The sequence below is a fragment of the Paenibacillus sp. FSL P2-0322 genome (assembly GCF_037975315.1).
Lineage (GTDB): Bacteria > Bacillota > Bacilli > Paenibacillales > Paenibacillaceae > Paenibacillus > Paenibacillus polymyxa_B.
Map to the genome: position 1 here is coordinate 735,857 of NZ_CP150243.1, position 115,343 is coordinate 851,199.

The following is a 115,343-nucleotide window of genomic DNA, read 5'->3' on the forward strand; positions in this document are numbered from 1 at the left end:
TTTTCAACTGCTAGCAATAACAATTCGGTTGTACTGCCCAAAGGTGGCTTGATCGTTTTAGGTGGCCATGCAGGGGATGGATTTAAAATCAATTTGAATTAAGCGTGTAGCCGCTTCTGGAAATTCAGGAGCGACCGTTGCAGTGTTGGATGGTTATGAAGACAACCGCGAATCTTAAGTCGAATTGGCTTTTATATAAGGCCAATTCGACTCTTTCATTCGGCAGATGAGCCTAAATCCGTAATAGATAATTTTATATCGAAGGTTACGGGTATTTTGCTGAATTTGTAATCCCAATCATCCTTTACTTTTTTCCACACTTGAGGCTGCTCAATATTTAAACGTTCACCAAAACTGGCGACATCGACTTTATATTCTGATTGTAATTTGTGCATAAGAGACTTAATCCTTCTAGTCACTTCTTTTTCAAATTCTTTCTCAGCCTCTTTCATGTTTCGTGTCTCTGTCGGGTTCACTTTCTCATCCCAGTTTTCGATTAAACGTCCTTTGGATTCAATTTTTACGTGAAACGAGATATCGTTACCCTCGGTCACCTTCGCTGTTATTTTGCTTTTTACCGATTTGATCTCATAAGTTATAGCTTCATTCCGCTTGTCATACGTTTTGACAGCTCCGCCCTCAACATCACCTTTAATCCATGCAATGCTCTCTACGTCTTGTTGTCCCAAACTACCGATCCAGTGACCGGTGTCTCCTTTAATAACACCAGCACCCGAAAATTCTAATTCCCCATCGGATTCAGAAATGTTTTGCAATATATAGCTTTTTTTGGAGTGCATCAACCCATCCAATTCAGACAAATTGACTCCCCTCATCACCTTGCTGGTTCTGAAATGATTACGAAGCATATACAGAATATGAATGGATGGGACCTCGTCCTTATATTTGGTAACTAAGGTATCAGCTGCACGTTCCTTACTTAAGAAAACAAAACAACTCGGACGAATATCATTATCACGAAGCACAAAATCCATCAATTGCTGCATCGTCTGTTGTTCTGCCAATTTGGTGGAAACCACCATGACCTTTAGATGGTGACCAATAATCGGGCGATCCAGACGGAGGGATAATTGCCGGAAGATTTCAAGTAAAGAATCCCCGGTGGCAGCTATATTAATATAGTTTGGCCCTTGTCCACCACCTTGTTTTGCCGTGTTTCCAAAAGTCTTTTTGGGGACGATTTGCACAGTGGCAGTAATTTTATTTTTCTTGAAGTAACGGCTGCCTTCCTTTTCCAGGTCCTTTTCCACTGTGCTGGGCTCACCCTTATCCAGAGCCAGTCCTGTATACATGCTTAGTTCTTCTATTTCTCTGCTGCTCCAGCAACCGGCTTGAGTTACCAGGAGAATGAAGGCAAGCAGCAAAGATAGGATTTGTTGCCTATACATTTTGCTTCATTCCCTTCTTCCTGATCATGAAAACGATGGAGAGAAGTACCGGAACCAGAAAAAATAAAATGATTCCCATGTATCCGATCGCATCGCCTAGGCTAAACACTTCCATCATACGAACAGGAGTCATTGTGGAGATAAAGATAATTGGGATTAAGCCAAAAATCGCATAACGATATTTAAGGCCAAATACCTGTGAGACACCTAAGGATGCATTGAAGAAAAAACTGCAGAAATTACAAAACATTTGCATCATCCAGATTACCAGCAACGGAAACTCAAGACGTTCAAAAAGAAATCCGGAGATTTCAAAGCTGCGCATTAAATTAATGGTGGGCCAGGTACTTGTCATAGTAGAGTCCACCGATAACCCGCCGACTACCATAACTACTGTCAAAAAGTATAATACCCAAGGGATGCTGATTCCCACTACCATGGCCTTTATGGCTTTTTCAGGGTACTGCAAGAAAGCGACCAGTGTCATGATGACTTCACATCCAGTGAAAACAAGGACAGTCGACTTTAGCCCCTTAACTACTGGAAGAATACCGCTACTCAATACAGGACGAAGATGGTCAATTTCAAAGATCCTTAGGCTAAGGACAAAACAGATGAGTAAAAAGAAGAGACTGATCGGGAGTACAATCTGGTATAACCGCGCAATGGGATTAATACCTCCAAAAACCAGATAACTTCCCACCCAGATGAATGGAATCACAATCGCCCATATGGGTGTCCCTTCAAGCAAAAAATAAATCGTCACTTCAGCTAAAACACGAATCTCAAAGCCAGCGATGATGATAAAGTATATGATTAATAATAGACTTAAAAATCCTCCTGGAATGATACCGACGATTCTCCTGGAGTATTGATACACAGTGTTTCCGGGAAATTGTTGGCTTAATTTTACCATGAGCAACACCACTAATATGACAATACATCCGCCAAGCAGGACAGAGAGCCATGCATCCGGAGTCTTTACCGTTTCAGTTACACCTCTTGGCAGTGTCAAAATCCCTGCGCCCAATACCGTATTGGTCAGGAATACTGCCGCCTGTTTGGATGTAATCTTATCATCAGAACGTCTAAACACAATCCTTCCTCCTTCCTCCGGGTGCTATGATTTGCGCTTGCTTTGCTGAGTTTTCATCATAACGGGTCTTCGTTTCATCAGAGATATAGGGGCTCGAATGTACACATCCTTCCAGTCGCTTGGACGCATAGGGGAGAAGGGAGTCACATACGGTACGCCAAAGCTTTTTAATTTCGTCAGATGGATACAAATTAACAGAAAGAACAATACGGTTCCAAACATGCCCAGGATTGCTGCAAATAGCATGCCGACGAAACGCAAAAGACGCAAGGTAATGCCCGCACTATATGTCGGTATCGAAAACGAAGAGATGGCAGTAACCGAAACCACAATCACCAGGAACGGGCTAACAATGCCCGCATTGACAGCAGCATCGCCGATGACTAAGCCTCCCACAATGCCCATGGCAGGACCGATAGGTTTGGGCAATCGTATGCCGGCTTCCCGCAGGATTTCGATAGAGATTTCCAGAATCATAACTTCTATGACAGATGGAAAAGGAACGCCTTGACGGGTCTCGATGATGCTAATAATCAGCTTGGTTGGAATCAAACCGGGATGAAACGATATGAAAGAGATATATAAAGCAGGACCCATAAGCGCTATAAAAGCTCCGCAAAATCGTAACACGCGTAAAAGTGTCCCTGGAATCCAGCGCTCATAATAGTCCTCGGGAGATTGGAGTAGCATACTGAAGGTCACCGGAACAATAAGTGCAAAGGGAGTACCATCCAGCAGAATCGCTACTCTTCCTTCCAACAAAGCACTTATGACACGGTCGGGGCGCTCAGTGTTGTGAGCCTGCTGGAACGGACTTAAATAATTGTCTTCAATAAGTTGCTCCACATAACCGGATTCAGCTAAAAAGTCCATGTCTATTTTTGAAATTCTGCTGTTTACTTCTTTGAGGAGATCCGGATTCACAATATCCTTGATGTACGCGACAACCAGATCTTTTTTGATTCGGCTTCCCACTTGGAATTTCTTCATTTCCAGACTTTTGTTTATGCCTTGGCGTCGAAGCATCGAAGTATTTTCACTTAATACCTCCGTAAAACCGATCCTGGGACCCCGAAGTAATGCTTCAGAGGTTGGTTCATTGACGGAGCGAATGGCGCCATTAGGCGAGCCTACCAGCAGTGCTCCCTTCATTCCTTCAATTAATAAGGCAGTATGCCCTAAAAGTATAGACTCTTGCAGGTCCTCCATATCAGCAACTTCACTAATTTGCGTAAGCGGCATCAAGCTTTCTTTTATAAAAGAGCTATTTATACTTTCCTGCTGTTCCTGTGGGGCCTGCTGGCCGTCAAACATCAAGACCTCCAATACCTGCTTGCTCATTAGCTTTTCATCCTGCATACCATCTATGAAGACTAAAACGGACCGTGCATGATATTTCTTTACTACAAACTCACGAAAATGCACATCACTATTTTCGCCTATAGCTTCTTGGATCGACTTTAAGTCGGAATCGTAATTCCCTGTAATTTTGGAGCTTGGTTCATGCTGCTGATCAGCGTGGCCTTCGTTATGTTCGTCGGAAAGCGGATGATCAGAAGAATGTTTGGATTTTGACCCTTTACTGCCGACAAACGAATAAATCGATGTGTTTATATAAAAAATTCCTAAAGGAATAATCAACGCGAGGCCTGCTTGAAAGAGTGTACTCCAGCTTGGAATATAAGAAATTATTTTAGACCACATGATGATCACCTCCATACGATTAATTCATTTTTCCTTAAGATACAAGTTGTTCCTAAAGTATTCCTTATAAAGGTTGTATTTACTCATTAAATGGTATGTTGACTTGTGGTCTCTTCGTATTTTGGCGGAAAACTCTTTCTATGCTAGTGTGTCAGTTGACACCCATATTAGGATTATGTTAATCTCCAATCAGGAGAACGTTTACTCAATATAATTATTTGAGGGAAATAATATGAAAAAAAATCAAGTGTCCATAAAGGATATTGCCAGGTTAAGTGGAGTTTCTGTAGCTACGGTTTCCCGTGTGATTAACGAGAATGGTCGCTTCTCTGAGGAAACACGGCAGAAGGTTGTTGAAGTAATCCAAAAGTACCAATATGAGACTAACAGCATCGCCAAAAGCCTGCGGATGAGTAAATCACAGACGATTGGCGTTTTGGTGCCGGATATTAATAATGAATTTTTTTCAGTCATTGTACAAAAAGTGGAAAGCTTCTTTTTTAAACAAGGATATTCTACCATTATATGTAATACTGCTAAAGATGCGGAGAAGGAACGAGAATATTTGAAAACTTTGGATGGAAAAATGGTAGATGGTCTGATCTGCATTTCGGGTCAGGAGGAGCTTTCTGCGGAATTGCTTAAACGTCCCATTCCGATTGTATGTATTGACCGACGACCAAAGATTAATACGAACGTAGCTTTTATTGAGTCCAATCATTATGAGGGTGGATTTTTGGCGACAGAGGAGCTGATTAACAAAGGCTGCAAGGAAATTTTGCTGTTGACCAAGCAAAACAATCTATCCTCTGTTAATGAGCGTCTGTACGGGTATAAAGATGCTCTGCAAAAGCATGGACTGCATCCATCCGAGGACCACTTGGTTGCAGTTCGCAATGATGGGCCTACTCTGGAGACCGCACAGGCTGCTATTAAACATGTCTTGGAAAAAGGACTGCGGTTTGACGGTATTTTTGCAACTAATGACTGGTTGGCTTTGGGCGGATTACTGGCGTTACAGAAATTCGGAGTACAGGTCCCCGGTGAAGTCAAGATAGTGGGTTTTGATAATGACACAATTTCCCAATACTGTAATCCACCATTGACTACAATTGAACAGGATAAAGAAACACTTGCAGATAAAGCTTCCAGTATGCTGCTTCGTATGCTGAGTGGAGACAAGATGGAACAAGAGCAGCATTATTCCATCCCAGTACGATTGATACAACGCAGTACCACCTAGTTTCGTGGTCAGATATCATCTTGCATTAGCCAAGGGAGAGGTGAGCATAGGTACTGTTTTACCTCTCCAGAGTAAGATGGTCGAGCTGTGCTCTATTATGCTGTAAACTTTCCCGTTTAATATCCAACAAAAAAATGGTTTGACAACAATATCAGAAAATGATAACTTTAATTATGTTGAATGTAATCGTTTACCCAAGAGAGTCAGAATCCATATGATGTGTGAGAAACCAACAAGTGATGGAGTTCGAGCCATGAACTGTTGTTATTTTTTTCAATGGGTAAACGTTTTCTCTACTGATTTATTCAATACCAAAGGGCATAAAGATCAACTGCTGCTTTTTGGAAAATGTTAAACAGATTATGTCGTTTGAGTAATCGTTTACTCTATTTTAGAAGAAGGGTGATTATGAATGAGTATGTTATTATGTCCTTCCATGATGTGCGCTAATTTCAGCTCCTTGGAACATGAAGTAAACGCGCTGGAAGAAGCCAATGTGGATATTTATCATATTGATATTATGGATGGTAGATTTGTCCCTAATTTCGGAATGGGGCTTCAGGATTTGGAGTTTATCCGTAAACAAACCCAAAAAACAATGGATGTACATCTGATGATAGACAACCCTTCCGCCTATATTGATTTATTTGCCGATAAGGGTGCAGACATCATTTATTTTCACCCGGAGGCCGATATGCACCCGACGCGCACCATTGACCGAATTGTTGGAAGAGGGGTAAAAGCGGGAATCGCTCTTAATCCGGGGACAGCCATTGCTGCAGTAGAACCTTTACTTGGCATGGTTGACTATGTGTTGGTCATGACCGTAAATCCGGGTTTTGCAGGGCAAAAATATTTACCCTTCGTGAACGACAAGATTAAAGCGCTGCAAGCTTTTAAACACGAAAAGGGATTGAATTATACAATCGTGGTTGATGGGGCTATCTCCGAAGAGAAGATCAACGAATTGGCACACTACGGGGTTGAAGGATTCGTACTGGGGACATCCACTTTGTTTGGTAAAGAAGAATCTTACAAAACCATCATTAACAGATTAAAAAATATCTAATTCGGGGAGGAATAAAGCCATGAAAATTGCCATCGGTAGCGACCATGTGGCTGTAGAGCTTAAAACGACGATTTCAACTTATCTTAATGAACTGGGTCATGAGGTCATGGACTATGGACCGCAAACTTCAGAAAGAACCGACTATCCGAAGTATGGAAAGCTCGTTGCAGAGGCTGTGGTCGGAAAGCAGGCTGACGCAGGCATTCTGATTTGCGGCACAGGCGTGGGAATATCCATCTCGGCCAACAAAGTCAAGGGAATTCGGGCTGTAGTATGCAGCGAGCCTTATTCTGCACAGTTGTCCAAGCAGCACAACAATACAAATGTTCTTGCATTCGGTGCACGTGTCGTCGGAAGCGAATTGGCGAAAATGATAGTGAAATCATGGCTGGAGGCTGAGTTTGAAGGAGGACGCCATGGCGACCGCATCAAGATGATATCCGACATCGAGGAACAGCATTTGTGCTGACGAACGACCACTTAAAACATAAATGACTTGGAGGAGATTACATTGGCAAAAAGATTAATCGCAAGCACGAAAACGGATATTTTGAAATTTAGCGCAGCAGATCTAAAAGAATCCATTCTGGCTTCTGAAGGGCGCGTCATTATGGGACAGCATCATGTGATGCTGAATTCCGGCCTGGTCGATGGCGTTACCAATGCGGAGATCCAAGCAGCTTACGGCGCAGATATGGTTATGCTGAATGGCTTTGATATGATCAAGGAAGAATCCAATATCGGATTGCGTGAAATGAAGCATGGCAAGCTGGCTGATAAGCCGTATAGCCTGAAGCAAATCAAGGAATGGGCCGGTGTTCCGCTCGGTATTTATTTTGAGTGTCCAAGCCCGGATGCTCAGGTTGCGGGAGAACAATATGTGGAGGCCAAAGAAGGAAGAATCGCTTCCAGAGAGAACTTCCTGCGTGCCTTAGAGATTGGAGCTGACTTTATCGTATTGGGAGGAAATCCTTCCGCAGGTACAACCTTTGAACGGATCATTGAGGCTACCAAGCTGGCAAAAGAAACACTGGGAGACAAAATCCTGATCTGCGCCGGAAAATGGGAAGACGGAACCATTGAGAAAGTATTGGGTGATCCACTGAGCGAGAGACCTTCCAATGAAATTATTAAAGACTTGATCGATTCTGGTGCTGACGTTATTACGTTGCCTGCACCTGGCTCCAGACATGGTATTACAGTGGAGCACGTCAGACAATGTGTAGAATTTGTCCATTCATATAAACCCGGAACGCTTGCTCTTTCTTTCCTGAACAGCTCAGTTGAAGGGGCAGATGTTCAAACGATTGCCTGGATCGCACTCATGATGAAACAGACGGGCGCGGATATTCATGCCATTGGAGATGGTGGTTATGCAGGAACACCTCTTCCTGAGAACGTATACCAGCTTGCGCTGTCCATTAAAGGACGCAGACATACAATCAAGAGAATGGTAGGAAGAAGCCGGTAACGATTGACCCCGTGTAATTCAGAGACTCTATATTCTTTTCGTACTCCTTGGAGTGCGCGTAGAGTCTTTGAATTACCACCATCAATGTAAACGTTTACTTTCATAGATGCCAAATGAGGATTAAAGGAGCGAGCAGTATGTCCGATGAAAAACTGGCAAAAGACATTTTAGCGTCCGTTGGCGGAGAAGGAAATGTCTCTAGCTTGGTGCATTGTGCCACTCGGTTAAGATTTAAATTAAATAGCAGGGATCAGGCCGACAAGAACCAAACACAAAATATTCCCGGGGTTATTACAGTTGTTGAAAACGGTGGACAATATCAAGTGGTCATTGGAAATACGGTAGGGGACGTATATAAAGACATTTTAAAGATCAGTAGCCTTGGAGATGACGACAAATCGAATGCATCCGCTGCTCCTGAAGGCAACTGGTTCAACAAAACGGTGGACATTATTTCCGGTATTTTTACACCATTTTTGGGGGCACTGGCAGCTTCGGGGATTTTGAAAGGGCTTTTATTAATGCTCGTCTCGTTAGGATGGCTCACCAAAACAGGTGGTGTCTATTCGATCTGGTTCGCTGCCGCAGACAGTATCTTTTATTTCCTGCCGATCGCGATTGCTGTGACCTCTTCGAAGAAATTTGGAGCCAATACCTTTGTTGCGCTTGCGGTAGCAGGGGCTCTGGTGTATCCGAATATTATTACTTTGTATAACGATAAAACGGATATTTCGTTCTTCAATATTCCTGTTGTTCTTATGAGTTATACTTCTTCGGTTATTCCAGTGATTATCGCGGTTTGGTTGCTATCCATTCTTGAGAAATTCCTGAATAGAGTAATTCATGATAGCGTGAAAAATTTTATAACGCCACTTATCTGTCTGATGGTCATTGTTCCCTTGACTCTGATTGCGGTTGGACCAATTGGAATATATGCGAGCTTGGGGCTGGCTAAGGGTTACACTTTCTTATACAATTTGAGTCCGATTGTAGCGGGAGTCATTGTAGGTGCCGGGTGGCAGATGTTAGTTGTTATGGGGCTCCACTGGGCGTTTATTCCTATCATGTACAATAACATTGCGGTATACGGTCATGATACTTTGAAACCATTATTTGCGCCTTCTAACTTTGCACAAGCAGGTGCGGCACTGGGTGTATTCCTTAAAACCAGAAATCCAAAAGTGAGAGCGATTGCCGGGCCTGCAGCGATAACAGGTTTGTTTGGCATCACGGAACCGATCATCTACGGGATTAGTATCCGCTACAAAAAACCGTTCGTATGGGCTATTATCGGGGGCGCTATCGCCGGGGCAATCACAGGTGCGGCGGGTTCCGTGGCAATTGCTCCAGGTATACCGGGCTTGGCATCCCTGCCGATATTCTTCGGCACAGGATTTGCCGGATTCGTAATTGCCATTATCGTAGCTTATATATTCACAGCCATTACCACGTATTTCTTTGGATTTAATGATTCCATGGAAACAGAAATGATTGCAGTCCATGAAGAGAAGAAAGAAGCTGCAACCCCAGCTCCTGCGCTAACGAACGAGAATATTTCCAGCCCGCTGACGGGTACTGTCAAACCGTTATCCGAGATATCTGATGAAGTGTTCTCTACTGGAGCCATGGGTAAAGGCGTTGCTATTGTGCCTGAGGATGGCAAACTGCTCTCTCCATTCAACGGAACTATAGCTAATGCCTTCCGTACAGGCCATGCGATTGGTATTGTATCGGATGGAGGAACGGAGATCTTGGTTCACATCGGTATGGACACCGTCAAGTTGAAAGGACAGCATTTTAAAACGCATATCTCAGAAGGGGATCGGGTTACCAAAGGTCAACTGCTGGTCGAGTTTGATATTGGAGCAATTAAAGCTCTGGGCTATGACATGACTACACCGATTATTGTGACGAATACAGCCGAATACTCTGACGTTAAGGTGCTGGGAAATAACCGAGTGTACACAGGAGATTCATTGCTGGAGGTCAAGCTATGAAGACTACGGAAAGACTAAATCAAATCAATGCACCTTTGGTTATTTATGAGGTAATGAGCGAAGCATTCCGCCCGTATGGAAGGCTGCTGCCTCATTTTAATACCACAGAGCTTATCAAGTATGCAAAAGAAACGACCAGCGTACCCGATCAGGGAAACCATTATGTACCTTCGGTCGCAGAACTCGAAGACTTCGGTGTAATTCACCGGATTCAAGATGAGGTGTACGGCCAACTTCCAATTCAGGCTGGTTTTTGCGCAGGTCAGAATACGGGTCTGACCGGGCTGGAATATCATCAGGGCAGCGAGGTGGTGATTGCCGCTACAGACTGTATTCATCTTGTCGGCAGAGTACAGGACATTGAGGACAATTCCTATGACAGTGCAAATGTTCAGGTGTTTTTTCAGCCTAAAAACACGGTTGTCGAGATATATTCAACGACACTTCATTATGCTCCCTGTAAAGTTGACAGTGAAGGATATTTGACGATTGTGATCCTTCCGGCAGGAACGAATATGCCACTTGAAGCGGGAGAAGGTAGCCGGGGGAACCTACTGCTGACTAAGAAAAATAAATTTCTTATGGTTCATAGTACACAGATGGAAAAAATCGCGGCTGGCGTCCATCCCGGGCTGCACGGGAAGTTGCTGAATATTTCTCCCATTTGAGTCAAAGTCCATCATTCATAAATTAAACTAAGGGACCAGCTAGCTGGTCCTTTTTTTTAACTCAATTTCAGCTGCTTACCTTTATCCCTTGAAGCAGAATAGGGAAATCCCTAAATATTTTTAATTTGAACTACATTGTGATTCTAATCACATATAGCTCTATCTGCTGCATTAAAATAGAAGCATAAGCAATATTCATAGGAACGTAGGAGATGTCGTCGGATAGGAAGCATCGTCGAATGAATGGAGGAACCGGTATATGATAAACAGTAAACAAAAACTTGTGGTTATAGGGAACGGGATGGCTGGTATCAATACGGTCGAACAAATTTTGAAATTAACGGATAAGTATGAAATTACGGTCCTGGGAAATGAGCCGCATCCGAACTATAACAGGATCATGCTCTCTTATGTGTTGGAAGGTAGTAAAACGATTGATGATATCATACTGAACGATTTGCAATGGTACGCGGATCAAGGGATTACTTTATATACAGGAAAAATGGTGAAAAGCATTGACGGTGAGAACAAGAAGATTCGCACCGAAGACGGACTGGAAATTGATTATGATGTAGCTTTGGTAGCTACTGGTTCACAATCATTTATTCTGCCTATTCCGGGTAAAGAATTACCGGGTGTCATCGGTTTCCGAGATATCGCCGATTGCTCGGCAATGCTTGAGGCAGCAAAGACCTTTAAAAAGGCAGCTGTCATTGGTGGAGGCCTATTGGGGCTGGAAGCAGCTAAAGGCTTGGTCAACCTGGGTATGGATGTTACGGTCGTTCATTTAATGGAGGATTTGATGGAACGCCAGCTGGACCGGGAAGCCTCTGCGATGCTGAAAACAGAACTAGAACGCCAGGGAATCAAGTTTGCTATGCAAATGCAAACTGCGGAGGTGTACGGTCAAGATCGGGTACAAGGACTGCGGTTTTCAGACGGAAGCGAGCTGGAAGCGGATTTGGTCGTTATGGCCGTCGGGATCAAACCTAATATTCAGGTGGCTGTGCAAAGTGGCATGGAAACGAACCGTGGTATTGTAGTCGATGATTTGATGAGAACCTCCGTGCCGGATGTATATGCTGTAGGGGAATGTGTTGAACACCGCGGAACCTGTTACGGCTTGGTAGCTCCGCTGTTTGAACAGGGGAGTGTAATTTCCAAACATTTGGCAGGTGCGGATACTGAAGGTTATATGGGATCGGTGGTTTCCACCAAGCTCAAAATTTCAGGGGTGGATGTTTTCTCAGCTGGCGAATTCATAACCCAGCCTGAACATACGGTGATTGTTGCAAAGGATGAGTGGAAGCGCACATACAAAAAAGTGCTGCTTCGTGAAAATAAGATTGTAGGAACTGTACTGTTTGGCGATGTGAGCGAATCTGCTAGCCTTCAAAAATATGTGCGTCAGCAAACGTTGATGACTGATGAGATATATGGACAGATCATGGGTACTGGATGCAGCAAGGACGGGGCGAAATCATTATCCGCTGAAACGATGGCTGATGATGAAATTGTCTGTGGCTGTAACGGTGTAACCAAAAAGACGATTGTGGATGCGATTAATGATAATGGACTGACCACAGTCGATGAAATTAAGGCATGTACCGGAGCAACGCGTTCCTGTGGAGGGTGTAAGCCGGTTGTAGAGCAAATTCTGCAGTACGTTCTTGGAGACAGCTTCAAGACGTCAGCCAAGCAAGGAATATGTGGCTGCACAACTTTGAGTCGGGACGAGATTGTGGAAGCGATCAAAACCAAAGGGCTGACAACAACGCGTGAAGTTATGAATGTACTGGGTTGGCATAATGATGAAGGATGCTCCAAATGTCGGCCAGCGCTGAATTACTATCTGGGAATGATTAACCCGGATACCTATGAAAATGAGGGAGATTCCCGTTTTGTAAATGAGCGATTGCACGCGAACATTCAAAAGGATGGAACGTTTACAGTTGTTCCTAGAATGTACGGTGGTGTAACGACCCCAGAAGATTTGAAGAAGATAGCAGATGTTTCTCTTAAATACAACGTTAAGGTCGTTAAAGTAACAGGAGGACAGCGGCTTGATTTGATCGGTGTCCGTAAAGAGGATCTGCCTAAAGTATGGGAAGAACTCGATATGCCGTCGGGATATGCCTACGCGAAGTCACTTCGTACAGTTAAAACCTGTGTTGGATCACAATTTTGCCGGTTTGGCACACAGGACTCGATGGGAATGGGAGAAGTGTTGGAACGGAAATTCGAACGACTGGATTTCCCGGCAAAATTCAAATTAGCGGTTAATGGATGTCCACGCAACTGTGCGGAATCATGTACCAAAGATATCGGAATCGTAGGTAATGATGGGGGCTGGGAGATCTTTATCGGTGGTAATGGCGGTATTAAAGCGCGGTTGGCTGATTCACTCTGTAAAGTAAAAACCGACGCCGAGTTGATTGATATTGTAGGAAGCGTAATGCAACTCTACCGGGAAACAGGACAATACCTGGAACGTACTTCGGAGTGGGTGGAACGGATCGGTCTGGAGGAGATTCAGAAGGCTGTCGTTCATGATACAGATCATCGACAAGCTTTAGTAGAACGCATCGAATTTGCATTACAACAGGTCGAAGACCCTTGGAAAAAGATCATCAATGATGAGGATTCACGCAAAAATTTATTCGAGGTTGTCACCCCGTCTATTGTGTAATTGTATCTAAAATGCCTGAGGAAGGGAGCGATCAAACAAATGATCAAAAATGCCGAATGGCTTGTCGTCGGTCATAGTAAGGATTTTCCGATCAGAATAGGGCGTACCATCCATATCAAAGGTACTGAAATTGCTGTTTTCCGCACTTCGGAGAATGAGCTTTATGCCGTTGAAAATAGCAGTCCTCATCCCAAAGGAGGTCCTCTTACAGAGGCTATAGTATCTGGTCATTATATCTATGATCCTTTATATGACTGGAAAATTGATCTGCAGACGGGCATCGTTCAAGAGCCTGATCACGGACAAATTAAAACGTTCGCCGTTTGTGAAGAGGGAGAAGAAGTAAAAATATCGTTCGAAACGGTTTAGTTCGTCTGATGGAATACAAATAAAAAAGGGCTCGACAGGAACAATCCTGTGGGGCCCTTTTTTCGTCTTGGATCAGGTAATGGTAACGCCTGCGCTTGCATAACCTACGATAGTGTTTACGAGGGAAAGTCCCGTAGCTGTTGCAGAGAAGACAAGGAGCAGACGAGTCTGTGCGGTTACGGGGATAGCCAAACCAGTAGTAATGCCGCTAGAGGTCGTTCCCAAAGCAACAATGCCATTCAGTGGAGGGGCCAATGTAACGATAGCTCCCGGAACTGCTGTGAAAGTGTTATTAGGTGTTGGGGAACTAAACAGCTGGGCAGTAATTGTCGCAGTTGAACCCACGAGAGTTAATGCAGCTGTTGTACTGAAGTAACCAGCAATAGATGTAATTACGCCATCCCGTGGTACGGAAAAAGCAAAGTTAATCAGAGGTCCTACAAGTGTACCTGTCAGGTCTATGCCCCCCCCTACGAGGCTAATACCTGTTGCTGAGCTCCCAAAGCCGATCAAACTTGTGGTTCCTACCACTCCGCCAAGAACAGTTGTCAGTATAGCAGGTCCTCCTGAAGCAAACGGGATGATGGCTCCCGAGCCGGTGGCTCCGGTAATCCCTGTAACGCCCGTAACACCCGTGGCGCCGACAGGTCCGGCCGGGCCTTCCGGTCCAGCGGCCCCGATAGGCCCGGCGGCGCCAACAGGTCCAGCCGCTCCAATGGGCCCCGCAGGCCCCACGGGCCCGGCAGGGCCAACAGGTCCGGGTGCTCCGATAGGTCCAGCGGCGCCGATAGGTCCGGGAGGCCCTTGTGGCCCTGGTCCACCTGCGGGTCCAGGCGCACCGCCGGGTCCCACAGGTCCAGGAGGTCCTTGTGCACCGGACTCCCCTGACAAGTATGTTTCACCTAATGCGTTGCTAACCGTCGTTCCAGCGATTCTGATCGCGCTGATTAAGCTGTCTTTAAGAGCAGGATCAAGGGATTCTTGTAAAACGATGGACAATAGGGCATCCAGCAATTGTTGCAGTGCAGTACCTACGCCGATCGGAGAGAAAGGTGTAGCTTCTAACGCAACAATAGCAAGCTCCAGCGCTGCCAGCAAGTCTGCCTTAACCCCGCCTCTAAGTCTTAAGCTTTTCGCCAGAGACAACAAACGTCTTAAAATCTGTTGCAAGGAAGATACATTAGCCGCAGAGGGGTTTGCGAATACGACGGGGATGATCGCGGTCAATTCATTAATCAGTCTGAGAAGAGCTTCGATACTTTTATTTACTCTTGTTGGTTTACAGTCTTCGTCTTTTTTTGAAGCACCACTGAACCTGAACGGTTTTTTATGTTTCATGCTCAAATATCTCCTCCTTATCATTCTTCCTACTGTAGAGGTGATAGGTGGTTCATCGCCCCGCTTCGCAGATATTCATAATATATTTACTGAAGCGAAAAGGGTGAATAAACAAGCAAAAATGATTGTTGGAGGCTTGTACATAAAATATGCATAAAAAAATACGGCCCCCGAAAAGCTTGGAGGCCGCGTTGTATTTGCTTATACTCATCTGATGTATGAAGCTTGAAAAGTCTTATTTAAGAATACGTACCAGCAGTTCAGCCATCTCACCTCTGCTGATGGCTGCTTTTGGCTTGAGTGTTCCATCTGGATAACCGCTGATCCAACCGGAGGATACTGCATTTTGAAATGCTGCGGAGGCCCATGCTGAAATCTGCTGCTCATCCTTGTAGGATTGTAGTGCAGTAGTGCTGGAAATGGATATCTGATTCTGCATCGCGTGTGACAGGATCACCATCGCCTGCTCACGGGTAAGACTCTCATCAGGTCCGAAAGTTTGAGCGGTTAGCCCTTGAATCCATCCCTGACGATGAGCAGAATCCACGGCTGATCCAGCCCAGTGTCCCTGCATATCTGTAAATGAGGTAGAAGGGCTCTCATCTCCAGCAGTTCCCAATGCTCTGGTCAGTATGGCTACAAATTCTGCACGGCTTACAGCGCGCTCAGGGCGTATGTTGCCGTCTTTATAGCCTTGTATCCAGCCTTTGTCTGCAAGAGATTGCAGGGACTTCGCTGCCCAATGGCCTTGTACATCCGGCCATACCTGAGCTAGCTCTTGCGAATCTGACGAATTGATTTGGTCATTTTGCACACTGGCATTATCGGTTTGAGACTTTGCGTCTGTGGCGACGACAAAGGTACCTAACCCGGTCGTATTGACACTCACACCCGACAAAATCCCTTTTGAATCCATTACAGCAGTCCCTTTTAGAATCTCACGCTCGCCATTCTCATGAATAACAAGAATGGAGAACTGGGGCTCTGCATTGTGTAACTCACCTAAGGATTCGTTATCCAGCGGTAGAATGATCGACGAGGTTCCTGTCACATTGGCTTTGATGTCTGTAACCGGGCCCATCAGCGTCAGGCTGGATTGTTGCTCAGCCCAATCACGGATCTGCTGTGCACGATGTACATCAACCTGCTGGAATGACAATGTAACGTCCTGCTGGCCTGAGGCCATGCGGGTTAAGGTGTCACTGGATATCATCAGTGTTCCATATCGGGATATTACCGATGTACCAATCTTATCCCATTTATTCAGTAAAGAATGAGAAAGGATAACACGACTCAGTTGCTTCTCCTGCTCCAAACGAATGTCTGCGTATGCTTTGCCTTCGCGAAGTGCTTGCTGTATCTGCTCATCCAAGAATGCCGGCGAAGGAACAAAGAGGGAGAACTCTTTCCCTTGTTCGGAAAATCCGATCTGTGGTATGAAAGCAGATAGATCCTCATTCTTATCTTTGTTAGATTTGCCTGTGTTTGCAATTACCTTGGCAGGGACGGTGACTTCTATGGCTTGCGTCAAAGCACGAGAACCATCGCTTACCCTCATAACATCCAGCATGATAGTTACAACGGAAGGAGTATCTGCTTGAACAATAGTTCCGTCTGTACGCACGATGTCTGGCTGGCTACTGCTGCTGATGGTCACACGGAAACCATCAGGTACAACAGGCAAACTGAGCAGTGTATCACTTGTTGTAGGAGCTGGTATGCTTGTGATGGAATCCGCAACGCGCTGCGCGGTTAACCCTTGCGGATACACTAGCCCTGACGGAGCGCTCTTCATACCATTTACGTTCTGCAGCACATAGTAGCTGGCTCCTTCAGGCACAGGTGTAAATGTATATTTTCCCTCTCCCGAAGCGATTCCTTCCGCTATAAGCTCCTGCTGGGCATTGTACAGTTCAAGCCGTGCGCCTGGTAAGGCACCTGTAACGACCACAGAGGCTATATCCCCATTGCCTGCTGCGGCTCCAACAGCACGGGGCAGCACGTTTATATGGCGCTCTGCTGGCTCCGCTGTCCAACCTCCATTGTCGCTATAAGCATAGTTCAATACATATACACCGGGTACACTTATATCGACATTCCCGTTACCTGAAAGCTCAGGGATCAGGATATTGCCGTATACGCTGTCCAGTACACTGGCTCCCGGATCAGTGAAGCTGTCACCGGCTTCCAGAACAATTGGATTACTGCCGTTCAATCGTACGTAAGGTGTATTCGGTAATGCCTTCAGCACGGTGATTGTGAATGTTCTTTGTACAGAAGCGGTACCTTTAGAAATAATGGCAATTAACTGTACATTCATATCACCGTCTGTATATTTAGGCCGATTCACCTGACCGCTATTGCTGAGGATATCTGGTTGATCCGAAGACCAGTCGATCTGGGTGTCAAATGCTCCTGTACGAGGCAGAGCGATGGAATCCTTAATCCCTTGCGGATAATCCAAATTCAGTGTATTAGCTGCCAAATTTACGGCTTCATCAGCGCTTACGGGCAATGCTGGCACGAGCAGGCTGAATGTTTTTCGTAGCTCAACCCCGCCTCGTGACACAACTGCTTCCAGCGTGATGGTCTGATCGCCCTGCACATAGCTTGGGAATGTTACATGCCCAGTATGATCCAGGAACTGGGGCTGAGTCGATGACCATGACACCTGAACACCATTCAGAGCGTCTTTTGGCAAATATACGTCTCCCGTTACTGTCGTTATCGGCAGTTCAAGTGCTTTGTATGCTGCGTCTACGGCTTCAGTGTCGCTCATCGGCAGACGGAGTACGTGTGTAGTAAAATCCTTTGTTTTCGTTAAGCCTGCAAGTTGCAGGGTAGCCGTTAGGGTAACATCCGTATCTCCACTGTTATAGGAGGGTCTGGTGAGTGTTCCATCTGCTGCAATGACAAGAGGTTTGGACGAGGACCATTCGATCTGCGCTCCACCATAACCGGATAAAGGGAGAGAAATACTCTCTGTTACCGCAGACAAATTGCCAAGCGAGAGGGTGTCTACTGCTTGATCCAATGTATCTTGTGCAGTTATCTTCGGTACGGTAACTTCGAAAGTTTGAGTATCCGAGGCGCTTCCCTTCGCAATCGTAGCTGTCAGTTTTACTTTTCGGTCACCCAGATCGTACCGCGGGCGTGTGACAGCCCCCTCGTTCGTAATGACGTCAGGAGTATCCGAACTCCAGCTCACCGTCGTATCATTCAATCCAGCGAGTGGCAGTGTCAGCTTTTGGGATACGGAATCAACTGTATCTCCAGATGCGAAGCCTAATGCAAGAGCAGCTTTGGCCTGTGCAACTCTCTCGGCATCGGTAAGTATGTTCACTTTAACTTCTGAGGGAGTGCTCTCCCCCTTAGCATTCACGGCCTGAACCGTGTAAAGGGCTTCACCTGGCGGCAATGCTGAAGTGTCTATGAATTGGGTTAAGTTACCTGAATAGAGCGTTACACTATCTCGTATGACTTTGTATGAAGTTGCATAAGGAACAGCATCCCAGCTTAACTCCACTGTATTTCCATTTTTGGTTCCTGTAAAATGCCCCGGAGCCTGTGGAACGGGCAATCGCTCCCCATAAGCTGCGAATTCCATGATGGAAGCCCACTGATTGTTTCTTGTATTTCCTTGATCAATATATAATCGCAAGTATCGTGTAGTTACAGGGGCAATGTTCTTTTCAACATTAGAGCTCTCATTATTCTGGACGGTATCAACAGTCACCCAATTACTTCCGTTGCTGCTTGTTTGCAATCGGAAACTGTATGGATCACGTTGATCCTGCCACCCGTTATGGATTCCCATACCTGTAACAACGTATCGATCTACGATATACCAGTCTCTCAGATCTACCTGAATCCATTTTTCACCGTTGCTGGCTTGATACCAGCGGCTTGTTGGTTCGATTGACCCATCCACAGCTCTGGAGGGATCATAGGGCTGGCTGTAGCCACTGGATGTGGCTGGCTTGTTAAGCACCACATTTTCCCAACCGGCAGCGTGAACCTCATTCGTCCCTATGAGCAGGAACGTACCGCCGATAAATGGCAGCAATGGAACCAGCAAGCGATAGGGTTTCAATTTGTTGCGTGTGAAGTTATTGCCTTCGAGCACGCCATCACCTCTTCTTCATTAATTAGCCCACCGATGAACACATTCATTAAGGGCGGGATGGGTAAACCCCTTCGGTTGCGATATAGTAGTTTACATTCGGCAACGGGGAAGCCCCGCGCAAGTCGGGTAATGCAAATGTGCTCATTCCATCGCCGCCAAAATTAGTGCCCAGCAGACTGAACAGTGCTGTATTTTGCGAAATAGATAAGAGCTGACCCTCGCATTTTAGCCAACCTTTAGGAGCGAACATGTACGGGTACACCGTAATTTCCCCAATATAAGGCTCATAACCTGCATGTGCCTGTTTGGGACTGATCGCCGTTCCCCCTAACAAAATGACCGCTAACAAACTCAACACAGCGGCTTTCTTCCAAAAATGATTCTTCATACCTACAACTCCTTTTTAGTTTCGAATAATGGCCCACGAATTCAACAAATTTGTGACATTAGTCATAGAATGAATAGATATTATCATGTAATTCCACTTTTGGCACTACAGTTCATCTATCAAATTCACCTTTTTATTCCTTTTGTGAGTAAAGAAATTTATTCCATTGCCCATGCATCTTTTTTCTAATCCAGGTAAATCTATATACAAATCCTATGGAAGTGAAGGAGGAAAGAGTGTGTGGCAGGTCATCGGAACTCATATGCCCAAATGGAACGTATGGATGGAAGCTTTCTTTTTGTTCCTCATCCCTTTGATTATTTTTCTGACGGTACGACAAATTAGAGCGATGGATGGTCGAGAGAGCAGACGTATGGAACGATTAAAGCTTTTAGAAGAAGAAGACCGTTCGCAGCATGCAGATCGTAATCCGTCTGTAAGTGAGGCTGAGAAGGTAAAAGGGACCTTTACCGAAGATTATGAAGCCAATGTAGCAAAAATCAGACAAGCAGTTACGGATATGTCAGACGTGAACGAACGATCTATTTTTCTGGAAAAATTGAACGCTGTAGGCACACTTTTTTTTGTGGATGGATTAACGGACAAGGTTGGCATGGATCAGAATATTTTAAAGCCGTTGATGGATTGGGGCAGCTCCGGGCAAGAGGGGGAAGATCTCCCGAGAGGAGAAGAGCTTCGGGATATGTTTATTCGTCAGGTTATGCTGGTATCGGAGACAGAGTATACGTTAGAGGTGCAGTTCTCCTTGCAAAAGGTGCTGTTCGGTTCAGTCATACTCTTGATTCAGGGCATACCGGGTGCTTTCGTGCTGGGTACACCCAAAGGGAATACACGAGGGGTGGAAGACCCCATATCGGAATCGGTGCTGCGGGGACCGCGAGTCGGTTTTACAGAGATACTCAGCGATAATACAGCGATGCTGCGCAGGCATGGAGAAAGTACGGAACTAGCCATGTCGTCCTTTAAAGTCGGCAAAAGAGTGGAAAAGCAGCTGATGGTGGTGTATTTCAGAGACATTGCCGACGCGGAGCTTGTGGATGAGGTGAAGCGGCGGGTCAAAACCATTGATATGGATGAGGTGCTGGAGTCGGGCTATGTGGAGCAACTTATTGAGGATAATTTTCTTAGCCCCTTTCTGCAAATTCAAAATACGGAGAGACCGGATCGGGTCATGGCTGCATTGCTGGAGGGACGTGTGGCGATTCTGCTGGACGGTACACCTTTTGCGCTCCTTATGCCTGTGACGTACGGGATGATGCTCCAGTCTCCCGAAGATTACTATGAACGATGGATACCGGGGTCGCTTATTCGATTTCTTCGTTTTATGGCAACTACGATATCTCTGTTCGCCCCGGCGCTCTATATTTCCTTTATCTCGTTTCATCCCGGACTGATTCCAACCAAGTTGGTCATTTCCATTATCAGTGCGAGACAGGGAGTTCCGTTTTCGACGCTGATTGAGGCCCTGATTATGGAAATTTCCATCGAAATTTTACGCGAGGCAGGACTTCGGCTCCCCAAACCCATCGGTCCAGCGATGGGCATCGTCGGCGGTTTGATTATTGGACAGGCCGCTGTTGACGCCGGGATTGTGAGTCCGATTCTCGTTATTGTGGTAGCGGTCACGGCGATTTCTTCCTTTGCCTCACCTGTATACAGCGCCGGGATCTCTATGCGTGTTCTTCGTTTTGGGGCCATGTTCACGGCTGCTATCTTCGGTTTGTATGGAGTGATCATGTTTTTCCTGATGCTGAGCATTCATATGGCTAAATTACACAGCTTCGGCGTGCCATATCTTAGCTTAACGGCCCCCCGTTCATTGAAGGACTGGAAAGATTACTTTTTGCGAGCACCGTTACAATTTATGAAAAATAGACCCATTCTATTGAAGCATAAAGACCCTAAGCGACAAGGATGAGTTCAACAACACAGGAGGGAGCAAGATGGCCCGTGGGAAAAAAACGGATAAAATTACAACGTTACAGACGACGGAAATCGTGCTTTGCTTTATGCTGGCTGCCGGGTTGCTTACTCTTCCCAGAGTAGCCGTTGAAACTGCAAAAACACCGGATGTGTGGATGTCCGTCATTTTAGCAGGGGCTGCCACTTTCCTGTTCGGATGGATTATAGTCAAACTAAGTTCACGGTTTCCAGAAAGCACCTTTTACCAGTATGTTCAGCGGATAACTGGCAAAGCCATCGGCAAAGTGTTGGGCATCTTGTTCGTCATCTATTTTATTTGTATAGCTGCATACGAAATCCGAGCTGTGGAGGAAGTAACGTCGTTCTTTTTGCTTGAAGGAACTCCAGTGTGGGCTATTTCAGCCCCCTTTATGTGGATCTCTCTGTATCTCTGCTTGGGGGGGATAGGTACATTGGGTAAAATATGTCAAGTTATATTCCCGATTACGGCAGCTATCTTTTTATTGATATGTTTGCTGAGTTTGAATATTTTCGAATTGAATAATTTGCGTCCTGTTTTGTCCGAGGGTGTGATGCCAGTGATTAAAGCGCTCAAGACTACAACCCTGACCCTAACGGGGACAGAGTGCCTACTGTTTATTCTTTGTCGGATGGAAAAACCGGAGAAAGCAACTAAGGCGGTCGGACTGGCAATCGGGATCTCGACCATTTTTTATACAGCTACGCTGATCTTATGCATTGGCGCCTTTTCGGTGGAAGGAGTTATGACCAGAACCTGGCCTTTTTTAGACTTGGCCCGCTCCTTTGAAGTGGAGTATCTGTTATTGGAACGGTTCGAATCCCTATTGTTGTCCATTTGGATCATGCAAATTTTTGCTACATTCAGTATTGCTTTTTATTGCGCTTCGCTCGGAGTTTCTCAAATTTTGAATAGCTCTTATTCCAAGGCGCTGTTTATTTTGCTCCCGTTCATCTACGTCCTGTCCCAAATTCCCAAAAATCTGAATGAGTTATTTTCTCTTGGAATGATGATCGGGAATGCAGCTTTCGTTCTATTCGCTCTGCTTCCACTCCCTCTGCTGCTTATTTCTCATTGGAGAGGGGTGCGGTCATGAAGAGAGTCCAGTCAGGATTACTCGGAATGGTGGCTCTCCTGACATGCTGTACACTTTCAGGCTGCTGGAGCAGCTCTCCGGTGGAGGATCTAAATCTGGAGACGGGCATTGCTATGGATGTAGTGTCACAATCTTCACAAGAAGAACAAATTAAACGGAAAGGAGGAGACTATCCGAAAAAAGAGTTAATCACCGGAACCTTTCAATTCATCATCCCAGAGGAAAGCGGCGGCTCCAACAGCTCCTCCCCACAAGCTAAGAAGTTTTTTAATATTACGGAAACGGGGGATTCCGTTTTTGAAATGTTAAGAGAAATTTCATTGCGAACCAACCGACCGCCCATCGGACAACATTTGAAAACGATTATTATCAGCTCCAGTCTGCTTCGCAAAATTCCATTGTATGAGCTGCTGGACTTTTTCTTGGGGGATAATGACATTCGGCCCAGCGTCCAGCTGCTGATTAGTACAGACAAGGCGGGCAATGCGCTTCAGGAAAAAATTCCTGGTCAAATTCCTGCCTATATCTTAAAGGATATTTTCGAAAATCGTAAACGGAACGCGCGGTTGATAAAGCCCGTGGCTTTGGTTAAAGTGGTCGGGCCCATGAAGGGGAAAAGAAGCTTTATATTGCCCAATGTCATTACGGCGGAGAATGAAATCAAGCTCGCAGGTGCGGGAATCATCAAGGGAAAGACACAAACCTACGGTGGTTTTCTGAATGAGTCAGAGGTCGAGGGCCTCATGTGGATCAAAGGCCAATTGGTTGGAGGCGTGCTGAAAAGTAGTGATCCCCAAACCGGTAAAAATATAGCCTATGAGATCAAAGCGGTGAAAAGCAGGATCAAGGCCATCGTTCAGGGAGACGACATTTCCTTCCAAGTAAAAATGACCTCAGAGGGGCGCGTTTCCGAGGTTTTTAACAAGAAAGAAAATTTGCGTAGCAATGATGTGCTCGGACAAGAAGAGAGTATCTTTCAGGAGAGAGTTAATTCATTAGCTGAACAAACTGTAGCCAAAATGCAAAAGCTGCAGGCTGATGTTGGAGGTTTCGGAGAAGCGTTGAGGATTCAGCATCCTAAAGTTTGGCGTAAGGTTAAAGAGGATTGGGATAACATTTTTAGTACCATTCCTGTACGTTTTAGCACAGATATCCATATTGAAGATTACGGCTCTTCGATTACGACGGCAGACTAGTTTGCACCTATTTAGAAAAACCTTCAATACCACGAATTTACGTGGCGTTGAAGGTTTTTTAGGCTATTCAAACAGGGACAGTGTTTCTTCCAGCCACGTAATATAGCTTTCTTCCCGATTAATGGCACGGCTCAGCACCAGATAATGCCCAAATTGATTAGAACCGGGGGCTTGAAGGTTCTCGTCCAGCTGTTGGAGGGATTTTTTACTTTCGTACAGATACTCCAGCTTCTCTTTACGTTTGGTTATCTGGTCCTCGAACAATCGCTTGTTCTCTTCCTTGGGGATGGCTGCTGAGAAATACAGCATGAGCATAAACTCATCCTTTTCCGTTTCCGGTAACTCTTTGGCGCTCAACAGCCATTCGGTCAGCTCTTGGGTTCCTTTGGGGGTGATGCAGTACAGCTTCTTTTCCAGCTTGGCTCCTGTAATGGAGGTGCGATATTCAATAAGCTCCTCTTCGGTCAGCCTTTTTAACTCAGGATAAATCTGACTGTGTTTGGCGCTCCAAAATTGTCCGATTTCCTTCTTGAATTGACTTGTAATATCGTAGCCACTCATTTCCTCTTTATGAACCAGGCCCAAAATGGCGTATTTTAATGTGCGTTTCAACGTAGTTCTCCTTGTCAAACATTATTTGACACTAGTATACCATAGTGCTACAATTTATATGTACTTAATAACATGTTTAACATTACATGTTTTGAATTGAATATTTTTATTTTTGGTCTCCTACTCAATTCATAAAAACTTATAATTTAGGAAAGAAGGATGCAAGATGGACAAGTTTATCGGCAGCCACATGATCTACACCTATGAGAATGGTTGGGAGTACGAAATATATATTAAAAATGAAGATACGATCGATTATCGCATTCATAGTGGTATGGTAGGCGGCCGCTGGGTACGTGATCAGAAGGTCAATCTGGTGAAGCTGGTGGAAAATGTGTATAAAGTATCGTGGACCGAACCAACAGGCACTGACGTGTCTCTGAATTTTATGCCTGAGGAAAAACGTATGCACGGCATTATTTTCTTTCCTAAATGGGTTCATGAGCATCCGGAAATCACTGTGCGCTATCAAAACGATTTTATTCCGCTGATGGAGGAATCGCGTGAAAAGTATGAAACATATCCGAAGTATGTGGTTCCTGAATTTGCAGATATTACATTCATCGAAAATGCAGGTGTGAACAACGAACAATTAATTTCCCAAGCACCTTATGCAGGAATGACAGACGATATTCGTGCAGGTAAACTGCAAGTGTAATCAACTCTGTGCTGAAAGTGTAAAAGCCTGGCCTGTGATAAACAGTCTCAGGCTTTTTTACGTGAACTGGAAAGTGGATTGCTAATGGAGTTGTGGACGATATTTAGAATGAATAGTAGACCAGACCATGCTCGATAAGATATGAACGACTAATCCGAGGGGGGAGTATGGTCGCTGATGGGGAGAGAATGTGCAGGTTCGCATGGGTAGTCAGATCGGATAAGGCAGATAGAGCTAGCTCTGTTTTATCAGGCCCCCAGTGATCAGCATGGTGCTGAATATATTGCTCAGCCTCGGTTAAGGACAGACCCTTGAGCGAGGTAAACACGGAAGCCCAGCGGACGAGGTCAAAGGCACCTTTAATTTCAGGCAGCTCATATTCCGCCAGACCTTGAGCGCCGTTACACGACATAGTAAGCAAGCCACAGCAATGGTGTTGATAAGGTTTTGAGTCAGGAAATTGACGATAGTCGTATTGAATCATTTCCATGGAACCAATGCTTAATTGGGTCGCTTGGGATGTTGTGGGCTGGGCAAGCGTCATGCTCATGCTAGAACGGCCTCCTTCTCGGATTCACTGTAAATAGGGATGGAAGAATCATACGTCACAGCGGATGTAATGTAAATCACGAATACAAGTGTAAAATGAGGATATGTAGCGGAAAATGAGCTTTAATGCCAATGGAAACGGATACTTGCATCCATTTCTTTTATTATCTTGGGGAACGTCTTTATATCACAAAAAAACAACCCCAGATCTCCCCAGGGTCGTCTCTACAAAAATATAGTTCAGCATTTTGCAAAATGCTTGTTTTGCGATCACACGGGTGTGACATCCTGAATCGCTTCTTCTTCTTTCCAGATCACGTTCTCGCGATAGTTTGATCCCCAATCGTACATTGCTCTCAGTACCGGAATCAGGCTTTCGCCATGCTCCGTCAGTGAATATTCCACATGTGGAGGGACGACGGGATAGACTTTACGAAGAATGAGTTTATCTTCCTCCAGCTCGCGCAATTGGTTGGTCAGCATTTTTTGCGTAATATGGGGGATTAGCTTCTTCAATTCACCAAACCGCTTGGTGCCTTCCATACCGAGATGCCACAAAATAATCAGCTTCCATTTTCCACCGATGACCGCGAGAGTCAATTCCTTATCACAATTAATCAGCTTCAAATCAATCCGGTCTTTTACAGTAGTGATATTCATCGACCTCCTGTCCATAGTTATTCCAAGTATACTATTTATAGCTACTATACGCAAAAGGATATACATCCATTTTGGAAACTATACATATGCTTGGACACTTATAGACCGGACAGGGATACCTAATGATGTGTGCAAGACTGGAAGAGCCCACAAATCTGTGGCGTTAAGAAGGAATCACGATAGTATTAAAGGACTCCGGCTCCAGCTCCAAGCGGTGTGTTGTTTCACCGAGAGACAGATTCAGCACACGCGATTCCTTGAATGGATTGGCGATGACCACCACCCTTTGCCCGTCTGTATTTTGAAAAGCAACTGCATTTCCAGTCCATGAGCCACGAAGTCCGATGCGTCGGGCACCTGGTAATACAAAATGAGAAAAATGCTTCATAACGTAATATTCCGGGTTCAGGACAGGTTTTCGATCCGCGGGATCAACGGTAATCATCGAATTTTGCTCCCAGCCCCATGTGCTCTTGCCTTTCGGTTCCAAAACCATATTCCAGTAAATATAAGCATTCACACCATTGCTGAAGTAGTGCTGGTACAGATTATATACATATTTGGCGTAGTCCCATGAGTTTTCTCCGTTGCCGCATTCATTTTCTGTTTGCATGTAACGAAGCTCAGGATAACTGGCAACGGTGCGCTGAATGGCATTTTTGCCTGCCCACTGGTAGCCTACGCCTTTAATATATTTGTAGGCCTCGGGGTCACTCAATACGGTATGGGCATACTCATCGAATCCGGTAGAAGTCTTCTTCATTAATTCCTCCCACGGATCGGGAGCGTTAATGGTCCCCAGCCAAATTTCCGTATCTAGTCCGTGTTCCTCAAAAGCAGGGCCCAAATAGTCCCGAATAAATTCACGCAGCTGCTCCCCGGTCCATACACAGGAAGGGAACTTCTGATCGGCAATGACTTCATTTTGAACATGAATCTGATGGATCGTAATACCTGTCTCGCGGTAAGCCTGAACAAATTTGACAAAGTACAATGCATACGCTTTCAAAATATCCTTTTCCCAGCGCAGAGTGCCGTAATTGTAGGCTTTCGGTGATTTCATCCATGTCGGCGGGCTCCAGGGTGAAGCGAACAACTTCAGGTTAGGATTGAGTTGTAACGCTTCCCGAATAAAAGGAATGAGATATTGGTGATCACGCTCAATGGAAAAGTGCTTCATCTCCACGTCGCCGTCTGTTTCATTGTGGCTGTACCACTCCAGCGCGTAGTCACTCGCTCCAATAGGAAGTCGGCATATTGCAAATTTGTGCTCGCCCTCTGGATGAAAGAGAGAATGAAGCACCCTATCTCGTTCGTCCTTTTCCAAATGATTCAGGGCTACATAACCCAATTCATTAAAACAGCCACCAAAACCTTCGACAAGCTGATGTGTTTCTCCCGTAAGGGTTAGGTTGGCACTATCTTGGGTATCGGTAAGATGATGAGCTTGGGATTGCCAAGCTTTAGCTTTAGAAGTGGAAAACCACTGAATGGTTTGATTACTCATGTATTACCCTCCTGTTCAGGCTTTTTGTATCTCTTCTTATTATAGGGTAGGATCACAGGAGATGAGATGGTCTGAGCCAAGACAAATTTGCCCTAATCCAAGGTCGAATTTGTTGATGAGAAGTTCTGCTGATAAGAGGTATCAAGAACACATAAAGTACACATGTCTTTGATATGCTGGTGTCCTAGAATGACGAAAGAGGGAAGTCGATTGAAGAAAAGGGTTCTTCTCGTGGAGGATGAAATACGTATTCGTGAAGTTATTGCTGATTATTTTAAACAAAATAATTGGGAAGTCTATGAAGCAGGTAATGGAAAAGATGCACTAATCTGGTTTGATTCGGTGCAGCCGGACCTGATTATACTCGATATTATGATGCCGGAGCTGGATGGTTGGGAGGTGTGCCGCCAGGTACGCAGCCGTTCAGGTGTGCCGATCATTTTGTTGACAGCCAAATCCGGTGATGATGATAAAATATTAGGCTTTGAACTGGGAGCCGATGATTATGTTACCAAACCTTTTAGCCCCAAGGTGTTGATCGCCCGCGCAAACGCGCTGATGAAGCGAGTGGAAGGACATGTGCAGCCGGAGTTGCATATTTTGCGATTCGGCACTGCCATTCTCAATACGATGGCTCATCGACTTGAGGTGGATCAGGCGGAAGTCGAGCTGACGCCCAAGGAGTATGAGTTGCTGCGGCTGCTTATACATAATAAAGGCATAGTCATTTCACGGGATGTGATACTGAACCGGGTGTGGGGCATCGACTTTGAAGGAGACACACGGGTTGTCGATACTCATATCAAAAAGCTGAGAAGTAAGCTAGGCCGTGAATCACGCCATATCCGCACGGTTTTTGGTACAGGCTACAGGTTTGAGGAGGAAGAATGAACAAACGGGGAGTTACCTTTAAGTTGTTCATTATGACGGTTGTGTTTTTCCTGTGTTTTTACGGTATGGTGATTTTAAGTCAATTTCTGTTTTTTGAAAATTTTTATCAGCAACAGAAGATTGGTCGTGTGGAAAGCCGTTTGAAAAGCTTCGGTCAAAGTTATGTCCAGGAGGCTTGGGGATCGGGCAGGGTTTCGCGAGAGGCAGCTCGCTTTATGCTTCAGAATAAGAACCAGTTGGCGATTGTTACCCTAGACGGCAAAGTAAAGCTGGATGATGCGTTTCATATCAGTCTCAGAACAGCAGATGGTAAAGTTGTTAAGATATCGCTGTCTCTGTTTATGAGCGAGTACGGAGATGAGTTGAGAGCTGCCCGGATTCAGCCCGGTGATACGGTAACGGTTGAAGGTGAGGTATTGGGGACTGACGGCATCACTTCCCCCAACTTAATTTATCCATTAGGCATTCAGAAGCCTGGTTTCAAAAATATAGGAACGACATCGCAAGCGGCTGGCACAGATGACAGTGTAAGGTTATCCGGTACGGTGACAGAGATTGCACTGCCAGATCTGAAAACATGGAGTCAGCGACAAGGATTACTGTTTGGTGCGCTGGAGGAATGGTTCCCTTTATCACAGGCGCATCTGGAGAAACTTAAGAATTTCGAAGTGTTGGAGGAAGATTGGACGGAACCTTGGACAGGGGTACGTAATGCAGTCATAGTCCATCCTGTCCGTCAGGACACAGGCGAGATCGACCTCCTGTTCACAGTGACATCGTTGCAGGAAATTAGTGAGACGAATGAAGCTCTGCGCTGGTTTTATCTGTACCTAGGGATCGGGGGATTTGCACTCATTCTGATTTTGTCCCTGTTCTATTCCCGGATGGTGACCCGTCCGCTCATTGCTTTGAATAATACCGCCAAGCGAATGGCTAAGCTCGATTTTACAGCCCATACACCAATCCGGCAGAATGATGAGCTGGGCAGCCTGTCCTACAGCATGTATACCCTGTCCCAGAACCTGGACACGGCTTTGCGCGAGCTTCAGGAGGTCAATCAACAATTGGTCGAGGACATGGAACAGAAACAGAGGATGGAGGCTGTGCAACAAGACTTTTTTGCCAACGCTTCTCATGAACTGAAAACCCCGCTGAGTATCATTAAAGGCTTCGCAGAAGGATTACAAGATGGGGTTAGCGCCGGGAAGCAGGATCATTATATGAAAGTCATTGTAGAGGAAGCGGACAAAATGGAGCGATTGGTCAAAGATATGCTGGACCTCGCCAAATTGGAATCGGGTACTCTCAAGCTCCGCAAGACGACCTTTATCTTGAGTGAGCTGGTGGAGGAAGTCGTGGACAAGCTATTCCATCTGTTGAAGGAGAAAAAGCTGGAAGTGGTCATTATCCCCGCCAATGAGATGCCGATTCATGCCGATGTAGGATGGATGGAACAGGTGATTATCAACTTTGTTGTCAATGCCATACGGCATGCTGAGGAAGGAAGCTCAATCACGATTCGTATCGAAGGCGCTGAGGAAATCCGTTTTTTTTCCATTGAAAATAAAGGTGAGACCATTCCTGACGATCAACTGGAGCAGATATGGGACCGTTTTTACCGGGCCGAGCTGTCACGTAGCCGCCAGACGGGTGGGACAGGACTGGGGCTGTCGATCGTCAAACGAATTTTAGATTTGCACGAATTCCGCTATAAGGTGGAGAATACCAAGGACGGCGTCCGTTTTGTTGTTATATTCGGAGGCTAAGCTACGGCAAAGGAGTTAAGGAGTATGAAATGGAATTGGTTGCCCTCACTATTCACGATTGCAAACCTGGGGGCAGGGGTCTTATCCCTGTATTTTACGATTCATGAGCAATACATGACCGCTTTTATTCTCGTGGTGGTGGCTGCTTTATGGGATGTATTAGACGGTTTGCTGGCAAGGCTGTTGCATTGCTCCAGTGATTTTGGCAAACAGCTCGACTCGCTGGCGGATGTTGTCTCATTTGGGGTTGCCCCTGCTTTCTTGATCTTGTTATACAAACTGGGAGATACCCATTGGATAGGACCGCTTGTGGCTGTTTTGTTTGTCATATGCGGTGCGGTAAGATTGGCAAGATTCAACCTAATGGCTTTTAGCAAAGGCTTTGTAGGTATGCCGATTACGGCGGCGGGTGTGATTTTGTCCTTTATGTTTTTATGGAGTGAGCATTTGAAGCCGGGGTTGTTGCTTGCATTAATGGTAGTGCTGTCGTTCCTGATGGTTAGCCGTATTCCCTTTCCGTCCTTCAAAAAATAATCGGTCAGGAGGTGGCTCTCCTATGGAATGGGTCATCAGCATGATTACACAATACGGATATATCGCTATTTTTGCTCTTCTTGCTCTTGGGATTATCGGTCTACCGGTTCCGGATGAAATTATTATGGTTTTTGTCGGCTATTTATCCTCTATCATGGTACTGAATTATTCGGTGTCTATATTAGTCAGCTTCATCGGTGCAATGACAGGGATGATGATCAGCTACACGCTAGGCAAAAAGCTGGGTCAGCCCTTGGTGGATAAGCACGGCAAGTGGGTTGGATTGACACCGAAGCGATTTGCAAGAGTTAAGGGGTGGTTTGCGCGTTTTGGGTTATGGACCATTTTGTTTGGTTATTTTATCCCAGGAGTCAGACATGCGACAAGCTATTTGTCGGGCATTAGTGCGATGCCTGTCCGAAAATATATGCTGGTGGCAAGCGCAGGTTCTCTGATATGGACGCTTATCTTTATCTCCATTGGTTATATTGCAGGGGCGAATATAAACTTTCATTAAGGTGACCTCAAAAGTAATGTAGCATTTTTCACGTATACCACCGATAATATAAATAAAGATACTGTACAACCAGTGAGGGGATCTGTATTGAATGCATTAATGAAGTATATTGAGAAGTTACCTAGTTTTCTGCAAATGATCTTGAATATCTCGCTGTTTCTGGTCGGGCTGATTTTAAGCTTCTTACTTCTAAAAGAAACATGGTCCATTTTTTCTTATGTTTTTTTGTACACAGAGGCCGACAAAAATTACTATGAATTCACGGAAGAGTTGCTTGTGTTTTTCTTGTATTTTGAATTCATAGCATTAATAGTTAAGTACTTTAAAACCAATTTTCATTTTCCATTACGTTATTTTATCTATATTGGGATCACGGCTGTCATCAGGCTCATTATTGTAGATCATGATGATGCTAAAAATACATTCTGGTGGTCTATTGCTATCCTAGTCATGGTAGGTTCTCTATTGATCGCTAACAGTAAATTGATAAAAAGAGAAAATTGATGCTCAGGAAGATTGCAAAGTTGACAGTCAAGTGGGAAAGAGGGAATAAAGACGAATGGTAAGAAACTGGATGAATCATGCGGGCGTCAGGCGGGTAGCCGTCCTTGCGATAATCGTTTTGCTGTTGTTTATGTTAAGAAGCATGATGAATATTATGTTGTTAACACTGCTGCTTACGATCTTGATTGGTAGTATATATAACGGAGTGAATAAGCTGGTCAAGCGGTTCGTCAATGTGCCGTCAATGATCGTGCTGCTACTGGTGTATGGGCTGCTAATTCTGATTATGGTGTGGGGCGTTTACCGAATGGTGCCGCTAATCGTTGTACAGGTCAAGCAGGTGTATCTCATGATTCAGCAAGCGTATATGTATCCTGATCGTAATCAATGGAACGAAACGATTATCGAATTTATGGACACGCTGAATGTTCAGCGGCTATTTGAGCCTGGCCTGAGTGCAGTGATGAAGGTCAGTCAATTGGGAACACAGCTTCTGGTGTCGATTATTTTGAGCTTGTTCTTCCTGATGGAAAAATCATATATTACACGTTTTACAGCTACGTTTGTAGATAGCAAGCTGGGTTGGTTTTTCAAGGAAGTGGGTCATTTTGGCCGTATGTTTCTGGATACGTTCGGGAAGGTATTGGAGGCTCAACTACTGATTTCACTTATTAACTGTATATTGACCACGATTGCACTCTGGATTATGGGCTTCCCTAATCTGCTTGGTCTTGCGCTCATCATTTTCGTACTTGGATTGGTTCCAGTGGCAGGTGTGTTTATCTCACTGGCACCGCTCGGCCTGATCGCTTTCAGTGTCGGCGGCATTCAATATGTGATTTATCTAGTTATTCTGATCGTGGTGATTCATGCGATTGAGGCCTATTTCTTAAATCCGAAGCTGATGTCATCCAAAACGAATTTACCGATCTTCTTTACCTTTGTCGTACTTATTTTCTCTGAGCATCTGATTGGAATTTGGGGCTTGATTGTAGGTATTCCGTTGTTTGTTTTCTTCCTTGATCTGATTGGGATAAAACGCAAGCAAGAGAAGGATACTTGATTCAGCACTACAGATTCCACCCTTGTATAGTGACTATTGATTCATCACGAATGCCTGCGAAGCCGCAGGCATTTTTTTATTGCCCTTTTGTTCATAGGAAAAAATCGCTGACGCTCATCATCATGCAGGAGGTGTCCAACGGCATTATCAATGCATTCTCACTTATTTTTTAATTCTCTTGTTAGCTATAGTACACTGAATATGCAAGATTAGATCAAGTTAAAAGAAATGAGATGATCGGATGGAACAGAAAATTAAGGTATTGGCTATATCGGGTAGCCTTCGTCAAAAGTCCTCCAATACAGCGCTTATGAAGGCTACTATTGGGCTGGCTTCTGAAAATATGATATTCACAGTCTATGATGGATTGGGGGATCTCCCGCATTTTAACCCTGACTTGGATGTAGATGAGGGGTCAGCTTCCGTAAAAGAGCTACGGGAGCAATTGAAACAAGTGGATGGAGTACTGATCTGTACACCGGAATATGGGAATGGTGTGCCGGGTGCTTTGAAAAATGCCTTGGATTGGCTCGTATCTTCAGGTGAATTTGTAAATAAACCTACAGCGGTCATTAGCGCGTCACCGTCTCCTATGGGCGGCCATCTTGCGCATGCCTCGCTGCTGCTCACATTGCAAATGATCAATGCACAGATTGTGGAGAATGGAAAGGTCATTATTCCGCATATCACCTTGAAGCTAAATCAGGAAGGTGAAATTACAAACGCTGAAACTAGGCAGGAGCTAGAAGCATTACTTCAAGGGCTTGAGCAAGCATGCTCAAGCACAGGAACTCTTTAGATTTTTGAAGTTTAATAAAGGAAAAGCAGCGGCAGTCTAAGATTTCATTTTCACCTTCGAAGCTGCCGCTTCCTCTTTTAATTGATTTTAAAGTTTGAATTTTAGACAGTGTCCAATAAGCTCTCGTATACCTTTAATCGGGCATATACCGTTTCGAGTATGGGGTAAACAGTATTACTGGTTGCAGCCAATGCAAGCAGTGAACCATGTAGATGACTGGCTTCAACCGGAAGCTTTTTAAGCATATCGCGTTGCATGGATGACATCATCTCTGGTCGTAAGGATTCCATCGTTTTCAGTGTATGAGCTTCCATCTCTGAATCAATCGGCATCCCCGCGTTGCGAGCAAGTGTGACAATCTCATGGAGCAGCTTTTCGTATATAGCTCGTGACTCTGCCGTGGCAAGTATAATCCCAACCGAGGCTTCCATCAGTGTTGTAATTGCACTCAAGCTGGCAACGAATATATATTTCTGCCACACTTCACGCTGAATATCGTGACTTCGTGCCACTGTGAAGCCTGCATGATCAAGATGATTCAGCAGCAGTTGTGTACGCTCTGATTGCACTCCGTTCCATTCACCGAAGACGATACGGTGGAACGGACTTGTCTGAACAATAGAACCATCATGATCCAACGTAGTTTCAATATAACAAAGTCCGCCCAGCACTTTTTCAGAACCGAATTGCTTGCGCAAAAAGTCAAAATGTTCGTAACCATTAAGTAACGGAAGAATCATGGTATGATCACCGACATAAGGCTCAAGATCGAATTGCAATTGGGGAAGATGATACGCTTTGACCGAAATGATAATACAGTCGAACGGATCGGCAGCTTCACCATTTGTGATAGCACGGATTGGCGTCTGGAAATCTCCATGAACACTTCTAATAATCAGACCGTCTTTTGCCAACTGAGATTTTTTTGAAGGGCGTACGAAGAAGGTCACGTCTTCTCCTTTTTGAACAAGAAGTCCCCCGAAATAGCCTCCAATCGCCCCTGCACCTACAATCAGAAATCGCATTATAGGGTCCCTGCCTTTACTTTTGCATTCCCGTATAATCCTTCTACTACGTTCTCATCTGCCTTAAAAACATGCTCCTCGCCCGGAAAAGAACGATTCTTCACGTCTTCGACATATTGCCCGATGCTGTTGCGAATCAAAGCACCTATATCCGAATAGGTTTTTACGAACTTTTTCTCCCGGTAAGGAGCTGAGTATTGTAACATGTCATGATACACCAAAACCTGGCCATCACAGTATCTCCCCGCACCGATGCCTATGACCGGAATAGATATCTCTCGGGTGATGCTCTTCGCTACTTCCTCTGTCACCAGCTCCAGCACGATGGCAAAAGCTCCCGCTTGCTCCAGGGCCCGGGCATCATTTAGAAGGCGCTCAGCGGCCTGTGAGTTTTTACCTTGAATGAAGTATCCGCCGATTTGATGCACAGACTGTGGTGTAAGTCCGATATGCCCCAGTAGTGGGACGCCGGATTGAACAATTCGCTTCACGGTGTCGCAAATTTCCATGCCCCCTTCTAATTTCACGGCATGGGCATGTCCCTCTTGCATGAGCCTGCGCACATTAGTAAGGGCTTCTTCACTACTCCCGTGGTACGTCATAAATGGCATATCCGCAACAATAAAAGTATGTTCCGCACCGCGCACGACAGACCGTGTATGATAGACCATATCATCCATAGTGACGGGCAGTGTGGAGTTATAATTAGATAACACATTACCTACGGAATCACCGACAAGGATGATATCGATCCCGGCTTCCTCAGCCAAACGAGCAGATGGATAGTCATACGCCGTAATCATACTTATAGGTGAACCTTCTCGTTTCATTTTCTTCAATTGCAAAATATTAAGTGCTTTCGAGGTTGCCATGGTTGCATTCAAATCCTTTCCTACCTTTATTTTAGATCACAAAAAAAACCTTTCAGCACATGGCTGAAAAGGTCCGAAAGGCAAAAAAAGAGTCAATTTGCGACCGTTCTTTTGTCTCGGTCCTTGCGGATCAGAGCAAAATCCAACGAGTTCACCTCCATAGGCTCACACATCTACATATTGAATTACACTAACTAGAGTACCGTTCGAATGTATCGATACAGCCTCTCACGGAAGTATACCAAAATATAGGGCTGTTGCATAACATTCTCTACTATATGAACAAAACAAGCCCCTCCAACTTCCTATTCGGAAGTGAAGGGCTGTCAGCTTGCAGATACAGTATGTGAAATATCGCTAAATCTTTAGGACGTGTATGAGGTCACGGACGGTCGATAAATTCATATAGAAAGGATTGACCCTCCCGATAGAATTCTAATTGTAACATGGGACTATTGTATGTGGAGAGCGTGATATAATAGGGCACAAATCGTTTCATAGATGATGAATCAAGCAGAGGAGTGAAGGCTGGTGTATGAACAAATTGTAGCGTATGGTCTGAGCCAAAAAGAGGCTGTTAAGGATTATCCATTCGGTGCTGAAACGCTAGTACTGAAAGTTGGAGGCAAGATGTTTGCTCTATTATCTGAAAAGGACGGCATTAGCCATCTATCCTTGAAATGTGATCCGATCATTGCGGTAAATCTGCGTGAACAAAACAAGGCAATTAAGCCAGGCTATCATTTAAATAAAAAGCATTGGAATACGATTGAGGTTGATGCTACCTTCCCACTGGAGGATTTGTACAGCATGATCGACCATTCGTATGAGCTAGTCTTCAAGAGCTTAACCAAAGCGCAACGCGAAGCGATTACGATGAGAATACGGGCAACGGATTTGTAAAGGGCTGGTGAAGCCCTTAGGTTGTATCCAAAAATACTTACTAACATTATTATAGTTTTACTTGACAGAAAACACGAATAGATATATTCTTAATTTAAAGATAATTCATTTGAAAATAATATCAAGGAGTGGAACTTAACATGAGCGAACTGGTGAATATTATTCAAGAGAGAAGATCAGCTTCTAAATTTATTCCTGATGTTACTATAGATGCAAAAGAACTAGAAGAAATATTTCAGTTGGTGAAGTTTGCTCCATCGGCTTTTAATTTACAGCATACGCGCTATATCGTAGTGCAGGATGCTGATACCAAACAAAGACTGCATGATGAGGCAAGTAAGCAGTATAAAATATTAACGGCTTCGGCGACCATTGTAGTGCTGGGGGATACAGAAGCTTATACCAAGGTAGCTGACCTCAACGAAGGATTCCTGAATTTAGGTGTCCTAAGCAAGCAGGAATATGATAGTACGGTGGAATCGGTAACTCAGTTTTATCGCGAGCGGGGACCTGTCTTCCAGAGAGAAGAAGCGATCCGTAATGCCAGTCTGTCGGCTATGCAATTGATGTTGATTGCCAAGGACAAAGGCTGGGATACTTGCCCGATGATCGGTTTTGATCCGGCGAAGGTGCAGGAAGTACTGAATATTCCAGAGCAATTTGTACCCGTGATGATGATTACCTTGGGTAAAGAGGACGAATCGGGTCAGCGGGCACGGGGATACCGCAAGCCGGTTGGACAATTTGTCAGCTACAATGGATTTTGAAATTTGTAAATCATTTGTGTAAATAAATCATCATGTTAATGAAGGAGTGATAAAGATGTCATTGAAAACCGCTGGAATTCACCATATCACGTCCTTTGCAGGAGACCCGCAGGGCAACGTTGATTTTTACGCAGGCGTACTTGGTCTGCGATTGATTAAAAAGACGATCAACTTTGATGCTCCAGAAGTATACCATTTGTACTTTGGTAATGAAGAGGGCAGCCCGGGAACGATCATTACCTTTTTTCCAGCTCCGGGTACACGCAAGGGTAAGATTGGAGGTGGACAGGTCGGGATTACGACGTATGTCGTGCCGTCCGGTGCTTTGGAATACTGGGAAAACCGTCTGCACAGCTTGAAGGTGTCTTTCACGAAGGCCACTCGTTTTGGCGAGTCATTCATCCAGTTCCGAGACAACAAGGGCTTGCATCTGGAGCTGGTGGAGCGGGAAGATGGCCCGGTGAACACGTGGACAGCTGGCGGCGTGCCTACGGATAAAGCTATCAAGGGCTTTGGCGGGGCGGTACTGTACAGTGCGGATTCCAAGCATACGCAAGAGGTGTTGGAGAACGTCCTGGGGATGACTCCCATCGGAGAAGACGCAAATGCAGGCTACATCCGCTATCAGGCGACAGGTGATTTGGGCAACCTGATCGACATTCCGGTCAAAGATGTCCCGTGGGGGAATGGCGGCGCCGGTACGGTTCACCATATTGCCTGGCGCGCGCAGGACGATACGGAGCATCAGGCGTGGAACGAATGGGTTCATCAGCATGGTTTTGGGACCAGTGGTATTGTAGATCGCCAATACTTTAATGCCGTATACTTCCGCGAGCGGGGCGGTATTTTATTCGAGATCGCAACCGATCCACCCGGATTTACCGTGGATGAGGAATTGAATGAGTTAGGGCACAAGCTGATGCTGCCTGAATGGTATGAGCCTCAGCGCACCCAGATTGAGTCTAACCTGGTTCCCATTGAACCTAGAGTATTAAAACAGGATTAATCTGCTCGATCCAAACAATCATATTTAGAAGCAAAAAGGTCCAATGCGGGAAGATTTCTACCGTGATTGGACCTTTTTTTGCATGTGGAATTGTCATCTAACGTATAAATAAGCGTGGAAGAGTTGGCTAGATCATGAGCAGTTCACGAATCTCCAGCTCGGTCAGTGCCGAAAGGGTTTCTTGCCCCGGTTGAATGACCTGGTCGATCATGTTTTTCTTTTTTTGTTGCAGCTCATACATTTTATCCTCTACCGTGCCTTGGGCGACGAGACGAATAACCTGTACGACTTTTTTCTGACCCATTCGGTGTGCGCGGTTGGTAGCCTGCTCCTCTACAGCGGGATTCCACCATAGGTCATACAGAATGACTGTATCTGCGCCGGTGAGGTTCAGGCCAGTGCCTCCTGCCTTTAGGGAAATCAGGAACAGCTCGCGTTCTCCATCGTTGAAGCGACTGCACAGCTCGACTCGTTCCGGAGCGGGAGTCTGCCCATCCAGGTAAAAGTAGGACACCCCTTCTCGAGCAAGCTCGCGTCCGATCATTTGAAGCATCGTAGTGAACTGTGAAAAAATGAGCATCCGTTTCCCGGAGCTGAGACATTCCGTAATGATCTCCAACAGCTGTTCAAATTTGGCGGAGCTTCCCGTATACCCTTCGATGAACAAGCCCGGATGACAGCAGAGCTGACGAAGTCGGGTCAGACCTGCGAGAATTTTGATTCGATTTTTCTGAAATCCTTCCTCGTTGAGATGCTTCAACGTTTCATGCTGGAGCTTGGCCAGATAGGCTGTATACAACTTTTTTTGATCTGGCAGAAGCCGGGATACCTGCACGGATTCGATTTTCTCCGGCAGCTCCTTGAGGACATCGCTCTTAAGACGGCGCAACAGAAACGGACGAACCCGCTTGGCAATCACATTTCGAGGCAGGTTGTGAAACACTCTTTTCCCACCGGGAAATAGCGCAGGAAATACAACGTCGAATATGGACCATAACTCTTCCAATGTATTTTCTATAGGCGTTCCTGTCAGGGCAAAACGGTAACGGGCTTTTACATCCTTAACAGCTTGTGCTGTCTGGGTGGCATGGTTCTTGAAAGCCTGCGCCTCGTCCAGTATGAGCGTATGAAACGATGGTTTGCTGTACACATCTGCATCGCGCCGTAGCAGCGGGTAGGACGTAATGACGACGTCATAACTGGCGGCATCCCGTATGATCCGGCCGCGTTCTTCCGGGCTGCCATCTGCGATAGTGATGCGGACGTGTGGAGCAAATTTCTCCAGCTCATTCCGCCAGTTGTACACCAGTGATGCAGGGGACACGATCATGGCTGGAAGCTGCTGGCTGCGAATCTCCGGCAATACTGAGACGAGAAAGGCGATACTTTGCAGCGTTTTACCCAGCCCCATATCATCTGCCAAAATGCCCCCAAAACGGTAATGCGCCAATGTCTTAAGCCATTGAAAGCCGTAAACCTGATAATCTCTCAAGATTGGAGCAAGCACGTCTGGAACTGGAAAGTCGAGATGGTCTGGGTTACGTATATTTTCCAGCAGCTGGCGAAAGGTTTTACCCAAAGTCAGGTTTTTCCCATGATCGTGAGGATCAATTAAATACAGTCCTTGTGTGACGGGAACACGAATTTGCGCTGCATCCAGATCACTTTTACGGATACCTGTTTCATTCATGAACCGAATCAATTCCTTGTACTCCTCTGTTTCCAGCGGCAGCAAGGCACCATTAGGCAGACGGTGATATCTCTGTTTTTCCTCTAACGATTTGAGCAGTTTGCGAATTTCTGGTTCCGGAATGCCCTCCATATCAAATTTAAATTCAAGCCAATCCGTACGTTCATCCCATTCCGCCCGTATCCTTGGGGTAGGCAGAGTATTGTTTATTTTCGCTTTGACTGCACCTGTAGCATAGACGTCCAGCAGCTTTTCCAGTTGAGGAACAGTATGGTACAAAAAATCATACTCTGCATCTTCATCTTCCATAAAATATCCGCTGTCTGTTCTGGCAAAGGAGCTATGCTCCATCAGTTCCAAAATACGCTGCTCCTGTTCCCCATCACGTATCAGAATTCGGTCGTTACCAGGAGTTCGTGCATCTGTTTCCAGCGGGTTGATGATGATATCCCCATATTGGAACTCCAGCCCTGCCAGTAGCTTGTCTCTTACCCGGTCCAGATATAGCTTTGCCTTCAATGGCTGCTGTGTGACCCGATCTGAGACGGACCGAGTCATATGAACACGTCCGAGCTTCATTAACCCGGGTACAACCTTGTCCATAAAAGATTCCATCTGCTCTGGCGCAATCAGAACTTTTCGCCTGTGGTGTACCTCTACCATCCGTTTTAGCTCGGACAAACGCCGTAAGGGATCGGCCTTCTGTTTGACAAGCTTGCCATCGGCAATGACGACACCATAGTCCTCCATGATGGTCAAGTCATCCAATCCTTGTATGCTTAGCTGGTAGCCTTCGGTTACGGCCCCGGCCTCATCAAATTCAAATTGCAGTGGAAGCATCAGGTCGGATTGGGGAATACCCTCGCTCATGTTTTCGTGAATTTCAAAGTAGACGCCCTGTGCTGTTGTCAGCAAGGGGAGCAGCTTTTCCCAAGCCGCAGGCGGAATGAGGAGCATTCGCTCGCCGCTCATATGACTACTGGAAGATGAATACGTGCCTGAAGTTTCCCGAATCATACGCTCATGGTGGCATACCTGGGATAATTGCTGGAGAATAGCGTCATGTTCAGGTCGGAAGCGGTACAACTCAGGCTCGTACGAGAAGCTTTTCGTGAACATGTAGCTATCCCCACGGTCAATACTATCCAGAAACGGACGAATTTTCTGGACGATATATAATCGTTTGGGGCCAGCCTTCATTTCTACACCAAACATATATTTTTGGTAACCGTAGGCAAAAGGCCGGATGACAAACTGAAAATCCAAGACCGCACGAGTATCCAGCAGGGTAGGCGTGCTGCGAAGCGGTCGCTTGCGGTCAAATAGTTTTAACATACTGTCGGTCAGCTGGAGATCCCCTTGTGTGATGTCAGAGGATCGTGCCGCTCTAGCAGTGTGATCATATGGAGCATCTGTAGATGTGTACATGCCGTCTGAATCCATGCTTCCTGCTGTATCTGGGGCGGTACCGGGATGAAGTCTGGAGGCATAGGAGCGCACAGACAGACTTTTTCCACGGCGTATATCATGGGCGTTAAGGAGAACAGCAGCGATATGTTTGCAATATCGTCCGGTGTTCTGAAATGTGCTACAGGTGCACTCTGCTCGGATTCTTCCATTGGATCGGATCATCGCCGCAACAGCATAAAAGCTGCTTCCTTTGACCGTAGCTTCGTATACCCCTTCATCATGATCTATTTGTGTAAAGGCCACTCTTTTGGCCCGGTAATAGGCATCCCCGTCGTCATAAGCAGCTTGACTGCATAGTTGTCTGATGGCTCGCCGGGTAAGTTCAAAACTCATGATTCGTAATCCTTTCCTGAGTTATTCCGTTTTCTTACATGATAACAGAACAGACAGGAGGATGGACACTTGGGCGCGAAACGTAACTTTACAAAAAAAGGAGAGCAGAAAAAAACAGGCCTTGGTCCGTCATTGAACCAAAGCCTGCCAGGTGGCTACAGCTATATTATATGTCGGGCAGTCCTTCTTCTTGCTCATGGACACCCAGCGCGTTACGTGCCATCTCCATATATTCATCTAGTCCGGATTTGAGGGCGAATTCGGCGATAAGCACAGGGTAAGCCGCGGTCAGTTCAACGATATGTTCGATCATACGCGGCCATACACGTCCGCCTGCTGCCTCGTAAAGCTTCAATAAACGAGTAAGCTCTACTTCTCCGAACAAAGTATAGTAACTCGTAAAATCAATCGCCGGATCAGCTACTTCGGCCTCGGTCCAGTCCAGCATTCCAGTAACCTCTGTATTCGAAGAGACTAAAATATGGCCTGGGTGCAAATCACCGTGTACAAGTACGGAATATTCCGGCCAGTAGCTATCGTCTGCCAGCCAGGTTTGCCATCGTTGCCATAGCTCGCCAGATACACCAAAGACGCTCCTTATTTCCTTCATCCGCTGGTCCATCAATTGCCGAACTTCGTCGTGCTGCTTTACGCGGACACCGAAATTTGCTGCCTGTTGGTGATCCGTCCGGTGCAACGCGGCTAGGGCTTTAGCGAGCGAAGCAACGAATCTTTCCGTCAGAGCCTCAGGATTGATGAACCATACGTAGCTTTTTGTTTCCATATCAATGGTAGCGGCAGGAGTGCCCTCCAGTTGAGGGTAGGCGATGAACTCTGGACTATACACTTGCCAATCCGGTACCGCTACAGGAAGAGTATCCCGAATCAACTGAAGCACTTTGTGCTCGTAAGCGGCTGATTGGACCACATCTGTTCGTCGCGGTGTACGTAGAACCCAAGGGGTACCCTGAATGTCTTTGGCGAATAGTGCCCGGAAATCTAGCCCGGACTCGTTGAGCTCTAATCCTTCATGTAGTATGTGAAGCCCGTTGCTTTTGGCAAGGGCCAATATATCACTAACGTCTTTTGAGTTAGTCAAGGAACGCTTTTCAGTCATATGAAACACACCTCATTGTTCAGATTTAGTTTAAAAAAAGGTAACTTAAACAAGCCTCAACCTTCCATATAAAAAAACGGGTTGAGCTTCATTGAAAAGCCTATCCTTTTATCTGAGACGCATGTAGTGAGTACACATGAAAGAGCAAACCTCCTTTACAAAATAGGGCATCTAACCCAGCACCAATATAACATCCTACATTGGAGGATGTCTACAATACGAAGAATAATATAAATGGCTACCCCAGTTCGCTTATCTGTGGGTTAGAGAAGTTTTTACAAGCTGCACATAGCAAGATACAATGGAAGTGTTAAAGAAAGGAGGCGGATACTTTTGCAAAATGAAGAGAAAAAGAACGATTCCAAATCCGGCTCATCCAAATGGTACCTTGGTAGTGCAGCAGCATTGCTTCTTCTGAAAGGTAAGTCGTTACTTGCCCTTTTAAAATTCAGTAAATTTGGCGGTGCGCTGATATCTATGGCGATAACGATTGGCACATATGCGATCATTTACCCGTGGGGATTTGCGGTCGGATTCGTGTTGCTGTTGTTTGTGCATGAGCTGGGACATGTATTGGCCGCCAAGCGCAAGGGGCTTCCCGTGTCAGCACCGTTATTTATTCCTTTTCTCGGCGCGCTGATCACAATGAAACGGCAACCTTTGGATGCGCAGACAGAGGCTTATGTAGCCATGGGCGGCCCGTTACTGGGGACGGTTGGGGCTATGGCGGTATACGCAGGAGCCTATGCAACAGACAGTCCCCTGTTGTATGCGCTCTCGTATGTCGGCTTTTTCCTGAACCTGATCAACCTGCTGCCGATTCATCCGCTCGACGGAGGACGGATTTCCACGGCAGTGACGCGTTGGCTGTGGCTGGTGGGCCTATTGGGTGGAATTGTAGTCGTAGTATATTTAAAATCCTTTTTATTTTTCTTGATATGGGCGTTCTTTGCCTACGATTTGTACAAAAAATATGTTAAACGCAATAAAGAGGAGGTTAAGGTCCAATCCTTTTTGCAAAAGCCGCTGGTGAACGTACAGCATCTGTATGAGCAAGGATATCCGCTGCCCGGACCGGAGCACACGCGCAGATTATCTTTTAATACCTACTCGGATTTGGAGGGGCAACAGTATTTGACGGTGTATATGGAAAGTCTGGATGTGGAACAGACGCTTCTGCTGCCACAGCAGTGTCTTGTCCAGCATGTATGGCTGAACGGTGTGGAACATATACCGACGCCGGATGCGTACCAGCTCAGATTGCTGTGTGGGATTGATTACATTCCGTTTGAAAATGATAAATATTACGAAGTACCCGCATCATCGCGCTGGAAATTCGGCATCGGTTACTTGGCTTTGGCCGTATTTCTGATGGGGATGATGTATGTGGTGCACCAGCATATAGGGGATATTAGGCTGTGATTCGAGTAATGAGAGCTTAGTCAAGATTTTAGATCATTAAGGCAACGGTAGAGCTTATAGAAAATAGAGTCAAAAGAGCGCGACAACCGCAATATTCGGTGTCACGCTCTTTTTTTTGTATGAATAGCAGGGTGGAGCCCTTGCTATCCGTCCTTATATCTTAAATCCTTTGTGCATCAGTAATCGGCTTTAACGTCTGACGGTATTTAAGTGGGCTGGTGCCTGTCCAGCGCTTGAACTGTCTGCTGAAATGAGCCAGACTGGAGTATCCGAGCAGGGAAGCTACCTTGTTGAGTGGCAGATTGGGCTGCTGGATCAGCACCTTAGCCTCATGCAGCTTGGTCTCCGATAGATAGTGACGTGGAGAATAGCCGTATACCTTGCGGAACACTTCCTGGGCATAGCCAGGACTGATCCCGAGGGAAGCCGCCACATCTTCAAGGCGGAACGCTTGCTCGCCAGATTCATCTTCCCGATAAGGTTTAAACCTTGATTGAATGGCTTCCATGATGGCCTTGGCATATTGAACGGATGAAGGCGCAATTCTGGGCTCCAAACCGGTAGATATCATTTGCGAGAATATCCCGAATAGCTCAAATAAGGCAATTTGCATACGAAAACGGTCTGCTGTCGTATATTCTCCGCTTTCCTGCACCATGCCAATCCAGCTATGGACGACCTTTTGCAGCTTGGTATTCGTTTCAGTACCCGCTGGGAAAAAGAGCTGATTGCTCTTAATCATTTCCTGACGGAACAATGGATCATCGACATTAAAATGAGAGCTAAAATAGTACATGCCGTTTGGGGAAACACACTGACTCACATGTTTGAAGCCAGGCGGAATGATTAAAATATCACCCTCCCCAACCGAATATACGTTATTTTCCATAATCGTTTCCTGACGACCTTCTAAAATGAGTACAATTTCAAAACCGATATGAGATTCCTCAGGCATGCACCAATCCGCTTTGACCCGGTGAATATGGGCGCCAAAAAATTTCACATTCCAGTCAATAATGGGCAGCCATCGGCAATCATGGAATAGAGCTGGATCAACATCAGGATTTAATATCATCAGATCACCTTCGATTAGGGCAAATTTTACACCGCTTAGACAATCTCATTGTATCTAACATTTAACTATAATAAAAGAGCGTTTACAAATGCTATAGTATAAGCTTTTACATAAAAGAAAGCGCTTATATGTAGATTTTTTGAAAGCGATGCCATATTGTAATCAGGAGGAGCTATGGAAACAACATCGAAAGAACGTGTATCGTATTACGTTTACTTTTTGGGGAGCAACGCAATTCTCTGTCTGGTCGCCTCTTTTGCGATGCTATTTTATACGGATTATGTTGGCATATCTGTTTCTATTATCGGTACTTTATTCGTACTAGCCCGTATATGGGATGCACTTAGTGCTCCGATCTTCGGCGTGATCATTGACCGGGCCAATCTAAAGGGCGGCTTGTTCAAACCGTGGACGAATCTGGCTTCCATCATTTTGCCGATACTTACTGTACTTATTTTTCTCGTTCCTAATGATGCGTCGCTTACCGCCAAGGTGATTTATATCGCCGTTACGTATCTGGCATGGGAAATGTGTTATACGATCAGTGATGCGCCTGGCTTTGGGTTGGCTACACTGATGACGAAAAATACGCATGAACGTGATCTGTTAATGTCCAGAGGCCGGACGATGGTCTTCTTGGGTTTTATGGTCATCTCCTCATCTTCGGTAGCTGTGGCCAATCAGATATCATGGCCAATTTTGGCACTGATTGTTGCCATAGCGGGTTTGATACTCATGAACTTTACTCGCTTTAATGTCAAAGAACGGTATTCCAACAAGGCGGAGAAGGTTACGCTCAAGCAAATTATGACGTATCCATTGCAAAACAAGCAGCTTTTATTTTACCTGATGTCGTTTATGATGCTGTCTATGACCAATCTGCAAGGGATTGTCGTCAGTTACTTTGCCTTATACAACCTGAAAAATCCTATTTATATTTCCATTCTCATGTTCATTTCCTTGGGTGTGCAGCTGCTCACCGCGTTGATTTTACCACCAATTATTAAAAGATTCGGCAAGTGGAAAGTGAATGTCGTCAGCTTGATTGGATTGTTTACTACGGGCTTGTCCTTATTTGTAATCGGTTACAGTAACCCCGTTGTCGTATGTGTATTCGCGGTTCTTTTCGGTTTGTTCAGCTCTGCACCACAGCTCATGGTACCGATGTTTACGGCCGATTGTGTGGAATATGGCGCATTCAAAAAAGGCGTACGTGCCAGTGGTACCGCTTTTGCTACCCAAACGTTTGCAGGAAAACTGGGGGGAGCGGCAGCCAGTGGAATCGTCGCTTATGCGCTTGCCTTTGCAGGCTATGTCCCGAATGTACCGCAGACCGGACAGGTTCTCACATGGATATTCGCGCTCTATGCAGTAGTACCTGGAGTGGGGGCCTTAATTACGGCAGGTCTGTTTGCATGGCTGTACAAGATTAAAGAAAAAGACGTAGAGGGCTGGCTGGCAAGTGCGAAAAAAAATCTACAACAGGCAGATTCTGCGAAGCAGGGTGTAGCCGACAAGACGATATCCGTTCCATCCCTGAAAAAACCGCATAACAGCCACGGTGTTTGAAAATAACCTTATATAGCTCCACATACCCTAACGAACCTAATTGGAGGACGACTTGATGAAAAAGCTACTGTACGGTGTTGCCTATTATGATGAGTATATGCCATATGACCGTTTGGGCCAGGATATCCAAATGATGAAGGATGCGGGCATCAACGTGGTGCGGATTGCCGAATCCACTTGGAGTACGCATGAACCGCAAAATGGCGTGTTTGATTTTACCTCTGTGGATCGGGTGCTGGACGCCATGCATAAGGCGGGTATCGAAGTCATTGTGGGGACGCCCACCTATGCCGTACCCACATGGCTAGTGAAGGAGCATCCTGATGTATTGGCAACAACGCCTCAAGGTCCGGGCAAATATGGAGCTCGCCAGATTATGGACATTACGAACCCGGTGTACCTGTTCCATACTGAGCGAATCATACGCAAGCTGATCGGACGGGTGAGTCAGCATCCGGCGGTCATTGGCTTTCAGACGGATAATGAGACCAAGCATTACCACACGAGTGGGCCCAATGTGCAATTGCAATTTGTAAAGTATTTGCGGGAGCGGTTCGAATCGCTGGAGGAGCTAAACCGCAAATTTGGTCTGGACTACTGGAGTAATCGCATCAATAGCTGGGAGGACTTTCCTTCGGTGGTCGGAACGATTAATGGAAGTTTGGGCGCAGCCTTTTCCCAATTCCAGCGCAAGCTGGTGACGGATTTCCTGGCATGGCAGGTCGCGCTGGTGAATGAATATAAGCGGGAAGACCAATTTGTTACGCAAAACTTTGATTTTGAATGGAGAGGTCATTCCTTTGGTGTTCAGCCAGACGTGGATCACTTTGCGGCATCGCAAGCCTTTGATGTGACTGGGGTGGATATTTACCATCCATCACAGGATGATCTGACCGGAATTGAAATTTCCTTCGGTGGCGATGTAGCGCGTTCGACGAAAAATAACAACTATCTAGTGCTGGAAACGGAAGCGCAGGCTTTTACCCACTGGGTTCCCTATCCGGGGCAATTGCGTCTGCAAGCGTTCAGCCATCTGGCTTCTGGAGCCAATATGGTGGCATACTGGCACTGGCATTCCATCCATAATTCCTTCGAAACCTACTGGAAGGGTCTGCTCAGCCATGATTTTGAACCGAATCCTGTGTATGAGGAAGCACAGACCATAGGGAAGGATTTTGCAAGATTGTCTCCGCATTTGGTCAACTTGAAAAAGAAAAATAAAACGGCGATTCTGGTCAGCAACGAAGCATTGACGTCGATTGACTGGTTTAAATTTAATATGAGCAGCCCGTTGAATTACAATGACATCGTACGCCGTTTGTATGACGAGTTGTATAAACTGAATATCGGGACGGATATTGTTCATCCAGGTACAGAATCGTTTGACGACTATGATCTCTTGATCGTCCCGGTCCTCTATTCTGCCCCAGACGCACTACTGGAGAAGCTGAACCGATATGTGGAGAAAGGTGGTCATATAGTATACACATTCCGAAGCGGATTTACTGACGAGCATGTGCAGGTGAGAACGTCCCGGCAGCCGGGCGTGATTAGCGAAGCCTGCGGCATTCATTACAGCTTGTTCGTGGAGCCGAAGAAGGTGACGCTCAAAAATAATCCTTTTGAGGTGGCACCAGAGGACAATCAGGTAGATACGTGGATGGAGCTGATTACCCCGACGACCGCCGAAGTGTTGGCCTATTACGATCACCCGCATTGGGGAAAATATGCCGCGATTACGCAAAACCGCTATGGTCAGGGAACAGCGACCTACATCGGCTGTATCGTCAGCCCGGCGGTCATCCGCGAACTATTCAGCTCTGTAGCCAAAAAGGCGGGAGTATGGGGAGTAGATCAGGAAACGTCTTATCCGATCATTGTTAAATCCGGCACGAATGAGCTGGGACGGACAATCCGGTACTATTTTAACTATTCCGAACAAGCAGGCTCGGTGGTATATCCACATGGAGACGGCAAGGAGTTAATCGGGGGGCGTACAGTTATCCAAGGACAAACGCTTCCATTAGAGCCTTGGGGTGTTATAATTATCGAAGAAGCGTAAATGATGAATAATGAGCTTAAACCAACTTACGAATAATATCATATAGGTATTCTCCGGGAGTATCCGGTAAATGAAGCGCCCCTGCGAATTGCGGGGCGTTTTCGCATATGGCTGAGTAGAGGAGTGCATCGCTATGCCAACCCGAGCAGTCCGCTGGTTCCGGGCGCTGACGGCCCCGTATCGACGCAGCATTCAGCTTAAGCTGATCTTGACGATGATTGTTCTATCTGTGCTGCCGGTCATTGCTGTCACGGTGCTGGCTGCGGAAAAAAGTAGAGCTTCCATGGAAACTGAAGTGGCAGAGACGAACATGTCCAATATGAAATGGACGGGGATCTATATCAGCGACCAGCTAGATCGTCTGAATCATCTGATTTACAGCATTCAGATCAGCCCTGATCTGAGCGATTATTTGAATGAGCGCGAGCCTGACAATCTTTCGAGCCAATTTAATGCTCAGCGAAAAATGCTGAATACGATGGCGAATGTGTATTATTCAGCCGGAAGTCATGTGATCGGCATCCAGCTTTATTTGAAGCAATCGCAAACCCTGTTTACCTTCAATAGTATGCAAAATGAAATTACGACAGTGAGCGGTATTCCCCCACAGTATGCCGAGATGTGGCAAGCGAATAAGGATTATTCGATTCGTCCAAGCTCTGCTGACCCGGATCGCTTTACTTTGACGCGCAGTATTCGGCGTTTCGAAGATCAGAAGCAGACGGGAGCTATTTCATTGGATGTATTGTGGTCGCAATTCGATCAGACGCTGGGCCTGCTGGGACGAGGGGATCAGCATCAGGTGCTTATTACAGATGCGGATGGCAGGGTCATGTATCCAGCACAGGCTCGGCAGTCGCCTCCACCTGCAGGTGTGCTGACAGCTCTTCGTGACGTTAAGCCGGGCCCTGGAGTGATTCAAACTGCTGAACATTATGTGTTCTATAATGATCTGGATGTAGTTGGGCTAAAGCTGGTCAAAATCGTACCCACTTCCTCCATTAACCACAGTGCCTTTTCAACCATGCTGTATGGTATTATCGTAGGCGTGATTTCAATTCTGGTTTCCATCTGCATTGCCGTTTTCATCGCATGGCGGACTGCACGTCCGATTGTTCATTTGGCGCGTTCCGTACAGGAGCTGGATATGATCAAAGGACCGATTGGACAGCCAAGTACACGCCCGGATGAGATTGGGCTGCTGGAAAGAAGTCTGCATGGGATGGCAGGCCGAATTCGCGAGCATATTCAGGCGGAATACAGTATAAATTTGCAAAAAAAGACGGCTGAATTGAAAGCGCTCCAAGCGCAGATTCATCCACATTTTCTGCAAAATACGCTGCAAATGATCGGAAGTATGGTATTTTCTCAAAAGCCGGAGGACACCTATGAAGTCATTCGGTCGCTGAGTGAGATGTTCCGTTACGTGGTACGGGAACCTCAGGATTTGGCCTCTTTACGCGCAGAGCTTGACCATGTGGGACACTATATGCGCATCCAGCAACGGCGATTTCCACAAAGATTGGTGTTCCAGGTGGAGACGGAAGAACAGGCGATGGATATTCGACTGCCTAAGCTATCGCTTCAGCCATTGTTGGAAAACGCTTTTCAGCACGGTCTTGATCGAAAGGCGGGGGCATGGCAAATAGGGATTCGGGTGGAGATTATGAAACAAGATGTGTGTATTACGGTTTGCGATAATGGAAACGGCATGGCCCCGGACAAGCTGGAAAAACTACGGGCAAAGCTGGAAAACGCCTCGGAGGAACCGATCTGGGCGCAGGGTAGCCATATCGGATTGAGCAATGTGTCTTCACGCATACGGATGAATTTTGGAGTGCACTACGGAGTGACGACAGATAGTGAGCAGGGAGTCGGTACACGTGTCACCATCCGCATTCCATTCACCTCAGCAGAGGAGGGAAAAGTATGATCAGAGTATTAATTGTGGACGATGAGCCGTGGAACCGTGATATTCTGAAGACATTTGGCACATGGGAAAAACTTGGAATGTTGGTAGTGGGTGAGGCTGAAGACGGGGACGAGGCGTTCAGGCTGGTCGGAGAGTTAGCTCCCCATATTGTGATTACTGATATGCGCATGCCGGGTGCGGACGGAGTGGAGCTGCTGCAAGCACTAAATAACCATTGTCCTGATGTGAAAATCATTGTCGTAAGCGGATATGATGACTTTGCGTATGCCAAACATGCCATCCGTTATAAGGCCGTCGATTATTTGTTAAAGCCAGTCAATCCTGCAGAGCTGAATGCAGTGCTACTCAAATGCAAAAACGATCTGGAGGTCAAGGTGGCCGAGCAGCAACAAGAAGCAACAGAGCTGGATTATGAGTTTTTTCACAAGTTGACCCGGTATAAGCAACTGCTGCGTCTTTATTTTAATGAGATGAACCGTGACGGGGTGAACTTAACCTGCAGGCAGGTTATGCAGGAGCTGGAGAGTTATGGAGCACCAAGTCCACATATGCTAGGCAGGCTGGTGCAGGAGCTTCTTTCCCTGCTGAAAGAGCTCGCAGCGGATAACGGGCTGGATAATTCTACGACAAAGGCAGGATCTCCACTGCCGCAGGATGCCGTGTCCTCTGTAGAACATGCGCTGGAATTCGTATCGTCGTGCTATGTTCAGGAACTGGATCAGCTCATTCGGCAGCGGAAATACAAAAACAAGCTGAATTTAGAAGAGGTACGGCGATATATCGACAGTCACTTTGCTGGGCCGATTACACTGGAGCAGTTGGCGAAAAACTTTTTTGTGAGCAAAGAGTATATGAGCAAGGTATTTAAGCAGGAGTATGGTCAAAATGTAACGGACTACATCGTAGAGCGAAGAATGGAAAAGGCGCGGGAATGGCTGGCCAATAAACAGATTTCAATTAAAGCAGTTGCGGAGATGGCAGGATATGAGGATGTGTCTTATTTCTATCGGGTATTTAAAAAGCATTTTGGCATGGCACCCGGTGAAATGAGGAAGGAAGTTTAAAAAAGTCCAATTCAATAAGCTAAGGGTGTCCAATGGCAGAAGTGACCTCCCATCCTATAATGAAAGCGTATACAAAACAAGCAGTACAAAGGAATTTGGCCTTTACGAAGTTCGCACAGAGCTGAATAGAGGTTGAAGACCGGCGGCATAGCTGCTTTGAATAACAGCTGATTTGCCGATGGGTAACAGTTATTTTCAAAATAGGGGAGGTCATTTTTCATGAAAGTGTGGAAAGGTGTATTGAGCACGATGCTGGTTGGCACGTTATTGGCCGGGTGTGGAGCGAATTCTTCAGGCAGTGACAGCAGCGGTTCCGGTGGAGACGGCAAAACGGTGAATCTCAAAATGTTTATTGCTCAGCCCCGTTTGAAGGAGCACTACGATAAATACATTAATGCGTTCGTAGCGAAAGAGAAGAAAGATAAAAATATCGACGTTACGGTCCAACTGGAGATGCCGCCTGCTGACAACGCCGCACAAATTTTGAAGACAAGACTCGCATCCAACGATGCGCCGGACGTATTTGCATTGCACGCGGTGAATGAAATTCCTCCGTTTTATAAAGCGGGCTATTTGGAGGATTTGTCCGGTCAGCCTTTTGTTAACAAATTGATGGATAGTGTGAAGCCTTCGGTGACAACCAAAGACGGAAAGGTCGTAGCGGTTCCCTTGGAAACGATCTCATGGGGCTACTTGTACAATAAAAAGATATTTAAGGATTTGGATTTGCAGCCGCCGGGAACGTTGACCGAAATGAAGGCTGTGGTCGAGAAGCTGAAAGCGAATAATGTGAAACCGTTCCTGTTGTCCTACAAGGAATCCTGGATTCCACAGCTGTTTGTGCCACTTACGGCAGGTGCAATGATGAACACACAGAATAAGGATTTTATCGACCGGATGAATCAGGATAAAGGCTCTTTTTCCGAAATGAAGAGCATGTTCGATATTATTGATCTGGTGAATAGCAACGGTACTGACAAGGCGCTGGAAATCGGCGGGGATGATGGATCGGCTGCGTTTGCCTCGGGTAAAGCGGCGATGTGGATTCAAGGGCCGTGGTTTGCGGAAACGATTTTAAAATCGGATCCGAAGATGGATTTTGGGGTAGCACCGCTGCCGATCAATGACGATTCCAATGCGACATTGATTAATTTGTCCACTTCGACTTCGCTGGCTGTATCCTCTACAAGCAAGAATAAGGAGGTTGCGCTCGACTTTGTTAACTATGTGCTGGATGACAAGGATTCTAGCGCGTTCTATGAAGCATTGAAATTTAACCCGATCTCCAAAGTGCATACGTTTAAAAGCTATCCTTGGGTTAATGACGCTACCGAATACGTGAAAGCAGGCAAGTCGTACCAAGATCCATCTATCCCGCAAGCGGTTAAGGACGAGGCAGGCAAATCGCTACAATCCTATTATGCTGGTCAGCTCTCGCAGGATGACGTAATTAAGGCGCTGGATAAGGCATGGAAATCGTATAACAAAGTGAACAAGTAACGGTAACCTACAGAATTACACCGGGAGGGAGAGACTCCATGCCTTTTAAAATCTATAAAAAATACGTCATGTTACTGGCGTTTACAGCCCCGGCGCTGATCTTTTATGCTATCTTCCTGCTCATTCCAACGATCAGCGGCATGTACTACAGCTTTACAGACTGGAACGGATTGAATCCTAATTACAGCTTTATCGGCTTGGGGAACTTTGTGGAATCGTTGAAGGAAGACCCCGATTTTCTCAATTCCCTTTGGTTTACCCTTAAATACGTATTGGTCATGATTGTGCTGCAAAATGTACTGGCACTGGCACTGGCAGTGTTGATTGAGTCGCGTACACGTACCAAAGGATTTTTCCGGACGATATTTTTTATGCCCAATATGATCAGTACCATTATTAGCGCATTTATGTGGACCTTCGTTTTTTCTTCCGTGCTGCCACAGATCGCCGAAAAGACGGCTATCGCCTTTTTGGGCCAATCGTGGCTGGGCGATCCGAAAGTATCTTTCTTCTCAATTATTATCGTGTCGCTCTGGAATGGTGTAGGTTATATGATGATCATCTATCTGGCTGCGCTTCAAGGTGTACCACAAAGCTTGAAGGAGGCTGCTATTATTGACGGGGCGAACGCATTTCAGACATTGCGAAGCGTAACGATGCCAATGATTACTCATGCGATTACGATCTGTTTCTTCCTGACGCTGAATGGTGCCTTCAAAGTGTATGAGGTCGTATACGGACTGACTGGCGGGGGGCCGGGGCGCAGTACACAGGTGATTACGATGAACATTTATGAGGAGGCGTTCTCCAACAACTTCCGTTATGGTTATGCGAGCGCCAAATCCGTTATTTTGTTCGCAATCGTTCTCATTTTCACCCTGATTCAGCTGCGTGTCATGAAGAAGAGGGAGGTGGAGGCATGAGGCTGAAGAAAGCCAATTCCTTGTTGATTACGCTGATTCTGTGCGTGGGCGCAGTCGTGTCCTTCTTCCCAATCTACATGGCGGTAATTAACTCGTTTAAAACACAGGGTGAGATGTTTGCATCCTTTACGGCGCTGCCCACGAAGCTTCACTTTGAAAATTACAGTCAGGCTTTTCATCAGACTCATTTGCTGAACAGCGCCCTTAATTCCACGATTATTTCTTTTATCGGCATTGGTGGCATTGTGATCTGTTCGGCACTGGCAGGCTACAAGCTGTCTCGTACACAGGGGAAACTGAGCAGTGCGATTTTCTTCCTGTTTGTCGCATCGATGCTGGTACCGTTTCACTCTATTATGATACCGCTTACGCGAATGGCAAAAGATTTGTCCGTTCAGGGCAGTACGTACGGCTTGGCCCTGATCTATATCGGCTTGGGTGTGAATATGGCGATCTTTTTGTATCATGGATTCGTCAAATCCATTCCACGTGAGCTAGAAGAATCCGCGCAAATGGACGGCTGTAATGAGTTCCAAACGTTCTTTCGCATTATATTTCCTTTGCTGCTGCCGATCACAGTTACCATCGCGATTTTGGATTTTCTGTGGATTTGGAACGACTTTTTGCTTCCATTGTTAATGCTGACGGATGTAAACCATTACACCCTGATTCTCTCGACCAATATGCTGTTTGGTGAGTACAACAAGGATTGGTCGCTTATTCTGGCCGCACTTGTGCTGACCTCCATCCCGGTTATCCTGATCTACGCCTTCTTTCAGAAATTCATCATGGAGGGCATTGCGGAGGGAGCGGTTAAGGGATAAGGTGGAAAGCCTTCCTATCAATAAGGAAGGCTTTTTCTCTGATTCAGCTTTTTTCGCGCCAACGTTTCAATAAAAAGATAGGAAGGGTTACAAACAAAATTGCAAAGGCTACAATGATCCACCACTGAGGGTCAATGATATACAACACGACTCCGATCAGCAGAACTGTTGTTATTATGGAAATTCTCACTTTCAACATTGTTCTCTTACTCACCCTAGCTTCTAATTTTGGCAGCGTTATGAGGGTGATTGCAGTTAACGCAGCAAAAAATATTGAGGTAAATGAATTATAGATAATATCAGCTCCTTGATCTAATTACCCACCCAGGATTGTTCGGAATTAATGTGATAAAACAGAAACCCTCCGCTGAGGAAGGCTTTTGTTTTGGAACGACGCACATCCAACGTTACTTCGAGAAAATACTTAAAATAAAAAATAAAAGCGAAATGATGATCAAAGTTAGATATATACTAGAAATCCGTTTTCCGATTGTAGCTCCAAACTCTTTAGGATTTTTATATCCAATGATTAAACTGGGAATAAAAAAAATACTGGATAGAAAAATGGTGTAGTGAAACCTAGTATTATCAACACTGTTAGACCAGGCGGGCAATCCTAAAAAGGAAAGCAACTGGTCTCCCAATACGTAATTGCCAAATTCGAAAGAAACAGCCATGCCAAGAAGAGATAACAGCAGTGAAAACGATCCCCAACCTATTTTCTTTTCGTTTTTTCTCAACAATTCAAAGATAATCAGTAAAATTACAATTGCTTGTATGCTATATGTCAACATGATTGAAAACATAAAGTACCTCCTTGAACACCAGAATCAAATGATAAGATGTCAATTTCGGAAATGAGTATACCATTTTTTGGAATGTTTTCATATGCCTTTCAATACAGCGATCGTATGATCAAAAGGAACGCGAAGCGGCCTTAGCCATACAATATTTCATCTGAATGTAAAAGGAGATGATTATGTTGGCTACCTTCTCGGCCGCGCTTCAAGTGAAAAAGCGGATGGCCAAGCGAGTCTTAAAAATGTCCGGTGTCCACGGCATTGGCGTAGGGTACAGGGACCCTGCTCATCCCAAAAGAGGAGCCGCTGTCATTGTGTACACGGACCGTTTAGCGTCGGCCTCTACTGGACTCCTGTCGGCCACCGCATTAGGAAAGAAAACGAACGTTCCAGTCCGAATTGTAAAGACTGGAAAGATCAGAGCCAATGCCACGGACTACAAAGTGCGCATACGCCCGGTCATCGCCGGCTACAGTGTCGGGACGATTGAAGGCTCCGGTTCAACCGGACTCATCGTTGCCCCAACTGGAGCGCCGGCGACACGTTATCTTTTTAGCAATAACCATGTCCTCAATCCCTCCAATACAGACAATCGGGAGGCTACAATTCAGCCAGGCGGAGCCGATGGGGGGACCGTTACCCAGGATCGTATAGGACGGCTTTATCGTTACGTACGCTTGAATCCCACCGGAACGAACCTGATTGATGCGGCGCTTTCGCTTCCGACCCGCAACAACCTGCTCAATCCGCGTTATGCTACAGTAGGAGCGATTCCGGGTCATGTGACCGCATATCGCATAGGGGAAAGATTGAAGAAGGTAGGGCGTACGACCGGGCGGGTCAATGGCACGGTAGAGTCCGTCTATACGGACCTGCAAATCAATTATGGTGGAGAGTTGGGCTTACTAACCTTCGAAGATCAGACGGTTATTAGAGGTACGACTCCCGTATCACTACCTGGGGATTCCGGCTCTGTATGGCTCAGACAGTCAGATAATTATGCAGCTGCGGTCAACTATGCAGGTACGGCAGATGGTCGCTTATCCATAGCCTTTCCGGTGCAGTGGGCCATGCAGGTATTCAACACACGGGTAGCCCGCCCCAACGGGGCAGGCAGAGTACTGAGGGTAGATACAGGATCTTCCCCTCGCTCCTATACTAGGCAACTCACTAGTGAGGAACTGGTTCGCTTAAGACCAAGAACGACACGCATTAGACGGAGCTAAACGCCCTCCAGATGGAAAAGTTGCCGCTGATCGTCCCGGTAAGGCGGTCGCTTTAAATGCTTTCCATAGGGTGGCTCGCTCGGAAGCATCATCTCCCCGGATTTCTCCCCTGATTACAGACTTAACTTAAGAAATCCGGGGGTAGAGCTAATATAAGCAAGAATCATTCACGATACCAATCATTTACGACGCAAATGATTCACGACACAAATGATTCACAGTACAAATCATTCACAATCTAAAACGTTAACGGCATGAATGAATGCGTAAATGTATTCTAATCTGCTCCTTCGGCATATGAACGGGCTCCCTCATCATGGGCTGTAATGGTGCTGCTTGCCGAGGCCAAGCCCCGGATTTCCTGAGCGGTCAGGGCTCTGTTGTAAATGATCAGTTCATCCACTGCACCGTTCAGATAGGGATCATCAAACTGGGATTTCCCAATATAGTTCCGGTCTGTCAGTCCAAGGCTGGAAGGCTTCAGCGTCATGTTGGTGTTACGCGTCGCCTCTACACCGTCCACATACATCATTCCAGTATTGCCTGACAAAGTCACAGCGACATGCTTCCAAACCCCTGTTGCCAGCTCTGGCGCATTCAACTGTTGTTCCTCTCCATTCCCCGAGACAGTGATAGCAAAGCGCATACCGGTTCCCTCGGCCTTGGGTGTCAAAAACATATACCGATCCGTGCCTGCTCCAAAATCAAACAGGCGTGCCCAGCCGTTATGCGTGTTCACCCGTACCCACGCGGCAATCGTAAAGTCATTTATGCTGCTAACGATACCACCGGGCAGGCTAGCATAGGCGTCTGTACCGTTAAAGTACAGGGCATTACCTTTTCGTCCGGCGCCCCACGCGCCTCCACTTACACTGGCCTGCTGTCCATAACCTGACGAATCGGCTGCGGTAGATCCGGCCGTTTCGTCAAATTCATAACGGGCTACAATGTCTCCGGCGGGAGACGGGTTGTCTGTACTCGACTGGATACGGATATCATAGTTGGCTGCCGTACCAATATTCAGTCTGACCGTGGTCGCAGAGCTGTTAGCAGCCGTGACTGACCCGGTTTTTGTGCCGTCTACGAGCACGTCATACGTACCTGCCGCGAGTCCGGTCAAGCTCATAACGGTGGTATGAGTCGTGCCTGGGGTCATATTTTTCAGTGTCAGACGGATGTTGTTCTTGGACTTGGACACGATGGCCAAGCTATATTGATCCCGATTCAGCTCCAAACTCAGCTTTTGGGTGATCAGATGCAGACGTTGGAATACACCGTCCTTTGGAGTAATCGCGTAGCTGTTACTGCTTTCTGTAACGTCACAGCCATAGCCGAACAAGCCGAATATTGGATCTACAGCAACATCCGAGCTTAGGATTTTGATGGCTCCAAACAGTCCCAGATCGGCTTCCCCGGACATGCCGCGCCATCCGTTAAAGAGAGGGCCACCGTCCAGACCGAGTGCGCCGTAATTGCCCTTGCCCGCCTGATATGTCCACGATACCGCCCCGATGTTGGCAGGATCAGAGCTGATCTGTCCCGAGTTAATCGCTCCGATGTTCGCCAGCTTGGCGGCATAGGATAGACGCTGATCCACTTCGGGCTTGGACGAATGCCGACGTGTCCAGTCATCCATCACATAGCCGGCCAGTGAGGTGGTGTACTGGAAGTTCCACCAATTCTCTCCGGTGATGGTGACCGGATCGGCGTAATAGTACCAGACAGGCATATGACCGCGTGCAGCACGCGTTTTGGAGTTGATTTTGCTCATCATCGTCGTGTTGTTGTTCATTTTGGCGAGTGTATATACGGCTTCTTCGCCTGTATTGTCATAGTTATACTCAGAGCCATAAGGATAGGTGGTGTTTTTGAAATTGTTGTACTTGGTAGCCATTTTGCCAATCAGGTCGTTAGCCTCGGTGGTCAAGCCTTCTTCCTGAAGCGCTTTAATCATATCAGGTGTAGTTAGCTCACCCATGAGTCCCGTGTTCCAGTTATAAGCAACAGGGCCTTCATACAACGCTTTAAAAATACGATAAGCACGTAGCAAATATGTGTTTTTGCTATTGCGATAGCTGATCAGGTTGGGATACAGCTTGGCAATTTTATACATGCTAAAAAACGTATTATAAATGTGCGGATAGGCATAGCCACGGTACGTTGGTGTCGTGTTAGGCTGCGGCATCAGGAAATCAGGGACCAGATAATCGGTATGATGGCCTTCCATCAAATTCGTCCAGATGGCTACTTCCAAATAATCATCGACTGCCTTGATCTCAGATGCCACGGGCTTCTGAACGTTTTTCTCCGCCAGAAACTGGCCGTGAGTTAGTCCCCAATCATCACCCCAGCCCCAGTAACCAGCAAAGCTGTTGCGTCTAGCCTTGTACTGCATCATCCAGTCATCAAAGACCTTGTCCCTCAGGTCGCCCGGCACGTTCCATTGGGTGCTGTTGACCATGAAGGTAGAGTGACGCTGAAGTGCAGCTTCGACTGGCTCGATGGCATAGAACTGGAGAACGGTTTTTTCGCCGTTACCATAGTTTACAGTAATATTGTTATGTCCCAGTCGTCCCAGTGTAAGTTCATATATTTTATGGTTTGTAGGGGCTGTTTCCAGATAGCTGATGGTCGTTTCAGACGGATATTGCGCTGTGACAGAGGTAATGGATTTGCTGGTATGCAGATCGAATTTGGCCTTGAGATTGGTCGGGAAAATCATGCCCGGAACCACGGTCACATCCACATGTCCCTCACTGTACAGCCTGTCCTTTACGGCCTGCTCGTCCGCTACCTTGTAAAATTTAAAGGCATACGTTTTGCTTTCACCAGGAGCCAGCGACAGACTGGTGCTTCCAAGATAGCCACGGTTGGTGCTCTTGATGACATTGGAATGGATATAGAACACATTCAGTCCTTCGGACCAGCCACCTTGCTCCATAGCCCATGTGCTGCCGGGATGCTCCTCAGTTCTCCAATGGTCCTGATATTCGAGACCAGCACCCGTTGAGGCATCAGGGATCAGCAGTACATACGGTCCGATGCCGCTAGGTCGTCCAGCGGTAATAAAGGAGCTGTTATGGCCTACAAAGGAGTGTGAGAGTACTCTGGTTTCATAAATTTGTTCATTATTGCCGCCGGACCAGTACTCGTTAAACGGAAGCGGCAGTCCCCAATCTCCGATCTCCAGTGTTTGATTAGAGGTGTTCGTTACTTTCATTTGCCAATGCAAATAATCGTTAACCAACGAATAAGTTTCATGTAAAATGAAATTACGTATTCCCTGATTGTTTGATGAATTCTGATAGGCTACCTGGACACTGTTTCCAGAAGAGGTGATCTGGCGCGCATCAGCAGAATTACTTGTCCATGCCCGAGTCCACGCTCCGTTGCCGAGACGATAGGTGAACATCAGTTCACCCAGCCACTGATGATCCGACGTATTCTGTTTAGGTGCGTTAGAGCTGTTCATGACATAGTTGGTATTAAAAGTGTCCCCTACCAGCCGCAAGGAAGAGAGATCCCCGTAATCTCCGACAGAAATAGAGAACACTTGATTAGACAGCTGTACTGCCATGCTATCAACCTCCTAACAAAGGTTCGTGAGCGTGCTCACAACGTTAATATATGTGTGAGAAATACTTTTGCTACCCTATGTATGAGAATTGATAGAAAATAGATTCATATAGATGTCCTAGAGGGCTCTCAATCGTGGAGGTAGAGTTATTATGAAAATTAAAATGGAGTTGCCGAAAATTCCTGTGGACTTGCCCGTACTAAACGAAGAAATGTATTCCTTACGGTCCAAAGGCGAATATAGTATGGGGTCTGTAGAAGATATGATTTTGGATAATGTGGAAGCGGTTAAGGTTTCATTAGAGAAGATGACTTTTAAAAATGTAACGATCATGGAATCGTCATTACCGGAAAGTGAATGGACAGACGTCATTTTTGATAAATGCGATCTGTCTAATGTTCATTTTTCCGGTTCCTTTATCCATCGGGTAGAGTTCAAAAACTGCAAATTGCTTGGAACAGACTTTTCCAGAAGCAGGCTCCAAAACGTTCGTTTTTCGGATTGCTTAGCGGATTATTCGATGTTCCGTTTTGCTAATTTTAAGCAAGTTGGTTTTGAGGATTGTTCTTTAATAAGTGCCGATCTGTATCATTTAACACTACAAAAAACCTTTTTTAACCGTTGCAATCTGGATCAAGCGATGCTATCGGGGTCCAAGCTCAACGGGATTGATCTGAGCGATTGCGAATTTGATGGGTTACAGGTGGATATAGAAGATTTGAATGGCTGCATCATCTCACCGCATCAAGCTTCATCATTTGTAGGGCTGTTGGGGCTAGTGATTAAATAAGGGAACTCCTCATTGATTTTTAATATGGTCCCAAGCCTGGCGCAGACGGTTAAACCCTTCAACAATTTGTTGCTCCGTTAAATGGGCAAAGATAAAGCAGGCTGATGGAGGTCCCGGTGTCAGTTGGTAATCGGCGGCATCACGCCATGTGACTCCGTAAAATTGTGCTGTCTGCATCAAATGATGGTACTGGGCAGACTCCTGCTTCCAGATGGCATAGGCATGTAGTCCACAATCGTTCTGATGCCAGTGAAACAGTTCACTCAACTGCTGTATTCCACGCTGGAACACGTCGTAGCGTGATCTGTATATTCGAGTCATCCGACGCACATGGCGAACGTAGTCGCCGCGCATCATAAAACGTGCCAGTGCGCGCTGTTCCAAGCGGGCAGGCGGCAGGGGATCGTATAGTCGTTTGGCAGCTGTCAGCGCTTGGGCTAATTCAACGGGCAAGATTGCAAACCCGAGTCGAAGGCTGCTGAACATGCTTTTGGAAAAGGAGCCGACATAGATGACACATTCTGTACGATCCAGTGCTTTTAATGGTTCAATGGGTCGTCCTGCCCAACGGAATTCACTGTCATAATCGTCCTCAATGATCCACGCTCCCTTGGATGCTGCCCATTGCAAAATATGTTGACGGCGTGTTAATGGCAACACTGCACCGGTTGGAAACTGTCGTCCAGGTGTAACAAATAGGAGTTTGGAATCCCAATCCTGTGGGACAATTCCATGTTGGTCCATTTCAGCAGCATGTATCTGTCCGCCTGAGGCAGTAACTGCACGGTAGATGCCGGAATAACAGGGATTCTCCAATACAATTCGATCTTGTTCATGAATAAGCAACTGACTTAATAACGTGATCACTTCCATGGAACCACTGCATAATACGACTTGATCCGGCGTGGCCGTAATTCCGCGTGTTCTGCCAACATGATGGCAAATCGCTTCACGCAGCCATTCATCACCGCTCACTGGTGCAGTCGTCGCGTCAGCCGAGGGCTTTTGCAGATCCTTTCCAGCGGCAGTCATTGCGCTTTTCCATGCGATCTGTGAGTTGCCCTCCAATACAACTTCTCCTGCCTGAAAAGAAATCAAAGGCTGTTGCGCACTGTCTCTATTTGTAGCAGAAGCAGGAGACCGCTGTAAGTTTCGTTCCCTTTCGATCTGCATGATTCGTTGTCCCCAAGCTGATAGAGCAGGGGCTTTTTGTTTTACAACAGGTGAATTCTGGTTCTGCTGGTTGATTAAAGATTTGTCGGGCAGCACCGCTGTCTGTTCCATAACAAAGGTTCCTCTGCCTACTGCCGAATCTATATATCCTTCTGCCAACAACATATCATATGCCTCTTTAACGCTCCCTCGCGAAATTCCATACATCACAGCCAGATCACGAGTGGAAGGCAGACGCGTACCACTGGCAAGGGAGCCATTGAGGATTCCCTCACGAAGAGCATGATACAATGCCAAATATTTTAAATGATACTTTTGAAGCGCACGCTGATAAGCAATCGTAATATCCATACTCTTCTCCTTCGATTGGGCCACTCATTTTCGTTCATATTGGATCTTTTTATGAATCCATTTTCAACATAATCTGAAATGTATCATTGGTCAATAGATGGAAGGAGAGTTCCCTGTGAGAAGAAAAGAATTTACGGTGGCAGAACTAGAGGAAATAGAGCAGTTTCTAAGCGAGGTCAGTTTCGGATTTTTAGGCATGAACAGCGAGGATGGTTTTCCGCGTGTGGTTCCCTTGAATTTCGCTTATGGAAATGGCGTTTTTTATATTCATGGCAGCCGTGCTGGAGAAAAGATGGAACGGATGAAAGAAGATAATCGAGTTACTTTTTCAGCCGCCAAAGAATATGCGCTCATTCCGTCTTATTTTACGGATGAACATATGGCATGTCCGGCGACTTCATTTTTTAAAAGTATTACCGTGCGTGGTCATGCGGAGCATGTAGTGGATCTGGAAGAAAAAGCATCGGCCTTTTCCATTTTTATGAGTAAGCTGCAACCGGAAGGCGGGTATGACACGATTGATGCCAGCGATTCTCGGTATGCTTCACGTTTAAAAGGGGTCGCTCTGATCAAAATTGTACCGGAGGAATGGACTGCCAAGTTTAAATTCGGTCAAAATGTTAAAGATCAGGAACGTCAGCAAATTATCGATGGCTTGCAACAACGGGGGTTGGATGATGATCTGACAACGATTGAGATGATGCGCAAATATTGTCCTCATCACTGATATATATCGAAAGTCAGGATTTTGCAAAATCCTCAAGTATAAATATTTGAATTCCACGTAATAATTCCTGCTCGCTCACCGTCAGATTGGTTAATTATACCTTGTAGGGAGATGCCCTTGATTTTCCAAAACGTTCAGTCCTTCTGTATTAGGACTTTTGAAGGACAGCTATATATCATCCTCAAGCCCGTTGTTCTTACTGCAAAGGAACTTTATAATACGATAGATTTGTGGCGTAAGGGGGCAAGACCGTGATGAGAGCAGGAGTCAGAAGTCGGGAGAGTCGACGGTTGTTACTGGAAGCGGGGGCTGAAGAGTTTGCTCAGACGGGGTTTTATCAGACAAAGGTAAGTTCGATCGCGGCACGTGCAGGATTGACGCAGCCGGATTTTTATATTCATTTTGAAAGCAAGGAACAGTTGTACGAGGAGCTTGTGGAGAGCTTCGGTACTTTGGTGAATGATACGGTACAAAGCATGAAGATAGGCCCAGACCTAAGCGAGGCTGAAATTTTGAGACGGGGACAGGTGTTTCTGGAAGCTATTTTTCGCGTGTTGTCTAATAATCCGGCGATCACTCGTGTCGGATTTTACCAGGCGACAGATTCGGTGCGTATTAAGGCGGAAATGGCTGAGCATATCAAAAAGCATCTGCTGGCGGCGCAACGATGGGGCTCCTGCCGTGAGGAGCTGGACCCTGAACTGACAGCAGAATGCGTGATCGGCTTGATTGAACGGCTGACGTTAACTAAATTGCTGCCTGGACGTGAAAGTCCGTCTGTGCTTGCCAAGCAGGCACGAAACCTCCTGTATCACGGCATGCTCGGGTCCGAAGAATAACAGGACAGTACAACCCCAACCTAGATTTGGGCGGCAGGCGCGGCATTTGTCCCTATCATGGATGATGGCATAAGCATAAGATGCTCTTGTAAACCATGAAGGGAGGAATCACCATGTCTGGAGTAGGCGCTGGTTATGGAGCTTTTACATCTACAGGAGCGATTCTGGTACTTTTCATTCTGCTCGTTATTATTTCCAAAGCATTTATCATCTAATTCGTAGCTCAAGGATTTAAAATTCGGGAGATTTGCTGGAATCAGTAGGGAGGAGGAATACGAAATGGGTGAAGTAGATAGAGGTTGTGGCGGTTGTAACATGTTCACCTCCACTGGTGTTATTCTGGTTCTCTTCATTTTACTGGTTATCATCACTCGTACTTGTTTCATCTAAAGCTATATTCATGGGCTTGAGCACCGATGCTCGGGTCTATGACCGTACTAGTCAAAATAGGAACCGTCTCCAATTAGAGGCGGTTTTTTTTATATTGAAGTTTACGTTGACGTTAACGTTATAGAGGCGTAGTATTTATATATAATCTTTTTCATAAGGTGGGTGTCATGGTTACGTATAAAATTGATGAGGTCGCCAAACAAAGCGGATTAACCAAGCGAACCATTCGTTATTATGAGGAAATCGGCTTATTGCCCTCTCCGCAGCGCAGTGAAGGAAATATGCGCCTGTATACGCAGGAGGATGTGGACTTACTAAAAAAAATAGTGAGTGCCAAGGAAGTACTTGGATTCTCCTTGCAAGAGCTTCAGCGTTACATGTCCGCAGCGGAAATGCTTAAGGGTCAGCGGGAGGAATATCGCGAGCGAACGGAGCATTTGCAACCGAACGAGCGACGGGCCATGTTGGAGGATATGGAAAGTACATTGAACGAGCAGTTGGAATTAATGGAGGGAAAAATCAACAGCATCCGTATGCTCCAGACTGAGTTGGAGGAGTTACGGGTTAGGGTGCGTGAACGCAAGGTTCTTCTGGATGATGAACTTGATCACGACCCGTCATAACAAGAACATTTACATTCAGATGTGGAGGTAACATCATAATATGAGTTCACAACATGCATTACCTGAAGAGTTAAAAGAACGCTCAGGCTTGCTGTCTCAACCTAAAGCGGTCTGGGCAGTCGCCTTTGCTTGTGTTATTTCATTTATGGGTCTGGGATTGGTCGATCCGATTCTTCCGGCCATTGCTGATCAGCTTCATGCTACGAAAAGCCAAGTGTCATTGCTGTTCACCAGCTATAATCTGGTAACAGGCGTTGCGATGCTGATTACAGGCGTTGTATCTAGTCGATTGGGTGTCAAATGGACACTACTAACCGGGATTTTATTTATTATTGTGTTTGCTGGACTGGGCGGCACAGCCAGTACAGTTGGCGGAATTGTGGGCTACCGGGCAGGCTGGGGTTTGGGGAACGCTTTGTTTATCGCAACAGCGTTGTCTGCGATTGTAGGTCTGTCCACTTCTGGAACAGCTAAAGCAATTATTTTGTATGAAGCGGCATTGGGCCTCGGGATTTCAGTGGGTCCGTTGCTGGGCGGTGAGTTAGGTTCCATTTCCTGGCGCGGTCCGTTTTTCGGTGTAGCCGGACTGATGGTAGTGGGATTTTTGTTCATTACGTTTATGCTGCCTTCCATTCCAAAGCCCAAAAAACGCGGTTCCATTGCCGATCCGTTCAAAGCGCTCAGTTATCCGGCTTTGCTCACGCTCGGTATTGTAGCGTTGTTATATAACTTTGGATTTTTTACGTTGATGGCGTATTCTCCATATGTAATGAATCTGGACGAGCATGGTTTGGGTTATGTGTTTTTTGGCTGGGGAATTATGCTGGCCTTTACCTCGGTGTTTGTAGCACCGAAGATTCAAGCACGCTTGAGCGTGGTATCTTCCATTAGTATCATGCTGACGCTGTTTGCCATTGATTTAGGTGTTATGGCGATCGGGACGGTAGCTGGTTCACCAACGACTGTCATTGTCGCCGTCATTGTGGCTGGTATTTTTCTGGGGATTAACAATACATTGATTACAACTGCTGTTATGCAGGCTGCTCCAGTGGAGCGCTCGACAGCATCTGCGGCCTACAGCTTCATGCGGTTTTTGGGCGGGGCAATTTCGCCGTGGCTTGCAGGGAAGCTGTCAGAGTGGTACTCCGCAGAAACCCCATTTTATTTTGGAGCATTGATGGTACTGATTGGCGTAGCTGTGCTGATCGTACGTCGTCGACATATGCAGGATATTCAGGTGGATGCACACTAAGATCGAACTTCTGAGGAGGAAAAGAGTATGAGCGAATACAAACATATTCTGGTCGCGATTGATGGTTCGGAACATGCTATGAATGCGTTGCAGACAGCCAAAACGTTGTCTAAGCAGCTTCAGGGGAATCCACATCTGACTGTATTACATGTAAACCCGGCTTTATCCATGAATGAGCCCCCGGTTGGGGTTGATGTGGATGAGCGAATCGAAGAGGAAGGTCGTCATATCTTGGAACCAGCATCCGACTATTTGAAGGACGAGGGTATTTCTTACCGTATGCTGGCGGGTCACGGTGATCCGGCGAGTGTCATTTGCGAAAGTGCAAAGCAGGAAAAGACGGATTTGATCATTATGGGAACGCGGGGCAAAGGACTTGTTTCTGAAATGATACTGGGTAGCGTGAGCCATCAGGTGATTCAGCATGCACCTTGTCCGGTGTTGACGGTAAAATAGACGGTAAAAGGAACGTTGATATCAAGAGAAGGAGGAAAAAGCATGCAGCAGCATTTATTTATCGGTGGAGAATGGAAAGCAGCTTCATCGTACACGACGTTGAAATCACCGTATTCCGGGGAAATCATTGCTGAGGTGGCAGAGGCCACAGCAGAGGATGCCAAGGCTGCTATTCAGGCGGCCTCTGATGCACGCTCGGAGATGCGGACCATGCCAGCGCACCAGCGGTCAGCCATTTTGGAGAAGCTGGCTGACCTGCTGGAAGAGTGGCGTGAGGATGCAGCGCGCATCATTGCACGTGAAGCATCCAAACCATGGAAGGCTGCGCTGGCGGAGGTTGACCGGACGGTGCAAACCTACAAGTTCGCAGCTGAAGAAGCCAAACGGATTCACGGGGAAACCATTCCGCTGGATGCCGCACCGGGCGGCGAGGGTCGTATGGCCTACACGCTCAAAGAACCTGTAGGGGTAGTCGGAGCTATTACACCATTTAACTTCCCGTTGAACCTGGTCGCTCATAAAGTGGGTCCCGCACTGGCAGCAGGCAATACGGTCGTATTGAAGCCTGCGGAGCAGACACCGTTGTCGGCTTACTTGATTGCGGAGCTGCTGGAGCAGGCTGGATTGCCTGCGGGCGCTCTTAACGTGATCAGCGGCGATGGTAAAACCATTGGCGACATACTTGTCACTGATCCGCGCGTCAGCTATATCACTTTTACCGGTAGCCCGGCGGTCGGTACAGAAATTCGCTCCAAGGCTGGCTTGAAGCGGGTCACGCTGGAGCTGGGTTCCAACGCGGCCGTTATTATCGACCGTGATACGGATGTAGACGCGGTCATCGACCGTTGTGTGAGTGGAGCCTTTGCCAATCAGGGGCAGGTATGTATCTCAGTTCAACGTATTTACGTTGTCGATGAACTGTATGATACCTTTGTATCCCGATTTATAGAAGCAACTCAACGTTTAAAAATTGGAGATCCGCTAGAGCCGGACACGGATGTATCCGCGCTTATTTCAGCCAAGGATGTCGAACGTGTCCGTGAATGGCTGGAAGAAGCGGTTCAAGCAGGCGCAAGGATCGCTCTGGGGGGCCAAGCCAAGGGAGGTATTCTGGAGCCGACGGTTTTGCTTAATGTGGACCCGACTTCCAAGGTGTCCTGTCGTGAAGTGTTTGCCCCACTTGTGCTGATTCATTCTGTTAGCTCTATAGATGAAGCCGTAAACCATGTAAATGATTCGATCTATGGCCTGCAGGCGGGAATTTACACTCGTAATATCACGACCGCGCTGGATGCAGCGGACAAGCTTGAGGTGGGCGGCGTGATGATCAATGACATTCCAAGCTTCCGTGTTGATCATATGCCGTATGGTGGTGTGAAGCAAAGTGGCACGGGACGCGAAGGTGTAAAGTATGCCATGGAAGAAATGCTGGAAACAAAGCTGATCGTTATTAAACGGTAGTGGTTATTTAAAAGCCTATCTGATGGACATAGATAATACGTTTTGCGTATGTCTGCTCATTAGATAGGCTTTTTTGGCACCTTTTGCGTGATTGTCAGATGAAAATAAAGTTTTAGACCGTTGGAACTGTTCCACCGTCAATATTATATTCACTTCCTGTAATTGAAGCGGCCCGGTCGGATACCAGAAAAGCAACAAGCTCAGCGACTTCTTCTGGTAGTCCTGGACGACCAATTGGAATTCCTCCCAACGAGTCCATCAGTTGCTTTAATGCACTTTCTCGGTCACCTGTCATCTCAGCAATCCGATCAATCAAACTTTGTGCTGCCTTCGTTTCGATAAAGCCTGGCGCAACTGTATTAATACGAATGCCTTGAGGTGAAAACTGCTTGGATAACCCTTTGCTGTAAGTAGTTAAAGCTGCTTTGGCTGCAGCATAAGCCAATGTTGCATCATATAGCGGCAAGCGACGTTGAATGGATGAAATATGAATAATAACACCGGAACCCTCTTCCACCATAGCCGGCAGCAGTCCACGGTCTAAACGGACGGCAGCAAACAGATTGGCGTTAAAAGTTTGCTGCCAATGCTCGTCTGTCAAGATAAGAGCTCCCCCAGATGGGGCTGACGAGCCTCCAACATTGTTGACAAGAATATCTACACCGCCTAGGCGCTCAAGAACACTGTTTACTACTTGATCTACACCTTCAGGCGTACTAATATCGGCTGGAATAAACAGGTCTGGATTTTCTAAATTAACTGGAGTCGTTCGAGCCGTAGTTATTACGGTAGCACCTGCAGCCGTAAGTCTCTTAGCAATAGCCTCTCCCATTCCTTTGGTACCGCCTGTGACCAAGGCCCTTTTGCCTTTAAACTCACTTAATATGCTTTCTAATTGAAAACTCATGCGAATAATTCCTCCTAAATTTTACAATGTGGTGAGGAATACCTCTAGGTATCTCCACTCCGAGAATAGAGTTGGAGTTCAGTTTGATCGGTACTCTGTTCACGTATAAAAACAACATAAGCGGGCATATTCGTTTTCCCTTTCTTATTTTTTAATTTCTTTATGGAAGTGTAATAATCAGTTCTTTAATTTTATTGTTGTTTACTAGAAATTGATGTTTAAGGAGGAGTGGGTCGGGAAGATTCGATTTATCAAAGTCTCCGTCTACTTTCGCAATTACGACGATGGTATTATTACTGTCATCCATATCCACGATCTCGAAGGTGACATTCGGCTCCAATATTTCTGCTTCACACCATGATTTTATGGCTTCCATACCTTTGATTTCGCGATGATTATCCAAGATCAACGCATCTTTATCGAAAGCGGAAGTAAATACTTCAAGCTGGGATTTGTTCGCTGATGTAAAGTAAGTTTCTACTGCCGGTGGCATGGTTTTATGTGGATTCATTAATCCTTCAACCTCCTATGGTGAGTATGTTGTGAGCGATAACTTCAAACTCATCATAGCAGTAATAATATGACTACATGGTGTCATATTATAGAGGATCATTTAAATTTCTTTTCATCGTTTCTAAATGAGACAATATTCTTGTACGTACTTGTTCGGGGCTAACCTCTATAAGGAGGGGACCAAAGGACAGCAGATAACTGTCCAGCCAATTGCCTACAGGAAATTGTGCCGTGACGGTATAAGAGCCGTCTTCCTTCTGAGTAATTGTTTTCTCGGCAAATTCATCGTATACGCGGTAAGCTCCTTGAGCAGAAATGTGAAGAGTTACTTCAATGGTATGAAGCAAGTCGTTCATCTTTGTATCTGTAGATGCTACGACCGTTCTTGGCTCATAACTAATTTCGGTAACTGCAATCTCTTTCATTCGGCTAATCTTAAATACACGATGACTTTCGGTATTTAAACAGTAACCTTCCACATACCAGGATTTATCTTTAAACAAGAGCTTGGCAGGTTCGACGCTACGATAACTCTGTTCCCCGGCGACGTTATAATAGCGGAACTTTATAACACGGTTTGTGATTATTGCGTTGCGTATAAGAGTGAATAGCTGTCTCTGGCTGTTTTGGCTTCCCCATGGCGAAAAATCTACTTCGATCCAGTTTCCCATGTCTTTTTTAAAAAGCCTACTCAACTTGTTTAGCACTTCTTCTACCTGTGGGATGGTAGCTGTAGCCACACTCTGAAGGGCCATTAAGATATCATCTTGTTCCTGCTCGGACAGTAAAGAGGTGTTAAAGACATAACCCTCCATCAATGATATTCCGCCACCCTTGCCTCTACTGCTGTAGATGGGAATCCCAGCTGCGCTTAAGGCATCTATGTCCCGATAAATCGTTCGTGTGGAAACCTCAAAATGCTCTGCCAATTCATCAGCAGTCACTTTTTTCTTATGGAGTAACATATAAACGATTTCAAAATGTCTGCTTAACGGCATACGCTTCACCTCTCTCAGTAGCATACAACTTATAATATGACATTATAAAGTCATATTAAGTGATTGCTTGACATCACACCATGATGGACATCAATCTGTTTAAAACCAACTGGGGGACTTTATTTACTTTGAACAGCGATAATAACACTGTTTTGGGATCAGACCTTTTTACAATCTTTTATATAAAGTTGAACAAAAAGCACTTGTAAAGTAAAAAGGAATATACTATACTGAGGCCAATCATTAGTAATTGATCAATCACTAACTAAGCAACGGAGGTGATATTTATGAGAGGATACCGCTCAAGTTTACTCAAACGTATCTTTATCGGAACTATGGATTGAGCAGATTCAGTTGATTGAAGGAGTACGAAGTTAAGTAATTGATCAATCACTTATTTTAAAGTAAATGGAGGAGAGAACATGAAGCATCTTATTATTTACGCACATCCATCCGAGGGAAGCTTTAATCATGCAATTTTGACCACAGCAGTCGAGGGGCTAAAGCAAAAAGGACATGATGTGGTTGTTCGTGATCTATATGCAATCAACTTTCAACCTGTGATTAGCAGCAGCGAGGTCATTGAAGGAATCGGAGAAGATGTTGTACGGGAACAGGAATTTTTGCAATGGGCAGAGGTAATCACCTTTATTTATCCTATTTGGTGGACGGGGATGCCAGCTATTATGAAGGGGTATATTGACCGTGTATTCTCTTACGGATTTGCTTATAAATATGTAAATGGAGTGCAGATGGGACTGCTCAAAGGAAAGAAAGCCATTATCCTCAATACGCAAGGAAAATCACATGCGGAATATGCTAGTAATGGCATGGATCAGGCACTTCGCTTGACGTCCGACAAAGGTATATTTGAATACTGTGGGCTTGACGTCATGTATCATCTGTTCTTCGAGTCGGTACCCCAATCCGATGAGGATACACGTAAAGTGTGGCTTCGCCAGATTGCAGACATGGCCAGCAAAGCCTAATGGAAATATGTTTAGGAGCAGAGGATTAAGAATTAGGGGAATCGAAGTAGCCAGTGGCTAATCCAAAAGGCATCGCGTGCATTTGCAGGCGACGCCTTTTTGTTTGGTCCAATATTGAATGTGTTCCAAACGACACTCGCTCATGGCAAGCAGCAATTGCTACAATAAGGGTTGGATATTAGTTTTTCCGATTTTTCCGATTGGCGCTACGAGATCCACCGGAAGGCCACTGTGATCCACCACCTTGACCATGTTGAGGCCACCACTGTGATCCACCACCCTGACCGCCACCTTGACCATGTTGAGGCCACCACTGCGACCCACCGCCCTGACCGCCGCCTTGACCATGTTGAGGCCACCACTGCGACCCACCGCCCTGACCACCGCCTTGACCGTGAGGAGGCCAAGGCGATCCACCGCCTTGATGACCGCCCTGACCACTGCTTTGTCCTGGAATAGAAGGCATACTTGGATAAGGGCCTTGTGCCTGACTGATTTGAGTTACATCAATATATGATTGTGTACCATTAGGATATAGCACTAACATTGATTTGTTAGCGGGATCTACGCTTTTTACAAAAGCAACGATCTGTTGACCATTCACAGTAAATATTCCCCATAAATTAACAAAATTGCTCACTTCAGTAGTGGTCGCGAAATGTGGTTGTAACGGCCCCATCGAACGATGAGAAGAATGTTTAGACAAGGTGTGTATCTCTCCTTTAGATTGAATTTTGTGACATCATATGTGCAAACGTACTTGTTGGAATGGGCAATGTTGCTACAAGATATTTTTTTGGAAAAATTCATTGTCCCAAAAAAGTGTGCTTTTAGCGACTACTAAAAACATACCTTTACGAATGAAAAGCATTTGGTTTATAGCATCATGGATGAAATCGAGATAAATGCATCTTAGAGAATTTAGTTAATCAATTGAAACAATTTTCCATGCACCATCTTTATCTTTTTCTAAATAGAAGGTATATCGTATATCGGGTGAATATCCTTCTTCATTTTTCAGCCGTTCCCCTACAATGGGTATCAATATCCGATTATTTTCTTTCATAGCTTCAGCAATACCAGTAAACTTCACCGGATGATCGAAGAGGTAATCGTGACCTGTTCCAACGTCTGGACCGAGCGCAGCATGGAATTGATCCAAATCTTTTGACACGAAGGCAGCTATTGCTGCTTTGAGTTTTGCTATCATGGCATCCTCAATTAGAGGGTCTTTAACATCATTCCATTTGATCTCGTCCAAGTTTTGCAGGGCGGCTGGTTGATCTGTTTCTTCTTTTACTACCGTTTCTGAGGTTGTTGGTATTGTTCCATTGGTAGATGTATCCGTTGTTTCCTGCTTTCCACAACCAGCAAACACACTTACACTTACGGAAAATATAAGAATAGAAATAATTTGAGCAGGTCTGTTCATATTAGATTCACCCATCCTTATTTACAACCATATGTAAAAACAGTTTTACTTTTTTTGTGATAAATCATAGTTGTAAAATTTTTTTTACATTATTGGGGTTAAAGTGGATTAATTGAAAAATAACATTAGAAGTGTGTGGTGGTTTACTATAGAAAAATGAATAAATAAATGAAATGACCTTCTCTAATTAAAGAAGGTCATTTTTTAATTCAGGAACCATTATTAAATGTAGCACAGCTTCTGCTTATAGGCGTTCTCGCTTGCAAGTCATTCACTAGTTCTTTATACCTAGTGTGGAATTTTCGTATGGACGTTCATGCGTTTTGTCGGTTAGCTATGATGCTGCGTATCACGGTTCAAAAGTAGCTGCACATGATGAAATCTCTGGTGTATATCTATGTAGGGTATCAAGCTGTAGTTAGAGCATTTTTTTGAGCTGGGATATACGGGCTTGGGAAACCTCAAGTATTTTGGCATATTCGTGCTGTGCTGCATTGGGGTGTTTTTGCATTAATTCTTTTAGACTTTCGATCATCTGTTGTGTCGATCGCCGCAGACGTTTGGACTCTTTATTAGATCGTTGTGAGTTGGATAAAGCTGACTTGGCTGGTCTTAGGATAGGGCTAAAATGTATTCCCTTTTTTAAACTTTCAATACATTCCCCGCAAATAAAGCTGTCTCTAAAATAAGTTAATTGTTCTGTTGAACCACACATTTTACACGTCACCCCAGTATATTTTCGAAAGGCGAGAATACCAGTTTCCTCATCTGCAAAAATCTCAACAGGATCACCCACATTATAATCCATGGAAATTCGCATTTCTTTGGGGATAACGATACGGCCTAACGCATCTAGGGGACGTGTCATACCTGTACTTTTCAAATGATAACCTCCTTTTTTATATCCTTATAATACTAAATAGTTATGATAAAAAAGAATAGGCTTAGAGAAGCAATCGCATATATTTAGTAAACTGTTGAAAAGTATACAAGTAATTTCCAAAATATGTTTTGTTATTGGGGGAAACGTGTTGAGGAGATTATAAAGAATTTCCGATATATATTCATAAAGAATATTCTAGTTGGCAATGAAATTGTTAGTAACACGGGATAAGGAGCTGTGAATTACATATGAGAATATTTCAGTTTTGGAAGAAGAATAAGAAAGCTGTAGTGGCAATCGATTTGGATACTGCTATTCGGTGTGTACGATTGGACGCAGTATAAGGCGGTGCGAATACTAACTCGATTAGCACGTGAAGGTCTTCAGACCGACCAGATTGTGGACGATATTATCAGCCATGTCGACGATTTTCGTTATGAAGCACAGATGCCCACGTTCTATTTTCTGTCTGGACTGACGGGCAATAAGAAGGTTGCTTCGCTGCTGCAAAGGCATTTCCTTGAGAATCTGGAATACGATCCGATTGATGCCTTTGATATTTTCGAGAATTTGTACCGTTGTTCGCCGGATGTTGCCATGAGGCATGCCGATTTTCTCAAAGCAATTGCCCGCGGTGAAGGCCTAGAAGGCCGTTCTCCCTTGCTGGATGGAGCTATAGGGACTACCGATGAGAATGGCAAGCAAGAGTACCACTGGCCCGACGATGAACCTGTCGAGGAGCATCACCAATTACGAGCTGCCATATTTTATTATCGGCTGCACCCTCTGGATGAGGAGGTTAATCGGCTGTTGGATCATTGGGAAGTGAACCATCCGGAGGAGAATGTTAGGAGTTGTATTGGGAAATTGAGAGAAGAAGGACAGGGAGAGGGCTAGCTTTTCTGCTAGACGAATATCGGAATCTTAATTTTGCACTCTTTACTATGAAAACTTATACTTATCGTTAAAGCTGACTTGAAGAGAAAATAAAAGAACGAGGAGGGGAATAACCATGTACTCCATTAAAGAAGTTCAAATCAAGAGCGGATTGCCCGCATCTACCCTTCGTTATTATGAAAAAGAAGGCATATTACCTGATGTCGGTCGGGATGAAGGTGGAAGAAGGGTATATACCGAAAAACAAATCGATTGGATTAGGTTCCTTATGGCTATGAAAGATACAGGGATGACTATTGAAGAAATTAAGGCATACCTTGAGCTAAATGTAAAAGGAGAAGCTACAATCCAAGAGAGAAGAGATTTTCTTGTAGCCCACAAAAAGAAAGTGGAAGCACATGTGGCACAAACGCAGCACAATTTGGAGAAAATTATTCAAAAGATAGCTTTTTATGATCATGTGGTTATGGGGAAAAGCCTCTCTTAACTAAGCAATTGCTGCAAAGGTAAAAAAGCCAAAGCCGCCTGCTTACATAGTAAACGGCTTTGGAGGTAGCGGGGTACTATATATTTCTAGTAACCTCATAGGCGTCCCAGACAGCATACATAATATTTTGTACTTGCTTGGCATCGCCGATTAAGTAGGACTCGGAAACCTCATTTTGAATGTCTTCATAAAGCGATTGCTGAGGAGTATATCCTACAGCCAGAATCGCTGAATCTGCGTTTAGAATCGTTTCTTCACCATCTTTATTTTGAAGAACGAATTCTTGATCGTTGGCATCGACAATTTTGGCGTTGGTCAGGAGATGGATATCCTTGTATGCAACAAGGTCACGCAGCATATCTTCATTTGCATGGCACAGGGGGCCGCCGACGGTTAAAATATCTTCTTGCATTTCCACCAGCGTTACTTTTTTACCTTGATCAGCAAGCCAAAGTGCAGTTTCGCATCCCACAAGCCCACCTCCGACAATTACGGTGGAAGCACCGGGATCTTTTTTCCCAAGCAAAACTTCTTCTGCGGAATACACCTTAGTAGATGTACCAATGGAGAAGGTTTTGGGAGAGGAGCCGGTAGCAAAAATAACAACATCTGCTGCATATTCATTTACGGTAGTCCGATTAACCTCGGTATTCAATTGGACGTCAACTTTTAAATCCTTTAGCTCCCCTTCATACCAGGTCGCAAGTAAATGATCGTCTTCTTTGAAGTCTGGAATTCCACCCGGGATCAGATTACCTCCCAATCGGTTATTTTTATCGAATAAGGTAACGTGGTGTCCGCGAATAGCAGCTACACGGGCAGCTTCACATCCTGCGGGTCCTCCACCGATCACCAAGACTTTTTTGGACTGATCTGCTTTTCCGAGTGCATAGTCTTTTTCTCTGCCGCAAGCCGGATTAACGGCACATGAAATCGTTGCAAAAGATGCCAATCGACCCATGCAGCCCTCTTGGCAGGAGAGGCAAGGACGAATCTTTTCTATTTTCCCGGCCTTGATTTTGTTGGGGATGTCAGCATCAGCCAACAATGGCCGACCCAGTGCAATCATATCGGTTTTTCCTTCACGTATTGCCTTGCTGGCCAAGTCTGGATTATCCAATCTGCCAGCAGTAATGACAGGTACCTTTAGAATGGTTTTTAAAATTTTGTTATAAGGAAGATAGAGTCCTTTTTCCTGATACATTGGTGGATGTGCCCAATACCATGAATCGTACGAACCAACATCACCATTAAAAGCATCATATCCAGCTTCCTCTAATATTTTGGCCGCTTCAATTCCTTCTTCAATATCCCGTCCCTGTTCCTGAAACTCTTCGCCTGGCAATCCACCCTGACGCCAATCTTTAATAAAGCTTTTGATGCTGTATCGAAGAGATACCGGGAAATCCTGTCCACATTCGGCTTTGATGGCTTGGACGATCTCTATGGCAAATCTTAAGCGGTTTCTCAGATTTCCGCCGTATTGGTCTTTTCGATGGTTAAAGAAAGAAATCGCAAATTGATCCAGTAAATAGCCTTCATGAACCGCATGGATTTCAATACCGTCAAAGCCTGCCTTTTTGGCAATAGCCGCAGATTCCGCAAATTTTCTGACGTAGGTGTGAATTTCATCGATAGTTAGCTCACGACAGATTACATCGGGAAGCCAGCGATGAGGGATAGGAGAGGGAGCGACAGCCGTTTTACCTACAATTGAAGGGATGCTTACCCGTCCAAAGCCTGCGGATAATTGTAGAAATATTTTTGTGCCGTATGCATGAATCCGCTCCGTCATCATTTTACCCGTTTTAACAAAATTTAAGGGGTTTAGAGTAGGGCAGGGCATTGATGGCAGGGCACATTTCTCAATTTCATTCTCAACCATCGTTACACCTGTAATGAGCAGTCCTGTCCCGCCTTTTGCCCGTTCAACATAATATTCGACGCCTCGCTCATTAAAGGTGCCATCGGCATCACAAAGCCCACCAGGGCCCATGGGAGCCATGACAAACCGATTTTTAATTTCTAGTTTTCCAATTTTCATAGGCTCAAATAAAATTCGATGCTCTTCTTTCATAACAATGCCTCCTAATTATGAATCGACCATTTCAATGAATCCATTCAGTGAATGAATTCATTGAATGGATTCAGTATAGGACGGTAGCGGACATTATTATGTGATTGTTTTCACAAATAAACAAAATAGCATTTCTTATTATAATTAAGTAACATGGACAAGGCATCGAGGATAGGAATGTTTAGAATAGAAAGGAAGAGTAGGTAAATGCCAAACCAACAATTGAGTGGACGAAAGCTGCAAAGCCTGCAGACTAAAAAAAATATATATAACAGTACATTAGAGCTAATGCATGAAAAGAGTTTGGAAAAAATTAGAATTGAGGATATCTGCCGGAGGGCCGGAGTGTCTGTGGGCTCATTTTATAATCATTTCAAGACTAAAAGTGATATTTTGGTGGAGATGTATGCACAGGCGGATGACTACTTTGAATTGAAATTTAAGAATGAACCACCTTCAGAAAGTATTGTGCAGGATATTATTCAATATTTTGAAGTTTATGCGGAATATAATCAGAATATTGGTTTAGAGACGGTGAAACAGTTATATACAACTAATAACAAGCTTTTCATTACTAAGGGTCGTGATATGCAAAATATACTTCAACAGATTATAGAGAGAGGACAAGCTGCAGGAGAGTTGGATCAAAGCATGACATCCGAAGAGATGACAGACTACTTATTTATTGCAGCTCGTGGGGTCATGTACAACTGGTGTCTTCATGATGGCGACTCGAATTTAATTGTAAATATGCGTGAATATATGAGTCGTCTGATCACGATCTTTAAACAAAAGAATTGATTGTATCCTTGTCACAGGGACGGTTCATCACACGCTTAACGGGTAAAAGTGTAGTACCAAGGTGGGCAAGTGGGGGTGTTGACTCTCACGCCACGTGAGACACTAGACTGTCAAGCAAGGGAGGTGAAGCGGAATGGCCTATACGGTAAAGGAAGTATCTAATCTGTCGGGAGTCAGCGTACGAACTTTGCATTATTATGATGAAATCGGATTGCTGAAACCGCATCATATTGGAAATAATGGATATCGCTATTACGAACATGAACAACTTTTGAGGCTTCAGCAAATCATGGTGTACAGGGAACTGGATTTGCCTTTATCTGAAATTGGAAAGGTGCTGGAGCAAACCAAGGAACAAAAAGCTGAGGTTTTACAGGAGCATCGAGCCAAGGTCGAGGCCAAAGTCTTCCGCTTGCATACTCTCCTACAGACCATCGACGAAACGGTGGCTCATTTGAAAGGGGAACAAGCAATGAAACCAGAGCACATGTACCAAGGGTTTAACCCGGAAAAGCAGGAAATGTACGAACGTGATTTGACAGACCGTTATGGTCAAGAGGCTCAGGAAACAATTCAGGAAAGCAAGACGGCGACAAAGAACTGGAGCAAAGAGGATTATTTGGATTCACAGGCAGAGGCTGATCAGATTCATCGGCAGCTGGCTGAAGCCATGAATAAAGGATTGAAGCATAATAGTGAAGAAGTACAGGCGCTGATCCGCCGTCATCTTCAATGGGTAAGCCGATTCTATACTCCTACAGCAGAAATTTATAGCGGGCTGGGAGACTTGTATGTGGAGCATGAGGATTTCAGTAAAATGTATGAAGGCTATCGCCCCGGACTAGCTGAGTATTTGCGAGACGGGATGAAAGTTCTAGCCGAACGGGAATTAAATTAACAAAGCGGGGAAGAAGGGCTGTAAAAGGTCTGAAAAAGAGGTGAACAACAAGCCAATTCCGATGGCCTGCTGTTCACCCTTTTTGTGTGTAGAGCAGTTTACATGCTGCTTTGTGTCGCTCTCATGCCTTGCTGGCTGTTGTTTCCGTACTGCTGCATGCCACTACCGCTTACATAATGCTGTCCAGTCGTCCCCATGTGTTGCGGGAAGCTGTGATTCATGTGGCTTCCTGCATTATAGGAGGATGGTTGCATACTGCGTGAGGCGTAGCTATCGCCAAATCCGGGCTGAGTCATTTGACTGCTGGAACGGATGGAGTTTTCCAACTGACTACACAGTTGAATAACTTGCTGGTACTGCTGCATAGCCTGCTGGTGATGCTGAATTGCAGTTTGGATCATTTGAGCTGCACTTCGTTCACGTTGCACCAGGCTTTCAAGACTGGATGCATTTTGTTGTTCCTGTTGCAGCAACTGCTGATACATGGCAGTTCCTTGCTGTGTTTGTTGTACCAATTGCTGCATGATTTGTTCACATTGATGAAGTTGTTGTTGTGGAGCCATGTTGTTGTACATGAATCATCAATCTCCTTCGCCGCATAATTTTGGGTTTCAGACCCTCATTTATTGTGGCGAAGGGAGACCATATATATGCACAATTTTGGTTACAAGCTAGACACCAGAATAGCCGTAAATTCCTCTAGGAATACACGATCTTCGTGATCAAAGCGGCCTTTTAGCGGGCTGTCAATGTCCAGCACTCCAATCAGTTCCCCATTCTTGACAAGGGGAATAACGATTTCACTATTGGAAGCAGCGTCACAGGCGATATGTCCTGGAAACGCATGCACATCATCTACAACAAGTGTTCGTTGCTCAGCTGCTGCGGTACCGCATACGCCACGTCCCAATGGAATCCGTATACATGCAGGTAAGCCCTGGAAAGGACCAAGTACAAGCTCAGTACCATCATAAAGATAGAAGCCGCTCCAGTTAATATCTGGAAGGAAATGACCAAGTAGTGCTGAAGCATTCGCCAGATTGGCAATGGTATTGGATTCATCATGAATAAGTGCCCGGAGTTGTCCGAGAACCGATTCGAATTGTTCATGACGTGTGCCCTCGTAAGGTATGGTTTGAAACATGTAGAGTTCACGCTCCTAACATTAAATTTTTACATTAACTGTTGTATATATCGTCAAAAATAGGTAATTATGCAATTCGCTTTTACCATTGGTTAATTAATTTAAGATATAACGATTGTATATATTCAGTCAAGTGAAAAATCACTCTGTAACCTTTTGGTATCTCCGTACTCTAACCTCTGTACAGAATCATTTTGGGAAGGGGATAAGCTATACGTTTTAGCGGGGCAAACAGTATAGAAAGTAATCCAGCAAGGGTTGCCCTCATCTGTTTCCAGCTTATCCTCTATGGGTAAAAACAGTGTAACATGGTTGGCCTAGGCCAGGGAGGAGTTGCAATTATGCATGCAGATGTTCAGAACTTGTTTATCCGTATACAGATGCTTTCTTATGCACATCAGAACGATCTCACGGTAAGAGATATTCAACCTGTGTTGGAAGAACGCGGTTACCGTGTAGGAGAACGTGAGGTCAAGCAGGAGCTTGAAAACTTGACGCAGGAAAACTTTCTGACACCGCATGATGATATGTTTAGCATTACCGGTGCAGGGATCGATGAATTACAGGAAATTCAGTCGATGCTAGGCGTACTGTACAAGGATGTTGTGAAGAAACCGACTCGCACCACTACCCGAGTCTCTTCTTAAAGGCTTAGAGGCTCGATAATTTTGATTCGGAAGACAAGCTCGCACAGTTTAATCTCTTATAATATAGAAGATGCCCTTCTAATTCCTAATCCTAGGAACAGGAGGGCTATTTATATATAAGGTTGTGTTTGTTAAAGGTGTATGCTTAAATGTAGCGTATATTTATTGTCATTTTAATGTTGGAAGGATGATTGAACATGTGTGCATATGCATGTAAGGGGCATATACCACCGCTGGAAAGTCCGCGTCTTCGGCTGCGAAGGATGGAAAGCGGGGATGCGGCTACGATGTTCGCTTGCTGGTCTGACCCGGAGGTTCACCGTTATATGAACCTTTCTGGTATGTCAGGACGTGAGGATGCAGAGGATATGATTGAGTTGTTGAATGAGCTGGCGAAGACGGAGGATGCGCTGCGCTGGGGAATAGAACTGAAGGAGAATGGGAAGTTGATTGGAAGCTGTGGGTTTAATTATTGGCAGACGGAGGGAGCTTATAAAGCCGAGATTGGTTATGAGATAGCCAAGCCTTATTGGCGACAGGGTTACATGACCGAGGCGCTACGCTTGGTGCTGTCATTCGGGTATAACACGATTCGGTTGAATCGGATCGAAGCGCTGGTGGACCCGCGTAATACAGGCTCGCAAGCCCTGCTGTCCTCGATGGGCTGGACACAGGAAGGACTGTTGCGGCAGGTACAGCATACATCTACAGGCTTTAAGGATATGCTGATGTATTCTTTACTGCATGAAGAATGGCTCAGACTGGAGGCACAACGAAATGCTGTTTCAGTATAATGGCGGTTCGTCGCCGCTGCACAGGCTAGGGCCGTTAAGTAAGCTAATATGGGTGGGGTGCTTTAGCCTCCTGTCAATGGCTTGGGATTCGACGCTGCGGGAAGCAGCACTCTTGGCTGTACTGATTGCTGTGGCTGGCTTGGGCGCACGTTTGACCTTAGCACGCCAACTTCGGGCTATGTCGTTCCTGATTGGTTTAGGTATCCCGTATTTTATACTGTCTATCCTAGCGATTCGAGAAGGACATACCGTGGCTTCATGGGGACCCATTGTCATTACAGCAGAGGGACTGGATATCGCAGGGGCGTTAACGTTGCGGATTTTTGTGTTGTTTTTGGCATCTTATATCTATCTCTCGACGACGGATCCCCGAGATTTTGTGCAGGCATTGAATCTGCGCTTGCGTGTTCCTTATCGGTTTGCGTTCGGTATTTCAGTGGCACTGACGTTTCTCCCCTTATTGGAAGAAGAAGGGCGAACAATTATGGCAGCACGGCGTGTTCGTGGACAGGAACCACCACGAGGGTGGGGCAATCGGTTATCATGGTGGAGCGGGTATGCGGCTGCCGTGTTGGTGAATGCTGTAAGACGGGTTCAGCAGACGGCGCTGGCTATGGAGGGCAAAGGTTTCGGCGCTTATGCAGAACGGACATATCTTCGTACACTGAACAATGGGCGTGTAGGCAACTTATGTGCTGTGACTGCTGTATTAACTACGGCTGTTTTATGGTGGAGCTTATAAAGTGAAGCCTCTTATTTTTGTTCTTATTGTCAACCTGTAAAATATAATTAGGTTGACAATAAGGCTGCAAATGAATACATTTATACAGTAGCAGCTTGTACAAGGATCAGAGCTGTAATCTTATAGATTAGATAGGGAGAGGAGTCAAGAAATACATATGAAGGAATCTCGTATGTTTGCAAAGTTTACAACGCTGGATATCGTACTCATGGCGATGCTGGCCACGTTGAACGGCGTCATGACCGTGTATTTGTCGCTCATTAACAAAACATTAAACAGTCTGGGAGGGCCTATCGCAACTTCCGCTATTGTCGGGCTGTACATGATATACGGCTTGTTGGCCTATTATATTATTCGTAAGCCGGGTACGGCGGTTATTGCTTATGCATTTGGCGCGGTAGTGCAGTCTTTTATGGGCTCCGCCTATGGAATTGCTTCTATTATCGCGGCGGCTGTCTGCTATATGATTGCGGCTGAGTTGGTATTTGCCTTGTTGCGGTATCGGCGCTGGAACGCAGTTTCGCTGATGCTAGTGGGTGGGGCTATGGTTCCGCTGTGGTTTATTGTCGCAGCCAATATGTTTGGCTATATGCATTGGGGGTGGAAGGTGCTGACGATTGCACTGGTCGTTCGTATCCTGAGCGGCATTGTCCTGTGCGGTCTGCTGACGAAAGTGCTGGGCGATGCCTTAAATCGTACGGGACTGTTAAAACGGTTTGAACTGGGACGCGCTTCACGTGCATAGCCGTGGCTATGCATGTGGTTATATCTTCAACAATGGGGATCGAGGATATTTCAGTTATGATTGAACATAGCGATTATAATTCTAGCCGTAAAATAGCCGTATCCTTGAAGAATTTTGGCTATCGGTATGATGATCAGGTAGAGCCAGCGTTACATGGTCTGACACTGGACATTGCGGTGGGTGAGCATGTAGCCATTGTCGGAGCTAGTGGAAGTGGAAAGTCTACGCTATGTCAGCTGCTTCATGGTGGATTGTCCCGTTCCGGTGAGGGCGAACGGACAGGGGAGCTGACCGTGTACGGGATGGACCCCGATATCGCTGATCTGGCTACTGTCGCCACCACTGTTGGCGTCGTGCTTCAGGACCCGGATGCCCAGCTGGTGCAGGGAATCGTCGAAGATGAGATTGCTTTTGGGCCGGAGAACCTGCGCGTGCCTCCGACAGAAATAGCGCAGCGCATTGCTGCTGCGCTGGAGGCCGTCGGCCTAGCTCCCGAGCGCGACTCCTTCGTGCGGCGCCTCTCGGGAGGCCAGCGCCAACGCACTGCGATTGCTGCGGTACTGGCGTTGGAAGCGCCGCTGGTCGTGTTCGACGACGCAGCTGCGCAGTTGGACCCGCCGGCTGTATGCGACTTCGTAGAGTTATGTCGGCGGCTCCATGCGGCGGGTCGGACGGTGGTTACCGCGTCCGGCCGCATAGACGATGGCGTGCGGGCAGCGCAGCGCGTCATCGTCTTGAAGGGCGGGACCGTGCAGCTGCAGGGTCCGCCCGAAACGCTGCTGCGCGAACATGGTGCGCAGCTGGCCGCTTTGGGGCTGCTCCCCTCTTCCGCAGGGAGGGGAGACATGACGGGTGAGCCGGAGGTGAATCCCGGCTCAGCGGCAGACCGCGCTGGGCAGCCGTTGTTGGAGGTGAAGGGATTGACCTTCACCTATCCCGGTAGCCAGCGGGCAGCGCTAAAGGGCGTAAGCCTAGCTCTTGCGCCCGGTGAACGAGCCGTGTTGCTGGGTGAGAACGGCTCGGGTAAAACCACGCTCGGCAAGTTGCTCATGGGCCTGCTCCCAGCACCGAAGGGGTGCATGCGGTGGGAGGGGCAGGATATGGCGAAGCTGCCAATTCACCAGCTGGCTGCCGGAATCGGCTATGTGTTCCAGCAGCCAGAGCATCAGTTTGCAGCTGCAACGGTATGGGAGGAGTGCTTGTACAGCGTGCGCGCCAAGCTTGGTTTACGGACCGGGGAGCCGGTTCCCGCCGCATATGTGGAACGGGCGCAGCGCTTACTGGCCGCCGCCAGGCTGGAGCACAGACTGGATGCCTCCCCGTACCTACTAAGTGGAGGCGAAAAAAGACTGTTGAGCGTTGCGGCACAGTTCATCTTGCCCAAAAAGCTATACATTCTGGATGAGCCTACCGCAGGAACGGATTACGAAGGGGCGAGAATTCTGCTCCGTATGTGCACAGAGCAGTCTGCCGAAGGTGCGGCTTTTCTGGTCATCACCCACGATATGCAGGTGGCTGAAAGCTTTGCCAGCGATGTTCTGTGCATGGAAGAGGGTCATCTCTATAAAGTGGAAAATAGTGAGATTTATCATACGATTACAGTTGACAAAAATTAACGACATGTAGACAATAATATATATACATCGTACAAAACAGGCGGCCTATATAGGCCGCCTGTTTACGATTATGCAGTGCGGGTAATAATCCAATCTGGAAAGGCAAACCGCGCACAGATACAACACAGTTTTTATAAGGGAAGGATTTGTGATTTGCTTGGCAAACGATAAACCCATGAAGCGCGGACTCGTGCTGACAGGTGTTCTATTGGCCACTTTTCTGGCCGCAATTGAAGGAACGGTTATCGGTCCGGCGGGACCGACGATTGTTAGCGAGCTGGGCAGCGTGAATTTGCTCAGTTGGATTTTTACGGCATATTTGCTGACTATGGCTGTGACCACACCCATTTTCGGCAAGCTTAGCGATTTGTTTGGCCGAAAACCCATATTTTTAATCGGCTGTTCGTTGTTTGTACTTGGCTCTTTGCTTTGTATGCTGGCTGGTAGTATGGAGCAACTTATTATCTACCGGGCCATTCAGGGTATTGGTGCGGGTGGTGTCATTCCTGTTACTTTTACCATCATCGGTGATATCTACAAAATGGAGGAACGCGGCAAAGTCCAAGGCATGATTAGCTCCGTATGGGGGATTTCTTCCCTGATCGGGCCTCTCTTGGGTGGTTATGTGGTTACCTATTTTGGCTGGGAGTGGATTTTCGGTTTTAACGTTCCCTTTGGATTGCTGGCTATGTTCTTCATCGCCCGTTACTTGCGGGAACAGGTAAGCAAGCGTACTGCGCGTATCGACGTGCCGGGAGCGGTTACCTTTACCATCGGGATGACGGCCCTCTTGCTCGTATTGGCACTGGGCGGGCAGTATATCGGCTGGGCTTCTCCTGAATTGTTGGCCTTGGCTGCCGTAGCCATTTTGTTCCTGATTCTGTTTTTGGTTATCGAAAAACGCGCTCAGGAACCGATGGTGCCACTAAAGCTATTTCGGATACGGGATATCGCTTTTTCCTGTGCCGCAGCACTGTTAGTCAGCACCCTGCTGATCGGACTGACTAGCTATCTTCCACTATGGATTCAAGGTGTACACGGTGGAGATGCCGCTTCATCTGGTCTCGCGCTGGCTCCAATGTCCGTAGGCTGGCTATTTGGCTCCATGATCGGAGGACGCATTTTGCTGACCCTGGGCTCACGTCGAACCTCTTTGATTGGGCTGACCCTGATTGTTTTGGGGGCTTTCGTCATGACCTTGATGGGCCAAACGGCTCCGATCTGGCTGCTGTTCCTGTCTACATTGTTGTATGGACTGGGGTTTGGCTTCTCGATGACTGTGTTTACGATTATTGCCCAGTCCTCGGTCGGGTTCCAGTTGCGTGGCGCGTCTACAGCTTTGAATACATTCCTGCGCACGTTGGGGCAAACGATCGGGGTTGCAGCCTTCGGTTCATGGCTGAATTATCGCATTGCTGCCCAGACAGCAGACGGACAGCTTACACAGCAAGGGGTAACGCAGGAGGATATTAACGGTCTGCTTGCACCTCATGCTTCACAGAGTCTAAGTGACAAGGTTGCTGGATTACTTCGTTCTGTATTGGAAAACAGTCTGCATTCTCTGTTCGTTATCATGGTCGTTATTGCGGTTATTAGCTGGTTTGTCGTCCTCGGACTGCGGAACCGTCCGCCGGGCACTGAAGAAGAGGCAGATCAGCGCGTAAAGACACCACAAAGAGAACATGCATAAAAAATAATATAAATCTTTCATGATAAAGAGACAGTCCGGTACACCAAATAAGGGTCCGGGCTGTCTCTTTATGCAATGGTCTCTCCTCCTACTGATTCAGCAAAATAGCCACCTCGTATAGGACCGATAAATTCCCCAGCATACAAAAAGGAGATGAAAACCCCCTAGAGTTGCTATATATTCATAGGGTATAGGTAACAAAATGGTAAAAAAGTCTTAAGAAATTGTAACAAAAAATATGTTTCTGAATTGAGCTGTAGGGTACTAAGGAACCATTTTTTTGAACCCGCTTACAAATCGGGCTTTGTATGATTTATTTTAGAACGATTTTGCATGTGAATGAAGCAACCAACCTAGCAAAATGGGACACGGAAAAAAATCAAGTAGCAAATTTTTCTGAATGTAATAAAAATGAAAAATATAGGAATTTTCAGAAAATTACTAGGAAAATATGAGGATGAAATTCAAGAGGCACCTGTTTGCTTACCTCACATAATAGGGCTTTTCAGTCTATATCAATCGTTTGACATACCATATAAAATGGCCCTACCAACCAAAAAGTTGGGTTTCAAATCTAGAAGCATAATTAGATTAAGGGAGATGGAGTACTTGAAGTTTAACAAATGGTTCAGTAAAGCAGCCACTGCAACAGTAGCAACTACCTTGCTGTTAGGAGGCGGCGTTCAGGCTTTTGCCGAGGAAAATGATGCATCTGATCTCAAAACAGACAATGCATTTACCCAAATTACGCGTAATGACATGCTGAATATTTTCAAACAGCAAGGCAAAGAAAAATATGAGGTTCCGTCCTTCGATGCGTCTACAATTAAGAATATTCCTTCTGCTATTGGTCGCGACAGCTCAGGCAAGCTAATTGATTTCGATGTCTGGGACTCTTGGCCGTTACAAAATGCCGATGGCACAGTAGCCAATTACAAAGGGTATAATATCGTTTTTGGATTGGCAGGCGATCCTAAAAGAGGCGAGGATACATTCATATACCTGTTCTATCAAAAAGCGGGCAATACTTCACTGAGCGGCTGGAAAAATGCCGGCAGAGTATTTAAAGACAATGATAAATTGCTTGCCAACGATCCGATTCTAAAAAATCAGTCAGAAGAATGGTCAGGTTCAGCTACCTTAACCTCTGATGGACAAGTACGTTTATTTTATACCAGCAGACAGCCCTATGATCCGAATAACACATTATACGGCAAGCAAACCTTGAGCACGGCTCAAATTAATGTCTCTCAGCCTGATGATAAGACACTGAAAGTAGATGGAGTCGAGGATTTGAAATCGATCTATGACGGTGGAGATGGGAAAACCTATCAAAATGTGCAGCAAAGCATCGGAGTGGATATGGATAACCATACGTTTAGAGACCCTCACTATGTCGAGGATCAAGGCCACAAATATATTATATTTGAAGCCAATACAGGGACAGAGACAGGCTACCAAGGCGAAGATTCGCTTCAAAACTCAGCTTATTATGGCGGCAATAAGAAATTCTTCAGGGAAGAGCTTTCTAATCTGCAGCAAAGTCCTAAGAAAAAAGGAGCTGAGCTGGCGAACGGCGCACTGGGCATCGTTGAATTGAATGATGATTATACGTTGAAAAATGTAATGCCTCCTTTGATTGCTTCCAATCTGGTAACAGATGAAATTGAACGGGCGAATGTGTTCAAAATGAACGGTTTGTGGTATTTATTTACGAGTACGAGAGGTTCCAAGGTGACTGTAGATGCGATCGGAGACGATGATATTTACATGCTGGGTTATGTTTCTACTTCCTTGACAGGGCCTTATAAACCGTTGAATGGAACCGGTCTCGTTCTTCATCAGGATCTGGATCGTGATGATATTACCTGGACGTATGCCCATTTTGCTATCCCGCAAGGCAAAGGCAATAACGTAGTCGTTTCGAGTTATATGACTAATCGAGGGCTTTTCCCGGATCACAAATCTACTTTCGCGCCAAGCTTCCTGCTGAATATTAAAGGCTCGAAAACGTCTGTTGTGAAAAACGGTATTTTGGAGCAAGGGCAAATCACGGTTGATCCAACGAATGACAAAAAAGAATCTCCAAATGAGTATGGGAAGAAATAAGTAGGTATATGCAGTATGTCCGAAGGCGGCGGTTTGGTAGCTTACCGATCTGCCGTCCGTCGGACGATACATAACAATGCAATGAGAGGTAAGGAGGATCGTCATAATGAGAAAAAAAGCTCCCAAGAGCATTTGGATACGATCCGTTGTAATCATCACAGGCTTAACTATATTTATAGCTATGGGATGGAGTATGTACCAAAAGGATGCAGCCAAACCCCAAAAACCTGCTGCAATTCTCAAAAATCAAGCTAATCAAAGTAAGCATACAACACCGACCTATCGGGCATCCTATCATTTTACTGTTCCGGATAAGTGGAAGAATGATCCTCAACGGCCCATTTATTTTGATGGAAAATATCATTATTACTATTTGTATAATCGTGACTATCCCAAAAAGAACGGTACAGAATGGCGACATGCCACATCAACCGACCTGGTACATTGGAAAGATGAAGGGGTGGCGATTCCAAAATATACGAACCCAAATGGAGATCCTTGGTCCGGTTCGGTCGTGATCGATGATAATAATACCGCAGGTTTTGGAAAAGGCACGCTGGTAGCCATTGTGACACAGCCCTCCGCAGATGGCGGAAAGCAGGAACAATTTTTGTGGTACAGTAAGGACAAAGGCAAGACGTTTACTTCTTACCGCAACAAGCCTGTGATGTCCAACCCAGGTACAAAGGACTTCAGAGATCCCAAAATCATCCGAGATACTCAACGTAATCAATGGGTGATGGTCATGGCAGAGGGAACAAAGATTGGCTTTTATGAGTCTGATAATTTAAAGAATTGGCGGTATACGAGTGGCTTTCAAACGGAAAATATCGGGCTTGTGGAGTGTCCTGACCTTTACCGGATGCGTGCGGATGATGGAACCTATCAATGGATTCTAGGCGTGAGCGCCAATAGCAAATCAACAGGCGGGCCCAACACGTATGCCTATTGGACGGGAGATTTTAATGGAGAAGCATTTCTCCCTGATCACAGTGAACCTGAGTGGCTGGATTATGGGTTTGACTGGTATGGTGCAGTTACGTTCGAGGAAGGAAAAGACAAAGATAAATATAGTCACCGTTATGCTCTGGCCTGGATGAACAATTGGGATTATGCCAATAACACGCCTACCCTAAAGGAAGGCTTTAATGGAATGGATTCGATTGTTCGCCAAATTCGACTGAAACATACGGCAGATGCTGGATATCGATTGGTTTCACAGCCGGTACCCAATTTGGAGCGATTCCAAACATCCAAAAAATCATTAGGAACGATTAAAGTAGAGGGTACTCACCGGCTTCCGGTAGCAGGCGATGCCTATCAGCTAGAGGCGGATGTCTCTTGGTCCACGTTAAAAAATGTAGGATTGAGGCTTCGAGAGTCGACGGATGGCAAGCGTCATGTCGATGTGGGTGTCTCAGTGGACGGTCAATACTCTTACGTAAATAGAGCGAACACGGGGCAGCCGGATCAGAGTGGAAAATATGTAGAGAGCAAGGCGCCTTTTGATCCCGATAAGAAAAAGGTCCACCTGAACATTCTCGTCGATAAAACCAGTATTGAAGTGTTTGTCGATGGTGGAGAAGTAGCTTATTCCTCTTTAATATTTCCACGGTTAGAGGATCAGAAAATCACTCTGTTTTCCGATGGCGGTCCAGCAATTTTTAATAATGTAGTGGTCAAACATTTTAGTCGATAGCAGGTACTTATGCTGCTCGTAAGCTTGGGCATATTTCGCTCTATTCAGGTATATGAAAAGTCCACCCATGAATATAAGGGTGGACTTTCCTGTGTAAATCTAAATTTTTGTTTAGCACAGCTATAAGATTGTTCGTTTATTCACAAACGATCAGTTGCTAAAATTACTATTCGTTCTATTTGTGATAAGGTGACAGGTTATCAGCGCTACGGCCCAATTTTTTGAGCAAGCCGATGAGTTGATCTCTTTCGGTTTCACTGATTCCGCTAAAGGCACGTTCAATCTGACGTGTATAATCAGGATAAATTTCGTCCATGACACGTTGTCCTTCGTCCGTCAATTCTGCATATATAATCCGACGATCTTGGTCGCACGGGTGACGGTGCAAATAACCGCGGCTTTCCAGCTTGTCAATAACATAAGTGACATTTCCGCTTTGCAGAAGCAGCTTTGCTCCAATTTGTTGGATTGGCTGCGCGCCCTTGTGATATAAAACTTCCATCACGGCGAAGGCCGTTGGGTTGAAGCCCACCGTTTTGATGCCAGCAACCGCATGTTCGTTTACACTTTTGAATGACTTGGCAAACACGCTATACAAATGCATAGATTGCTGTGTCACCAATGTTCGGTAATCTATCATCTTCATTCCGCCTTTATGTATGGATTTGGGCATCCTTTGACCGCTCGGCTCGGATGACCGGGCAACCATACCCTTGTTACTAGCATAAAGGGATTTACGTAGCGAAAACATGCGATTTGTCACAGTAGCTGCTTTTTTAACTATTTAATTTCAAAGCTTTAAAGTAAATTTTTGAAAAATAAAGGTTTTGAATGTAAAAATACTGTTCCGGTTGGTTATATTAAAAATAACATACCTAACCTAATGAACCCCAATTAACAAAATAAGCTACTTCAGAGGAGATGAAACACATGGATACGGGTTCTTTCCGTTTTCAATTTCGTGATCCGCAGCAAGCCACCCAAGCCTGTGAAACATTAAAGGAAATTGGATACTCCGCCAGCACAAATGGTGACACAGGTCTCAGTGTTCATATTGAGAACCAGGATGTGTTGTCTGCATTGGAGATTTGCCAAGCCTATGAAGGAAGTATGATTGAGGTAGGAACTCTTTTCTCTAGACCGGATGCAATTCCCGATCTGCAAGGAAATGTCGGTGTACAAAATCCAGGTTATAGCCCGGAGGACTGGATTATCCCGGCGCACACGATCAACGAGGATTGGAGTGAAGCGTATAAAAACGGTTCCTCTCGAACGTACAGCAACACAACGGGGGAGCACAACATCAGCTCTGATCAACAACCGGAAGACGAAGTGGATGGATTTTCTGGAAGCATCCATATTTGACCCAAATGATGACGCTATGTCGATTAGGCGGTTGTTTATGTTCCAAATGTTTTGTGAAGTAAAAAGCACCAGTAAACCTTGAGCGGGTTAGCTGGTGCTTTTTTATTGATAAAGAAGAGTCATTCATTCACATGAAATATATTGGAGAGGGCAATCTAAAGAATGGAGAGATCTGTCCCAAAATCTAGGAGTAGGGTGATTTTTTAATGGACAAACCGTCTGATATGCAAAAAGAACAAAAACTAAAATGGTGGCAACTTAGCTTGTTAGGAGTTGCAGGTACTATCGGTACAGGATATTTTCTGGGGTCCGGCTTAGCGATTTCTATTGGCGGTCCAGCCGTACTGATTGCATACTTTTTGGCAGCGGTTGGAACATATGTAGTGTTTGATGCTCTTTCGCGAATGACGGCAGATCATCCTGAACAGGGTTCCTTCCGTTCCTATGCCCAAAAAGCATTTGGAAGTTGGGCAGGATTCGGCAGTGGCTGGGTATATTGGTTTTCGGAACTCCTTATTAATGGGAGCCAGTTAACTGCGTTGTCTATATTCTCACGTTTTTGGTTTCCTCAGGTACCGATGTGGATCTTTGCGGCAGGCTTCGGGATTTTAGGGCTTGTGATTGTTTTTTTTGGCAATAAGGGTTTTGATCGAGTTGAAAATGTATTGGCCATCATTAAGATGGCAGCTATTGTTATGTTTCTGGTCTTGGCCGTTGCTCTTTTGGCAGGCTGGATCGGAGGAGGAAAATATAATCCAAAGCTCCCCAACAGTTACAAAGAGTTTTTCCCTACCGGCGGTATAGGATTGTGGTCATCTTTTATTTTTGCCTTTTATGCATACGGAGGTATTGAAGTGCTCGGAATTATGTCAAATCGGCTTCAAAAACCGGAGGATGCACCTAAAGCAGGAAAAGTAATGCTGGTTACACTGGTTGCAGTGTATGTGCTTTCGATTGGTCTGGCTGTGTCTATGGTGCCATTAAGTGCCTTTAACCCGAAAGAAAGTCCTTTTGTGCTTGCGCTCAGCAGCGATCATCTGGTTTTTATGCCTCATTTATTTAATGGAGTGCTTATTATTGCAGGGTTCTCAACAATGACAGCATCTCTATATGCAGAGACATCTATGATGATTACACTCGCACAGGAAGGAGATGCACCCACATTATTTTCACGGAAGTGGAAGGGTAAATATCCTCTATATGCACTTAGTTTGATCTCCGTTGGATTAATCTCAGCCATCGTAATGTCGTTGCTACTACCGGGAAAAGTATATGAATATATCACTACTGCAGCGGGTTTAATGCTGTTGTATAATTGGTGCTTTATTTTGCTGTCTTCAGGTAAGCTACTGGAATCGAGTAGATCAAACCATATTAAACGTTGGATTGGATTATTGTTGATAGCTATGGCTGTGGTCGGATCATTTTTTCATAAGCTTAGCCGCCCGGGAGTTTACATCAGCTTATTGCTTGTCTTGTTAATTGCAATATGTGACCTTATCGTACAATGGGTTCGCCGAAAACACACGAAGGTATCTCGGTAATTTTGCCAAGAAGCCAAGAGTTAGCGTAAAAAAAGTAATTGAAATGCTTGTACACCAAAATAAAAGCCAAAACCGATAAGAGATAATCCAGACATCCAAGAGATGGTTTTAAGCAATCCGGTTTTTAGAAACCTACGGAAAATACTTGAAGCGGCTGCCATAGTCACATCCCAGAGTAACACACCTAATACAATCGCTCCGCTAAAGATCATTAGCTGTTGTACTGGATATGAATTAGCGACGTTTGCGAGTATGGACCCGTAAATCCCAAGCCAGAACAGGATGGAGAGGGGATTGAATAATGACATCAGGAAACCCGCTAGAAATGAGTTGGTTAGGGTATTACCATTTCCCCTTAATTCAGATTCTGAAATCACGCCAGCATTTTTAATACTTTCAAGACCTGTATACACAAGCACGAAAAAACCAAACATCCATAAAAAAGCTTTGACAAACGGGGCATTAAGAAGGTGGATCATTCCCAAATAGACAAGCAACATATAGATTATATCTGCGGTTATTGCACCAAGCCCGATAAACCAGGCGTGCCAAAACCCATTCTTAATACCTCGATCCAACTGTGCGGCATTAATCGGTCCAATGGGAGCGGAAAGTGACAAACCAAGAAAAATATAACTGATAAACGTATTAATGTCCTTTTTCCTCCTTGAGTATTATTGGATGTTATGTATTTGTCTATATTAGTTTATTCGGACAAACCCATCTGTAAGACCATTATTTTGTACGTATATTGCAGGAGTAGCCTCGATATTGCCAACCACTATCAATGAATTAAAACTAAAAAAGGAGCTCTAATCCCTTACATAAAAGGATTAGAGCTTTTTTAATGACAGGTTATAAAAAAAGTCTATTTGATCGAATAATTGGGCTTGACACTTTTATTGAAAGCGCTTATATTTATCTCGTAAACAATACGTTATATAACGTTATATAAAAGGGAGAGATAACAATGAATGTACATCAGACGGTTCAAACGATTTATGAACAAGCGAGTGGGAAGATTTCAGAGGTTTATTTAGTAGCCTGCGGGGGCTCATTAGTCGATATGTATCCCTCAAAATATTTTCTGGATAGTGAAGCAAAGAAGCTGGTAGCAGGCATGTATACGGCGAATGAGTTTGTGCACGCGCTGCCAAAACGTTTAGGTAAAAACGCAGTAGTCATCGTTTGCTCCCATGGTGGAAACACGCCGGAATCGGTTGCGGCTGCTAAATCAGCCAAAGAGAAAGGCGCTTACACCATCGGCTTAACCCACAATAGTGAAGCGACACTGCTCAATTATTCCGATTATTCATTCATCTACGAATGGGGAGATGAGAGCGATGTCAAAAATAACCCTATGGCTATTATTTTAGAGCTTACTGTTGAGCTGCTTCAAATCGCTGAAGGCTATGTGCATTATCAAGCTTTCCAGAACGGCTTGGGAGCAATCAATGGAATTATTAACCGGGCAAAAATACAAGTTGAACCCCGTGCCAGTGTATTCGCTGACAAATATCGCAATGAAGATCTCTTCTATATTCTGACTAGCGGAGCTTCTTATGGACATGCCTACGGATTTGCTATCTGTTCTCTGATGGAAATGCAATGGCTCCATGCGGCTTCAATCCATTCCGGTGAATTTTTCCACGGTCCGTTTGAAGTAACGGATAAAGAAACTCCATTTATTCTGATGATCAACGAAGGACGCACACGGGCACTGGATGAGCGGGCACGGACTTTCCTGAGTCAATATGCCGAGAAAGTGGAAGTGATCGATGCGAAGGAGCTTGGAATCGGAACCATTGCCGACGAGGTCGTCGAGTTTTTTAACCCGGTTTTATTTTACAGCATTGTATGTGTTTATCGTGAAGCACTCGCAAATGTACGCAATCACCCACTGGAAACTCGCCGTTATATGGGCAAAGTAGCTTACTAAGCGCTCTTACCAACAGGAGGAAACCATCATGAAAGTTCTAGGCATTGGCGATAATGTGGTAGATAAATATGTTCATCTGCGCATGATGTATCCTGGCGGCAATGCGCTTAATTTCAGTGTATTTGCCAAAAAAGCGGGAGTAGATGCAGCCTTTATAGGAGTATTCGGAGATGATAACGAAGCGCAGCATGTAGAACACATTCTCCGTGAGCTGGAAATTGACATTTCACGGTGCAGATATCACAGCGGTGAGAACGGCTGCGCACGTGTAACCCTGGAAGACGGAGACAGAGTATTTCTGGGCAGCAATGAGGGAGGAGTTACACGTCTCCATCCGCTGGAGCTGAGTGAAGAAGACAAGGCCTATGTTGGCGGGTTCGACCTTATACACACCGGCTTGTACAGTCATACAGGGCACTTGCTGCCTGAATTGGAGACGCTGGGAATCCCTCTTTCTTTTGACTTTTCGGATGATTTCGTAGATGCACAAGTGGAGAAATATATTGCGTATGCCGATTTCGCTTTCTTCTCTTGCAGCCATATGACGGATGAAGAGACACAGAACTATATCCGCTCCAATCGAAAAAAAGAGGGGCAAATCCTGGTAGCCACACGCGGTGGAGATAGGTCTATTGCCTATGATGGTACTAAGTTCTATTTTCAAATGCCTGATTCCGTTGACGCTGTGGATACGATGGGGGCAGGAGACTCTTATATAACCGCCTTTTTACTGAGTTTTTTAAAAAATAGCAACATTCAGGACGCTATGGCAGAAGGCTCGAGGGTTGCCGCCCAGAGCTGTCTGGTAGAAGGTTCTTTCGGATACGGCGTCTGCTACTAAAAAATTATTTTCAAATATCTTCACTTGTAAGAATATGTAACATTTGATACTCTAAGTGGGAGTAATATAACGTTATATGACAAGTGAGGGCACATTATGTTGAATTCAGACCAAGCAGAGCCATTATATATTCAATTACAAAAAGCAGTCAAAACCGCTATTCATAATGGAACATTTACGCAGGGAAGTCGTATACCGACCGAAACTGAGCTAAGCGAGACCTACAATGTAAGTCGAATTACCGTAAGAAAAGCAATTGCCGAATTGGTTCATGAAGGTTATCTGACCAAACGTCAAGGAAAAGGTACCTTTGTCAATGTACCCAAAATTGGGCGGAAGATTGAACATATTATCAGCTTTACAGCTGCCTGCAAATCCAACGGCCTCTCTTCACACAGTGTGGTCACAGAACGTGAAATCATAGAAGCAGATGAGAAAATTGCACATCAGTTGCAGCTGCCACAAGGAGAAAAAGTGTTATTTATTCAGCGCAAGAGATACGCCGGTGATCGACCGCTAATGCTGGAGAATAATTTTTATCCTTATGACCGATTTTCTTTTCTAATGGAAGAACAGTTGGAGGGCTCTGTATACGAACTGCTGCGTCATAAATACAGCATCGATCCTAACCAACCGGGAGAGACGATATTACAAATCGCTTTGGCGGATGAATACCAAGCAAAGCTGCTGGAGACGGCCATCGGACAGGCGTTGTTCTACATGCATACGATTATTTATGATCAGCATGGAAGCCCCGTTCATGTAGGTAAGCAGTACATCATTGGAGACCGTTATCAATTCTCAATATAAATCCGTTGCCTGTTAGGTAATGTTATTCAGGTACGGCGCAGCTTCTGCTTCCACTTCATAAGAGAAGCAGAAGCAATATTATAACGTTATATTACGTTATGTTATAGGGCGGATAAATAATGAGGGGGTGAAATTGTGCAAGGGAAGAATGACACATTAGCGGACAAAGTTTTACTGTCAAATGCTATTTTTAATGGCTTGGAAAATGAAGCCTCACCTGGGTTTATTGCACTGCGAGGAGAATGTATTGCAGCAGTGGGGCGTCCCGAGGAAGCACAAGCTTGGATAGGAGCGGGAACGGTTGTCTGTGATTTGGGTGATGCTTTTATCATGCCAGGAGTTCATGACAACCATGTATTTTTTACCGGATATATGTCGATGCATCGGGGCGTGGATTTGACTCATGCAGCCTCGATCGAAGAAGCAGTGAACTTCATGCTACAAGCGGCAAACAATCTTCCGCTAGGGAAAGATGTAACCGCTTACGGGTGGAGCGAGGAAGGATGGGGCAAGCTGCCTGAGCAAAGCTTGTTGGACGAGCTATTCCCTGATCGGGCGGTAATTGCCATTAACCTAAATAAAAGCTATTGCTGGATGAACCGACTGGCTCAGGAGAAATATCAATTTTTGCCGGATCAATGCAGTGCTGAGGCACGCGCTTTGCTGCTCCAAGCTATGATGCAGGACCACAGTCTTGTCAAACAAGAGTTTATGGAGTTTTGCCGCATACTAGCTGCACGAGGAGTTACTTCCATAAAAGATATTGGCTTTGACCGGCATAGCGAGTTGCTGCCGATTCTAGAAGAATTGAAAGAAACAGGGGAACTGCCACTCCGATTTCATTTCTCGCTTGAACCCGTTGTTGAATCGCTTGATATTGCCACCGGTATGAAGTATAAAGCACTTTATAATGGAGACCTTATTCGTTTCCAAGGATACAAGCTGATGCTTGACGGTGTCGTAGCAGATCATACGGGGGACATGCTGGAACCTTACGCAGATATGCCCGGAGTAACGACTTTGAGAACGGTTGACTACAAAAAGATTGAAGCCTCTGTGCTGGAAGCAGACAGCCAAGGTATCAAATGCTGCCTAACTGCAGAAGGTGATGCTGCGATTCGCCAAGCGGTATCCATGATTGAAAAATGCCGCGAACAACAAGGTAATAACCTTATCAGACATTCTATCAGTGATCTAGAGTATCCTCATCCAGATGATCTGATCAGAATGGGCGAAAACGAAATTTTTGCCGAAGTCTACGCTCAAATCCTGCTACTGAATCCAACCTATGAAGAGGCCTATATGCCTGTTGTGGTAGGCAAAGGTAATGAAAATCGGTTTTATAATTATAAATCTATGCTGGAGGCTAATGTGCCAATAACCATTGGGACTGATCTGCCCTTATTTATCACGAGTGTTCCCGATTCACTGTACTCAGCTTCTCATCGGTTATTTCCGGACGGATCACCTGCTGGAGGCTGGTATCCCGATCGGGGGATGCCGCCATCCGAAGTTTTAAAGGCATGGACCATTAATGGAGCCAAACATTGTTATATGGAAGAGGTTACAGGCACGCTAGAGGCTGGAAAATATGCTGACATCGCCGTTTTTGATCGCGACCTCCTTAACGCATCCGCTGGTGACATCAGGGACGCCCAAGTGATATTGACCATTATGGGAGGGAAGGTTACGTATAACCATTCTTGGAATGAGGGATAAACATGAACATCAAGAATATGAAATGGAAATTATCCTTGCCCCATAGCTATACTTTAATATTTTTGATTATTATTACAGTCGCCGCATTGACATGGATTGTGCCCAGCGGACAATTTGAGCGTCATGAAGTGACAGTGAACGGTGTGACCAAAACGGCGATCGTTTCGGGAACCTATCACACTGTACCCAAAACTGGTGAGAACGGTGATTTAAGACAAGGACTCCCTCAAATCCTAAGCGCTCCTATTGAGGGGATTATCAATGCCGCGGATGTCGTCTCTTTTGTCCTTATTGTGGGCGGCTCCTTCGGGATTATACTGCAGACGGGAGCCATCGATCGTGCCCTGACAGCTCTTGCCAGACGGCTGAAGAATAAGGGGATTCTGCTTATTCCAATTGCCATGGTTATATTCAGTCTCGGAGGCTCTACCTTTGGGATGAGCGAAGAAATTATTCCGCTTTATGCGATTTTTATTCCGTTAATGTTTGCCCTAGGCTTCGATTCTATGACTGCTATTCTCATTCTATTTCTGGGAACGCAAATTGGCTATGTTGGTTCGACTGTTAATCCATTTTCAGTATTGATTGCCCAGGGGATCGCAGGAGTGGAGGGGAATCCTCAGCTCTGGCTGAGATTTATTGAATGGCTTGTATTTACTATGATTTCTATTGTCTTTACGATGTGGTATGCGCATCGGGTTAAGAGAAATCCGGAGAAATCCATTGTTTTTCAGAGTGATATTATAAATCGTGAGCAATTTATAAAAGAAAATACAGGTGAGGACGTCGTCTTCACGTTTCGGGACAAATTAATAATAGGTGGATTTATTGTAACGCTTGGAGCAATTGTCTGGGGAATTTTGTCCAAAGGCTGGTATATGACTGAAATTGGTGCCCTTTTCTTCGCACTCGGTCTTTTTGTCGGGGTAGTTACTAAAATGAGCCAGAAGGAAATAGCTGAGAATTTTGTAAAAGGGTGTGGAGAATTCATCTACGCTGCAGTGATCATAGGTCTCGCCCGCGGAATTCTGATCATCGCCGAGCAGGGTATGATCATCGATACCGTATTGAATGCACTCGCAAGCATTCTGGAAGGATTGCCAAGTTACTTGTTCACTACCATTATGTTGGTTGCACATAATATTATTACTTTCCTAGTCCCATCTTCTTCGGGGGAAGCAGCACTAACCATGCCTGTACTTGCACCGCTTGGCGATCTTGTAGGTATCAATCGTGAAGCAGTAGTCACAGCGTACCAATTCGGTAACGGGTTAACCAATCTAATTTCACCGACAGGCGGAGTACTGCTGGCGGGATTGGCCATTGCCCGGATCAGCTTTGGACAGTGGCTGAAGGTAATCTTCAAGCTATTCCCGATCCTGTGGTTAGTTGCTGCTATTTTTGCTGCTATTTCGGCTGCGGTGGGTATCTAATAAATCAAGTGAGAGCCCCTGTCTTTTAGAGACAAGGGTTTCTTTTTGTGCATAAGTTTACGTGGAAAATGAATAATATGGATAGCATTTTCCTAAGGAGGAAATAAAATTGATGCATGCTGATAATAGATTACTCATTGCTGCTCTAGGCGGTGTTAATGAAATCGGGAAAAACATGTATTTTATCCAATACGATCAGGATATTGTCGTTATCGATTGTGGTTCCAAGTTTCCTGATGAGAACTTGCCTGGTATTGACCTCATTGTGCCGGATGTCACCTATCTGCTGGAAAATCAGGATAAAGTCAGAGCGCTCATTGTGACTCATGGGCATGAGGATCACATCGGAGGTATTCCCTATCTGCTGAAGCAGATTAATATGCCCGTTTATGGAACAAAGCTCACCATCGAATTAATTAAGATTAAGTTAAGGGAGCACAACCTTTTACGTGATGCTGAGCTTCATCTTATAGATGCGGATTCAACCGTTCAAGCGGGAACGATTCAGGCATCCTTTTTCACTACCGTCCACAGTATCCCGGATTGCCTGGGTGTCTTTTTTCAGACACCGGAAGGAAATGTGGTCCATACCGGGGATTTCAAATTCGATATGTCTCCCGTTAGTGGACCTTTCCCCGATCTTCATCGCATGGCTGAAATAGGAAAGAAGGGGGTAAAAGTGCTGCTCTCCGAAAGTACAAATGCCGAAAGGCCAGGATTTACTCCTTCAGAGCGTTTGGTTGGCGGACATATTTTGGATGCTTTCGCCAGAGCCAAACAGCAAGTATTTATTTCTACGTTTGCATCCAATGTGAACCGTGTCCAACAAGTCATTGACGCGGCTGTAGAAACAGGCAGAAAACTCGTTCTACTGGGTCGCAGCATGATAAATGTGGTGTCAGTGGCTAAGGAGCTGGGTTTCTTGCACATGCCTGAGGACTTGTTGATTGAGGCGGGAGAAACAGAACGGTTTCCTGCAGAAGAAATTGCTATTTTATGTACAGGAAGTCAGGGTGAGCCAATGGCTGCACTGTCCCGTCTAGCCAATTCCCTGCATCCCAGAATCGAAATTTTGCCTGGTGATACTGTAATCATTGCTGCAGGAGCCATACCCGGGAATGAACGGAATCTTTCCCAGGTCATTGATAACCTGTACGTACTGGGCGCCAACGTTATTTATGGATCAGGCAGCACCACAGGGATGCACGTGTCCGGTCATGGCAGCCAGGAAGAATTAAAATTAATGATGACCCTGATGAAACCCGAGTTTTTAATTCCCATACACGGCGAATTCAGGATGTTGTATCAGCATCGTCAGCTAGCGGAGTCTGTGGGAATTCCGATGGAGAATGTATTTATCGTCCATAACGGTGACACTGTTCAAATCGAAGAGGGAAGGGCATCCCTAGGCCCCAAAGTAGCAGCAGGCAATAGCTTAGTAGACGGGTTGGTCACAGGGGACGTAGGTAATATTGTACTGCGAGACCGTAAAAAGCTTTCATCAGACGGAATGCTGATTATTGTGATGACGTTGAGCAAAAACGAGAAGCAAATGCTCGCAACGCCAGAGGTCATATCAAGAGGGTTTGTATATGTTAAGGATTCCGAAGAGCTCATGAGCCAGATCCACGACACGATTATGTCCACAGTGAACGAGTTAACAGAAATCGAAATGAGTCAGTGGGGACTGATTAAGCAGATGTTAAAAGATGATGTTGGCCGGTTTATTTACAGTCAGACGAAGAGAAGACCCATGATTTTACCTATCATTATTGAGGTTTAAATAGCGGCAAATGTCAAAACAAGATGGAGCTTGTTCTTTACGCCATTTTAAAAAAAAGGCTTAAATCAGTAACATGACTGATTTAAGTCTTTTTGATTTCCTTCCTACTTTTCCTATAAGAATGCGGATGTAATGGCGGTTTGCAGCGCAGCGGAGGATTTGAATCTGGAGAAGCAACAGCGATCGTAAGATCAAATCCTACGCGCAGCGTCTTAATCGCTTACGGCCGCTTGGGTTCCTGCTGTATGCCCTGTCGTAAACGCCGCTGTAATATTATAACCTCCAGTGTAACCGTGAATATCGAGAATCTCACCGCAGAAGAACAATCCAGGCATCAGTTTGGACTCCATTGTTTTCGGATTAATTTCCTTCAAATTCACACCGCCCCCGGTAACAAATGCTTCCTTCAGAGAGAGCGTACCGTTCACACGGATTGGAAACGCCTTAATGCGATGAGCAAGTTCTTGCCACTGCTGCTTGGGAATATGATCATAGGTCAAGTCCTCACGCAGTTCGGCTTGCTGGAGCAACAATGGAATTAAGCGTTCCGGTAAATAAGGCTTAAGCACGTTTTTGATCGCTTTTTTAGCATCGACCGATGCCAATTCCAGTGTCTCACGGTAGACTTCATCGGCATGTTTGTGAGGCTGCAAATCGAGAGTCAACAACATCGTGTTCACCTTATCCTTTTTCATTCCCTTGACGACAAACTGACTGCACCGTAAAGCAGTCGGGCCAGATAGACCAAAATGTGTAAAAATCATATCTCCTTCATGGACGACAACTTTCTTTTGCTTCGCATTCCATACGGTCAGACTGATGTCGCGTAAGGATAGTCCCTGAAGCTCTTTCGTCTGGATAAACGTCTCGCCTGAAGTCAACGGCACCTCTGTTGGATACAGCTCCGTAATGGTATGCCCTGCTTGTTCTGCCCATGCATAGCCGTCACCTTCCGAGCCTGTATGCGGGACGGATTTGCCACCAACGGCTACAATGACATTACGGCTATGTAGGATTTCACCGGAACGCAGTCGCACCCCAGCTGTATGACCTTCATTGTAAATAACCTCTTGAACAGGACAGCTTGTCCGAATCTCGACTCCTTGAGAGCGTACCTTGTTGATCAAAGCATCGACAACTGTTTTGGCTTTGTCCGTCACTGGAAACATACGCCCGTTGTCTTCTTCCTTTAAGGCTATACCCAACTGTTCAAAAAAGGCGATGATATCCCGATTGCCGAAAGCCGTCAGTGCACTGTGCAGAAATCGGCCATTGCCGGGAATGTGCCGAATGAGTTCGTCCAGCTCTTTGGCATTCGTGACATTGCAACGGCCTCCACCAGAGATCCCCAGCTTACGCCCGAGTTTATTTCCCTTTTCCAGCAAAAGCACCTTGGCACCTTCACCGCTGGCAGCAGCAGCAGCCATTAATCCGGCTGAGCCGCCTCCGATCACAATAACGTCGTAAGTCATTAACCTCTTCCTTTTCGTCGACAAATTTTCAAAATCATTCAGAACGGCGTAACCGATTTTTCATCATAACGTAATACCGTCACTTTAGATACCTTTCGAGTATAGTAAACGCACATATCTTTCAATTGTAGGGATTTGGATTGCGTAAAAACGCTCCTCTTATAAACATCTAGTATTTAGCAAATTTTGTCGTTCTACACCGGGATTTTAACACATATATTGTAATATATTGTAGCCTGTGCTTTAATTCAACTAACGGCGTCAAGGAAAGATGATGAGGGGGAGAAGTCCTTGTTAATTGCGTTGAAGGAAAGTGTGCTCCAAGTTCTCCTTGCCGTTATATCGGCGGGTTTTTTCTCTATATTAACGGATTATGGGGATAAGAAAAAGGTTTGGGGTGGCAATCTGCTTCCTGGACCCAATCAAGGAATACTGTATTTGTGTTGCTTGCCAGCCATATTGCTATGTACACTCTTTCAATATCAGTCTCCATATGGTCTACCTTCCAATCTCGGTATTATTCCCCTTGCAGTTGGCATCATGTACGGTAGACGTCGCACTGCCTTCGTGCTCGCCGCTTCCGCACTGATGGGAGTCCTAATTATAGCCCAGTCGACAGAAATGTCCCCGATGTACGTGGGCACGGGTTTTATCCTTTTTCCTTTTATGCTCCTGCATGTCAAGTTTTTTCAAAGAGGAACAATGTTGGACAAAAAGCTCCTGATCTCCGCATATGTTGTGGCTGATATGCTGTTTAAGGCGATATTTCCGCTACTGTGGGGCAAACAGGATATTGCGGTATACATTCCTGACTTACTTACAACGTTTTGGAATATTGGTGCAGGGGTGCTGGCAAGTTTTACGGTCGTGAGCCTGATGCATAATGCCTTTGAGAAGCTGGCGTTACGGCGTGATGTGACTGAGTTTACGAGCAAATATTTAATTGAAGTGGATAAGCTGCGTCAAGTTATGGATTTGATGCCGTTATCTCTTGTTACTTTGGACAGCGAAGAACGAGTTATACATATGAACAAAACGATGCTGGAACTCTATCGGGACTACGATCCCTACATTACGCTGCCTGAGGTAGTAGGTCGTCCATTCACCTCGTTATATGGTTTTAGCGCTTTGCCTGCGGTTAACGAACGAGTTGCGAAAGCGTTGGAAGGAGAGGCGGGGGCTGATTTTATAAATGTTACCCCCAAAGTATTCTTCTCAAGTTTCCTTCCTATTCGGGATAAACATGCAAACCAAACGACAGGTGTCATTATCGCCTTGCAAGATATTACAGAGCTGGAGACGCTGCGCAGTGAGCTGGGTAATTTTGAAAGGCTCAGTCTGGTTGGACAGATGGCAGCAGGCATTACTCATGAAATACGTAATCCGATGGCGGTTGTGCGTGGTTTTTTACAGCTTATGCGTGAGAAAAGCCCAGAATCCCTCAACCATTATTACCGCATTGTGATGGAGGAACTTGACCGGGCGAACGGGATTATTAACGATTTTCTTTCACTGGCCCAGAATCGAATTGTCGAGAAGGAGCAATGTCATCTGCATGATATTATTCGCGAACTGACGCCTTTATTGTGGGCAGATGCGAATCTGAGGGGACAGACGATTGAGCTAAAGTTAGAGGATCATGTGACGATGCTGCATTTGAACCCTAAGGAAATGAAGCAATTGCTGCTTAATTTATCGCGTAATGCGATGGAAGCTATGGGGGAAAAGGGAGTGCTGACCATTTCGACTCATGAGGAAGGGGATTTCGTGGAAATGGAAGTAAAGGATACAGGTCCGGGAATTCCGCAAAAGCAGCTTGAAAAGCTGTTCCAACCTTTTTACACTACGAAAACGAAAGGTACAGGTCTAGGTCTGGCCTTATGTCAAAGTATAGTGGAGCGTCATCACGGTACAATTGCCGTAGATTCGGTGGAGGGAATGGGCACGCAGTTTAAAGTTCGATTGCGCAGAACCGTTCCGACTTACCGGGATCATTCTGAGTTTCCTGTCATGAATTCGATACAGAAATAATCGTGCAAATATATAGCCGGATTTTTGCAAATTACGTGAAAAAGATTGTATAATGAAGTTTAGATGTCCATGCCTTTACTACGGCAAAGGATGAAATTAGAAACGTAGTATACATGATTTTTGGAAAAGGAGTGAAAGAATATGTCTATGTCTTTCGATCAATATATGAGAGATTCAGTTCAGCCAATGCGTGATGAACTGACGAATCTTGGGATTCAGGAACTGCGTACTTCTGAAGATGTGGAGGCCAAGCTGCCTAATGCTAAAGGTACAGTGCTGGTTGTTGTGAACTCGGTATGTGGTTGTGCCGCAGGCCAATGCCGCCCAGGTGTGGCTGAAGCACTGAAGCATGATCTTACGCCAGATCATCTGTATTCGGTTTTTGCCGGACAGGACAAGGAAGCAACAGCAAAGGCTCGCGAATTTTTCGCACCTTACCCACCGTCTTCCCCTTCTATCGCGCTGTTGAAAGACGGCGAGCTGGTTCACTTCATCGAGCGTCATCAGGTGGAGGATCGTTCGGCAGATCAGATCGCTGCTGATTTGACCAGTGCATTTGATCGTTTTTGCCGGTAAGACTGCTCAAGCTATGCCCCGCATTTTTCGCCTGCGAAACTTGCCGGGGCTTTTGCATGTTGGCTTGTGAAGGAAATTCCTAAAAAAGAGGTGCTTATCTGATGAGTTTGCAGGAACAGATTATTGCTGAATTGGGAGTACAGCCTACGATTAACGTAGAAGCGGAGGTCCGCAAGCGTGTGGATTTCCTCAAGTCGTATGTAACGAAAACGGGAAGCAAAGGGCTGCTGATCGCCATCAGTGGCGGGATTGACAGTGCCGTAGCAGCCGCTTTGTGCAAGAGGGCTACAGATGAATTGACGCAGGAGCAAGGGGACGAATACAAAACGCTGGGTGTATTCCAGCCATATGGCCAACAGGAAGATATCGAGCATAGCTACGCGGTAGCCAAAGCGTTCGACCTGAAATATGCTGGGGAAACGAACATTAAGGAAGCCGTGGACAAGGTTGCCGTGGAAGTGGAGCATACGTTAAAGGATATCGGTCTGGAGCGTTCCATTACTCCGCAAGTGAGAGGGAATGTAAAGGCAAGAACACGTATGGTGGTTCAGTACGCACTCGCGAATGAGCTGAATCTGCTCGTCGTTGGTACAGATCACGCTTCAGAAGCCATCACAGGCTTTTATACCAAATGGGGCGATGGAGCGGTCGATATTACGCCACTTAGCACGCTTAACAAACGTCAGGTGCGCTTGCTGGCCAGCTATCTCGGAGTTCCGCAGGCCATTTTGGACAAAGCGCCTACAGCAGGATTGTGGGAAGGCCAGACGGATGAAAAAGAACTGGGGATCTCCTACGAAGCAAACAGCGACTACCTGGAAGGCAAGGAAATTGACCCGGCGGCACGCGAAAAGCTGGAAAGCTTCTTTACACGTACAGCGCATAAGCGGACAAGCATCCCAGGAGTGTAAGCATTAATCATTATGGAATTGTAAAATGCTCAAGTGAGGATTTTGCAAAAATCCAATAAGCGATTTTCAATAAACAATATATAGATCGAAATGGTCTAGTTCGTCTATATATTGCACTTGGAGCGAATGGAATCGAATTTTGCAAAATCCTGAAGTAAATAAATGCGGCGATCCGCCCGGCGGATCGCCGTTTGTATTGAAGGGGCAATAATTAATTGGCGATCCACTCAATGAAGCGGCGAGTTTCGGTAATCGCTTGATCGAGCGGAAGACTGCCTCCCTGGAATGGATGAACGGTATTAAAGGTATGAGTTCCGCCTTGAATTTGTACCCATTCGATGTCGGGACGAACGGATGTGAGCTGGGCAGAGCCTTCCCGTAGACGTTTGGAATCTTCGGTTCCCTGGATCAGTACAGCTGGGAGCTGACTGTTGGCAAGTCTGTCTACAATGGCAAAACGCTGGCGATTTTGTTCCAGGTCTTCCAGAATGACAGCATCCAGCGGAAGCTGTTGTCCGGTTCTGGCGTTTTCCACATAGCTGCGCCCCTTGGCGCGCATTTCTTCTTTTTGCGGTAAAGTAAACAGATCAAGATCTGTCACGCCATTCCATGAAATGACGCCAGCAATCTCACCGGGATGATCTAGAGCATATACAAAGCAGCTCCCCGCGCCTCGGCTATGTCCTAACAGAAACAACGGCAATTCTCTGAACTCATGACGTGCTCTCAGATTGGATAGCAATAGTTCCAAATCCTCTTGTTCGCGGCTATAGGTGTTGCGTGCGAACTTTTCCAGCTCGGTAAAATTCTCTAGATCCTCACCTATGCCATTATGTGAAAAGTTGAAGGTCACAACATGGTTATCCATACTCAATGCTTCTGCTATATAGGGGAACATGCCCCAATCCTTAAATCCTTTGTAGCCGTGAGCGATGATGAGCAGGCTTTTGGCTGTATTTTTAGCGGGAAACCAGGAAGCCCGGATCACCGCATCTGTTCCTGCTTCAACAATAATGGTTTCTGACATCCTATCCTTCCTTTCTACGGGAATTTTTTTAAATGGGCATATCAGCTGAATTTCAAAACATTCACCTGTAGCCTTTCTTATTTTAACATATTTTGGTGCCGTTTTTACGCTTTTGTGACTCGCCAGGGTGTGGACGCACTGTTACAATAGATCCAGTAAAGTAAAAAGGACGGGGAATACCCAAATGATCTACGGAATTGGACATGATGTGCTGGAAATAAGCCGTATGGCTAATATTTTGGCAGGTAAATATGCAGATTCGTTTTTGAATCGTGTGCTGACCCCGGCAGAACGTGAGCTTGCTGTGGAACGCAAGGGTAGACTAGCGGAGTTCGTAGCAGGGCGCTTTGCCGCAAAGGAAGCGATAACGAAAGCCTTCGGTTGCGGAATTGGGCAAATCATCGGGTTCGGCGATATGGATATTTTACCGGAACCTGGGGGGAAGCCAGTAGTTTATTTGTCTTCATCCGCGTGGGATAGACTGAGGTTGCCGTTCACAGGTGACTCGAATTACAGCATTCACTTGAGTATTACACATCAGCCTAACATTGCCTCTGCTTTTGTGATTGTCGAATATAAGGAGATGTGATGTGATGACTACAAATACATTGGAACAAAAGCGTTATTTCAGCTTTGAACTGTTGAATTGGTATACACGTAACAAACGCGATTTGCCGTGGCGCCGCCATCGGAATCCTTTTTATATCTGGATCTCGGAAATTATGCTTCAGCAGACGCGTGTGGATACGGTCATTCCGTATTTTAATCGCTTTATTGCACGTTTTCCTACAATTGAAGCGCTGGCGGAAGCACCCGAAGAGGATGTGCTTAAGCTGTGGGAAGGGCTGGGTTATTATTCGCGGGCCCGGAATTTGCAAACTGCGGCAAAACAAGTAGTTGAGCTTCACGGCGGGCAGGTACCGGATGATACACAAGCTGTCGCTGCACTGAAAGGAGTAGGCCCGTATACGACGGGGGCGATTATGAGTATCGCCTTCAACCGACCAGAGCCTGCTGTGGACGGGAATGTGATGCGTGTGCTGTCGCGTTATTTTCTCATTGAAGAGGATATTATGAAGGGCAGCACGCGGGCGCATATGGAAAGTCTGGTACGGGAGCTGATTCCCGAAGGAAGAGCCTCTGATTTTAATCAGGCTCTGATGGAACTGGGGGCGCTGGTCTGCACGCCGAAGTCGCCTCATTGTCTGACCTGCCCGGTCATGGAGCATTGCTCGGGCAGATTGGCAGGTCGCGAGGAGACACTGCCAGTCAAGACCAAGGCGAAGCCGCCGCGGCTGGAGCCGCGCTCCGTCGCTCTCATCGAGGGCAGCGGAGCGAACGCCGGCCGCTTGCTCGTACGGCAGCGCCCGGCCAAGGGCCTGTTGGCCCGCATGTGGGAGCTGCCGCATGAGCTTGCCGGGCCGGAGGGCTACAACGGCCCGATGCCGGATGAGCCCGCCATGGACCATCTGGCGGCTCATTTGCTGGCAGAGGGCGTGCTTGCGCGCCCGGTGCGGTTTGTACGTGAGGCGGAGCACACGTTCAGCCACATTCACTGGAACCTACGTGTGTTCCAGTGTGAAGAGGTCGCCTCACCTGCCGGAGAGGCGGGAGGACAACCGCTGGCTGCCGAGCAGCGGGCCAGCTACAGCACCGGAGCGAAGCCGGGTGCATTGATTACGCTGGCAGAGCAGGCGGAGCACACGCGCAATGCGCTGCCAGCGGGGTACCGCTGGATCAGCGAGGCGGATATGGCCACCTTGGCATTTCCCAAGGTGTTCCTTGATCTAATCACCGAGTATTATGCGAAGCAAAAAGAGAACTAATGGTCAAACTAAAGGTTTTGCCCATAAAAGAGGGTAGTTAAAAAAATAGCGGCAGTATGGACATGAGGTTGATCCATACTGCCGCTATTTTTCTGTTTTTGGAATGAATATGCCTAATTTAATTGCGAACGAAGCGTGTTATTTTGGGGGATTTTTTCGGTATTCGGATGGAGTCACCTTGTTGACCGTTTTGAACATTTTGGAGAATAGGAGTACATCTTTATACCCTACAGACCGCGCAATATCTCCGATTTTAAGGGAAGTATTTCTTAATAGGGAGCACGATTTTTCAATCCTCAAATGTAATAAAAATTCCTGCGGTGACTTATTTAGTTGCTGTTTAAATAAACGATGCAAATACGAACGGTCAATTGAAATGTACTTGGCAATGTCACTTACGGTAATGAAGTGTGAATAGTTTTGCTGAATGAAGAGAAGCGCTTCTTTAATATACCGCTGCTGTCTTACTTCATGGTTGACTTCCTGATTAGGGTAATGTTCAAACATCAAATACAGAAATTCATATAGCTTGGATGCAAGCAGCAGGTCTTTGTTGGATTTCAGTGTAGAAGAAACGACGATGCTCTCCATACAGCGGGCAAGGCTACCCTCCGCTTCAAACCGGAAAATGGGATTGTCCCTATTGATACAGGTCCGGCTTAGATATTCTTTTGCTTGCACCCCATTAAAACCAATCCAGGCATATTCCCATGGGTCGACTTCGTCCGCTTCGTAGTAAATTAAAACCTTCGGCTCAATGAAGAAAGCATCGTTTTTCTCCAAATGATAGATTTTATCGTTGACTTTAAAGATCCCTTTTCCTTTTAAAATATAATGCACCATATACCCGCTTCGAATGGCTGGACCATAAGAGTGCTTGCTGGTACAGCTTTCTTTGCCACATGTGTATAAATTGAGATCCAGGTTGTTATAGGAATGATTGGAAAAGTGCGAACTCATTTGTTTTCACCCCTTAATTCATCTCTGTATATTATCACACCGTTTCATATAGAGTCTACATTATTCCATATAATTATTAAAACTATTCAATTATTATTAGGATGTAAACAATAAGAAAACAACATAATTTATAATTTTGAAAAAACGTACTATTGGCGTTATAAGGGGGTTGCTATGACTATACACATCGATAAAGAGAATCTTTTATTCCATTTACAAGGCAGCAATACGAGTTATGTCATGCAGGTTATACGAGATGGTTATTTAGCCCATCTGTATTGGGGAAAGAAAATTCAGAACTATCGGGGAAGCAATAAGATCATCTTTATGGATAGAGGATTTTCACCCAATCCGGATGGTGAGGATCGAGCCTTTTCACTGGATACCATCCCACAAGAATATCCGTCATTTGGAAATAGTGATTTCAGGATTCCTGCGTATCAGCTTCAATTGGAGAATGGTTCTACCGTGACAGACTTTCGGTATAAAGAACATCAGGTTTACCAAGGCAAGCCCAAATTGAAAGGGCTTCCTTCTACTTATGCAGAGGATGATGGCGAAGTAGAAACTCTGGAAATCGTCCTTGAAGACCCATTAATTGATGTAAAGATTGTACTATCCTATAGCCTATATCAAAAGTGGGATGTCATCACCCGTTCAGTCCGGTTCGATAATGAAGGTCGGCAGCAGTTAAAACTGCTTAAAGCGTTAAGTGCTAGTGTGGATTTTCGTGATGATGAATACGAACTAATTACCTTGTACGGTGCGCATAATAATGAAAAAAATATAGCAAGGCGAAAAATTTTACCCGGAATTCAAATGGTAGACAGCTGCCGTGGAGCCAGCAGCCCTCAACAGGCACCCTTTATGGCACTTGTAAGAGAAGGAACAGATGAAGAACAGGGTGAAGTGTACGCTTTTAATCTGGTGTACAGCGGGAACTTTACGGCCCAGGCTCAGGTAGATTCCTATCGGAACACAAGAGTCGCGATGGGGATTAATCCTTTTGATTTTACATGGCTGCTTGAACCGGAGGAATCCTTCCAAACGCCAGAAGTGGTCATGGTATACACCGAAAATGGATTGGGCGGCATGTCAAGAATTTATCATGAATTATACAGGAGCAGATTATGTCGTGGGCCTTTTCGTGACAAGGAGCGGCCGATCCTGATTAATAACTGGGAAGCCACCTACTTTAACTTTGATGCCGACAAGATTGAGCAGTTGGCGAAGGAGGCTCAAAGTGTAGGAGTGGAGCTGTTTGTACTGGATGATGGGTGGTTTGGAAAACGGGATGATGACAATACTTCATTAGGCGATTGGGTGGTGGATCGTCGCAAACTTCCAGATGGATTGCCGGATCTTGCAAACCGCATACGAAATCTGGGTATGGAGTTTGGTTTGTGGTTTGAACCTGAAATGGTATCCATAGACAGCGATTTATACAGAAAGCATTCAGATTGGTGTATCCATGTCCCTGATCGTCCGTATACGTTGGGAAGAAATCAACTGATGTTGGATTTATCGAGGAAGGAAGTGTGTGAGTACATTATTAAGTCGGTTTCCGATATTTTATCGGACGTTCCAATTACTTATGTAAAATGGGACATGAATCGTCACATGACGGATGTGGGTTCGGCAGCCTTGCCGCCTGAGAGACAAAGGGAGACGGCGCATCGTTATATCCTGGGACTCTATAATATTATGGAAGAGCTTACATCAAAGTTTCCCCATGTCTTATTCGAGAGCTGTTCTAGTGGAGGAGGCCGTTTTGATGCCGGCATGCTCTATTACATGCCTCAGACCTGGACGAGTGACAATACGGATGCCATTTGCCGACTGAAAATTCAATGGGGAACAAGTCTTGTCTACCCTCCAATTACCATGGGGGCACACGTCTCCACAGTACCCAACCATCAAGTGGGCAGAATAACTCCCTTGGAGACAAGAGGTTATGTCGCCATGGCCGGGAATTTTGGATATGAGCTAGATTTGACGACATTAACCGTTGAGGAAAAAGAAATAGTAAAAAAACAGATAGCTCTATATAAAGAAATGAGATCGCTCATTCAATTTGGGAAGTTTTACAGAATAATTAATCCGTTTGATGAAAATGAAGCCGCATGGAGCTTTGTATCAGAGGATCAAACGGAAATGGCGGCCAGCTATTTCAAGATTTTATCCCAACCTGCTGCCGCGATTAAAACATTAAAATTCAAAGGTCTGAATCCAGACTACGTTTATAGAAATGTAGAAACCGGTGAGCTGTTCGGCGGTGATGAATTAATGCATGTCGGCATAACGCTTGCCAGGGTAAAGCAGGACTTTTTAGGCATGTTCTGGAGATTTGTTAAAGAAGACATCTGACTCAGCTAGAGGAGGTTTTACTAGATGGAAGCAAAAGAAAAGCAGTATAAGCAAATTTCTCAAGAAATTTTAAAATATATCGGTGGTGAAGAGAACATTATCGGTGTGGCCCATTGTGCCACAAGATTAAGAATTGTACTTGAGGACAATGAAAAAGCGGAATTAAAAAAGATTGAAGATATTGATCTGGTTAAAGGCGTTTTCATAGCGGGGGACCAACTGCAGATCATTTTTGGAGCAGGGTTGGTCAATAACATCTATGCCGTGTTCTCCAAACTGACCGGAACAGAAGATATGTCATTAAGTGATGTCAAATCGAAGTCCGCACAAAAGCAAAATCCTTTTCAAAAGGCCATTAAATCGCTGTCAGATGTCTTCATTGAGATCATGCCGGGAATTCTTGCTGCCGCATTGTTAATGGGGATAACCGGGCTGTTAGGTCAGAAGGGGTTATTCGGTCCTAAGTCAATTGTGGAGATGTATCCAATTTTTCAAGGGATCAATCGCTTCGTTCAAATCGTTTCCACGGGTATTTTTACAATCCTGCCGCTGCTTGTTGTTTATTCCGCAACCAAGAGATACGGCGGTCGTCCTATTCTGGGGCTTGTGCTGGGTGCGATTATGCTTCATCCGGCACTGGCAGATGCTTTTGAGGTAGCTAAAGGGAGTCAAAATCCGGAATCGATCAGTCTTTTCGGCCTTCCCGTACAGTTGGTTGGATTTCAGGGCGGTATTATTATTGCTCTAATGATGGGATATGTGGTAGCCAAGTTGGATCAGTTTTTTAACAAAAAGGTTCCAGACATGATTAAACTATTTTTGGCTCCGTTGCTGACGGTCTTTATTTCTTCCCTGCTATTGTTTACGATTATCGGCCCTCTTGGGCGAGAGCTAGCCAGTCTGGTCACCGTTTCGCTGCTTTGGATGACGCAAAACCTTGGGATATTCGGTTTTATGTTTTTTGCAGGCATTCAGCAGATCATTGTTATTACAGGCTTACATCATGTTATGGGTGCGGTAGAAGCGCAGCTGTTAACCGATACAGGCAGAAATTTTATCAACCCATTGGCATCAGTAGCTTTGATGGCTCAAGGGGGCGCCGTTTTGGGGTATATTCTTTTGAATCGCAAAGACACCAAGGTTAAAGAAATGGGTTACTCTGCATTCGGGTCTGTACTTTTTGGAATCTCCGAACCAGCGATCTTCGGGGTCACTTTAAAGTATAAGTTCCCCCTGATTGCTGGATGCCTTGGAGGAATGATTGCGGGAGCATATGTATATTTAAGCAAGCTGACAGCCATAGGATTCGGAACCACGGCTCTTCCTGGCTTTGCAATTGCAGCGTCAGAGAACCATGGTCATATGAATTATCTTATCGCTCATCTTATTGCCCTGTTATGTGGAGCATTATTTACATTGGCTTACGGTGCTATCAAGAGCAAGAGGTCAACACTCTGAACCAAGAGAGTATTGATAAGTTGAATAACTTAATCAGTTACAATCAGGCTTTATGAAAACGGTTAAAAGAAGAGAATATGCGTGGAATGGACAAGAGAGTATAGATGAAAA

Annotated in this window: 100 protein-coding genes (1 of these 100 cut by a window edge); 68 read left to right on the forward strand and 32 right to left on the reverse strand. The window is 45.5% G+C overall.

Annotation, left to right across the window (positions count from 1 at the left end):
• Positions 1-102, forward strand: partial view of a serine hydrolase domain-containing protein gene (locus tag MKY24_RS03360; RefSeq protein WP_071559339.1) — the 3' end only. The gene continues 1,941 nt to the left of window position 1, outside the view; the window shows 102 of its 2,043 coding nt (coding positions 1,942-2,043); its start codon lies beyond the left edge, outside the window; it ends in the stop codon at positions 100-102.
• A gap of 113 nt (positions 103-215) precedes the next feature.
• Here the strand turns inward: MKY24_RS03360 and MKY24_RS03365 are convergent, their stop codons facing one another.
• The 3 genes from MKY24_RS03365 to MKY24_RS03375 are packed head-to-tail and all read right to left on the reverse strand — an operon-like array spanning position 216 to position 4,209.
• The gene (locus tag MKY24_RS03365) at positions 216-1,409 is read right to left on the reverse strand and encodes a Ger(x)C family spore germination protein (RefSeq protein ID WP_023986889.1); all 1,194 of its coding nucleotides are present in this window, start codon (positions 1,407-1,409) and stop codon (positions 216-218) included.
• The gene (locus MKY24_RS03370) at positions 1,402-2,505 is read right to left on the reverse strand and encodes a GerAB/ArcD/ProY family transporter (RefSeq protein WP_068941337.1); all 1,104 of its coding nucleotides are present in this window, start codon (positions 2,503-2,505) and stop codon (positions 1,402-1,404) included. The genes MKY24_RS03365 and MKY24_RS03370 overlap by 8 nt, the downstream gene beginning before the upstream one ends.
• A gap of 24 nt (positions 2,506-2,529) precedes the next feature.
• Complete coding sequence (locus tag MKY24_RS03375; RefSeq protein WP_339201414.1) at positions 2,530-4,209, reverse strand: spore germination protein; 1,680 nt, start codon at positions 4,207-4,209, stop codon at positions 2,530-2,532.
• 232 nt (positions 4,210-4,441) lie between these two features.
• On the opposite strand from MKY24_RS03375, the gene MKY24_RS03380 reads away from it, so the two are divergent.
• From MKY24_RS03380 to nirD, 8 genes are all read left to right on the forward strand, one after another.
• Positions 4,442-5,452 carry a LacI family DNA-binding transcriptional regulator gene (locus MKY24_RS03380; protein WP_028541072.1) on the forward strand — a complete coding sequence of 337 codons (1,011 nt, stop codon included), beginning with the start codon at positions 4,442-4,444 and terminating at the stop codon, positions 5,450-5,452.
• Between the two features lie 412 nt (positions 5,453-5,864).
• Positions 5,865-6,521, forward strand: coding sequence for a ribulose-phosphate 3-epimerase (gene rpe / locus MKY24_RS03385; protein ID WP_068941342.1), 657 nt, complete (start codon positions 5,865-5,867; stop codon positions 6,519-6,521).
• A 19-nt stretch (positions 6,522-6,540) separates the two neighbouring features.
• The gene (gene rpiB, locus MKY24_RS03390; RefSeq protein WP_023986894.1) at positions 6,541-6,990 is read left to right on the forward strand and encodes a ribose 5-phosphate isomerase B; all 450 of its coding nucleotides are present in this window, start codon (positions 6,541-6,543) and stop codon (positions 6,988-6,990) included.
• 42 nt (positions 6,991-7,032) lie between these two features.
• Positions 7,033-7,992, forward strand: a complete 960-nt coding sequence (locus MKY24_RS03395) for a hypothetical protein (RefSeq protein WP_023986895.1) — start codon at positions 7,033-7,035, stop codon at positions 7,990-7,992.
• Positions 7,993-8,129: 137 nt separating this feature from the next.
• Positions 8,130-9,989 (forward strand): beta-glucoside-specific PTS transporter subunit IIABC, encoded by a 1,860-nt coding sequence (locus MKY24_RS03400; protein WP_068941344.1) that lies wholly within the window; start codon positions 8,130-8,132, stop codon positions 9,987-9,989.
• Complete coding sequence (locus MKY24_RS03405; protein ID WP_023986897.1) at positions 9,986-10,657, forward strand: DUF4867 family protein; 672 nt, start codon at positions 9,986-9,988, stop codon at positions 10,655-10,657. The genes MKY24_RS03400 and MKY24_RS03405 overlap by 4 nt, the downstream gene beginning before the upstream one ends.
• Positions 10,658-10,916: 259 nt before the next feature.
• Entirely contained in the window at positions 10,917-13,346 is a 2,430-nt protein-coding gene (gene nirB, locus MKY24_RS03410; RefSeq protein WP_339201415.1) for a nitrite reductase large subunit NirB, read from the forward strand.
• Between the two features lie 39 nt (positions 13,347-13,385).
• On the forward strand, positions 13,386-13,715 hold the full coding sequence (gene nirD, locus MKY24_RS03415) for a nitrite reductase small subunit NirD (RefSeq protein ID WP_023986899.1): 330 nt from the start codon (positions 13,386-13,388) through the stop codon (positions 13,713-13,715).
• A gap of 72 nt (positions 13,716-13,787) precedes the next feature.
• Here nirD and MKY24_RS03420 read toward each other — a convergent pair whose 3' ends face one another.
• The 3 genes from MKY24_RS03420 to MKY24_RS03430 form a co-directional block, all read right to left on the reverse strand.
• Complete coding sequence (locus tag MKY24_RS03420) at positions 13,788-15,053, reverse strand: exosporium glycoprotein BclB-related protein (protein ID WP_339201416.1); 1,266 nt, start codon at positions 15,051-15,053, stop codon at positions 13,788-13,790.
• Positions 15,054-15,288: 235 nt separating this feature from the next.
• Entirely contained in the window at positions 15,289-19,179 is a 3,891-nt protein-coding gene (locus MKY24_RS03425; protein WP_339201417.1) for an immunoglobulin-like domain-containing protein, read from the reverse strand.
• Positions 19,180-19,225: 46 nt separating this feature from the next.
• On the reverse strand, positions 19,226-19,567 hold the full coding sequence (locus MKY24_RS03430) for a tail fiber protein (protein ID WP_023986902.1): 342 nt from the start codon (positions 19,565-19,567) through the stop codon (positions 19,226-19,228).
• A gap of 238 nt (positions 19,568-19,805) precedes the next feature.
• On the opposite strand from MKY24_RS03430, the gene MKY24_RS03435 reads away from it, so the two are divergent.
• Genes MKY24_RS03435 through MKY24_RS03445 form a run of 3 tightly spaced genes read left to right on the forward strand, consistent with a single transcriptional unit; the run spans position 19,806 to position 23,822 of the window.
• Entirely contained in the window at positions 19,806-21,506 is a 1,701-nt protein-coding gene (locus MKY24_RS03435) for a spore germination protein (protein ID WP_068941352.1), read from the forward strand.
• Positions 21,507-21,531: 25 nt separating this feature from the next.
• On the forward strand, positions 21,532-22,626 hold the full coding sequence (locus MKY24_RS03440) for a GerAB/ArcD/ProY family transporter (protein ID WP_339201418.1): 1,095 nt from the start codon (positions 21,532-21,534) through the stop codon (positions 22,624-22,626).
• Entirely contained in the window at positions 22,623-23,822 is a 1,200-nt protein-coding gene (locus MKY24_RS03445; RefSeq protein ID WP_023986905.1) for a Ger(x)C family spore germination protein, read from the forward strand. Before MKY24_RS03440 ends, MKY24_RS03445 begins: the two co-directional genes overlap by 4 nt.
• Before the next feature lie 63 nt (positions 23,823-23,885).
• Here MKY24_RS03445 and MKY24_RS03450 read toward each other — a convergent pair whose 3' ends face one another.
• Positions 23,886-24,434 (reverse strand): PadR family transcriptional regulator, encoded by a 549-nt coding sequence (locus MKY24_RS03450; protein WP_068941356.1) that lies wholly within the window; start codon positions 24,432-24,434, stop codon positions 23,886-23,888.
• Between the two features lie 166 nt (positions 24,435-24,600).
• On the opposite strand from MKY24_RS03450, the gene MKY24_RS03455 reads away from it, so the two are divergent.
• The gene (locus tag MKY24_RS03455) at positions 24,601-25,092 is read left to right on the forward strand and encodes a phenolic acid decarboxylase (protein ID WP_013308656.1); all 492 of its coding nucleotides are present in this window, start codon (positions 24,601-24,603) and stop codon (positions 25,090-25,092) included.
• A 103-nt stretch (positions 25,093-25,195) separates the two neighbouring features.
• On the opposite strand, the gene MKY24_RS03460 is transcribed toward MKY24_RS03455, so the two are convergent.
• From MKY24_RS03460 to MKY24_RS03470, 3 genes are all read right to left on the reverse strand, one after another.
• Positions 25,196-25,642 (reverse strand): hypothetical protein, encoded by a 447-nt coding sequence (locus tag MKY24_RS03460; RefSeq protein ID WP_028541062.1) that lies wholly within the window; start codon positions 25,640-25,642, stop codon positions 25,196-25,198.
• Positions 25,643-25,911: 269 nt separating this feature from the next.
• Positions 25,912-26,301 carry a winged helix-turn-helix transcriptional regulator gene (locus MKY24_RS03465; protein ID WP_023986908.1) on the reverse strand — a complete coding sequence of 130 codons (390 nt, stop codon included), beginning with the start codon at positions 26,299-26,301 and terminating at the stop codon, positions 25,912-25,914.
• Between the two features lie 163 nt (positions 26,302-26,464).
• Entirely contained in the window at positions 26,465-27,808 is a 1,344-nt protein-coding gene (locus tag MKY24_RS03470; RefSeq protein ID WP_069079777.1) for a glycoside hydrolase family 30 protein, read from the reverse strand.
• 210 nt (positions 27,809-28,018) lie between these two features.
• Here MKY24_RS03470 and MKY24_RS03475 point away from each other — a divergent pair, with 210 nt between their 5' ends.
• From MKY24_RS03475 to MKY24_RS03505, 7 genes are all read left to right on the forward strand, one after another.
• Entirely contained in the window at positions 28,019-28,699 is a 681-nt protein-coding gene (locus MKY24_RS03475) for a response regulator transcription factor (protein ID WP_028541060.1), read from the forward strand.
• Positions 28,696-30,465, forward strand: a complete 1,770-nt coding sequence (locus MKY24_RS03480; RefSeq protein ID WP_028541059.1) for a HAMP domain-containing sensor histidine kinase — start codon at positions 28,696-28,698, stop codon at positions 30,463-30,465. The genes MKY24_RS03475 and MKY24_RS03480 overlap by 4 nt, the downstream gene beginning before the upstream one ends.
• Positions 30,466-30,489: 24 nt before the next feature.
• Positions 30,490-30,999, forward strand: a complete 510-nt coding sequence (gene pssA, locus MKY24_RS03485) for a CDP-diacylglycerol--serine O-phosphatidyltransferase (RefSeq protein WP_023986912.1) — start codon at positions 30,490-30,492, stop codon at positions 30,997-30,999.
• A gap of 22 nt (positions 31,000-31,021) precedes the next feature.
• Entirely contained in the window at positions 31,022-31,516 is a 495-nt protein-coding gene (locus tag MKY24_RS03490; RefSeq protein ID WP_013308662.1) for a DedA family protein, read from the forward strand.
• An 87-nt stretch (positions 31,517-31,603) separates the two neighbouring features.
• Positions 31,604-32,020 carry a phosphate-starvation-inducible protein PsiE gene (psiE, locus tag MKY24_RS03495; RefSeq protein WP_025723919.1) on the forward strand — a complete coding sequence of 139 codons (417 nt, stop codon included), beginning with the start codon at positions 31,604-31,606 and terminating at the stop codon, positions 32,018-32,020.
• Positions 32,021-32,075: 55 nt separating this feature from the next.
• Positions 32,076-33,083, forward strand: coding sequence for an AI-2E family transporter (locus tag MKY24_RS03500; RefSeq protein WP_023986914.1), 1,008 nt, complete (start codon positions 32,076-32,078; stop codon positions 33,081-33,083).
• Positions 33,084-33,324: 241 nt separating this feature from the next.
• Positions 33,325-33,882: an NADPH-dependent FMN reductase gene (locus MKY24_RS03505; RefSeq protein ID WP_028541058.1), complete on the forward strand. Its 558-nt coding sequence runs from the start codon at positions 33,325-33,327 to the stop codon at positions 33,880-33,882.
• A 101-nt stretch (positions 33,883-33,983) separates the two neighbouring features.
• On the opposite strand, the gene MKY24_RS03510 is transcribed toward MKY24_RS03505, so the two are convergent.
• A complete protein-coding gene (locus MKY24_RS03510; protein ID WP_339201419.1) occupies positions 33,984-34,907 on the reverse strand; it encodes a ketopantoate reductase family protein in 924 nt (307 codons plus the stop codon).
• Positions 34,907-35,779, reverse strand: a complete 873-nt coding sequence (gene panB, locus MKY24_RS03515; RefSeq protein WP_068941424.1) for a 3-methyl-2-oxobutanoate hydroxymethyltransferase — start codon at positions 35,777-35,779, stop codon at positions 34,907-34,909. The genes MKY24_RS03510 and panB overlap by 1 nt, the downstream gene beginning before the upstream one ends.
• A gap of 531 nt (positions 35,780-36,310) precedes the next feature.
• Here panB and MKY24_RS03520 point away from each other — a divergent pair.
• The 3 genes from MKY24_RS03520 (at position 36,311) to MKY24_RS03530 (ending at position 38,455) form a co-directional block, all read left to right on the forward strand.
• Entirely contained in the window at positions 36,311-36,682 is a 372-nt protein-coding gene (locus MKY24_RS03520; RefSeq protein ID WP_023986918.1) for an MmcQ/YjbR family DNA-binding protein, read from the forward strand.
• A gap of 140 nt (positions 36,683-36,822) precedes the next feature.
• Positions 36,823-37,449, forward strand: a complete 627-nt coding sequence (locus MKY24_RS03525) for a nitroreductase family protein (protein ID WP_023986919.1) — start codon at positions 36,823-36,825, stop codon at positions 37,447-37,449.
• Between the two features lie 55 nt (positions 37,450-37,504).
• A complete protein-coding gene (locus MKY24_RS03530) occupies positions 37,505-38,455 on the forward strand; it encodes a ring-cleaving dioxygenase (RefSeq protein ID WP_339201420.1) in 951 nt (316 codons plus the stop codon).
• A 127-nt stretch (positions 38,456-38,582) separates the two neighbouring features.
• Here MKY24_RS03530 and MKY24_RS03535 read toward each other — a convergent pair whose 3' ends face one another.
• Positions 38,583-41,948 carry an SNF2 helicase associated domain-containing protein gene (locus MKY24_RS03535; protein ID WP_339201421.1) on the reverse strand — a complete coding sequence of 1,122 codons (3,366 nt, stop codon included), beginning with the start codon at positions 41,946-41,948 and terminating at the stop codon, positions 38,583-38,585.
• 166 nt (positions 41,949-42,114) lie between these two features.
• On the reverse strand, positions 42,115-43,065 hold the full coding sequence (locus MKY24_RS03540) for a macrolide 2'-phosphotransferase (RefSeq protein ID WP_279835509.1): 951 nt from the start codon (positions 43,063-43,065) through the stop codon (positions 42,115-42,117).
• Between the two features lie 333 nt (positions 43,066-43,398).
• On the opposite strand from MKY24_RS03540, the gene MKY24_RS03545 reads away from it, so the two are divergent.
• Entirely contained in the window at positions 43,399-44,487 is a 1,089-nt protein-coding gene (locus MKY24_RS03545) for a site-2 protease family protein (RefSeq protein WP_316243280.1), read from the forward strand.
• A gap of 160 nt (positions 44,488-44,647) precedes the next feature.
• Here the strand turns inward: MKY24_RS03545 and MKY24_RS03550 are convergent, their stop codons facing one another.
• On the reverse strand, positions 44,648-45,562 hold the full coding sequence (locus tag MKY24_RS03550) for an AraC family transcriptional regulator (protein WP_279835511.1): 915 nt from the start codon (positions 45,560-45,562) through the stop codon (positions 44,648-44,650).
• A 174-nt stretch (positions 45,563-45,736) separates the two neighbouring features.
• Here MKY24_RS03550 and MKY24_RS03555 point away from each other — a divergent pair, with 174 nt between their 5' ends.
• The 7 genes from MKY24_RS03555 to MKY24_RS03585 all read left to right on the forward strand — a co-directional run bounded on the left by MKY24_RS03555 (position 45,737) and on the right by MKY24_RS03585 (position 55,437).
• On the forward strand, positions 45,737-47,131 hold the full coding sequence (locus tag MKY24_RS03555; protein WP_023986925.1) for a glycoside-pentoside-hexuronide (GPH):cation symporter: 1,395 nt from the start codon (positions 45,737-45,739) through the stop codon (positions 47,129-47,131).
• A 55-nt stretch (positions 47,132-47,186) separates the two neighbouring features.
• Complete coding sequence (locus MKY24_RS03560; protein ID WP_339201422.1) at positions 47,187-49,193, forward strand: beta-galactosidase; 2,007 nt, start codon at positions 47,187-47,189, stop codon at positions 49,191-49,193.
• A gap of 133 nt (positions 49,194-49,326) precedes the next feature.
• Entirely contained in the window at positions 49,327-51,126 is a 1,800-nt protein-coding gene (locus tag MKY24_RS03565) for a histidine kinase (protein ID WP_339201423.1), read from the forward strand.
• On the forward strand, positions 51,123-52,190 hold the full coding sequence (locus MKY24_RS03570) for a response regulator (RefSeq protein WP_339201424.1): 1,068 nt from the start codon (positions 51,123-51,125) through the stop codon (positions 52,188-52,190). The genes MKY24_RS03565 and MKY24_RS03570 overlap by 4 nt, the downstream gene beginning before the upstream one ends.
• 219 nt (positions 52,191-52,409) lie before the next feature.
• Positions 52,410-53,690, forward strand: coding sequence for an extracellular solute-binding protein (locus MKY24_RS03575; protein WP_023986929.1), 1,281 nt, complete (start codon positions 52,410-52,412; stop codon positions 53,688-53,690).
• 38 nt (positions 53,691-53,728) lie between these two features.
• Positions 53,729-54,613: a sugar ABC transporter permease gene (locus tag MKY24_RS03580; RefSeq protein ID WP_023986930.1), complete on the forward strand. Its 885-nt coding sequence runs from the start codon at positions 53,729-53,731 to the stop codon at positions 54,611-54,613.
• On the forward strand, positions 54,610-55,437 hold the full coding sequence (locus MKY24_RS03585) for a carbohydrate ABC transporter permease (protein ID WP_013308681.1): 828 nt from the start codon (positions 54,610-54,612) through the stop codon (positions 55,435-55,437). Before MKY24_RS03580 ends, MKY24_RS03585 begins: the two co-directional genes overlap by 4 nt.
• Before the next feature lie 407 nt (positions 55,438-55,844).
• On the opposite strand, the gene MKY24_RS03590 is transcribed toward MKY24_RS03585, so the two are convergent.
• Positions 55,845-56,243, reverse strand: a complete 399-nt coding sequence (locus MKY24_RS03590) for a hypothetical protein (protein WP_034094973.1) — start codon at positions 56,241-56,243, stop codon at positions 55,845-55,847.
• A gap of 173 nt (positions 56,244-56,416) precedes the next feature.
• On the opposite strand from MKY24_RS03590, the gene MKY24_RS03595 reads away from it, so the two are divergent.
• A complete protein-coding gene (locus MKY24_RS03595) occupies positions 56,417-57,463 on the forward strand; it encodes a hypothetical protein (RefSeq protein ID WP_034094974.1) in 1,047 nt (348 codons plus the stop codon).
• Between the two features lie 277 nt (positions 57,464-57,740).
• On the opposite strand, the gene MKY24_RS03600 is transcribed toward MKY24_RS03595, so the two are convergent.
• Entirely contained in the window at positions 57,741-61,040 is a 3,300-nt protein-coding gene (locus MKY24_RS03600; protein ID WP_023986935.1) for a DUF5695 domain-containing protein, read from the reverse strand.
• A 151-nt stretch (positions 61,041-61,191) separates the two neighbouring features.
• On the opposite strand from MKY24_RS03600, the gene MKY24_RS03605 reads away from it, so the two are divergent.
• Positions 61,192-61,830, forward strand: a complete 639-nt coding sequence (locus MKY24_RS03605) for a pentapeptide repeat-containing protein (protein ID WP_028541040.1) — start codon at positions 61,192-61,194, stop codon at positions 61,828-61,830.
• Between the two features lie 9 nt (positions 61,831-61,839).
• On the opposite strand, the gene MKY24_RS03610 is transcribed toward MKY24_RS03605, so the two are convergent.
• Positions 61,840-63,354, reverse strand: coding sequence for a PLP-dependent aminotransferase family protein (locus tag MKY24_RS03610; protein ID WP_028541039.1), 1,515 nt, complete (start codon positions 63,352-63,354; stop codon positions 61,840-61,842).
• A 115-nt stretch (positions 63,355-63,469) separates the two neighbouring features.
• Between MKY24_RS03610 and MKY24_RS03615 the strand changes: the two genes are divergently transcribed.
• From MKY24_RS03615 to MKY24_RS03645, 7 genes are all read left to right on the forward strand, one after another.
• A complete protein-coding gene (locus MKY24_RS03615) occupies positions 63,470-64,081 on the forward strand; it encodes a pyridoxamine 5'-phosphate oxidase family protein (RefSeq protein WP_023986938.1) in 612 nt (203 codons plus the stop codon).
• 254 nt (positions 64,082-64,335) lie between these two features.
• On the forward strand, positions 64,336-64,920 hold the full coding sequence (locus MKY24_RS03620) for a TetR/AcrR family transcriptional regulator (RefSeq protein WP_023986940.1): 585 nt from the start codon (positions 64,336-64,338) through the stop codon (positions 64,918-64,920).
• Between the two features lie 113 nt (positions 64,921-65,033).
• Positions 65,034-65,135 carry a hypothetical protein gene (locus MKY24_RS03625; protein ID WP_023986941.1) on the forward strand — a complete coding sequence of 34 codons (102 nt, stop codon included), beginning with the start codon at positions 65,034-65,036 and terminating at the stop codon, positions 65,133-65,135.
• A 342-nt stretch (positions 65,136-65,477) separates the two neighbouring features.
• Entirely contained in the window at positions 65,478-65,933 is a 456-nt protein-coding gene (locus tag MKY24_RS03630) for a MerR family transcriptional regulator (protein ID WP_023986943.1), read from the forward strand.
• A 40-nt stretch (positions 65,934-65,973) separates the two neighbouring features.
• A complete protein-coding gene (locus MKY24_RS03635; RefSeq protein ID WP_023986944.1) occupies positions 65,974-67,185 on the forward strand; it encodes an MFS transporter in 1,212 nt (403 codons plus the stop codon).
• Positions 67,186-67,212: 27 nt separating this feature from the next.
• Positions 67,213-67,641 (forward strand): universal stress protein, encoded by a 429-nt coding sequence (locus tag MKY24_RS03640; protein ID WP_023986945.1) that lies wholly within the window; start codon positions 67,213-67,215, stop codon positions 67,639-67,641.
• Between the two features lie 42 nt (positions 67,642-67,683).
• Positions 67,684-69,102 (forward strand): aldehyde dehydrogenase family protein, encoded by a 1,419-nt coding sequence (locus MKY24_RS03645; protein ID WP_339201425.1) that lies wholly within the window; start codon positions 67,684-67,686, stop codon positions 69,100-69,102.
• A gap of 112 nt (positions 69,103-69,214) precedes the next feature.
• On the opposite strand, the gene MKY24_RS03650 is transcribed toward MKY24_RS03645, so the two are convergent.
• From MKY24_RS03650 to MKY24_RS03660, 3 genes are all read right to left on the reverse strand, one after another.
• Positions 69,215-70,009: an SDR family oxidoreductase gene (locus tag MKY24_RS03650; RefSeq protein WP_076295373.1), complete on the reverse strand. Its 795-nt coding sequence runs from the start codon at positions 70,007-70,009 to the stop codon at positions 69,215-69,217.
• 160 nt (positions 70,010-70,169) lie between these two features.
• Positions 70,170-70,520 carry a nuclear transport factor 2 family protein gene (locus MKY24_RS03655; RefSeq protein ID WP_023986948.1) on the reverse strand — a complete coding sequence of 117 codons (351 nt, stop codon included), beginning with the start codon at positions 70,518-70,520 and terminating at the stop codon, positions 70,170-70,172.
• Between the two features lie 88 nt (positions 70,521-70,608).
• Positions 70,609-71,520, reverse strand: coding sequence for a YafY family protein (locus tag MKY24_RS03660; protein ID WP_023986949.1), 912 nt, complete (start codon positions 71,518-71,520; stop codon positions 70,609-70,611).
• 422 nt (positions 71,521-71,942) lie between these two features.
• Between MKY24_RS03660 and MKY24_RS03665 the strand changes: the two genes are divergently transcribed.
• Entirely contained in the window at positions 71,943-72,509 is a 567-nt protein-coding gene (locus MKY24_RS03665) for an NAD(P)H-dependent oxidoreductase (RefSeq protein WP_023986950.1), read from the forward strand.
• Positions 72,510-72,687: 178 nt separating this feature from the next.
• Here the strand turns inward: MKY24_RS03665 and MKY24_RS03670 are convergent, their stop codons facing one another.
• From MKY24_RS03670 to MKY24_RS03680, 3 genes are all read right to left on the reverse strand, one after another.
• A complete protein-coding gene (locus MKY24_RS03670) occupies positions 72,688-73,215 on the reverse strand; it encodes a hypothetical protein (RefSeq protein ID WP_071559321.1) in 528 nt (175 codons plus the stop codon).
• Between the two features lie 219 nt (positions 73,216-73,434).
• Positions 73,435-73,956 carry a hypothetical protein gene (locus MKY24_RS03675; RefSeq protein WP_339201426.1) on the reverse strand — a complete coding sequence of 174 codons (522 nt, stop codon included), beginning with the start codon at positions 73,954-73,956 and terminating at the stop codon, positions 73,435-73,437.
• A gap of 403 nt (positions 73,957-74,359) precedes the next feature.
• Positions 74,360-74,824 (reverse strand): AbrB/MazE/SpoVT family DNA-binding domain-containing protein, encoded by a 465-nt coding sequence (locus tag MKY24_RS03680; RefSeq protein WP_023986953.1) that lies wholly within the window; start codon positions 74,822-74,824, stop codon positions 74,360-74,362.
• A gap of 321 nt (positions 74,825-75,145) precedes the next feature.
• Between MKY24_RS03680 and MKY24_RS03685 the strand changes: the two genes are divergently transcribed.
• Together MKY24_RS03685 and MKY24_RS03690 are read left to right on the forward strand one after the other, a co-directional pair.
• On the forward strand, positions 75,146-75,721 hold the full coding sequence (locus MKY24_RS03685) for a hypothetical protein (protein WP_023986954.1): 576 nt from the start codon (positions 75,146-75,148) through the stop codon (positions 75,719-75,721).
• A 115-nt stretch (positions 75,722-75,836) separates the two neighbouring features.
• The gene (locus tag MKY24_RS03690; protein ID WP_013308707.1) at positions 75,837-76,208 is read left to right on the forward strand and encodes a MerR family transcriptional regulator; all 372 of its coding nucleotides are present in this window, start codon (positions 75,837-75,839) and stop codon (positions 76,206-76,208) included.
• 76 nt (positions 76,209-76,284) lie between these two features.
• Here MKY24_RS03690 and MKY24_RS03695 read toward each other — a convergent pair whose 3' ends face one another.
• On the reverse strand, positions 76,285-78,285 hold the full coding sequence (locus MKY24_RS03695; RefSeq protein ID WP_053324616.1) for an FAD-dependent oxidoreductase: 2,001 nt from the start codon (positions 78,283-78,285) through the stop codon (positions 76,285-76,287).
• Between the two features lie 207 nt (positions 78,286-78,492).
• Between MKY24_RS03695 and MKY24_RS03700 the strand changes: the two genes are divergently transcribed.
• Both MKY24_RS03700 and MKY24_RS03705 read left to right on the forward strand, forming a co-directional pair.
• Positions 78,493-79,086, forward strand: coding sequence for a TetR/AcrR family transcriptional regulator (locus MKY24_RS03700; protein ID WP_028541034.1), 594 nt, complete (start codon positions 78,493-78,495; stop codon positions 79,084-79,086).
• A gap of 133 nt (positions 79,087-79,219) precedes the next feature.
• Complete coding sequence (locus MKY24_RS03705; protein WP_339201427.1) at positions 79,220-79,984, forward strand: MerR family transcriptional regulator; 765 nt, start codon at positions 79,220-79,222, stop codon at positions 79,982-79,984.
• Between the two features lie 98 nt (positions 79,985-80,082).
• Here the strand turns inward: MKY24_RS03705 and MKY24_RS03710 are convergent, their stop codons facing one another.
• Both MKY24_RS03710 and MKY24_RS03715 read right to left on the reverse strand, forming a co-directional pair.
• A complete protein-coding gene (locus tag MKY24_RS03710; protein WP_023986958.1) occupies positions 80,083-80,559 on the reverse strand; it encodes a hypothetical protein in 477 nt (158 codons plus the stop codon).
• 89 nt (positions 80,560-80,648) lie between these two features.
• Complete coding sequence (locus MKY24_RS03715; RefSeq protein WP_023986959.1) at positions 80,649-81,128, reverse strand: GAF domain-containing protein; 480 nt, start codon at positions 81,126-81,128, stop codon at positions 80,649-80,651.
• A gap of 341 nt (positions 81,129-81,469) precedes the next feature.
• Here MKY24_RS03715 and MKY24_RS03720 point away from each other — a divergent pair, with 341 nt between their 5' ends.
• From MKY24_RS03720 to MKY24_RS03755, 8 genes are all read left to right on the forward strand, one after another.
• A complete protein-coding gene (locus MKY24_RS03720) occupies positions 81,470-81,775 on the forward strand; it encodes a hypothetical protein (RefSeq protein WP_023986960.1) in 306 nt (101 codons plus the stop codon).
• A 197-nt stretch (positions 81,776-81,972) separates the two neighbouring features.
• A complete protein-coding gene (locus MKY24_RS03725; protein WP_023986961.1) occupies positions 81,973-82,569 on the forward strand; it encodes a GNAT family N-acetyltransferase in 597 nt (198 codons plus the stop codon).
• Positions 82,553-83,311: an energy-coupling factor transporter transmembrane component T gene (locus tag MKY24_RS03730; RefSeq protein ID WP_023986962.1), complete on the forward strand. Its 759-nt coding sequence runs from the start codon at positions 82,553-82,555 to the stop codon at positions 83,309-83,311. The genes MKY24_RS03725 and MKY24_RS03730 overlap by 17 nt, the downstream gene beginning before the upstream one ends.
• Positions 83,312-83,468: 157 nt before the next feature.
• A complete protein-coding gene (locus MKY24_RS03735; RefSeq protein WP_023986963.1) occupies positions 83,469-84,056 on the forward strand; it encodes an ECF transporter S component in 588 nt (195 codons plus the stop codon).
• 56 nt (positions 84,057-84,112) lie between these two features.
• Positions 84,113-85,672, forward strand: coding sequence for an ABC transporter ATP-binding protein (locus MKY24_RS03740; RefSeq protein ID WP_339202263.1), 1,560 nt, complete (start codon positions 84,113-84,115; stop codon positions 85,670-85,672).
• A gap of 175 nt (positions 85,673-85,847) precedes the next feature.
• Positions 85,848-87,362, forward strand: a complete 1,515-nt coding sequence (locus MKY24_RS03745; protein WP_023986965.1) for an MDR family MFS transporter — start codon at positions 85,848-85,850, stop codon at positions 87,360-87,362.
• Positions 87,363-87,971: 609 nt separating this feature from the next.
• Positions 87,972-89,471 (forward strand): glycoside hydrolase family 68 protein, encoded by a 1,500-nt coding sequence (locus tag MKY24_RS03750; RefSeq protein ID WP_339201429.1) that lies wholly within the window; start codon positions 87,972-87,974, stop codon positions 89,469-89,471.
• Positions 89,472-89,577: 106 nt separating this feature from the next.
• Positions 89,578-91,170, forward strand: a complete 1,593-nt coding sequence (locus tag MKY24_RS03755) for a glycoside hydrolase family 32 protein (RefSeq protein ID WP_339201430.1) — start codon at positions 89,578-89,580, stop codon at positions 91,168-91,170.
• Positions 91,171-91,345: 175 nt separating this feature from the next.
• On the opposite strand, the gene MKY24_RS03760 is transcribed toward MKY24_RS03755, so the two are convergent.
• Complete coding sequence (locus tag MKY24_RS03760) at positions 91,346-91,810, reverse strand: MarR family transcriptional regulator (protein WP_013369372.1); 465 nt, start codon at positions 91,808-91,810, stop codon at positions 91,346-91,348.
• 290 nt (positions 91,811-92,100) lie between these two features.
• On the opposite strand from MKY24_RS03760, the gene MKY24_RS03765 reads away from it, so the two are divergent.
• Both MKY24_RS03765 and MKY24_RS03770 read left to right on the forward strand, forming a co-directional pair.
• Complete coding sequence (locus tag MKY24_RS03765; protein WP_339201431.1) at positions 92,101-92,535, forward strand: hypothetical protein; 435 nt, start codon at positions 92,101-92,103, stop codon at positions 92,533-92,535.
• A 206-nt stretch (positions 92,536-92,741) separates the two neighbouring features.
• Positions 92,742-94,079: an amino acid permease gene (locus MKY24_RS03770; RefSeq protein ID WP_023986969.1), complete on the forward strand. Its 1,338-nt coding sequence runs from the start codon at positions 92,742-92,744 to the stop codon at positions 94,077-94,079.
• A gap of 20 nt (positions 94,080-94,099) precedes the next feature.
• On the opposite strand, the gene MKY24_RS03775 is transcribed toward MKY24_RS03770, so the two are convergent.
• Positions 94,100-94,732: a LysE family transporter gene (locus MKY24_RS03775; protein WP_023986970.1), complete on the reverse strand. Its 633-nt coding sequence runs from the start codon at positions 94,730-94,732 to the stop codon at positions 94,100-94,102.
• 317 nt (positions 94,733-95,049) lie between these two features.
• Between MKY24_RS03775 and MKY24_RS03780 the strand changes: the two genes are divergently transcribed.
• The 6 genes from MKY24_RS03780 (at position 95,050) to MKY24_RS03805 (ending at position 102,604) form a co-directional block, all read left to right on the forward strand.
• Positions 95,050-96,018, forward strand: coding sequence for an SIS domain-containing protein (locus tag MKY24_RS03780; RefSeq protein ID WP_023986971.1), 969 nt, complete (start codon positions 95,050-95,052; stop codon positions 96,016-96,018).
• 28 nt (positions 96,019-96,046) lie between these two features.
• On the forward strand, positions 96,047-96,859 hold the full coding sequence (locus MKY24_RS03785) for a PfkB family carbohydrate kinase (RefSeq protein WP_068941394.1): 813 nt from the start codon (positions 96,047-96,049) through the stop codon (positions 96,857-96,859).
• 96 nt (positions 96,860-96,955) lie between these two features.
• Positions 96,956-97,669 (forward strand): GntR family transcriptional regulator, encoded by a 714-nt coding sequence (locus tag MKY24_RS03790; protein ID WP_023986973.1) that lies wholly within the window; start codon positions 96,956-96,958, stop codon positions 97,667-97,669.
• A gap of 135 nt (positions 97,670-97,804) precedes the next feature.
• Complete coding sequence (locus tag MKY24_RS03795; RefSeq protein ID WP_068941396.1) at positions 97,805-99,388, forward strand: amidohydrolase family protein; 1,584 nt, start codon at positions 97,805-97,807, stop codon at positions 99,386-99,388.
• A gap of 2 nt (positions 99,389-99,390) precedes the next feature.
• The gene (locus MKY24_RS03800; RefSeq protein ID WP_028541024.1) at positions 99,391-100,821 is read left to right on the forward strand and encodes a YfcC family protein; all 1,431 of its coding nucleotides are present in this window, start codon (positions 99,391-99,393) and stop codon (positions 100,819-100,821) included.
• Between the two features lie 112 nt (positions 100,822-100,933).
• Positions 100,934-102,604, forward strand: a complete 1,671-nt coding sequence (locus tag MKY24_RS03805) for a ribonuclease J (protein ID WP_028541023.1) — start codon at positions 100,934-100,936, stop codon at positions 102,602-102,604.
• Positions 102,605-102,816: 212 nt separating this feature from the next.
• On the opposite strand, the gene MKY24_RS03810 is transcribed toward MKY24_RS03805, so the two are convergent.
• The gene (locus MKY24_RS03810) at positions 102,817-104,076 is read right to left on the reverse strand and encodes an NAD(P)/FAD-dependent oxidoreductase (protein WP_068941398.1); all 1,260 of its coding nucleotides are present in this window, start codon (positions 104,074-104,076) and stop codon (positions 102,817-102,819) included.
• Positions 104,077-104,367: 291 nt separating this feature from the next.
• Between MKY24_RS03810 and MKY24_RS03815 the strand changes: the two genes are divergently transcribed.
• From MKY24_RS03815 to nadE, 3 genes are all read left to right on the forward strand, one after another.
• On the forward strand, positions 104,368-106,107 hold the full coding sequence (locus tag MKY24_RS03815) for an ATP-binding protein (protein ID WP_028541021.1): 1,740 nt from the start codon (positions 104,368-104,370) through the stop codon (positions 106,105-106,107).
• 141 nt (positions 106,108-106,248) lie between these two features.
• Complete coding sequence (locus MKY24_RS03820) at positions 106,249-106,683, forward strand: BrxA/BrxB family bacilliredoxin (protein WP_023986978.1); 435 nt, start codon at positions 106,249-106,251, stop codon at positions 106,681-106,683.
• Positions 106,684-106,784: 101 nt separating this feature from the next.
• Positions 106,785-107,594, forward strand: a complete 810-nt coding sequence (gene nadE / locus MKY24_RS03825) for an ammonia-dependent NAD(+) synthetase (RefSeq protein ID WP_025722646.1) — start codon at positions 106,785-106,787, stop codon at positions 107,592-107,594.
• 211 nt (positions 107,595-107,805) lie between these two features.
• On the opposite strand, the gene MKY24_RS03830 is transcribed toward nadE, so the two are convergent.
• On the reverse strand, positions 107,806-108,621 hold the full coding sequence (locus MKY24_RS03830; RefSeq protein ID WP_053324629.1) for an alpha/beta fold hydrolase: 816 nt from the start codon (positions 108,619-108,621) through the stop codon (positions 107,806-107,808).
• Between the two features lie 184 nt (positions 108,622-108,805).
• Between MKY24_RS03830 and acpS the strand changes: the two genes are divergently transcribed.
• Both acpS and mutY read left to right on the forward strand, forming a co-directional pair.
• Entirely contained in the window at positions 108,806-109,210 is a 405-nt protein-coding gene (gene acpS / locus MKY24_RS03835) for a holo-ACP synthase (protein ID WP_339201432.1), read from the forward strand.
• 4 nt (positions 109,211-109,214) lie between these two features.
• A complete protein-coding gene (gene mutY / locus MKY24_RS03840; protein WP_339201433.1) occupies positions 109,215-110,447 on the forward strand; it encodes an A/G-specific adenine glycosylase in 1,233 nt (410 codons plus the stop codon).
• A gap of 138 nt (positions 110,448-110,585) precedes the next feature.
• Here mutY and MKY24_RS03845 read toward each other — a convergent pair whose 3' ends face one another.
• Positions 110,586-111,407: an AraC family transcriptional regulator gene (locus tag MKY24_RS03845; RefSeq protein ID WP_160789293.1), complete on the reverse strand. Its 822-nt coding sequence runs from the start codon at positions 111,405-111,407 to the stop codon at positions 110,586-110,588.
• Positions 111,408-111,581: 174 nt separating this feature from the next.
• On the opposite strand from MKY24_RS03845, the gene MKY24_RS03850 reads away from it, so the two are divergent.
• The gene (locus MKY24_RS03850) at positions 111,582-113,774 is read left to right on the forward strand and encodes an alpha-galactosidase (RefSeq protein WP_254349239.1); all 2,193 of its coding nucleotides are present in this window, start codon (positions 111,582-111,584) and stop codon (positions 113,772-113,774) included.
• 24 nt (positions 113,775-113,798) lie between these two features.
• A complete protein-coding gene (locus MKY24_RS03855) occupies positions 113,799-115,232 on the forward strand; it encodes a PTS transporter subunit EIIC (RefSeq protein ID WP_053324633.1) in 1,434 nt (477 codons plus the stop codon).
• The last annotated feature ends 111 nt before the right edge of the window (positions 115,233-115,343 follow it).

Bases quoted from the DNA above. Each gene is read 5' to 3' on its own strand.
- MKY24_RS03655 (WP_023986948.1), bottom strand. From the start codon at position 70,520: ATGAATCCACATAAAACCATGCCACCGGCAGTAGAAACTTACTTTACA.
- MKY24_RS03605 (WP_028541040.1), top strand. From the start codon at position 61,192: ATGAAAATTAAAATGGAGTTGCCGAAAATTCCTGTGGACTTGCCCGTA.
- MKY24_RS03595 (WP_034094974.1), top strand. From the start codon at position 56,417: ATGTTGGCTACCTTCTCGGCCGCGCTTCAAGTGAAAAAGCGGATGGCC.
- MKY24_RS03855 (WP_053324633.1), top strand. From the start codon at position 113,799: ATGGAAGCAAAAGAAAAGCAGTATAAGCAAATTTCTCAAGAAATTTTA.
- nirB (WP_339201415.1), top strand. From the start codon at position 10,917: ATGATAAACAGTAAACAAAAACTTGTGGTTATAGGGAACGGGATGGCT.
- MKY24_RS03505 (WP_028541058.1), top strand. From the start codon at position 33,325: ATGGAACAGAAAATTAAGGTATTGGCTATATCGGGTAGCCTTCGTCAA.
- MKY24_RS03550 (WP_279835511.1), bottom strand. From the start codon at position 45,562: ATGATATTAAATCCTGATGTTGATCCAGCTCTATTCCATGATTGCCGA.
- MKY24_RS03490 (WP_013308662.1), top strand. From the start codon at position 31,022: ATGGAATGGGTCATCAGCATGATTACACAATACGGATATATCGCTATT.
- MKY24_RS03770 (WP_023986969.1), top strand. From the start codon at position 92,742: ATGGACAAACCGTCTGATATGCAAAAAGAACAAAAACTAAAATGGTGG.
- MKY24_RS03730 (WP_023986962.1), top strand. From the start codon at position 82,553: ATGCTGTTTCAGTATAATGGCGGTTCGTCGCCGCTGCACAGGCTAGGG.
- MKY24_RS03695 (WP_053324616.1), bottom strand. From the start codon at position 78,285: ATGAAAGAAGAGCATCGAATTTTATTTGAGCCTATGAAAATTGGAAAA.
- acpS (WP_339201432.1), top strand. From the start codon at position 108,806: ATGATCTACGGAATTGGACATGATGTGCTGGAAATAAGCCGTATGGCT.
- MKY24_RS03845 (WP_160789293.1), bottom strand. From the start codon at position 111,407: ATGAGTTCGCACTTTTCCAATCATTCCTATAACAACCTGGATCTCAAT.
- nadE (WP_025722646.1), top strand. From the start codon at position 106,785: ATGAGTTTGCAGGAACAGATTATTGCTGAATTGGGAGTACAGCCTACG.
- MKY24_RS03440 (WP_339201418.1), top strand. From the start codon at position 21,532: ATGGCCCGTGGGAAAAAAACGGATAAAATTACAACGTTACAGACGACG.
- MKY24_RS03470 (WP_069079777.1), bottom strand. From the start codon at position 27,808: ATGAGTAATCAAACCATTCAGTGGTTTTCCACTTCTAAAGCTAAAGCT.
- MKY24_RS03365 (WP_023986889.1), bottom strand. From the start codon at position 1,409: ATGTATAGGCAACAAATCCTATCTTTGCTGCTTGCCTTCATTCTCCTG.
- nirD (WP_023986899.1), top strand. From the start codon at position 13,386: ATGATCAAAAATGCCGAATGGCTTGTCGTCGGTCATAGTAAGGATTTT.
- MKY24_RS03625 (WP_023986941.1), top strand. From the start codon at position 65,034: ATGTCTGGAGTAGGCGCTGGTTATGGAGCTTTTACATCTACAGGAGCG.
- MKY24_RS03400 (WP_068941344.1), top strand. From the start codon at position 8,130: ATGTCCGATGAAAAACTGGCAAAAGACATTTTAGCGTCCGTTGGCGGA.
- MKY24_RS03630 (WP_023986943.1), top strand. From the start codon at position 65,478: ATGGTTACGTATAAAATTGATGAGGTCGCCAAACAAAGCGGATTAACC.
- MKY24_RS03510 (WP_339201419.1), bottom strand. From the start codon at position 34,907: ATGCGATTTCTGATTGTAGGTGCAGGGGCGATTGGAGGCTATTTCGGG.
- MKY24_RS03720 (WP_023986960.1), top strand. From the start codon at position 81,470: ATGCATGCAGATGTTCAGAACTTGTTTATCCGTATACAGATGCTTTCT.
- pssA (WP_023986912.1), top strand. From the start codon at position 30,490: ATGAAATGGAATTGGTTGCCCTCACTATTCACGATTGCAAACCTGGGG.
- MKY24_RS03700 (WP_028541034.1), top strand. From the start codon at position 78,493: ATGCCAAACCAACAATTGAGTGGACGAAAGCTGCAAAGCCTGCAGACT.
- MKY24_RS03570 (WP_339201424.1), top strand. From the start codon at position 51,123: ATGATCAGAGTATTAATTGTGGACGATGAGCCGTGGAACCGTGATATT.
- MKY24_RS03645 (WP_339201425.1), top strand. From the start codon at position 67,684: ATGCAGCAGCATTTATTTATCGGTGGAGAATGGAAAGCAGCTTCATCG.
- MKY24_RS03580 (WP_023986930.1), top strand. From the start codon at position 53,729: ATGCCTTTTAAAATCTATAAAAAATACGTCATGTTACTGGCGTTTACA.
- MKY24_RS03500 (WP_023986914.1), top strand. From the start codon at position 32,076: ATGGTAAGAAACTGGATGAATCATGCGGGCGTCAGGCGGGTAGCCGTC.
- MKY24_RS03690 (WP_013308707.1), top strand. From the start codon at position 75,837: ATGTACTCCATTAAAGAAGTTCAAATCAAGAGCGGATTGCCCGCATCT.
- MKY24_RS03780 (WP_023986971.1), top strand. From the start codon at position 95,050: ATGAATGTACATCAGACGGTTCAAACGATTTATGAACAAGCGAGTGGG.
- panB (WP_068941424.1), bottom strand. From the start codon at position 35,779: ATGGCAACCTCGAAAGCACTTAATATTTTGCAATTGAAGAAAATGAAA.
- MKY24_RS03535 (WP_339201421.1), bottom strand. From the start codon at position 41,948: ATGAGTTTTGAACTTACCCGGCGAGCCATCAGACAACTATGCAGTCAA.
- MKY24_RS03445 (WP_023986905.1), top strand. From the start codon at position 22,623: ATGAAGAGAGTCCAGTCAGGATTACTCGGAATGGTGGCTCTCCTGACA.
- MKY24_RS03790 (WP_023986973.1), top strand. From the start codon at position 96,956: ATGTTGAATTCAGACCAAGCAGAGCCATTATATATTCAATTACAAAAA.
- rpe (WP_068941342.1), top strand. From the start codon at position 5,865: ATGAGTATGTTATTATGTCCTTCCATGATGTGCGCTAATTTCAGCTCC.
- MKY24_RS03540 (WP_279835509.1), bottom strand. From the start codon at position 43,065: ATGACTGAAAAGCGTTCCTTGACTAACTCAAAAGACGTTAGTGATATA.
- MKY24_RS03810 (WP_068941398.1), bottom strand. From the start codon at position 104,076: ATGACTTACGACGTTATTGTGATCGGAGGCGGCTCAGCCGGATTAATG.
- MKY24_RS03585 (WP_013308681.1), top strand. From the start codon at position 54,610: ATGAGGCTGAAGAAAGCCAATTCCTTGTTGATTACGCTGATTCTGTGC.
- MKY24_RS03820 (WP_023986978.1), top strand. From the start codon at position 106,249: ATGTCTATGTCTTTCGATCAATATATGAGAGATTCAGTTCAGCCAATG.
- MKY24_RS03430 (WP_023986902.1), bottom strand. From the start codon at position 19,567: ATGAAGAATCATTTTTGGAAGAAAGCCGCTGTGTTGAGTTTGTTAGCG.
- MKY24_RS03705 (WP_339201427.1), top strand. From the start codon at position 79,220: ATGGCCTATACGGTAAAGGAAGTATCTAATCTGTCGGGAGTCAGCGTA.
- MKY24_RS03665 (WP_023986950.1), top strand. From the start codon at position 71,943: ATGAAGCATCTTATTATTTACGCACATCCATCCGAGGGAAGCTTTAAT.
- MKY24_RS03660 (WP_023986949.1), bottom strand. From the start codon at position 71,520: ATGCCGTTAAGCAGACATTTTGAAATCGTTTATATGTTACTCCATAAG.
- MKY24_RS03530 (WP_339201420.1), top strand. From the start codon at position 37,505: ATGTCATTGAAAACCGCTGGAATTCACCATATCACGTCCTTTGCAGGA.
- MKY24_RS03555 (WP_023986925.1), top strand. From the start codon at position 45,737: ATGGAAACAACATCGAAAGAACGTGTATCGTATTACGTTTACTTTTTG.
- MKY24_RS03715 (WP_023986959.1), bottom strand. From the start codon at position 81,128: ATGTTTCAAACCATACCTTACGAGGGCACACGTCATGAACAATTCGAA.
- MKY24_RS03850 (WP_254349239.1), top strand. From the start codon at position 111,582: ATGACTATACACATCGATAAAGAGAATCTTTTATTCCATTTACAAGGC.
- MKY24_RS03575 (WP_023986929.1), top strand. From the start codon at position 52,410: ATGAAAGTGTGGAAAGGTGTATTGAGCACGATGCTGGTTGGCACGTTA.
- MKY24_RS03455 (WP_013308656.1), top strand. From the start codon at position 24,601: ATGGACAAGTTTATCGGCAGCCACATGATCTACACCTATGAGAATGGT.
- MKY24_RS03650 (WP_076295373.1), bottom strand. From the start codon at position 70,009: ATGAGTTTTCAATTAGAAAGCATATTAAGTGAGTTTAAAGGCAAAAGG.
- MKY24_RS03525 (WP_023986919.1), top strand. From the start codon at position 36,823: ATGAGCGAACTGGTGAATATTATTCAAGAGAGAAGATCAGCTTCTAAA.
- MKY24_RS03590 (WP_034094973.1), bottom strand. From the start codon at position 56,243: ATGTTTTCAATCATGTTGACATATAGCATACAAGCAATTGTAATTTTA.
- MKY24_RS03465 (WP_023986908.1), bottom strand. From the start codon at position 26,301: ATGAATATCACTACTGTAAAAGACCGGATTGATTTGAAGCTGATTAAT.
- MKY24_RS03480 (WP_028541059.1), top strand. From the start codon at position 28,696: ATGAACAAACGGGGAGTTACCTTTAAGTTGTTCATTATGACGGTTGTG.
- MKY24_RS03640 (WP_023986945.1), top strand. From the start codon at position 67,213: ATGAGCGAATACAAACATATTCTGGTCGCGATTGATGGTTCGGAACAT.
- rpiB (WP_023986894.1), top strand. From the start codon at position 6,541: ATGAAAATTGCCATCGGTAGCGACCATGTGGCTGTAGAGCTTAAAACG.
- MKY24_RS03375 (WP_339201414.1), bottom strand. From the start codon at position 4,209: ATGTGGTCTAAAATAATTTCTTATATTCCAAGCTGGAGTACACTCTTT.
- MKY24_RS03565 (WP_339201423.1), top strand. From the start codon at position 49,327: ATGCCAACCCGAGCAGTCCGCTGGTTCCGGGCGCTGACGGCCCCGTAT.
- MKY24_RS03805 (WP_028541023.1), top strand. From the start codon at position 100,934: ATGCATGCTGATAATAGATTACTCATTGCTGCTCTAGGCGGTGTTAAT.
- MKY24_RS03760 (WP_013369372.1), bottom strand. From the start codon at position 91,810: ATGATAGATTACCGAACATTGGTGACACAGCAATCTATGCATTTGTAT.
- MKY24_RS03620 (WP_023986940.1), top strand. From the start codon at position 64,336: ATGAGAGCAGGAGTCAGAAGTCGGGAGAGTCGACGGTTGTTACTGGAA.
- MKY24_RS03745 (WP_023986965.1), top strand. From the start codon at position 85,848: ATGAAGCGCGGACTCGTGCTGACAGGTGTTCTATTGGCCACTTTTCTG.
- MKY24_RS03710 (WP_023986958.1), bottom strand. From the start codon at position 80,559: ATGTACAACAACATGGCTCCACAACAACAACTTCATCAATGTGAACAA.
- MKY24_RS03610 (WP_028541039.1), bottom strand. From the start codon at position 63,354: ATGGATATTACGATTGCTTATCAGCGTGCGCTTCAAAAGTATCATTTA.
- MKY24_RS03800 (WP_028541024.1), top strand. From the start codon at position 99,391: ATGAACATCAAGAATATGAAATGGAAATTATCCTTGCCCCATAGCTAT.
- MKY24_RS03635 (WP_023986944.1), top strand. From the start codon at position 65,974: ATGAGTTCACAACATGCATTACCTGAAGAGTTAAAAGAACGCTCAGGC.
- MKY24_RS03725 (WP_023986961.1), top strand. From the start codon at position 81,973: ATGTGTGCATATGCATGTAAGGGGCATATACCACCGCTGGAAAGTCCG.
- MKY24_RS03380 (WP_028541072.1), top strand. From the start codon at position 4,442: ATGAAAAAAAATCAAGTGTCCATAAAGGATATTGCCAGGTTAAGTGGA.
- MKY24_RS03755 (WP_339201430.1), top strand. From the start codon at position 89,578: ATGAGAAAAAAAGCTCCCAAGAGCATTTGGATACGATCCGTTGTAATC.
- MKY24_RS03740 (WP_339202263.1), top strand. From the start codon at position 84,113: ATGATTGAACATAGCGATTATAATTCTAGCCGTAAAATAGCCGTATCC.
- MKY24_RS03785 (WP_068941394.1), top strand. From the start codon at position 96,047: ATGAAAGTTCTAGGCATTGGCGATAATGTGGTAGATAAATATGTTCAT.
- MKY24_RS03560 (WP_339201422.1), top strand. From the start codon at position 47,187: ATGAAAAAGCTACTGTACGGTGTTGCCTATTATGATGAGTATATGCCA.
- mutY (WP_339201433.1), top strand. From the start codon at position 109,215: ATGACTACAAATACATTGGAACAAAAGCGTTATTTCAGCTTTGAACTG.
- MKY24_RS03600 (WP_023986935.1), bottom strand. From the start codon at position 61,040: ATGGCAGTACAGCTGTCTAATCAAGTGTTCTCTATTTCTGTCGGAGAT.
- MKY24_RS03405 (WP_023986897.1), top strand. From the start codon at position 9,986: ATGAAGACTACGGAAAGACTAAATCAAATCAATGCACCTTTGGTTATT.
- MKY24_RS03420 (WP_339201416.1), bottom strand. From the start codon at position 15,053: ATGAAACATAAAAAACCGTTCAGGTTCAGTGGTGCTTCAAAAAAAGAC.
- MKY24_RS03675 (WP_339201426.1), bottom strand. From the start codon at position 73,956: ATGGGTGAATCTAATATGAACAGACCTGCTCAAATTATTTCTATTCTT.
- MKY24_RS03830 (WP_053324629.1), bottom strand. From the start codon at position 108,621: ATGTCAGAAACCATTATTGTTGAAGCAGGAACAGATGCGGTGATCCGG.
- MKY24_RS03765 (WP_339201431.1), top strand. From the start codon at position 92,101: ATGGATACGGGTTCTTTCCGTTTTCAATTTCGTGATCCGCAGCAAGCC.
- MKY24_RS03735 (WP_023986963.1), top strand. From the start codon at position 83,469: ATGAAGGAATCTCGTATGTTTGCAAAGTTTACAACGCTGGATATCGTA.
- MKY24_RS03460 (WP_028541062.1), bottom strand. From the start codon at position 25,642: ATGAGCATGACGCTTGCCCAGCCCACAACATCCCAAGCGACCCAATTA.